Origin of the sequence: Agrobacterium tumefaciens (assembly GCF_005221385.1) — a bacterium.
GTDB lineage: Bacteria > Pseudomonadota > Alphaproteobacteria > Rhizobiales > Rhizobiaceae > Agrobacterium > Agrobacterium tomkonis.
This window is the reverse complement of sequence record NZ_CP039903.1, coordinates 2,795,001-2,910,343: the sequence shown is the minus strand read 5'-3', so window position 1 is coordinate 2,910,343 and position 115,343 is coordinate 2,795,001. Positions and strand designations below refer to the sequence as shown.

At 58.8% G+C, this 115,343-nt stretch carries 102 protein-coding genes, 2 tRNA genes, 2 rRNA genes, 1 other RNA gene and 1 riboswitch (2 of these 108 cut by a window edge); of the genes, 51 read left to right on the top strand and 56 right to left on the bottom strand.

From position 1 onward, the window contains the following. The 6 genes from phnE to CFBP6623_RS14440 form a co-directional block, all read left to right on the top strand. Positions 1–368, top strand: partial view of a phosphonate ABC transporter, permease protein PhnE gene (gene phnE / locus CFBP6623_RS14470; protein ID WP_046799171.1) — the 3' end only. Its footprint begins 982 nt before the window's first position; only the last 368 of its 1,350 coding nucleotides appear in the window; its start codon lies off the left edge, out of view; its stop codon occupies positions 366–368. A 285-nt stretch (positions 369–653) separates the two neighbouring features. Then, positions 654–1,352 (top strand): DUF1045 domain-containing protein, encoded by a 699-nt coding sequence (locus CFBP6623_RS14465; RefSeq protein WP_167379169.1) that lies wholly within the window; start codon positions 654–656, stop codon positions 1,350–1,352. Next, the gene (locus tag CFBP6623_RS14460; RefSeq protein ID WP_046799170.1) at positions 1,349–2,485 is read left to right on the top strand and encodes an alpha-D-ribose 1-methylphosphonate 5-triphosphate diphosphatase; all 1,137 of its coding nucleotides are present in this window, start codon (positions 1,349–1,351) and stop codon (positions 2,483–2,485) included. The genes CFBP6623_RS14465 and CFBP6623_RS14460 overlap by 4 nt, the downstream gene beginning before the upstream one ends. After that, the gene (phnN, locus tag CFBP6623_RS14455; protein WP_046799169.1) at positions 2,482–3,075 is read left to right on the top strand and encodes a phosphonate metabolism protein/1,5-bisphosphokinase (PRPP-forming) PhnN; all 594 of its coding nucleotides are present in this window, start codon (positions 2,482–2,484) and stop codon (positions 3,073–3,075) included. The genes CFBP6623_RS14460 and phnN overlap by 4 nt, the downstream gene beginning before the upstream one ends. A gap of 93 nt (positions 3,076–3,168) precedes the next feature. Then, positions 3,169–4,209, top strand: coding sequence for a helix-turn-helix domain-containing protein (locus CFBP6623_RS14450; protein ID WP_046799168.1), 1,041 nt, complete (start codon positions 3,169–3,171; stop codon positions 4,207–4,209). 468 nt (positions 4,210–4,677) lie between these two features. Next, a complete protein-coding gene (locus CFBP6623_RS14440) occupies positions 4,678–4,923 on the top strand; it encodes a LuxR C-terminal-related transcriptional regulator (RefSeq protein ID WP_046799167.1) in 246 nt (81 codons plus the stop codon). A 223-nt stretch (positions 4,924–5,146) separates the two neighbouring features. On the opposite strand, the gene CFBP6623_RS14435 is transcribed toward CFBP6623_RS14440, so the two are convergent. The 8 genes from CFBP6623_RS14435 to CFBP6623_RS14400 form a co-directional block, all read right to left on the bottom strand. Further along, a complete protein-coding gene (locus CFBP6623_RS14435; RefSeq protein WP_046799166.1) occupies positions 5,147–6,136 on the bottom strand; it encodes an Ldh family oxidoreductase in 990 nt (329 codons plus the stop codon). Between the two features lie 130 nt (positions 6,137–6,266). Continuing rightward, a complete protein-coding gene (locus CFBP6623_RS14430; protein ID WP_046799165.1) occupies positions 6,267–7,193 on the bottom strand; it encodes a TonB family protein in 927 nt (308 codons plus the stop codon). Further along, entirely contained in the window at positions 7,190–7,675 is a 486-nt protein-coding gene (gene exbD / locus CFBP6623_RS14425; protein ID WP_046799164.1) for a TonB system transport protein ExbD, read from the bottom strand. The genes CFBP6623_RS14430 and exbD overlap by 4 nt, the downstream gene beginning before the upstream one ends. 6 nt (positions 7,676–7,681) lie before the next feature. After that, on the bottom strand, positions 7,682–8,890 hold the full coding sequence (gene exbB, locus CFBP6623_RS14420) for a tonB-system energizer ExbB (RefSeq protein WP_046799163.1): 1,209 nt from the start codon (positions 8,888–8,890) through the stop codon (positions 7,682–7,684). A gap of 193 nt (positions 8,891–9,083) precedes the next feature. Continuing rightward, positions 9,084–9,821, bottom strand: coding sequence for a histidine utilization repressor (hutC, locus tag CFBP6623_RS14415; RefSeq protein WP_046799162.1), 738 nt, complete (start codon positions 9,819–9,821; stop codon positions 9,084–9,086). 35 nt (positions 9,822–9,856) lie between these two features. Further along, positions 9,857–10,642, bottom strand: coding sequence for an ABC transporter ATP-binding protein (locus CFBP6623_RS14410; protein ID WP_046799161.1), 786 nt, complete (start codon positions 10,640–10,642; stop codon positions 9,857–9,859). Then, entirely contained in the window at positions 10,642–11,415 is a 774-nt protein-coding gene (locus CFBP6623_RS14405) for an ABC transporter permease (RefSeq protein ID WP_046799426.1), read from the bottom strand. The genes CFBP6623_RS14410 and CFBP6623_RS14405 overlap by 1 nt, the downstream gene beginning before the upstream one ends. Positions 11,416–11,556: 141 nt before the next feature. Beyond that, positions 11,557–12,498, bottom strand: a complete 942-nt coding sequence (locus CFBP6623_RS14400; RefSeq protein WP_046799160.1) for an ABC transporter substrate-binding protein — start codon at positions 12,496–12,498, stop codon at positions 11,557–11,559. Between the two features lie 201 nt (positions 12,499–12,699). Here CFBP6623_RS14400 and CFBP6623_RS14395 point away from each other — a divergent pair, with 201 nt between their 5' ends. After that, entirely contained in the window at positions 12,700–13,410 is a 711-nt protein-coding gene (locus CFBP6623_RS14395; protein ID WP_046799159.1) for a YoaK family protein, read from the top strand. Positions 13,411–13,422: 12 nt separating this feature from the next. Here CFBP6623_RS14395 and CFBP6623_RS14390 read toward each other — a convergent pair whose 3' ends face one another. Then, entirely contained in the window at positions 13,423–13,941 is a 519-nt protein-coding gene (locus tag CFBP6623_RS14390) for a hypothetical protein (RefSeq protein WP_080842405.1), read from the bottom strand. Between the two features lie 76 nt (positions 13,942–14,017). Here CFBP6623_RS14390 and CFBP6623_RS14385 point away from each other — a divergent pair, with 76 nt between their 5' ends. Next, on the top strand, positions 14,018–14,656 hold the full coding sequence (locus tag CFBP6623_RS14385) for a trimeric intracellular cation channel family protein (RefSeq protein ID WP_046799157.1): 639 nt from the start codon (positions 14,018–14,020) through the stop codon (positions 14,654–14,656). A gap of 73 nt (positions 14,657–14,729) precedes the next feature. Here the strand turns inward: CFBP6623_RS14385 and irrA are convergent, their stop codons facing one another. Beyond that, positions 14,730–15,149, bottom strand: coding sequence for an iron response transcriptional regulator IrrA (irrA, locus tag CFBP6623_RS14380; protein ID WP_046799156.1), 420 nt, complete (start codon positions 15,147–15,149; stop codon positions 14,730–14,732). 317 nt (positions 15,150–15,466) lie between these two features. Between irrA and fabA the strand changes: the two genes are divergently transcribed. The 5 genes from fabA to CFBP6623_RS14350 all read left to right on the top strand — a co-directional run bounded on the left by fabA (position 15,467) and on the right by CFBP6623_RS14350 (position 19,466). After that, positions 15,467–15,982 carry a 3-hydroxyacyl-[acyl-carrier-protein] dehydratase FabA gene (gene fabA, locus CFBP6623_RS14370; RefSeq protein ID WP_035219583.1) on the top strand — a complete coding sequence of 172 codons (516 nt, stop codon included), beginning with the start codon at positions 15,467–15,469 and terminating at the stop codon, positions 15,980–15,982. A 75-nt stretch (positions 15,983–16,057) separates the two neighbouring features. After that, the gene (gene fabB, locus CFBP6623_RS14365; RefSeq protein WP_046799155.1) at positions 16,058–17,281 is read left to right on the top strand and encodes a beta-ketoacyl-ACP synthase I; all 1,224 of its coding nucleotides are present in this window, start codon (positions 16,058–16,060) and stop codon (positions 17,279–17,281) included. Positions 17,282–17,287: 6 nt separating this feature from the next. Continuing rightward, a complete protein-coding gene (gene fabI / locus CFBP6623_RS14360; protein WP_046799154.1) occupies positions 17,288–18,094 on the top strand; it encodes an enoyl-ACP reductase FabI in 807 nt (268 codons plus the stop codon). A gap of 185 nt (positions 18,095–18,279) precedes the next feature. Further along, positions 18,280–18,876 carry a TadE/TadG family type IV pilus assembly protein gene (locus tag CFBP6623_RS14355; RefSeq protein ID WP_046799153.1) on the top strand — a complete coding sequence of 199 codons (597 nt, stop codon included), beginning with the start codon at positions 18,280–18,282 and terminating at the stop codon, positions 18,874–18,876. Next, the gene (locus CFBP6623_RS14350) at positions 18,873–19,466 is read left to right on the top strand and encodes a TadE/TadG family type IV pilus assembly protein (protein WP_046799152.1); all 594 of its coding nucleotides are present in this window, start codon (positions 18,873–18,875) and stop codon (positions 19,464–19,466) included. The genes CFBP6623_RS14355 and CFBP6623_RS14350 overlap by 4 nt, the downstream gene beginning before the upstream one ends. A 43-nt stretch (positions 19,467–19,509) precedes the next feature. On the opposite strand, the gene CFBP6623_RS14345 is transcribed toward CFBP6623_RS14350, so the two are convergent. The 3 genes from CFBP6623_RS14345 to CFBP6623_RS14335 all read right to left on the bottom strand — a co-directional run bounded on the left by CFBP6623_RS14345 (position 19,510) and on the right by CFBP6623_RS14335 (position 28,514). Further along, a complete protein-coding gene (locus tag CFBP6623_RS14345) occupies positions 19,510–21,276 on the bottom strand; it encodes a diflavin oxidoreductase (protein WP_080842407.1) in 1,767 nt (588 codons plus the stop codon). Next, positions 21,273–26,777: a glutamate synthase-related protein gene (locus tag CFBP6623_RS14340; protein WP_046799151.1), complete on the bottom strand. Its 5,505-nt coding sequence runs from the start codon at positions 26,775–26,777 to the stop codon at positions 21,273–21,275. The genes CFBP6623_RS14345 and CFBP6623_RS14340 overlap by 4 nt, the downstream gene beginning before the upstream one ends. 408 nt (positions 26,778–27,185) lie before the next feature. Further along, positions 27,186–28,514 (bottom strand): MFS transporter, encoded by a 1,329-nt coding sequence (locus tag CFBP6623_RS14335; protein WP_046799150.1) that lies wholly within the window; start codon positions 28,512–28,514, stop codon positions 27,186–27,188. A 305-nt stretch (positions 28,515–28,819) separates the two neighbouring features. On the opposite strand from CFBP6623_RS14335, the gene cyoA reads away from it, so the two are divergent. The 9 genes from cyoA (at position 28,820) to CFBP6623_RS14290 (ending at position 37,624) form a co-directional block, all read left to right on the top strand. After that, on the top strand, positions 28,820–29,893 hold the full coding sequence (gene cyoA / locus CFBP6623_RS14330; protein WP_046799149.1) for a ubiquinol oxidase subunit II: 1,074 nt from the start codon (positions 28,820–28,822) through the stop codon (positions 29,891–29,893). A gap of 73 nt (positions 29,894–29,966) precedes the next feature. Further along, a complete protein-coding gene (cyoB, locus tag CFBP6623_RS14325) occupies positions 29,967–31,970 on the top strand; it encodes a cytochrome o ubiquinol oxidase subunit I (RefSeq protein ID WP_046799148.1) in 2,004 nt (667 codons plus the stop codon). A gap of 5 nt (positions 31,971–31,975) precedes the next feature. Continuing rightward, entirely contained in the window at positions 31,976–32,602 is a 627-nt protein-coding gene (gene cyoC / locus CFBP6623_RS14320) for a cytochrome o ubiquinol oxidase subunit III (RefSeq protein WP_046799147.1), read from the top strand. Continuing rightward, positions 32,602–32,994, top strand: coding sequence for a cytochrome o ubiquinol oxidase subunit IV (gene cyoD / locus CFBP6623_RS14315; protein WP_035219607.1), 393 nt, complete (start codon positions 32,602–32,604; stop codon positions 32,992–32,994). Before cyoC ends, cyoD begins: the two co-directional genes overlap by 1 nt. Before the next feature lie 177 nt (positions 32,995–33,171). Then, positions 33,172–33,933: an SURF1 family protein gene (locus CFBP6623_RS14310; protein WP_046799146.1), complete on the top strand. Its 762-nt coding sequence runs from the start codon at positions 33,172–33,174 to the stop codon at positions 33,931–33,933. Between the two features lie 113 nt (positions 33,934–34,046). Then, positions 34,047–35,267, top strand: a complete 1,221-nt coding sequence (locus CFBP6623_RS14305; RefSeq protein ID WP_046799145.1) for a phosphopentomutase — start codon at positions 34,047–34,049, stop codon at positions 35,265–35,267. After that, positions 35,264–36,253, top strand: coding sequence for an adenosine deaminase (locus CFBP6623_RS14300; RefSeq protein WP_046799144.1), 990 nt, complete (start codon positions 35,264–35,266; stop codon positions 36,251–36,253). The genes CFBP6623_RS14305 and CFBP6623_RS14300 overlap by 4 nt, the downstream gene beginning before the upstream one ends. A gap of 85 nt (positions 36,254–36,338) precedes the next feature. Next, a complete protein-coding gene (upp, locus tag CFBP6623_RS14295; RefSeq protein WP_004439188.1) occupies positions 36,339–36,968 on the top strand; it encodes a uracil phosphoribosyltransferase in 630 nt (209 codons plus the stop codon). A 134-nt stretch (positions 36,969–37,102) separates the two neighbouring features. Continuing rightward, positions 37,103–37,624: a TIGR02281 family clan AA aspartic protease gene (locus CFBP6623_RS14290; RefSeq protein ID WP_046799143.1), complete on the top strand. Its 522-nt coding sequence runs from the start codon at positions 37,103–37,105 to the stop codon at positions 37,622–37,624. Here the strand turns inward: CFBP6623_RS14290 and deoA are convergent. From deoA to CFBP6623_RS14240, 10 genes are all read right to left on the bottom strand, one after another. Continuing rightward, complete coding sequence (gene deoA, locus CFBP6623_RS14285) at positions 37,617–38,933, bottom strand: thymidine phosphorylase (protein ID WP_080842413.1); 1,317 nt, start codon at positions 38,931–38,933, stop codon at positions 37,617–37,619. The two genes, CFBP6623_RS14290 and deoA, sit on opposite strands and share 8 nt — an antisense overlap. Continuing rightward, on the bottom strand, positions 38,930–39,703 hold the full coding sequence (gene deoC / locus CFBP6623_RS14280) for a deoxyribose-phosphate aldolase (RefSeq protein ID WP_046799141.1): 774 nt from the start codon (positions 39,701–39,703) through the stop codon (positions 38,930–38,932). The genes deoA and deoC overlap by 4 nt, the downstream gene beginning before the upstream one ends. 2 nt (positions 39,704–39,705) lie before the next feature. Next, positions 39,706–40,506, bottom strand: a complete 801-nt coding sequence (locus CFBP6623_RS14275; protein ID WP_046799140.1) for a purine-nucleoside phosphorylase — start codon at positions 40,504–40,506, stop codon at positions 39,706–39,708. Next, complete coding sequence (locus CFBP6623_RS14270) at positions 40,506–40,910, bottom strand: cytidine deaminase (protein WP_046799139.1); 405 nt, start codon at positions 40,908–40,910, stop codon at positions 40,506–40,508. Before CFBP6623_RS14270 ends, CFBP6623_RS14275 begins: the two co-directional genes overlap by 1 nt. 4 nt (positions 40,911–40,914) lie before the next feature. Beyond that, positions 40,915–41,886, bottom strand: a complete 972-nt coding sequence (locus CFBP6623_RS14265; RefSeq protein WP_046799138.1) for an ABC transporter permease — start codon at positions 41,884–41,886, stop codon at positions 40,915–40,917. A gap of 6 nt (positions 41,887–41,892) precedes the next feature. Continuing rightward, positions 41,893–42,996, bottom strand: a complete 1,104-nt coding sequence (locus CFBP6623_RS14260) for an ABC transporter permease (RefSeq protein ID WP_046799137.1) — start codon at positions 42,994–42,996, stop codon at positions 41,893–41,895. A gap of 7 nt (positions 42,997–43,003) precedes the next feature. After that, the gene (locus CFBP6623_RS14255; protein WP_046799136.1) at positions 43,004–44,509 is read right to left on the bottom strand and encodes an ABC transporter ATP-binding protein; all 1,506 of its coding nucleotides are present in this window, start codon (positions 44,507–44,509) and stop codon (positions 43,004–43,006) included. 82 nt (positions 44,510–44,591) lie between these two features. Then, positions 44,592–45,584, bottom strand: a complete 993-nt coding sequence (locus tag CFBP6623_RS14250) for a BMP family lipoprotein (RefSeq protein WP_046799135.1) — start codon at positions 45,582–45,584, stop codon at positions 44,592–44,594. Positions 45,585–45,798: 214 nt separating this feature from the next. Then, on the bottom strand, positions 45,799–46,449 hold the full coding sequence (msrA, locus tag CFBP6623_RS14245; RefSeq protein ID WP_046799424.1) for a peptide-methionine (S)-S-oxide reductase MsrA: 651 nt from the start codon (positions 46,447–46,449) through the stop codon (positions 45,799–45,801). 76 nt (positions 46,450–46,525) lie between these two features. Continuing rightward, on the bottom strand, positions 46,526–46,843 hold the full coding sequence (locus CFBP6623_RS14240; RefSeq protein ID WP_046799423.1) for a hypothetical protein: 318 nt from the start codon (positions 46,841–46,843) through the stop codon (positions 46,526–46,528). 220 nt (positions 46,844–47,063) lie between these two features. Between CFBP6623_RS14240 and CFBP6623_RS14235 the strand changes: the two genes are divergently transcribed. The 3 genes from CFBP6623_RS14235 (at position 47,064) to dnaJ (ending at position 50,589) form a co-directional block, all read left to right on the top strand. Beyond that, positions 47,064–47,153 (top strand) — tRNA-Ser (locus CFBP6623_RS14235). Between the two features lie 307 nt (positions 47,154–47,460). Further along, positions 47,461–49,365 carry a molecular chaperone DnaK gene (dnaK, locus tag CFBP6623_RS14230; RefSeq protein WP_046799134.1) on the top strand — a complete coding sequence of 635 codons (1,905 nt, stop codon included), beginning with the start codon at positions 47,461–47,463 and terminating at the stop codon, positions 49,363–49,365. 90 nt (positions 49,366–49,455) lie between these two features. Beyond that, on the top strand, positions 49,456–50,589 hold the full coding sequence (gene dnaJ, locus CFBP6623_RS14225) for a molecular chaperone DnaJ (RefSeq protein ID WP_006309945.1): 1,134 nt from the start codon (positions 49,456–49,458) through the stop codon (positions 50,587–50,589). A 68-nt stretch (positions 50,590–50,657) separates the two neighbouring features. On the opposite strand, the gene CFBP6623_RS14220 is transcribed toward dnaJ, so the two are convergent. The 10 genes from CFBP6623_RS14220 to polA form a co-directional block, all read right to left on the bottom strand. After that, entirely contained in the window at positions 50,658–51,209 is a 552-nt protein-coding gene (locus CFBP6623_RS14220) for a DUF924 family protein (protein ID WP_046799133.1), read from the bottom strand. A 13-nt stretch (positions 51,210–51,222) separates the two neighbouring features. Further along, the gene (locus CFBP6623_RS14215) at positions 51,223–51,435 is read right to left on the bottom strand and encodes a SlyX family protein (RefSeq protein WP_013635242.1); all 213 of its coding nucleotides are present in this window, start codon (positions 51,433–51,435) and stop codon (positions 51,223–51,225) included. Positions 51,436–51,583: 148 nt separating this feature from the next. Next, positions 51,584–53,089, bottom strand: coding sequence for a tripartite tricarboxylate transporter permease (locus CFBP6623_RS14210; protein WP_046799132.1), 1,506 nt, complete (start codon positions 53,087–53,089; stop codon positions 51,584–51,586). Between the two features lie 9 nt (positions 53,090–53,098). Further along, complete coding sequence (locus CFBP6623_RS14205; RefSeq protein WP_046799131.1) at positions 53,099–53,560, bottom strand: tripartite tricarboxylate transporter TctB family protein; 462 nt, start codon at positions 53,558–53,560, stop codon at positions 53,099–53,101. Positions 53,561–53,660: 100 nt separating this feature from the next. Next, positions 53,661–54,644 (bottom strand): tripartite tricarboxylate transporter substrate-binding protein, encoded by a 984-nt coding sequence (locus tag CFBP6623_RS14200; protein ID WP_046799422.1) that lies wholly within the window; start codon positions 54,642–54,644, stop codon positions 53,661–53,663. 197 nt (positions 54,645–54,841) lie between these two features. Next, on the bottom strand, positions 54,842–56,188 hold the full coding sequence (locus CFBP6623_RS14190; protein WP_046799130.1) for a sigma-54-dependent transcriptional regulator: 1,347 nt from the start codon (positions 56,186–56,188) through the stop codon (positions 54,842–54,844). After that, positions 56,185–58,011, bottom strand: a complete 1,827-nt coding sequence (locus CFBP6623_RS14185) for a sensor histidine kinase (RefSeq protein ID WP_046799129.1) — start codon at positions 58,009–58,011, stop codon at positions 56,185–56,187. Before CFBP6623_RS14185 ends, CFBP6623_RS14190 begins: the two co-directional genes overlap by 4 nt. A 160-nt stretch (positions 58,012–58,171) precedes the next feature. Further along, positions 58,172–58,357: a 50S ribosomal protein L32 gene (rpmF, locus tag CFBP6623_RS14180; RefSeq protein WP_003507205.1), complete on the bottom strand. Its 186-nt coding sequence runs from the start codon at positions 58,355–58,357 to the stop codon at positions 58,172–58,174. Positions 58,358–58,549: 192 nt separating this feature from the next. Next, entirely contained in the window at positions 58,550–59,269 is a 720-nt protein-coding gene (locus tag CFBP6623_RS14175; protein WP_046799128.1) for a DUF1868 domain-containing protein, read from the bottom strand. Between the two features lie 76 nt (positions 59,270–59,345). Beyond that, the gene (gene polA / locus CFBP6623_RS14170; protein WP_080842417.1) at positions 59,346–62,345 is read right to left on the bottom strand and encodes a DNA polymerase I; all 3,000 of its coding nucleotides are present in this window, start codon (positions 62,343–62,345) and stop codon (positions 59,346–59,348) included. A 415-nt stretch (positions 62,346–62,760) separates the two neighbouring features. Here polA and CFBP6623_RS14165 point away from each other — a divergent pair, with 415 nt between their 5' ends. Continuing rightward, positions 62,761–63,195: a MarR family winged helix-turn-helix transcriptional regulator gene (locus CFBP6623_RS14165; RefSeq protein WP_046799126.1), complete on the top strand. Its 435-nt coding sequence runs from the start codon at positions 62,761–62,763 to the stop codon at positions 63,193–63,195. Between the two features lie 241 nt (positions 63,196–63,436). Then, on the top strand, positions 63,437–64,828 hold the full coding sequence (locus tag CFBP6623_RS14160) for a dipeptidase (protein ID WP_046799125.1): 1,392 nt from the start codon (positions 63,437–63,439) through the stop codon (positions 64,826–64,828). 427 nt (positions 64,829–65,255) lie between these two features. Here the strand turns inward: CFBP6623_RS14160 and CFBP6623_RS14155 are convergent, their stop codons facing one another. Continuing rightward, a complete protein-coding gene (locus tag CFBP6623_RS14155; RefSeq protein WP_046799124.1) occupies positions 65,256–65,465 on the bottom strand; it encodes a cold-shock protein in 210 nt (69 codons plus the stop codon). 478 nt (positions 65,466–65,943) lie between these two features. Here CFBP6623_RS14155 and CFBP6623_RS14145 point away from each other — a divergent pair, with 478 nt between their 5' ends. The 3 genes from CFBP6623_RS14145 (at position 65,944) to CFBP6623_RS14135 (ending at position 69,870) form a co-directional block, all read left to right on the top strand. Further along, entirely contained in the window at positions 65,944–66,402 is a 459-nt protein-coding gene (locus tag CFBP6623_RS14145; RefSeq protein WP_046799123.1) for a YbaK/EbsC family protein, read from the top strand. Between the two features lie 148 nt (positions 66,403–66,550). Further along, positions 66,551–68,854 (top strand): transglycosylase domain-containing protein, encoded by a 2,304-nt coding sequence (locus tag CFBP6623_RS14140; RefSeq protein WP_137002534.1) that lies wholly within the window; start codon positions 66,551–66,553, stop codon positions 68,852–68,854. A 287-nt stretch (positions 68,855–69,141) separates the two neighbouring features. Further along, on the top strand, positions 69,142–69,870 hold the full coding sequence (locus tag CFBP6623_RS14135) for a sugar transferase (RefSeq protein ID WP_046799121.1): 729 nt from the start codon (positions 69,142–69,144) through the stop codon (positions 69,868–69,870). 77 nt (positions 69,871–69,947) lie between these two features. Here the strand turns inward: CFBP6623_RS14135 and CFBP6623_RS14130 are convergent, their stop codons facing one another. Further along, entirely contained in the window at positions 69,948–70,523 is a 576-nt protein-coding gene (locus CFBP6623_RS14130) for a c-type cytochrome (RefSeq protein ID WP_046799120.1), read from the bottom strand. Positions 70,524–70,673: 150 nt separating this feature from the next. On the opposite strand from CFBP6623_RS14130, the gene CFBP6623_RS14125 reads away from it, so the two are divergent. Further along, complete coding sequence (locus CFBP6623_RS14125) at positions 70,674–71,429, top strand: 3-deoxy-manno-octulosonate cytidylyltransferase (RefSeq protein ID WP_046799119.1); 756 nt, start codon at positions 70,674–70,676, stop codon at positions 71,427–71,429. An 11-nt stretch (positions 71,430–71,440) separates the two neighbouring features. Continuing rightward, positions 71,441–72,316 (top strand): prephenate dehydratase, encoded by an 876-nt coding sequence (locus CFBP6623_RS14120; protein WP_046799421.1) that lies wholly within the window; start codon positions 71,441–71,443, stop codon positions 72,314–72,316. 17 nt (positions 72,317–72,333) lie between these two features. Here the strand turns inward: CFBP6623_RS14120 and nudC are convergent, their stop codons facing one another. Next, positions 72,334–73,293: an NAD(+) diphosphatase gene (gene nudC / locus CFBP6623_RS14115; protein WP_046799420.1), complete on the bottom strand. Its 960-nt coding sequence runs from the start codon at positions 73,291–73,293 to the stop codon at positions 72,334–72,336. 2 nt (positions 73,294–73,295) lie between these two features. Continuing rightward, positions 73,296–73,724: an HIT domain-containing protein gene (locus CFBP6623_RS14110; protein WP_046799118.1), complete on the bottom strand. Its 429-nt coding sequence runs from the start codon at positions 73,722–73,724 to the stop codon at positions 73,296–73,298. Positions 73,725–73,789: 65 nt separating this feature from the next. Between CFBP6623_RS14110 and ffs the strand changes: the two genes are divergently transcribed. From ffs to CFBP6623_RS14095, 3 genes are all read left to right on the top strand, one after another. After that, an RNA gene (gene ffs, locus CFBP6623_RS14105) (signal recognition particle sRNA small type) lies at positions 73,790–73,886 on the top strand. Between the two features lie 81 nt (positions 73,887–73,967). Next, positions 73,968–75,842, top strand: a complete 1,875-nt coding sequence (locus CFBP6623_RS14100; RefSeq protein ID WP_046799117.1) for a DNA polymerase III subunit gamma/tau — start codon at positions 73,968–73,970, stop codon at positions 75,840–75,842. 27 nt (positions 75,843–75,869) lie between these two features. Beyond that, on the top strand, positions 75,870–76,193 hold the full coding sequence (locus CFBP6623_RS14095; protein WP_046799116.1) for a YbaB/EbfC family nucleoid-associated protein: 324 nt from the start codon (positions 75,870–75,872) through the stop codon (positions 76,191–76,193). A 68-nt stretch (positions 76,194–76,261) separates the two neighbouring features. Here the strand turns inward: CFBP6623_RS14095 and CFBP6623_RS14090 are convergent, their stop codons facing one another. After that, on the bottom strand, positions 76,262–76,897 hold the full coding sequence (locus CFBP6623_RS14090) for an MOSC domain-containing protein (protein ID WP_046799115.1): 636 nt from the start codon (positions 76,895–76,897) through the stop codon (positions 76,262–76,264). A gap of 37 nt (positions 76,898–76,934) precedes the next feature. On the opposite strand from CFBP6623_RS14090, the gene recR reads away from it, so the two are divergent. After that, complete coding sequence (gene recR, locus CFBP6623_RS14085; RefSeq protein ID WP_046799114.1) at positions 76,935–77,540, top strand: recombination mediator RecR; 606 nt, start codon at positions 76,935–76,937, stop codon at positions 77,538–77,540. A gap of 123 nt (positions 77,541–77,663) precedes the next feature. Further along, positions 77,664–78,902, top strand: a complete 1,239-nt coding sequence (locus CFBP6623_RS14080; RefSeq protein WP_408606475.1) for a lytic murein transglycosylase — start codon at positions 77,664–77,666, stop codon at positions 78,900–78,902. Positions 78,903–79,066: 164 nt separating this feature from the next. Here CFBP6623_RS14080 and CFBP6623_RS14075 read toward each other — a convergent pair whose 3' ends face one another. Continuing rightward, complete coding sequence (locus CFBP6623_RS14075) at positions 79,067–80,695, bottom strand: MFS transporter (RefSeq protein ID WP_080842423.1); 1,629 nt, start codon at positions 80,693–80,695, stop codon at positions 79,067–79,069. 287 nt (positions 80,696–80,982) lie between these two features. On the opposite strand from CFBP6623_RS14075, the gene rimP reads away from it, so the two are divergent. The 9 genes from rimP to CFBP6623_RS14030 all read left to right on the top strand — a co-directional run bounded on the left by rimP (position 80,983) and on the right by CFBP6623_RS14030 (position 92,350). Further along, on the top strand, positions 80,983–81,579 hold the full coding sequence (gene rimP / locus CFBP6623_RS14070; protein ID WP_046799419.1) for a ribosome maturation factor RimP: 597 nt from the start codon (positions 80,983–80,985) through the stop codon (positions 81,577–81,579). Positions 81,580–81,641: 62 nt separating this feature from the next. Then, the gene (gene nusA, locus CFBP6623_RS14065; RefSeq protein WP_046799111.1) at positions 81,642–83,258 is read left to right on the top strand and encodes a transcription termination factor NusA; all 1,617 of its coding nucleotides are present in this window, start codon (positions 81,642–81,644) and stop codon (positions 83,256–83,258) included. Further along, the gene (locus CFBP6623_RS14060) at positions 83,255–83,956 is read left to right on the top strand and encodes an RNA-binding protein (protein WP_046799110.1); all 702 of its coding nucleotides are present in this window, start codon (positions 83,255–83,257) and stop codon (positions 83,954–83,956) included. The genes nusA and CFBP6623_RS14060 overlap by 4 nt, the downstream gene beginning before the upstream one ends. A 101-nt stretch (positions 83,957–84,057) precedes the next feature. Next, positions 84,058–86,817, top strand: a complete 2,760-nt coding sequence (gene infB / locus CFBP6623_RS14055; protein ID WP_046799109.1) for a translation initiation factor IF-2 — start codon at positions 84,058–84,060, stop codon at positions 86,815–86,817. A gap of 75 nt (positions 86,818–86,892) precedes the next feature. Beyond that, the gene (gene rbfA / locus CFBP6623_RS14050) at positions 86,893–87,309 is read left to right on the top strand and encodes a 30S ribosome-binding factor RbfA (RefSeq protein ID WP_006309910.1); all 417 of its coding nucleotides are present in this window, start codon (positions 86,893–86,895) and stop codon (positions 87,307–87,309) included. A 3-nt stretch (positions 87,310–87,312) separates the two neighbouring features. Further along, the gene (gene truB / locus CFBP6623_RS14045) at positions 87,313–88,260 is read left to right on the top strand and encodes a tRNA pseudouridine(55) synthase TruB (RefSeq protein WP_046799108.1); all 948 of its coding nucleotides are present in this window, start codon (positions 87,313–87,315) and stop codon (positions 88,258–88,260) included. Positions 88,261–88,478: 218 nt separating this feature from the next. Beyond that, on the top strand, positions 88,479–88,748 hold the full coding sequence (rpsO, locus tag CFBP6623_RS14040; protein ID WP_006309908.1) for a 30S ribosomal protein S15: 270 nt from the start codon (positions 88,479–88,481) through the stop codon (positions 88,746–88,748). A gap of 268 nt (positions 88,749–89,016) precedes the next feature. Further along, positions 89,017–91,164 (top strand): polyribonucleotide nucleotidyltransferase, encoded by a 2,148-nt coding sequence (pnp, locus tag CFBP6623_RS14035; RefSeq protein WP_046799107.1) that lies wholly within the window; start codon positions 89,017–89,019, stop codon positions 91,162–91,164. A 169-nt stretch (positions 91,165–91,333) separates the two neighbouring features. Further along, entirely contained in the window at positions 91,334–92,350 is a 1,017-nt protein-coding gene (locus tag CFBP6623_RS14030; protein WP_046799106.1) for a class I SAM-dependent methyltransferase, read from the top strand. A 17-nt stretch (positions 92,351–92,367) separates the two neighbouring features. On the opposite strand, the gene CFBP6623_RS14025 is transcribed toward CFBP6623_RS14030, so the two are convergent. Next, positions 92,368–93,312 carry an AEC family transporter gene (locus CFBP6623_RS14025; protein ID WP_046799105.1) on the bottom strand — a complete coding sequence of 315 codons (945 nt, stop codon included), beginning with the start codon at positions 93,310–93,312 and terminating at the stop codon, positions 92,368–92,370. Positions 93,313–93,798: 486 nt separating this feature from the next. Between CFBP6623_RS14025 and CFBP6623_RS14020 the strand changes: the two genes are divergently transcribed. Continuing rightward, on the top strand, positions 93,799–94,791 hold the full coding sequence (locus tag CFBP6623_RS14020; RefSeq protein WP_046799104.1) for an adenosine kinase: 993 nt from the start codon (positions 93,799–93,801) through the stop codon (positions 94,789–94,791). Here the strand turns inward: CFBP6623_RS14020 and CFBP6623_RS14015 are convergent. Next, a complete protein-coding gene (locus CFBP6623_RS14015) occupies positions 94,784–95,317 on the bottom strand; it encodes an SH3 domain-containing protein (protein WP_046799418.1) in 534 nt (177 codons plus the stop codon). The genes CFBP6623_RS14020 and CFBP6623_RS14015 overlap by 8 nt on opposite strands. Positions 95,318–95,497: 180 nt before the next feature. On the opposite strand from CFBP6623_RS14015, the gene CFBP6623_RS14010 reads away from it, so the two are divergent. Then, on the top strand, positions 95,498–96,502 hold the full coding sequence (locus tag CFBP6623_RS14010; protein WP_046799103.1) for a 2-hydroxyacid dehydrogenase: 1,005 nt from the start codon (positions 95,498–95,500) through the stop codon (positions 96,500–96,502). 76 nt (positions 96,503–96,578) lie between these two features. Further along, positions 96,579–97,238, top strand: a complete 660-nt coding sequence (locus tag CFBP6623_RS14005; RefSeq protein ID WP_232370428.1) for a hypothetical protein — start codon at positions 96,579–96,581, stop codon at positions 97,236–97,238. A 42-nt stretch (positions 97,239–97,280) separates the two neighbouring features. Here CFBP6623_RS14005 and CFBP6623_RS14000 read toward each other — a convergent pair whose 3' ends face one another. From CFBP6623_RS14000 to recF, 3 genes are read right to left on the bottom strand one after another with little or no spacing between them, the layout of a single operon-like run. Next, positions 97,281–97,757, bottom strand: coding sequence for a GNAT family N-acetyltransferase (locus CFBP6623_RS14000; protein WP_046799101.1), 477 nt, complete (start codon positions 97,755–97,757; stop codon positions 97,281–97,283). After that, entirely contained in the window at positions 97,754–98,521 is a 768-nt protein-coding gene (locus tag CFBP6623_RS13995) for a molybdopterin-synthase adenylyltransferase MoeB (protein WP_046799417.1), read from the bottom strand. The genes CFBP6623_RS14000 and CFBP6623_RS13995 overlap by 4 nt, the downstream gene beginning before the upstream one ends. Positions 98,522–98,543: 22 nt before the next feature. After that, the gene (gene recF, locus CFBP6623_RS13990; RefSeq protein WP_046799100.1) at positions 98,544–99,671 is read right to left on the bottom strand and encodes a DNA replication/repair protein RecF; all 1,128 of its coding nucleotides are present in this window, start codon (positions 99,669–99,671) and stop codon (positions 98,544–98,546) included. A 152-nt stretch (positions 99,672–99,823) separates the two neighbouring features. Between recF and CFBP6623_RS13985 the strand changes: the two genes are divergently transcribed. Next, positions 99,824–100,927: an alpha/beta hydrolase gene (locus CFBP6623_RS13985; RefSeq protein WP_046799099.1), complete on the top strand. Its 1,104-nt coding sequence runs from the start codon at positions 99,824–99,826 to the stop codon at positions 100,925–100,927. Between the two features lie 29 nt (positions 100,928–100,956). On the opposite strand, the gene nrdF is transcribed toward CFBP6623_RS13985, so the two are convergent. The 8 genes from nrdF to CFBP6623_RS13945 form a co-directional block, all read right to left on the bottom strand. Then, positions 100,957–101,931 carry a class 1b ribonucleoside-diphosphate reductase subunit beta gene (gene nrdF / locus CFBP6623_RS13980; protein ID WP_046799098.1) on the bottom strand — a complete coding sequence of 325 codons (975 nt, stop codon included), beginning with the start codon at positions 101,929–101,931 and terminating at the stop codon, positions 100,957–100,959. A 16-nt stretch (positions 101,932–101,947) separates the two neighbouring features. Then, positions 101,948–104,134, bottom strand: coding sequence for a class 1b ribonucleoside-diphosphate reductase subunit alpha (nrdE, locus tag CFBP6623_RS13975; protein ID WP_080842428.1), 2,187 nt, complete (start codon positions 104,132–104,134; stop codon positions 101,948–101,950). Then, positions 104,122–104,520 carry a class Ib ribonucleoside-diphosphate reductase assembly flavoprotein NrdI gene (gene nrdI / locus CFBP6623_RS13970; protein WP_046799097.1) on the bottom strand — a complete coding sequence of 133 codons (399 nt, stop codon included), beginning with the start codon at positions 104,518–104,520 and terminating at the stop codon, positions 104,122–104,124. Before nrdI ends, nrdE begins: the two co-directional genes overlap by 13 nt. Before the next feature lie 12 nt (positions 104,521–104,532). Beyond that, positions 104,533–104,754, bottom strand: coding sequence for a glutaredoxin-like protein NrdH (gene nrdH, locus CFBP6623_RS13965; RefSeq protein ID WP_046799096.1), 222 nt, complete (start codon positions 104,752–104,754; stop codon positions 104,533–104,535). A gap of 300 nt (positions 104,755–105,054) precedes the next feature. Continuing rightward, positions 105,055–105,278: riboswitch (cobalamin riboswitch) on the bottom strand. Positions 105,279–105,411: 133 nt separating this feature from the next. Beyond that, on the bottom strand, positions 105,412–106,041 hold the full coding sequence (locus CFBP6623_RS13960) for a nucleoside triphosphate hydrolase (protein WP_046799095.1): 630 nt from the start codon (positions 106,039–106,041) through the stop codon (positions 105,412–105,414). Continuing rightward, positions 106,038–106,820, bottom strand: coding sequence for an ATP-binding cassette domain-containing protein (locus tag CFBP6623_RS13955; protein ID WP_046799094.1), 783 nt, complete (start codon positions 106,818–106,820; stop codon positions 106,038–106,040). Before CFBP6623_RS13955 ends, CFBP6623_RS13960 begins: the two co-directional genes overlap by 4 nt. Continuing rightward, positions 106,820–107,902, bottom strand: coding sequence for an ABC transporter permease (locus CFBP6623_RS13950; protein ID WP_080842430.1), 1,083 nt, complete (start codon positions 107,900–107,902; stop codon positions 106,820–106,822). Before CFBP6623_RS13950 ends, CFBP6623_RS13955 begins: the two co-directional genes overlap by 1 nt. A gap of 224 nt (positions 107,903–108,126) precedes the next feature. Continuing rightward, positions 108,127–109,149: a sugar ABC transporter substrate-binding protein gene (locus CFBP6623_RS13945; RefSeq protein WP_046799093.1), complete on the bottom strand. Its 1,023-nt coding sequence runs from the start codon at positions 109,147–109,149 to the stop codon at positions 108,127–108,129. A 265-nt stretch (positions 109,150–109,414) separates the two neighbouring features. Here CFBP6623_RS13945 and CFBP6623_RS13940 point away from each other — a divergent pair, with 265 nt between their 5' ends. Continuing rightward, entirely contained in the window at positions 109,415–110,647 is a 1,233-nt protein-coding gene (locus CFBP6623_RS13940; RefSeq protein ID WP_046799092.1) for an ROK family transcriptional regulator, read from the top strand. 57 nt (positions 110,648–110,704) lie between these two features. On the opposite strand, the gene recQ is transcribed toward CFBP6623_RS13940, so the two are convergent. From recQ to CFBP6623_RS13920, 4 genes are all read right to left on the bottom strand, one after another. Next, on the bottom strand, positions 110,705–112,513 hold the full coding sequence (gene recQ, locus CFBP6623_RS13935; protein ID WP_046799091.1) for a DNA helicase RecQ: 1,809 nt from the start codon (positions 112,511–112,513) through the stop codon (positions 110,705–110,707). A gap of 192 nt (positions 112,514–112,705) precedes the next feature. Beyond that, positions 112,706–112,782: transfer RNA gene (locus CFBP6623_RS13930), tRNA-Met, on the bottom strand. Positions 112,783–113,008: 226 nt separating this feature from the next. Further along, positions 113,009–113,123, bottom strand: a 5S ribosomal RNA gene (gene rrf / locus CFBP6623_RS13925). 255 nt (positions 113,124–113,378) lie between these two features. Continuing rightward, a 23S ribosomal RNA gene (locus CFBP6623_RS13920) occupies positions 113,379–115,343 on the bottom strand (it continues 921 nt past the right edge of the window).

Here is a 115,343-nt window from a genome sequence, read left to right as displayed (position 1 = left end):
CCGATACCGGAGCGCTCGGCAAGGTCTATGCCGAGGCGCTGGAGAATGTCGATGACAAGCAGCGCGAGGGCGTCAAATCGGTCGGTGCTTCCCCGATTGCCGTCAATCGTTTCGGCGTGCTTCCGCAGGTGCTGCCGGTCTTCATTTCCCAGTCGCTCTATTTCTGGGAAAGCAACACCCGCTCCGCCACTATCATCGGTGCGGTGGGTGCGGGCGGTATCGGCCTGAAGCTGCTGGAAGCGATGGGTACCAACGCCGACTGGGACAAGGTTGCCTATATGGTCCTGCTCATCCTCTTCGTCGTTTTCCTGTTCGACCATATCTCCAATTCGCTGCGTTCGCGCCTGATTGGGAAAACGCAGCATTAGGCCATAAAAGGGGCGGGACTGTATGCGAAGGCCGTAACAGCTTTCCTTTCCCCGCCCCATAAAACCACCCGCCCAAAGACGTTTTTTTGTCCCTGACGCATTCACCCCGAGGTCCGGGCGCCCCAAAGGTGCGTGCAGGGGCTTAACCGCATTTCGAATGTGCTTTTTTCCATCTGCATCATCATTCTGTCACGGAAAGCGATTACCTCGCACTCCTGACCTTGCGGGAAGCGGGCGAGTCACGCCAAATAGCTTCTCATCCCTGGTTTTCCATGACACTGAAGAGTGCTTGCCGTGCGCTACGCCATCTATTTTTCTCCGGCTAAAGATCATCCGCTGACTGAAGCAGCGTCGCGCTGGCTTGGGCGCAATGCATTTTCCGGTACGCTGCATGATGATCATGACGCCTATGCGGAAATGACGGAAGAACCCCGCCGTTACGGTTTCCACGCAACCCTGAAGGCTCCTTTCGAGCTTGCCGAAAAATACAGCGAGGCCGAGCTTCTCGCCGCCGTCGAGGGTTTTGCCGCAAGCCAGCCGGCCTTCGACATCCCGCGCGTCGTCGTTGGCGCGCTCGGACCGTTTTTCGCGTTGGTTCCAGACCGGACCTACCAGCCACTGCAGGATTTCGCGGCCGAGATCGTCGACCATTTCGACCGATTTCGCGCGCCTCTGTCCGAGACCGATATTGCCCGCCGGCGGCCACAAATGCTGACGGAGAGCCAACGGCAAAATCTGTCACTCTGGGGTTATCCGCATGTCATGGACGACTTCCGTTTTCACATGACGCTGACCGGTCGTATCGACGAGGACGACCAGCCCACCATGCAAGAGGTGCTTTCTGCGCGTTTTGCCGAATTCGTCGATCAGCCTCTCACCATTTCCGGCCTCGCTTTGTTCATTGAAGAAACGCGCGGCGCCCCCTTTACCGTTCATCGCTGGCACCCGTTTGGCCAGCAGCCAAAGAAAGATGCGAACCCATGACCGAGCACGCCCTCTCCAATGCCCGTATCGTTTTGGAAGACGATATCATTCTGGGGTCCGTTCTGATCCGCGACGGCAAGATTGCCGATATCAGTGAAGGCGCCTCCAAAACCGGGGAAGACCTCGAAGGCGATTTCCTGATCCCGGGTCTGGTGGAACTGCATACCGACCATCTAGAACAGCATTATTCACCGCGCCCCGGCGTGATCTGGGATAAGATCGCCGCCATTCAGGCCCATGATGCACAGGTTGCGTCATCAGGCATCACCACCGTATTCGATTGCCTGAGGCTCGGCTCGGACGAGGATGGCGGCTTCAAAAAGGGCGAAATGCGGGAAATGGCTGATGCCATCGAAGCGGCGGCGGATCAGAACCGCTTGCGCGCAGATCACCTGCTGCATCTGCGCTGTGAGGTCGCCTCCGCTGATGTTCTGGACCATTTCGAAGATTTCGAAACCGATCCGCGCGTGCGGCTGATTTCGCTGATGGACCACTCCCCGGGTCAGCGCCAGTTCCAGTCCATGGATCAGTACATCTTCTATTACCAGAAGAAGCGCGGGCTGAGCGACGAGGCTTTTGCCGAATTCGTGCGCCGGCGGCAGGCCGCATCGGCCGAATATTCCGCCAAGCACCGTGATTATCTGGCCGCCAGCTGCGCCAAGCGCGGCATCACCGTCGCAAGCCATGACGACGCCACCGAAGCGCATGTGGGCGAAGCCATCGGCCACGGCGTTAAACTGGCGGAATTCCCCACCAGCGTTGAGGCTGCAAAAGCCTCTCACAGCGCCGGCATGAGCGTCTTGATGGGCGCTCCGAACATCGTTCGCGGCAAGTCTCACTCCGGCAACATCGCCGCCCGCGATCTCGCCGAGATCGGCGTGCTGGATGTTCTTTCTTCCGACTATGTGCCCTTCAGCCTGCTTTTCGCACCGTTCCTGCTTGCCGATCAGGTGGAAGCCATCACCCTGCCGGAAGCGCTGCGTATGGTCACCGCCACGCCGGCTCGGACGGTTGGCCTTCTTGACCGCGGCCGTATCGCAACTGGATTGCGGGCCGATCTGGTGCGGGTTCACCGCGAAGATGGCGTGCCCGTCACCCGCTCGGTCTGGCGTCAGGGCAAGCGCGTGGCATGACCGGCAACGGAGAAGACAGCCGGCGTGAGAAAACGCCCGGCACGATGATCGTGGTTGTCGGCCCAAGCGGGGCCGGCAAGGATACGCTGATGGACTATGCGGCAAGGCAATTGTCCGGACGGCCCGGCTTTCATTTCACCCGCCGGGTGATTACCCGCAGCGGGGATGCCGGCGGCGAAAATCACGATGCCGTTTCGATGCAGGAGTTCAACCGGCTGCAGGATGAGGGCGCATTCGCCGTCTTCTGGCAGGCGCATGGGCTGAAATATGGCATCCCGGCTGCCGTCTATCGCCAACTTGAGGCGGGAGACGTGGTTATTGCCAACGGTTCCCGCTCGGCCTTGCCTGAGTTCAGTTCCGCCTTTTCCCGTCTCAGGGTGGTGAACATCGTCGCCCGGCCGGAAGTGCTGGCGCAGCGGCTGGAACAGCGCGGGCGGGAAAGCCGCGAGGATATTCTGCGGCGCCTGGAACGCAGCTCGCTTACGGTCGTCGGAGACTTTGACGTAACGACGGTGGATAATAGCGGCGCGATCGAAGATGCGGGCAAGACCATCATGCAGGTGCTGGAACAAAGCGCCGGCCGCGACTGATCTTGATATCTGAGGCCCGGGCCGCTCGACAAAAGGTCACACAAAGCTTACCATCAGGCGACAATTTCCAAACATGGTACGCCAAGGCGAGGGATGCCCGAAAAGAGGGTCAGTGACGAGATAACTGTGGTGGCTGGTCTGGCCGCCGGCGTTAGCAATTATGCGCGCTCGCGCGGCATCGATATCGTCCCCATCTGCAAGGCTCTCGATATTGATCCCGCCACTTTCGACAGTTTGACGGAGCGCATAAGCCTCGACAGATTATGCCGATTGCTCGAAACCTGCGCCTTGATTTCCGGTGACGACGCCTTCGGTCTGCAATGCGCCTCCGCTTTTCCGGCCGGCGCATCCGGTGCATTTGGTTACGGTCTGATCAGCGCGCCGACGGTGCGGGCTTTCCTGCGGTTTCTTCAGGATCACGTTTATTACGCGACCAACAACAGCAATTTTACCATGGTTGCGGATACCACACATGTAACGCTTTCCTGGTCCTTCGCGCCCGTCATCGTCAAGCGTGATCAATATGTGGATCTTTCCCTGACAGTTCTGATCCAGCGTCTTCGCGATATTCTGGGTGAGCGCATCAATCAGGTCGAAATCGGTCTGGAACGGCAGAAACCGAATAATATTCAGCTATTTAAAGAAAGAATGACCAAACGGATCAGCTTCTCCCAGGCGATCCACACGATGCGTCTTCCTGTATCGCTCCTCGACGTGGCCAATCCGAACGCAGATGAGCGGCTGTTCGAACTGATGAACCTTCAATGCCGGATGCTGCGACCGGAAACATCAGTGGATGCAACACATTTCATCGATCAGGTAAAACGGTATATGCAGATGCGGCTGTCGGATGCGGAGCTTTCACTTGGCGAAATCGCCCCCTACTTCAATCTTTCCGAACGGAGTTTTCAGCGGCGGCTTGCCGAACTTGGCACCAATCTCAACGAGATAAAGGACGCCATACGCAAAAATGCCGGCTTCAAGCTTCTGGTGGAGAGCGACCTTTCGGTTTCCGACATAAGCTATCGATTGGGATATTCGACGCCCGGTGCGTTTTCGCGCTCCGTTTCCCGCTGGTTTGGGGCGACCCCGACGGATATTCGCAAGAAACATGCGCATCATTCCGCCGGATAAAACAGATTTTCAGCACCAATATTTCGAAATTACACATTAAAATTCAGAAATATGTCGGCTTTTCCCGGCTTCTGTGCCGAAACATAACAACAAAAGCGCAAAACTTGGCGCGAGATGTTATTCTATTGGCGCAGTATATCGCCTATTAGAGCGCCGCGTGGCCCTTCGGGTGTGACGGAAAACATTCCAAAGCTTTGAATCTGCACATTGTTCTGATCCACAACCGATTCCGGTTTTGTGAGTGTCAGTGGGGCAGCGCTCCCTATGCCCCGGAACAACGTCGATGCTGGGCCGGCTGGCTGCGAAAGCGGCCATCATTGCATATTCCTGATGCCAGATGAAACCTATTGGCGAAATCGACGTTTCCGTTCGCGTGCAGACAGAACGTTCGCGGGCGGGCCTCGGGGAATGAAATCATTACCTGATCGCAAAGCCGGGAAGGTCAATCTCTTTTGAGGCAGAAAGAACATGTCTTTAAAAACGCCGCATGAACATCGCCAGACGCGCGAGATCGCCCTATCTGACCGGGAACGGCACTATCTGGGACTGGTGGCGCGGGGTAAACACCCCTCCCACATCGCCCTTGTGACCGGTGCGACCGAGGCAGAGGTGAAGGACGCGCTGGAAGTGGTGCGTAACCGGCTGGGTGCCACCAATCTGCTGAATGCCGTCAGCATTGCCCTGCTGCGTGGCCTGATCGAGCAGGATATCTAAGGCTTTTTCGCTTCAGAGGCTTATGTGGAGACGTCCCCTTCCCATAGGCCAAAACCGGATGAGCGGCTTTCTGCGTCAAAATCCCATCATTTCGATGGCGGGATGGCGGACCAAAAGCGGACCGGAAATGATTTCCTGTCCATATCGACGCAATTGAAAAGCGGCCATAAACGGTTTGCCCGGCGGATCATCAGGTCCGCCGGGTTTTTCATTTTACAGCTGTTTAAAGCGACTGGATTTCAGCGAGAATATCGCTTTCGACGACGATGCCGCTTTCCAGCGCCTGCCGGCGAACGCCCTGGCTACGGCGGCCGGGCAAACGCACATTCTCCTGCTTTTCTATCTCGCCGGCTATGAGCGCCAGTCGTTCAGTAAAGACTGCACCACCCGAGGATACCGGGTCGATGACGATGATCGTGTGGCCAAGTGATGGTGGCGCGCCCTTATCATCCAGAAGTGAAGAGGCTTCGAACGCGAAATTTCCACCGGTGAGTGCGGCGGCCATGATTTCCACCATCAGCGCCAGTGCGGCACCTTTCGCCTCGCCCGCGGGCACCATGGTTCCCTCGATGGCTTCTTCAGGGTCGGTCGTTGGCCGGCCGTTTCTGTCGAGCGCCCAGTCACCCGGAATAGTCTCGCCCTTCTGGCGGGCCGCCATGATCTTTCCGCGCGCGACCTTGGAAAGCGCCAGATCGATCACCAGAGGATCGGAGCTACCAACCGGGGTAGCGAATGCGATCGGATTGGTGCCATATAGCGGTTTGTTGCCACCCCACGGGGCCATGGATGCCGGCGCATTGGCGAACATCAGCGCGACAAGACCCATCTCGGCAAAACGCTCGACAGTTAATGCCATGACGCCGGCGTGATGGGAACGATGGATGGCGGCAAGCGCAATGCCCTGCTGCCGGGCCATTTCAGGCAACTGCTCCAGCGCGCAATCAATCGCCGGATAGGCATAGCCGTGGTTGGCGTCGATCGACAGCACGCCCGGCTTAACGTGCGTCGCCACCGGCCGCGCCTTGCCATCGACTTTTCCCACCCGCGCCTGGCGGACATAAACGGGGATACGGCGAAAACCGTGACCGCTCTGGCCGGCAGCTTCAGATGCGACGAGCGCCTTCGCGACCGAGCGGGCGTTTTGCGGCAGAACGCCGTTGCGCTCAAAGATAGAGGATACGAGATCCTCCGCCTCTGCTATTGAGAATTTCATTCCGGAATGCCTCTGCTTGGTAAAGTCGACAAAGACCTACACCATCGAAAACATTCGCGAAATCTTATTCACGCGCAAACGGATATGCGCGTGAGGAATAGTGGACATATCCGTTTGATTTAAACGGGCTCTAGCGGATGCTGATCGGTAGCGTGATCGTCTTGCTTGCTTCCGGAGGCGGAGCAGGCACAGGTGACGCACTCTGAATCCAGGCCGCAATCTGCTGGTCGATTGAGGAATCGCCGGTAGATTGGACCACGCTGACCCCGCTGATCGCGCCTGCATCATTGACCCTGAACCGCACCGTTGCTGTCATTGCATCACTGCGAAGCGAACGTGGCTTGCGCCGCTGGATATGTGAGCGAACCTTCGATCCCCACTTTGCCGGTGAGGCGGAAGAAGAAGAAAAGAACCCGGCATTGTTGCGCGATGCCGCTGTCCTGTCGGACTGCTGTGCCTCGGCCTTTGCCGTTTCACGCAATTCCGATGCCTGCTGCGGTTTGGGGCGCTGGCGCTCGACCTTCTTTTTCTCTTCCGGCTCTTTCTTTTCGACCTTCTTTTCAACGGGCGGCGGTGGCGGCCGAATGACAGGCAAGGGAACCTCGATATTTTCGAGTTCCGCCATCATCTGTTCCTGCACGGGGTCGATCTGCTCTACCGGCTCAGGAATTTCCTGCGGCTCGACAATCTCCTCAACCGGCGGTTCCGGCGGCTGCAGGGGTTCCGGCGGTGGCGTTTCCGCAACCGGTTCCGGTGGCGGCGGTTCCTCCGGTGGAGGTTCCTCCATCGGCTGGCTGTTGTCGCTCTTTACCTCTTCGGCGTCCTCGACGTCCTGCGCCGGTGTCGTTTCCTCGGTGTGGACGGCTTCCGGTATCGCCGCCATCTCGATCATGATCGCAGCTGGCGGCGGCCCGCCGGCATCGAGTTCTTCCGGTTCCTGCATCAGATAATAGGCAAAACCGGCATGAACGCTCAGCATCAGCAGCGCCGCGGCGGACCACAGCGTCACTTCCCCCAGACGGGAATGTCGGGACTGCGGGTAGCCGTTTTCAGTCATGGCGCCGTTCCCGGCGCCGTCGGCGCGGCGGGCTGGGCAGCATTGGCGGGCGGCGATGCCGCACCGACATTTTCCAGACCCACCAGGGCGATCTTCAGATAGCCGGCATCCCTAAGCAGGTTCATGATTTCCATGAAGTGACCGTAGTCGACGGCCTTGTCGGCGCGCAGGAAAATGCGCGTATCCTTCTTGCCACCCGTCTGCCGGTCGATCGAGGCCGCCAGTGCTTCCCGGGCAACGACATCATTGCCGAGGTTAAGCGAGAGATCGTCCTTGACCGTCAGATAAAGCGGTTCTTCCGGACGCTCCGCCGGCTTGGCGGTGGATGCGGGAAGATCGACATTCACATCCACCGTGGCCAACGGCGCAGCCACCATGAAGATGATGAGCAGAACCAGCATCACGTCGATGAATGGCGTGACGTTGATCTCGTGGTTTTCGGAGAGATCGTCTCCGCTATTTTCGCGAATACCGCCAGCCATGACCGATCACCGTCCAACCAGCGAGACTGCGGGCTTGCTGGTGCTGCCCGGCGGAATGCGGCGGAAATCGAGGTCGCGGCTCACGAGGCGCTCCACGCCGGCGGCGGCATCCGCCAGCAGATGACGGTAACCGGTGATGGAGCGGGCAAAGACGTTGTAGATCACCACCGCCGGAATAGCGGCAACGAGGCCGATGGCGGTGGCGAGCAGCGCCTCGGCAATGCCCGGCGCCACGACGGCAAGGTTGGTGGTCTGTGATTCCGAAATGCTGATGAAGGAGTTCATGATGCCCCAGACCGTGCCGAACAGGCCGACGAAAGGAGCGGTGGAACCGATTGTCGCCAAAGCACCGGTTCCGCGTGACATGCGGCGACCGGCATGGGTTTCAATACGCGACAGTGCCGAGGAGACACGCTCCTTGATGCCACCGCCGTCCGTGTGTTCGACCACCGCATCGGAAAGCTGCATTTCATGGGTTGCCATGCGCAGCATGAGTGCCGCCGGTCCGCCCTTGTTTTCGACGGCATCGGTCGCTTCCGTCAGGGTTTTCGCCCTGCGAATGACCTTGAGCGTTGCCCCGGCACGCACCCGCGCACCCGCAAGCTCGATAGACTTCGCCACCCAGACCGTCCAGGTGACGAGCGACGCGAAGGCAAGACCGATCATCACGCCCTTCACGACCCAGTCCGCGGCCATGAACATGCCCCATGGCGACAGGTTATGCGGGATGTCCGCACGATGCTCGGCGCTAGTGGGTTCGGCACTAGCGGGTTGGGTGCTGGCGGGCTCGGGGTTGGCGGGCTCTACCGGAGTGGAGACTTCGTTCGGCGCAAGCGTTCCATTCGTCTGGGGTGGCTGCTCGGTCTGCGTCGGCTGCGGCGCAGCGCCTTCAGTTGCGGGCTGAGCAGGTGCAGGCTGGTTCGATGGCGGCTGGACGGGGGCAGCGGCCGGCTGTTCCGGTGCGGTTGCGGACGGCGGCGCAACAGGCTGGAGTGCCGGAGCGCTCGGCGTCGCTGGCGTTTCCACCGGCGGCTGGGCGGGCTGAACCGTTTCCGCCTGAGGCGCGGGCTGGGCCTGTGGTTCGGATGCTGTCTGAGCCAAACCCGCGCCTGCACTCAGCCCGGCCAGCAGTGTAACTGCCACAGCGAGGGAAACATGCCGTGTTTTGTTTGCCCTGGTGAAGGACGCGGAAGAAGTGGAGGTCTCAGCTGACATAATTTTTATCCCGGATTTCCGTCGATGAACTCATCCGTAGATTGGCCGGTTCGTGAAAGCCGGGGTCATGAACGGATGCCGTCGTGAAAGCTTGACGTTCCGATAATAAACCTGAGTTCTTTTGACAACTATTATATTATCAAAAGACGACCCGTAAACTCTTCTTTACAAAAAAGTGACCGCTCGCGTGGCCTCAGCCGTTTTGCGACGGCGAAAATTGCGCCACCAGGGCATGCCGGTCGCCGGGATAGGTCACCCGAACGCGGGTGACGTAATCCGTCCCGTGCCAGGTACGGCGGTCGATGACCAGACATGCTGCACCGGATGCGATGCCCAACGCCACCGCATTCTTGCGGTCGGCGGAGACTGCGCTGATGCGATGTTCGGCTGCACTCCAGGGCACCATCTTCAACAGCCAGGTGCCCGGACCGGTCTGCGAAAAATCCGTAAATTCCGCCTCCGGGACGGCGGTGACATTTATAATGCGTTCTTCAAGGCAAAAGGGAATGCCGCCGGCAAAGTGCGTGCAGGTGAGTTCCAGCACCCGGGCGTCGGCGGCAAGCGCCATTGCCGCGCTGTCTTTTTCACCCGCAGGGCGCAGACGTCGCTTGTCTAGACGGTATCCGTAAACGAGGCCGAGGGCCTGAACCTCCCGCTCGATATCATGGATTTCCAGCACGGCCGATTGCGCATGGGGCTGGCGAACGAAGGTGCCGAGGCGTCGGCGTCTTTCAATCAGGCCGCGCTGCACCAACTCGCCCAACGCCTTGTTCACCGTCATGCGCGAACAGGCATATTGCCGGGTCATCTCGTGTTCGAAGGGAATACGATAGCCCGGCGGCCATTCGCCTGACATGATATGGCGCTCGACATCGTTGCGGATGCGCTCGTGCAGTGATTTCTCCTGAAGATCGGCGCCTGTACTCCTCATCCCGATGCTTCTCTCCTCCCGGTTCGCTGGATCAACTATCCATGGGCAGCGGCGGCGATCGCCTCGCTGCGGATTTCCTCCGTCAGCTTCGCGCGCAGCTGCGAAAATTCCGGGCTGGCCTTGACGGTGTAGTGACGCGGATGCGGCAGGTCGACCGGCGTGATCGACTTGATGCGACCCGGCCTTGCCGACATGGTCACCACACGCGATGCCATGAAGACCGCTTCTTCGATGTCATGGGTGACGAAAATGACGGTCTTCTGCTCCCGCTCCCAGATGCCGAGCAGCAATTCCTGCATCAGCCCGCGCGTCTGGTTGTCGAGAGCGCCAAAAGGCTCATCAAGCAGCAGGATTTTCGGGCCGTTCGCCAGGGCGCGGGCAATGGCCGTTCTCTGCTGCATGCCGCCGGACAGCTGTTTCGGCCAATGGTTCTCGAAACCGCGCAGGCCGACCTTATCGATATAACTATCGACGATCTCCCATTTTTCCTTCTCGGCGACGCCGCGTTCGCGCAGACCGAAGGCGACGTTTTCGCGGATCGTCAGCCAGGGAAACAGCGTGTAGGACTGGAACACCATGCCGCGATCCGCTCCCGGTCCCGTCACCGCCTTGCCGGACAGCAGGACCTCGCCGGTCGTCGGGCGGTCAAGCCCGGCGATGATGCGCAGCAGGGTCGATTTTCCGCAGCCCGACGGGCCAAGGATGGTAACGAAATCATTTCGCGGGATTTCCAGATTGGTCGGCTGCAAGGCCAGTGTCGGCTGCCCGCCCTGCACGCCCGGAAAGGTGCGGCTGACGCCCTTGATAACGAGTTCGCTCATCAGGCAAGCCTCCAGGCGAAAAGCTTCCGGTTCAGCGATTTGAACGCGAAATCGGAAATGAGGCCGATAACACCGATGACGATGATGCCGAAGATGATCTGGCCGGTCGCCATCAACGCCTGGCTGTTGATAATCATATAACCGATGCCCGAGGAAGCACCGATGAGTTCGGCGACGATGACATAGGTCCAGGCCCAGCCGAGAACGAGACGGAGGATTTCGGCAATGTCAGGCGCATTGGCGGGAATAAGGACACGGCGCACCACACCCCGGTCTTTCGCACCCAGCGTGTAGGCGGCCTCCACCAGATCGCGCCGCGTGCCGGCGACAGCCACGGCCACCATCAGGATGATCTGGAAGACCGCGCCGATGAAGATAACCAGTAGTTTCTGCATCTCACCAATGCCGGCCCAAAGAATAAGCAGCGGCACGAAGGCGGAAGCCGGGAGGTAGCGGGCGAAGGATACGAAGGGCTCAAGCAAAGCCTCGATGGGCTTATAAGCCCCCATGGCGATGCCAACAGGCACGGCGACGACCGACGCCAGCACAAAACCGCCCACCACGCGCCAGATGGTCATGCCGATATCACTGGCAAAGCCCTGATCGGTCAGCAGATAGATGCCGTCCTTCAGCATGGTGATGGGGTCGGCCAGAAAAGTCGGCGATACGAAGCCGCCCAGCGTGGCGAGGCCCCAGGCGGAGAAAAACAGCACGAAGAACAGAATGCCGAGGGCAATTCTCGTGCTGTTCCTGATGGGTTGAAGTGGTTGCATTCTGTCGCCTGTGTGGGAGAACCAGCGCGGCAGCTGCGCCGCGGCCTCAAGGCGCCTCACGCCATTCGCGGCGTAGAAGACGCTTTCCTGCATGTCATTGGCGGCAACATTCCGGCAGGGGAATGAAGCCGCCTGTGGGCGTTACTTGATGAAGGATGTATCCGCGAGCGTCGAAAGATCGGGCTTCGACTTGATCACGCCGATTTCGAGAAGCAGATCGGCCGACTTTTCGGAGAAGGTCTTGAACTCACCTTCGAAGAATTTCTGGTTGGCGGCCTTGTCCTGCCATTCCAGGAACTTTGCCGAAGCCGCAAAGGCCTCTCCCGCCTGCTTCACATCGGCACCCATCGTCGCATAGGATTTCTCAGGGTCCGCCTTGATGAGGTCGAGCGCCTGGAAATAGCTGTCCGCCAGGGCTTTCGCCGCCTGCGGATTGTCCTTCAGGAAATCCGGTGTGCAGCCGAACGTATCCATAACAGCGGGATAATCGAGCGTCGTGGCGAGGATTTTGCCCTTGTCGGGGGCAGCGCGCACGGTGGACAGATAGGGTTCATAGGTCATGGCCGCATCATTCTGGCCGGCGACGAATGCCTGCGCGGCCGGTCCCGGCTCAAGGTTGACGACCTTCACATCCTTCAGGGTCATGCCGTTTTCCTTGAGGATCCAGGCAAGGAAGAAATAGGGAGAGGTGCCCGGCGCGGAAGCGGCAATCGTCTTGCCCTTGAGGTCCGCGACCTTTGAGACGTCGCTGCGCACCGCGATACCATCGGCACCATGGGATTTGTCCATCTGGAAAATCTGGGTCGCTTTCACGCCATTGGCGTTCCAGGCGATCCATGTTTCCACCGTGGTGGCGGCGCACTGGATGTCACCGGAAGCGAGGGCCAGATGCCGGCTGGCCTGCGGTATCTTCTTGATATCGACCTTCAGGCCGTTCTTTTCAAAAATACCCGCCTGCTTGGCAAGGGTAAGCGGCGCAAAACCGGTCCAGCCGGACATGCCGATGGTCACCGATGTCTCAGCATAGGCGGAAGCGGATGAGAGAAGCGCTGCAATTGTGGCGATAACCCACGTTTTTTTCATGGTCTGAACCCCTTTTGATTTATTTTTGTGCGACATTTTTTATCGCTTTATTTGAGGCATCGTAGGCAGGGTTTTTAGATTTGTCTAGACAAAGTAGAGGCGTTTGCTCGCTTCCGGAAAGATTGCAAATCGGGCACCTACCGTCCTACACATAGAGTTATACGGACCTGCACCGGTTCGCCGTTTTCGCATCGAGCTGCCATGACCAGACAGAGACGTCGCAACATCATCAAGGCAAGGCGCACCGGAACCGGCATTGCGCTGGTTGCCGCCATTTCCTTCATCGCCGGCATGACGGATGCGGTGGGTCTTTACGTTTCCGGAGATTTCGTCTCCTTCATGACTGGCAACACCACACGCGCTGCAGTCTCGATGGAGGCAGGCATATACGCCCACGCCGTCAAACTGCTTTTCGCCATCGTCGCCTTCGTGGCGGGCAATGCCGGCGGCATCGTGGTGGCGCATAAATTCGACCGACGCATCTTTGCGGTTCTTATGACGGTGGGCGGGCTGCTGGCGATTGCGGCACTGCTGCGCGACGAGGCTTCCGGTCTCGTGCAATTTTATCTCGTCGTTTTTGCCATGGGCATGGTCAATGCCGCCGTGGAGCATATTGAGGGGCTGCCTATCGGGCTGACCTATGTAACCGGCGCCCTTTCCCGTTTCGGTCGCGGCATCGGTCGCTTTCTGCTCGGCGAACGCAGCCTCGACTGGGGCATCCAGATCGTACCATGGCTCGGCATGATCACCGGCGCAATCTGCGGCGCCGTGTTAGGCGCCACACTGCATTCGGATGCCCTATGGGTGGTTGCGGCTTCGGTTTTCGCTATAGGCTTCGCCACCCTCGTCATTCCGCGCTCGCTTCGCCAGCGATACAATCAGAGGGTCAAAATCCGGCGGATTGCGCCATAAGGACTGCCGCCGTCACTTTCGCGAAATGGTGACGAATTTCGTGCCGCGCACCCGCACCGTCATCAGGCAAGGCTCCTTGTCGGTGCGTTCGCAATAACGCGGATGCATCTTCAGCACGAAGACCATGTTGCCGAAACGCTTGATGAAATCGTAGCCGTAAATTCGGGCCGTGGCGATCATCAGATAACCGCCCTCCTTCACCTGGACATAGAAATTGTAAGGGCATCCCTCGTCGTCACAGGCGCGGCCTTTTTCGCCGTCGCAATCCAGAACACCGTGATTGACGACGGCATCCATCAGCCCGTCATTATTGATATCCAGCCGTATGACAAAATCGTCGCCGAAGGCCGCCACCTTGCACTCCTTGCGGAAATGGTCCTTTTCATAAATCTCGGGATCGTTCACCAGCTGCTGCTGTGCCGCCAGCGCCACCGGAAACATCAGAAGAACCAGTGTCTGAAGAGCGACAACGATAGCGATTCGCACGGCATTTTCCTTTGCATCCGTTTCGGTTATGGATGTTGCGATCATCCGGGCGGCCAGCCTAGAGTTTAGTGCTTGCGCGACACTGACGTGTTCGCAGCCCATGTTTCGGGGGAACCTTTTTATGACACTGCTGGGTTTTCTCGACTATGCCGGTGTCGCCATCTTTGCCGCAACCGGTGCCCTGGCCGCCTCGCGCAAGCAGCTCGACCTGATCGGTTTCCTGTTTTTCGCAGCCGCGACCGGGATCGGCGGTGGCACGGTGCGTGACCTCGTGCTGGGCAGGGCGCCGGTCTTCTGGGTGGTGAACCCAACCTATATTCTGGTCTGCGTATCGGTCGCTGTCCTGCTGTTCTTTACAGCACATCTTTTCGAATCCCGTTACCGGGTGCTGCTATGGCTCGATGCCCTTGGCCTCTCCGCTTATTGCGTGATGGGGGCAGCCAAGGGCCTCGCCGCAAGCGGCTCTGCAACGGTTGCCATTGTCACCGGTGTTCTGACGGCCACATTCGGCGGCGTGCTGCGCGATATTCTCGCCGGGGAACCCTCCGTGCTTCTGCGACCGGAAATCTACATCACCTGCGCGCTTTTGGGCTCTTCCACCTTCATTGTCGTCTATTTCCTCGGCGCACCGCTTTATGCCGCATCCGCCGCCGGCGTATTGACGGCTTTCGGCGTCCGGTCTGGAGCGCTGATCTTCGGATGGACTTTCCCGCCCTACAGGGCCAAGCCCGGCAGGCGCCCCGAAGATATCATGAAGTGAGCGGGCTAAAGCCGCCTGAAACAGAAATGGCGCCCGTGGGCGCCATTTTCATTTCCGGTATCTGCCGAGGGCCTCAGCCGCGCTTGCGGCGAAGGCGGATGACCACATCTACATGGGCGATTTCCATGCCTTCAGGCGCTTCCGGCAGGTTGCCGATGTGGAGATTGTTGACGGGGATGTCGAGAACCTCGTTCTCGCCCTCAACGAAGAAATGGTGGTGATCCGACACGTTGGTGTCGAAATAGGTGCGCGCACCCTCGACAGCCAGAACGCGGATGAGGCCGGCCTCGGTAAACTGATGCAGCGTGTTATAGACCGTGGCGAGAGAAACAGGCACGCCAGCGGTGACCGCCTCATCGTGCAGTTCCTCGACCGTCAGGTGGCGATCACCCTTTGCGAAGAGAAGATCGCCCAAAGCCACACGCTGACGCGTGGGGCGCAGCCCCGAGCGCCGCAGCCTCGTTCCGATATCCAAAGTGGCGTCAAATGCCATGCAATCCCATTCCAAGCACAGGGGTGAAATTCACCAATTGCATTAGCATATATCTTTTGCAGCGAATGCTTTCAATAGTTTCAGCGCCGCGAGACGCGGCAAATGGCGGCAAACCGGCCATTCTTGCAAATTTCCTCTGGTTCCTGCCGGATGGTTCCTGTATGCGGACGACATATTGAGGTAATGACTTCTGCAAAGAAGGTTCTGAAGACAAAGAATGGGGGCGAAACGGCCTCTGCCCTTGCAGCGCTTCATTTTGAACCTAACTTGCTCTAGTGAAGTCAATCAACACCAGTAACTGGGGAAGTGAAAGCGGTATGGCAACGAGGCAATCAAGTTACAATTATGAGGAGATCCTGTCCTGCGGTCGCGGCGAATTGTTCGGCCCGGGAAATGCCCAGCTCCCATTGCCCCCCATGCTCATGGTTCACCGCATCACCGAAATTTCCGAAACCGGCGGCGCGTTCGACAAGGGTTTCATCCGCGCCGAATACGATGTCAGCCCCGATGACTGGTATTTTCCCTGCCACTTCCAGGGCAACCCGATCATGCCGGGCTGCCTCGGCCTTGACGGCATGTGGCAGCTGACCGGTTTCTTCCTCGGCTGGCTGGGTGAAGAAGGCCGCGGCATGGCGCTTTCCACCGGCGAAGTCAAATTCAAGGGCATGGTTCGCCCGAACACCAAGCTCCTGCAATACGGTATCGATTTCAAGCGTGTGATGCGCGGCCGTCTGGTGCTTGGAACCGCCGACGGCTGGCTGAAGGCCGACGGAGAAACCATTTATCAGGCGACGGACCTTCGTGTAGGGCTGTCGAAAGAAAAGACCGCCTGAAGCAGACGGAATAAGTCTTGGCAAGGCCGGGCGGCGTCGGTCGTCCAGCCGAAATCTTAAGAAAAGGTCCCTTTCATGAGACGAGTTGTTGTCACCGGCCTCGGTATTGTTTCTTCCATCGGCGGTGATGCCGCTGAAGTCACCGCATCGTTGCGCGATGCCAAATCCGGCATTTCATTTTCGCCGGATTTTGCCGAACACGGTTTCAAATGCCAGGTCTGGGGCAAACCGTCTCTCGACCCGACCGATCTGGTCGACCGCCGCGCCATGCGCTTCCTGTCGCAGGGCGGCGCGTGGAACCATGTCGCCATGAAACAGGCGATCGCCGATTCCGGTCTCGAAGAGAGCGACATCAGCGGCAATGAACGCACCGGCATCATCATGGGTTCGGGCGGTCCTTCCACCCGCACCATCGTTGAAGCGGCCGATATCACGCTGAAGAACAACAGCCCGAAGCGTATCGGCCCCTTCGCAGTGCCGAAGGCCATGTCGTCCACCGCGTCCGCGACACTCGCCACCTGGTTCAAGATCCACGGCGTCAACTATTCGATCTCGTCAGCCTGCTCCACCTCGGCGCATTGCATCGGCAACGCCGCCGAGATGATCCAGTGGGGCAAGCAGGATGTGATGTTTGCAGGCGGCCACGAAGACCTCGACTGGTCGATGTCCAACCTCTTCGACGCCATGGGCGCAATGTCGTCCAAATATAACGAAACGCCTTCCCTCGCTTCGCGGGCCTATGACGTTAATCGCGACGGCTTCGTCATCGCTGGCGGCGCTGGCGTGCTGGTTCTCGAAGAGCTGGAACATGCAAAGGCGCGTGGTGCGAAGATTTACGCCGAGATCGTCGGTTACGGGGCAACCTCCGACGGTTACGACATGGTGGCTCCATCAGGCGAAGGCGCGATCCGCTGCATGCGGCAGGCACTCGCCACCGTCAAGGGCGACATCGACTACATCAATACCCACGGCACCTCGACGCCGGTTGGCGACAGCAAGGAAATCGGTGCGATCCGGGAAGTCTTCGGCGACAGGATCCCGCATATCCAGTCGACCAAGTCCCTCACGGGCCATTCGCTCGGTGCGGCCGGCGTGCAGGAATCGATCTACGGCCTGTTGATGATGCAGGAACGCTTCATCGGCGAAAGCGCACATATTTCCGAACTTGACCCGGAATTTGCGGGCGTTCCGATCGTTCGCAGCCGCATCGACAACGCCAAGATCGACACCATCCTTTCCAATTCCTTCGGCTTCGGCGGCACCAACGCCACGCTGGTCTTCCAGCGTCATAACGGATAATTGCCCATGAACGGCATCATGCAGGGTAAACGCGGCCTCATCATGGGCGTCGCAAACAATCACTCCATCGCCTGGGGTATTTCCAAGGCACTTGCGGCGCAGGGCGCGGAACTGGCCTTCACCTATCAGGGCGAAGCGCTTGGCAAACGCGTAAAACCGCTTGCCGCAGAACTCGGTTCCGACTTCATCGTGCCTTGCGATGTCGAGGACATCGCCTCTGTGGACGCGCTTTTTGCGGCAATCCGCGAAAAATGGGGCTCGCTGGATTTCGTCGTGCACGCCATCGGCTTTTCCGACAAGAATGAGCTGAAGGGTCTCTACGCGAACACAACCCGCGACAATTTCAGCCGCACCATGGTCATTTCCTGCTTCTCATTTACGGAAATCGCCAAGCGTGCCGCCGAACTGATGACGAATGGCGGCTCGATGCTGACGCTGACCTATAATGGTTCGCAACGCGTCATCCCGAACTACAACGTCATGGGCGTCGCCAAGGCGGCACTCGAAGCGTCCGTGCGTTATCTCGCTGCCGATTACGGCCCGCGCGATATTCGCGTCAACGCCATCTCGGCTGGCCCGGTCCGCACGCTGGCGGGCGCCGGCATTTCCGACGCCCGTGCTATTTACGCATGGAACCAGAAGAACGCGCCGCTGAGGCGTACGGCGGATATCGAGGATATCGGCGGATCGGCGCTTTACCTGCTGTCCAACCTGTCGCGCGGCGTAACCGGCGAATGCCATTATGTGGACTGCGGTTATAACATCACCTCGACACCCACGCTCGAGGTTCTCTCCAGGGCGGATGCAGAATAACCCAGCCTTTTCAGGTTCAACGAAAGCCCGGCAATATGCCGGGCTTTTTGTATTATGCACCGTCTCAATTTCGGAAATCACTAAAGTATAATTCATCGAAGTAACTGAATTTAAACACCGGGCTGGTTATGGTCCGCAACAAATTCAACGGTTGCGCTTGCCGCATATTCTAGAGATCGACACATATGCGACTGGCCAGACTGACGCCATTGCTGAAAAAATTCGGGGTCTCGCGCGAAGGGACAGCGGCCATTGAATTCGCGATTCTCGCCATTCCCTATTTCCTCGTCGTTTTTGCGATTATTGAGACTTTCATCGCCCTGATGGCGGAACAGGTCGTCGTGAATGCCACGGAAACCATGGCGAGGCGTCTGCGCACCGGGCAGATCAGCAGTTCGATTTCGAAAGAGGATTTTCGCAAGAGCTTCTGCAACGAAGTCTCGGTGATGATCACCTGCTCTGCGGATGAGATCAAAACCGAACAAAAACTCTATATCGACCTTCGCTCCTTTCCCGCCTTCAAGGACATACCCACGACGGTGCCACTGAAGGCTTACGGCGAATATTACGATCTCGACACGGCGCAATTCGGCTTCAAGCCGGGCGGACCGGAAACGATCAACATGCTGCGCGTTTATTATCGCTGGCGTGTCATCGCCGATATCATCCGACCTTATCTTACAAAAATACGTCCAGCTGACGGGTCTATGCCCTCGCATTTCCTTATCGTCGCGACCGACGCTTTCGTGAACGAGAAATACACCACAAGCGGGGGCTCATGATGGCAGGGCTGATGGCCGCCGTCGCGAACGGCAGACTTCGTTTTACAGCACTCGTCACACGCTTCGTAAAAGATCGCCGTGGTGTGGGCGCTGTGGAATTCGCAATTCTCTTCCCGATATTGCTCGCCCTTTACGTGACATCCTTCGAGCTGACCATCGGTTACAATACCTATAAGCGAGCAAGCAGCGCTTCAGCGACGATCAACGACCTGATCTCCAAAACGAGCTCCGTCGACAAGACTTATCTCAAAAACATGCAGAATGTTGCGGCGGCTGTCTTCGCGCCTTACAGCACGAATGGTTTGAAGCTGAAGATCAGCGGCGTAACGATTGACAAGCAGAAACAAGCGAAAATTGCCTGGTCCTGGGATGAGAACGACCAGAGACCATATGCGGTGGGATCGGCAGTGGCGGTTCCAACCCGCCTGCTCATCGAAAACAGCTTTCTCATTCACGTCGAGCTTTCCATCCAGCATGAGTTGCTGATGTTCATGCCCGACATCGCCTCGTCCGGCGTAAGGTCGATCACCATCGGCCGTGATTATTTCTTCAAGCAGCGCGATGCGGAGGTCACCTGCACCAATTGCTGAGCCATAAGGCGCAGCAAGAGGGGACCTCCCACATACTCCGCTTCTAATAGACGTCACGCAGATAACGCTTTTCGCGCTTCAACCGGTTCACATAATCGCTTGCCGCTTCAGCAGAAATGCCGGCTTCGTCGGCGACGATCTGGTGCAGGGCGTCATCTACATCCTTCGCCATGCGGGTCGCATCACCGCAGACGTAGAAATATCCGCCTTCTTCGAGCCATTGATAAAGCGCCTTGCCGTTCTGGCGCATGCGGGTCTGGACATAGATCTTTTCCGCCTGATCCCGCGAGAAGGCAAGGTCGAGGCGCGTCAGCACGCCATCACGGCTCATCTTGCCAAGCTCGTTTTCGTAGATGAAATCCGTCTGACGGTGCTGGTCGCCAAAGAACAGCCAGTTCCTGCCGTTTGCACCCCTTGCCTGCCGTTCCTGCAGAAAGGCCCGGAAAGGCGCGATGCCCGTGCCCGGTCCGACCATGATGACAGGCGCGTCATTATTCTGCGGCACGCGGAATGCCTTGTTGGGCGAAACGAAAATCCCGGCATTCTGGTTGGCTTCCACCCGATCCGCCAGATAGGTGGAGCATACGCCGCCACGCTCGCGGCCTTCGGCACGATAACGCACGCTGGCGATCGTCAGATGCACGCTGTTTTCCGCAACCAGTGGGCTGGAGGAGATGGAGTAAGCGCGATGCTGCAGCGGCTTCAGGAAGGTCACGAATTCGGCAAGATCGAATATGGGCTTTCCGCCGAGATTGAGCAGATCGAGAATATCCTTGCTCCAGAGAAAGGCGGCAAGCTGCTCCCTGTCTCCGTTGGCAAGGATATGGCTCAACTCGTCATATCCTGCGCGCTTGCCGATTTCGGCCACCAACTCACGCGAAGGCGTCGATATCTCGAACATGTTCAGAAGCGCATCGCCAACCGGCCGGTCGAGCCCGGCGACCTCGCCATCCGCACTCGCTCCAAAGCAATCGAGCAGAGCACCGACCAGTTTCGGATCGTTGAGGGGGACCACACCAAGTGCATCACCGGCCTCATAGTCGAGGCCGCTCGCGCCAAGATCGAATTCGTAATGACGAATCTCCTTGGACGAGGCCGGCCCGGAAAGGAGGCGATTGACGCTCACCCGTGACGAATAGGGGTTCTTGCGACCCCAGCCCTGTTTTACCCGTGCCGGCGGCTCGGCGACCACAGGCGTCACCGCGGCTGCATTGCCGCCATCGATGGCGAGGGCAAGCGGCAGCGTCTCGCCGATCCAGGCGGCGGCGGCATCCTCAAAATCGATATCGCAGTCAATACGCGTCTTCATGCGCTTGCCGCCGAGCTGTTCAAAGCGCGTATCGATAAGCTTGCCCGCCTGGCAGAAGCCGTCATAACCGGTATCGCCGAGTGCAAGAACAGCGAAATTCATCTCATCCAATCGCGGTGCACCATCGGCGGCAAGCGCTTCCCAGAACAGCTGGGCATTGTCAGGCATCTCGCCTTCGCCATAGGTCGAGGTGACCACGATGACCCGCTTCATGGAGCCGAGACTGTCCATGGAAACGTCGTCCAGCGCCGTTACCACGGGCTGCATGCCCTGGGTGCGGGCAGCGGCAGCGATATCCATCGCCAAGGCCTCGGCGTTGCCAGTCTGGGTGCCGACAAGGATGTTCAGCAGGCTGGCCGTCGCCTTGGGGGCAGCAGAGGCCACCGATGTCTCGAGGCTGATGGCGGTGCGGGAGTGGAGCCCGGCCAGAAAACCGGCGAGCCAGGCGCGCTGGTCGCCGTTAAACGGCGCATCCTGTGGAATGTAAGGTATCTTCATCATGCTGCCCTGTTCTGGCTGGATGCGGTGGCAAGGTCTGGAATGGCTCGAGCGGCGAAAAGCTCCTCGAAGCCCGGCAGGCGGCCGATCTTCTCGATGTTTTTCCTGTTCTGCTGAATGATCCAGCCATAGGTGCCTGGGCTGTCCACCGACCATATGTTCCGGCGTGCCAGCGCCTGCTTGTAATCATCGAGCCGCTTGGCCGCGATCATCACCGCAAGCTGTTCGTCGCTATGGTCGAAAAGCGCTTCGCGGGCATATTTCAGCAGCCGCTGCATCAGCGCGTAATCTTCCGTGAGGATGAGATTGCGCACAGCCTTTTCGATGGCGGGATCAGAAGGGCCGGATGCCATCGGCAACCGTTGCAGGGCGATGGCCTGCGCCATGCTCAACACGGTGTAGTTATTAAGCAGCGCATACATGTCTTCTGTATCCGTCTCGCCATAACCCGGCACTGTTCCGTTCAAGACAGCCTTGCGGTCGCGATAGGCGAGCTTGAACTTGCGCAGCTGATGGGCGGCAAGTGCCGAGGCCAGTTCCTCCAGCAATTCCTTGCGGGGCTTTGCTTTGAGGATTTCGTCGCTGTCCTGATAAAGCAGCAGGGCGCGCGGCATACCGTAGACGAAATTATGCTGTTCGCTTTCCCAGTTTTCCAGAAGCCATGCCGCCTTGGCCGAGCCGGTCTCTGCGACATGCAGGCTCAGAAGCTGGTGGACTGCCTGATTGTGGATCGCTGCCTGTTCATCCTCACCGGTGATCGAGCCGAGCAGGATGGAATCATGGCTGACCTTCTTCGGCAGATCGCCATAGGGATCATATTGATAGACGAAGCCACCGCTCATGCCGTTACCAAAACCCTTGCCGAAACTGCCGAGGTTGAGAACCGCGCCGTTGGTCATATATTCGCAGGCAAAATCGCCGACGCCTTCGACCACGGCGGTGGCGCCGGAATTACGCACTGCGAAACGGTCGCCCGCCTGCCCTTCCACGAAGGTGCGGCCGCCGGTTGCGCCGAACAGCGCGAAATTACCGACCAGCACATTACCACCCGCCTCTTGCGAACCGCCGCCGGGCGAGCGCACGACGATGGTGCCGCCACAAGCGCTTTTGCCGACACCGTCATTGCAGGTGCCGGTATGCACCATGACCATGCCGTCGTTGCAGAAAGCGCCGAAGGACTGACCGGCGGAACCTGACGTATCGATGCGCACCGAACCTGCTTCCAGAAAACGGCGGCCACGGCCATCCCGCTTGACAGCCGGAAGCGCGTCCAGCTGCTCATCGGAAAGTTCGTGGTTCAGCATGCGTTCGATATCGACGGCGAGCTGGCCGCCGACGCTCTTGTTGCAATTGTTGAGGAAACGATTGCCGCCAAGTTCGATATTGTCTCGCTTGCTGTCGACCAACGCCGAACGCACGAGATCGATGAAGGCATCGTCGAGTGCGAAGTCCTTTTCCATATAGACCGGGCTGTCGATCTTCACCTCTTCGACCACGGCAAGCATTGCCCGGAGGTCAAGCTGGCCGACGCTCGCCGGATGATCGAGGAGGTGAAGAAGGTCAGAACGACCACGGGCTTCCCGCAGCGAGGCAATGCCAAGCCCGGCCAGAATCTCGCGCGTTTCATGGGCGATGTTCATGAGATATTGCGCCAGCGCCCGCGGATCGCCGTTGAAGGCTTCCTGATTGGTGGTGAGACCGGCCGGGCACTTGATGTTGCAGTTCTTCGCCATCACACATTTCAGCATCATCAGCGCCGTTGTGCCGAATTCGAAACTATCACCGCCGAGTAACGCCGATTTCACCACGTCGCTCGCCGTCTGGTGCGCGCCGGAACAACGCAACAGCACCTTGGCACGAAGGCCGGTGGCGCAGAGTGCCTGATGCACCTCGGCAATGCCGATTTCCGCCGCGCGGCCGGTATATTTGAGGCTGGTGACGGCCGCCGCACCAGTGCCGCCGGTATTGCCTGCAACGTTGATCACGTCGGCACCAGCCTTGGCAACGCCGACTGCAATCGTGCCTATGCCTTCCGACGACACGAGCTTGACGATGACGCGCACCCGCGCCGCCTTGGCGTCGTGAATGAGCTGGGCCAGATCTTCGATCGAATAGGTATCGTGATGCGGCGGTGGCGAGACGAGTTCGACGCCTGGCGTGCCGCCGCGTGCCGCCGCGATTTCCACCGTCACCTTGGGAGACGGCAACTGCCCGCCCTCGCCCGGCTTTGCGCCCTGGCCGATCTTGATCTCGATCTCTTCCAGCATTGGATCGGCAAGATAACCGGCCCAGACACCGAAGCGGCCGGAGGCGAACTGCTTGATGCGCGAGGCACGGATGGTGCCGTAACGGGAGATATGCTCACCGCCTTCGCCGGAATTGGACATGCCACCAACCATGTTGGTGCCGTGGGCAACCGCCTCATGGGCGGCCGCAACCAGCGCGCCATGGCTCATGGCACCCGATGCGAGGGTCTTGGTGATCTCGCTTGCCTTTTGCACGGTCTCAAGCGGAATACTATCCGGTGCGGTGCGGATAAGTGAGAGATAAGTGGATGCCTCTCCCTTCGCCTGCACCATGAGCGCACCACCTTCCAGCCAATGGCCGGCGATATCGTCACCGAAACGGTCGAGCAGCGACTGGCCGAGTGCCGCGAGGCGGGCAAGTTCATGACCATGTGGGCCGATCAGCTGTAGCCGGAACGCGCTGTCTCCTGCCTCTTCGCAGCGCAATCCGCGCACCATGAAGCTGTTATTGCCCTGCCGGGAAAACCGCCCCATTTCCCGGCGGAATTCTTCGGCCGAACCGGCAAAGGTCACATCGGCCGGCAATTCCAGAACATCGCGCAGGGCGGCCGGGCGGCGCGCCCTTTCTTCTGCCATCATACGGGCAAAGGAACGATAACCGGGCGTCACCTCGAATGCGTCGATGGCCTCCGGGGTCAGCCGGTCGAAGCTGTTGTGATAATAGGCCGCATCATTAAGACCAAAAGCGTCCTCCAGCCGGTTAAGCGGCAGAAGGCGCAGAGCCTCCTCGTTTTCGGTTCCCTTGTCGAAACCGATCTTTTCCTCCGTCATGTCCACGAAGCCGCGAACTGCCGTCGTGCCATAAGAATGGCCGGCACCTTCAGCGCGTTCCTTGAAAAGACCGAGCAGCGGAATGTCGTTCTCCCCCTTCACCGAAAGCGCCTTGCGGTGCCAGTCCGCAACAGCCTGCGCGATGACGGCGAAGGTGACGCCACCAACCGGGGTCTTCACATTGGGGAAATAACGCTTCAGGACGGGATCGTTGGTGTCGAGGAAATTCGGCTCGAAGAACTCACCGCCGATATAACTTTCCGCCGTGCACAGGCCGACTTTGCCCATGGTCTTCATCAACGACTTTTCCGCCGCCTTGGCGAAGCGCTTGAACGCCTTGTCGGCCTCGGCGCCGAATTTCTCTTCCGCACGGAACTGTACGCCGAGCGGATAGACCGCCGAAGCACCGAAACCGAGGCCGGCTGCGATATGATGGGAGGAGGAAAACTGGCCGCTCTCGACGATCAGGGAAACACGTAGCCGCAGACCTTCCTCGATCAGCCGCTGATTGATGGCGGAAACGACCATGATCATCGGCAAGGCCGCGCGGCCTGCCGAGACATGCCGGTCGGTGATGACGGCAATCCCGCCCTGCTCGGCTGCGAAAGCCGCAACCTCGTCGCAGAGGCCATCGATCGCTTGCCGAAGGGCTGCCTCATTGGCATCAGCCGCATCAAAGATCGGCGTATAGAGCATCTCGAAACGACGAACGGGTGTCTCGGGCTGCTCGCGAATGCGCAGCATGTCGAGGTGGGTGAGGATCGGCGACCGCACGACGATCTGGCGGGCCTTGGCCGCGCCGCTATTCGGCTTTGCGCCCAACGCCACGCGTAGCGTCATACCATCGGCCTCACGGATACTGTCGAGCGGTGGGTTGGTGACCTGCGCGAAACGTTGCGAGAAATACTTCGCAACCCCACCTTCCTGATCGGACAATGCGTTGATGGCATTGCCGTACCCCATCGCTGAAATCTTTTCCGCACCGGAGGCCAGCATCGGGTCCATCAGGAACTTGAAGCTTTCCTGATTGTGCGAATAGGCGACATAACGCTGGTGCCGTTCCAGATCGCCATTATAGCGCAACGGTGAGCCTTGCTTGTCGGCGGGCACTTCCGGCAGATCACCAAGCATCACTCGCGCTTCAGATAGCAGCGACGAATAGTCCCGCTGCGAGGCCAGAAGCTCCAGCGCCTCGACCGTGGAAAAGGCACGACGCTCAGCATGATCGTAATAGAGCATGCCGCCCGCCTCAATGCGGCCGCGGCGGATGACGCTTTCCGCCGGAAAGGCGATCTGACCTGCCTCAGACATGACACAGAGATAGTCTTCCGTCTCGACGGTGCGCAGCGGGCGCAGGCCAAGGCGATCGAGACGTGCACCAATGATAGTGCCGTCGCCGAAGATCAGCGCGGCGGGGCCGTCGTTTTTCTCTTCATAGAGCGAGAAATATTCCAGCATCGCCTTCACACCCGGCGACAGGGTGTCGTCGTTTTCCCAGGCCGGCGGCATCATCGAGACCACGGCGGTGACGAGGTCGAGACCATCCTCCATCACCCGCGCCTGCAATGTCTGGTCCAGACGGCAGCTGTCCGACTGGCCCTTCGGCCGGATAATGCTGGCATTCTTCGCCAGCGCCACCGCCGCTTCTGACAGCCGGTTCTTCTTGTCGGTGTTCAGCTCACCATTATGCGCCATCAGGCGGAAGGGCTGCGCCATGGAGGGGTGCGGATCGGTATTGGTAGAGAACCGCGTGTGGAAATACATCGTATGCACTTCATGGCGCGGGTCGGTCAGATCGCAGAAATAGGGCATAACCTCCTGGGAGTTCAGACGGCCCTTGAGCACCTGCGTGCGCGCGCTGAGCGACAGAGGGTAAAAACCGGCAAGCTCCGGCACGGTGTAAGCGAGCGCTTCGATGGCAAGCAGCGCCTTGTGGATGCGCCAATCGAACTCGGCAAGGGTTGCGCATTCCACTGGTGCCGAAAAGACCCATTGGCGGATCGGTAACTGGTAGGGGATTGCGGCGGGACGGATGGCCGCGTCATTGACCGGCACATCGCGGACCAGCAGGACCGAAAAGCCCTGCTCTTTCAGGGCGCTGCCGATAATACCGACGGCCTCACCGTGGAAAGCCGGGTTCTGCGGCAGAAAGAAATTGCCGACGCCGAACCGGCCGGCCTTGAGGGCACCTTGTCCCGTCAGCTCACGAAAAAAGGAGAGCGACAGGTCCAGCGACACGCCCGCACCATCGCCAACGCCTTCCGCCGACATGCCGCCGCGATGCGGCACGGCACAGAGCGCCTCATGACCGCGCTTCAGCACATCATGCGTCTGCACGCCGTCCTTGCGGGTGATGAAACCGACGCCACAGCTGCTTTTTTCAAAAGCCGCATCGTAAAGGCCGAATTTTTGCTCCGTCACGCTCAAGGCACTCTCCTCTCGTTGCGCATTTCGCGCGGCATCACCCTCTTTTTCCCGAAACCCGGCGCGTCAGCCGGCACTCTGCGGGCGGAGCCGCAGGCGACCTGGCTGCTCCTCTTTTTCTGCTTATCGGCGTTTAATGGCGCGAACGGTCGTTTTGCGGCCGGCAAACGGCGTGGCGGCAATGGCCGCTTTTTCGCAAATAATGATCGTCGTCGTTCGCATCGCGTTCCCTGATGGCCGGCATTTCCGGCAGTGAGACACACTTAATTATGTCAGTATTGCTTACATAATATTTCATGAACGGCCGAGTCAAGATTAAAAACGGCCTCGCGCAATAAAAAAACAAAAACGCCGCGAAATCCGACAGGATTCCGCGGCGCGATGGCTGCGAGGATTGTTAAATTGCCCAGATCAGTCCGAAGGCATTTCCAGCGTTCGGCTGAACCAGAGGGCAACCAGCGTACAGACGGCACCCGACATCAGGTAAATTCCGACGGCGAACAGTCCGAATTTAGACGAAAATCCGAGAGCAACGAGCGGTGCGAAACCGGCGCCGATCAGCCAGGAAATATCCGAGGTAAGTGATGCGCCGGTATAGCGGTATTCACGGCTGAAGCGGGATGCCAGTGCACCGCCCGCCTGACCGAAGGACAGGCCAAGCAACGCGAAGCCGATCAGAACGAAGAAGTAGCGGCCGATATCGCCGGAGCCCAGAAGAACGGGTGCCACGAGGCTGAAAAGACCGATGAGAACCGCAGCGATAGCCAGAAGCTTCCGCCTCCCGATCCTGTCGGCCAGAATGCCGGACACCACGATCATACCGCCGGCGATGATGGCACTGACGAATTGCACGAACAGGAAGTCCGAGACCCGCTGGCTTGTATTGAGCGACACCCAGCTCAGCGGGAATACCGTGACGAGGTGGAAGAGCGCAAAGCTTGCCAGCGGCACGAAGGCACCGGTGACCACGACCGGAAACTGCGAGCGCAGCATCTTGAACATCGGGCGCGGCTCCAGCTCATGCTGTTCCAGCATGGCCTGGAATTCCGGCGTGACGATCATGCGCAGGCGGGCAAAGAGCGCGAGAACATTGAGCGCCAGCGCCACGAAGAAGGGGAAACGCCAGCCCCAGGCGAGGAATTCCGCATTGGAAAGCTGCGTGACGAAAACGATGAAAAAGGCGCTGGCAAGACCGAAGCCCATGGCCGCACCGATCTGCGGCATCATGGCGTACCAGCCACGCTGTTTCTGCGGTGCATTCATGGCAAGCAGCGAGACGAGACCATCCCAGGCGCCGCCGAGACCGAGCCCCTGGCCGATGCGGAACACTGCCAGAAGACAGGGAGCAAGCATGCCGGCTTCCGCATAGGACGGAAGGAAACTGATCGCCATGGTGGAGCCACAGAGCGTGAACAGCGCCGCCATCAACTTGACGGCACGGCCGAACTTGCGGTCGATCTGGAGGAAGATCAGCGAGCCGATCGGCCTTGCGATAAAGGCGAGAGAGAACACCGCGAAGGAGTAAAGCGTGGCCGTCAGCGGATCGACGAAGGAAAAGAAGACGTGCGGAAAAACGAGGGCGGAGGCGATGGCGTAGATGAAAAAGTCGAAAAACTCCGTCATTCTGGCAAGAATGACCGCAATCGTGATGCGATCCGGATCTACCTTGACCGGATCTGTTCCATGACCATTGGCTTCCGGCGCCTGCCCAAATGATGGAGCAGCATTGCTATAACTCATAATATCCCTCCTGCGTCATGGTCGAACCATTCCCTGTAACGCTCGGGCTCCTCTTCCGTTGCGTTACGATGCGACGGATTGTCACACGCACCCTCCGTAACGTCAATTGAAGTTTGATAAGAAAGGCTTGCCCCGCAAGCTCGCTATGCGATAATGCAGCCGCTCCGCCTTCAAACGCAGCTCTGCCCGCACATGGTGCATCGCGAAGGTTTCGCTGCACCGCGACAATATACCTCATTCTAAAAATGATGTTCGGCAATTATTCGCGGCATAATCCAAACTGTACGAGTTCAGAGAACGTGCGCATGATCAAAAAAATCCCATCCGCCCTTCTGGCTATTCCGGTACTGCTGCTGCTCAGCGGCTGTAACCTCGTGGTCATGAATCCCTCGGGCGACGTCGCCATCCAGCAGCGCGATCTCATCATCACGTCCACGGTTCTGATGCTGCTGATCATCGTCCCGGTCATCGTGCTGACGCTGTTCTTCGCGTGGAAATATCGCGAATCGGCGAAAGCCGAGGATTACGATCCCGAATGGCACCACTCCACGCGCCTTGAAATGGTGATCTGGTCGGCCCCTGTCGCCATCATCCTGATGCTCGGCACGGTCACCTGGATTTCCACCCACCGTCTCGACCCCTACCGTCCTCTGGAGCGCATCGACGAAAACCGTCAGGTCACCGCCGATATCAAGCCGATCACGGTCGAAGTGGTAGCCATGGACTGGAAGTGGCTGTTCTTCTATCCCGAACTCGGTATCGGCAGCGTCAATGAATTCGCCGCTCCGGTCGATGTTCCGATCAACTTCAAGATCACCGGAACGACCGCGATGAACTCCTTCTTCGTTCCCGCACTCGCCGGCCAGATCTATGCCATGGGCGGCATGCAGACCAAGCTGCACGCCGTCATCAACAAGGAAGGCGTCTATGACGGCTTCTCGGCCAACTTCTCCGGCCCCGGCTTCTCCCACATGCGCTTCAAGTTCCACGGTCTCAGCCAGCAAGGCTTCGATGAGTGGGTTGCCAAGGCGAAAGAAGGCGGCAAGGGCTTCGGCCGTCAGGAATATCTGGAGTTTGCAAAGCCCTCTGAGCGCGAGCCGGTGCAATATTTCGCCTCGGTCGATCCGCAGCTTTACAGCGCCATCCTCAACCGCTGTGTCGAACCCAACAAGCTCTGCATGCGCGACATGATGCATATCGACGCCAAGGGCGGCGGAGGCAAGGAAGGCATCGACATCGCCAAGGCGCTGAACTCCGTTGTCTGCACACCGCTTGCGCCTTACGGCGTCGCCAGCGGCCCCCAATCCACTCCAGCTGCGATCAAAGGTCAGACTTTCGAACCTGCGGCGCTGCCGGAAACCAAACAAGTCGCTGGCTGACGATACGTCCCGGCATTCTTCGGCGCGGCCTGGCTGCGCCGACCTTACGTCTTAGAATCGCAAGAGGCTGAAAATGATCGTCAATTCCGATCAAACGTCGTTCCTGTTCGGGAAGCTGACATGGGAGTCCATCCCGCTTCACGAGCCCATTCTTGTCGCCACCTTCGCGGCCGTGGCGCTGGGCGGCATCGCCGTCGTTGGCGCCCTCACCTATTTCCGGCTGTGGGGTTATCTCTGGAACGAATGGTTCACGAGCATCGATCACAAGAAGATCGGTATCATGTACATCATTCTGGCGCTTGTCATGCTGTTGCGCGGCTTTGCCGACGCCATCATGATGCGTGTCCAGCAGGCGATCGCCTCCGGCGGCTCGGAAGGTTATCTTCCACCACACCATTACGACCAGATTTTCACGGCCCATGGCGTCATCATGATCTTCTTCATGGCCATGCCGATGATTACCGGTCTCATGAACTTCGTCGTGCCGCTGCAGATCGGCGCACGCGACGTTTCGTTCCCTTTCCTCAACAACTTCTCCTTCTGGATGACCACGGCCGGCGCCGTCATAACCATGATCTCGCTGTTCATCGGTGAATATGCGCAGACCGGCTGGCTCGCCTATCCGCCGCTTTCCGGTATTGATGGCAGCCCGGGCGTCGGGGTGGATTATTACATCTGGGGTCTGCAGATCGCCGGTGTGGGAACGACACTCTCAGGCATCAACCTGATCGTGACGATCATCAAGATGCGCGCGCCTGGCATGACCATGATGCGCCTGCCGATCTTCGTCTGGACATCGCTGTGTTCGAACATCCTGATCGTGGCTTCGTTCCCGATCCTGACCGGCACACTCGCGCTTCTCACCCTCGACCGTTACGTTGGCACCAATTTCTTCACCAACGATCTCGGCGGCAACCCGATGATGTACGTCAACCTCATCTGGATCTGGGGCCATCCCGAAGTTTACATTCTGGTACTGCCGGCATTCGGCGTTTTCTCGGAAATCGTTGCGACGTTCTCCCGCAAGCGCCTCTTCGGTTATGCCTCGATGGTTTATGCAACGGGTGTCATCACCATCCTCGCCTACATCGTGTGGCTGCACCACTTCTTCACCATGGGTTCCGGCGCAAGCGTCAATGCTTTCTTCGGCATCACCACGATGATTATCTCGATCCCGACGGGCGCGAAAATCTTCAACTGGCTCTTCACCATGTATAAGGGCCGCATCAATTTCGACGTTCCGATGCTTTGGACGATCGGTTTCATGATCACCTTCGTCATCGGCGGCATGACCGGCGTTCTTCTTGCCGTTCCGCCTGCGGATTTCGTGCTGCACAACTCCCTGTTCCTCATCGCCCACTTCCACAACACCATCATCGGTGGCGTGGTGTTCGGTGTGCTTGCAGGTATCGTCTACTGGTTCCCGAAGGCCTTCGGTTACCGTCTCGATCCGTTCTGGGGCAAGCTGTCCTTCTGGTTCTGGTTCATCGGCTTCTACTTCGCCTTCATGCCGCTCTATATTCTCGGCCTGATGGGGATTACCCGCCGTATCAGCCAGTTCGAGGACAATTCGCTGCAGATATGGTTCCTGATCGCCGCCTTCGGCGCCTTCCTGATCGCGCTCGGCATCGCCTCCTTCGTCATTCAGCTCATCGTCAGCTACCTCAAGCGCGATCAGCTGCGCGACGTGACGGGCGACCCCTATAATGGCCGCACGCTGGAATGGTCGACGTCGTCGCCACCGCCCGCCTACAACTTCGCCTTCACGCCGGTCATTCATGACGTGGATGCCTGGGCGGACATGAAGAAGCGTGGCTACGACCGTCCGCAGGAAGGGTTCATCCCGATCCATATGCCGAAGAATACCGGCGCGGGCGTCATCATCAGCGCCATCAGCGTCGTCCTCGGCTTCGCCCTGGTGTGGCATATCTGGTGGCTTGCGGCTCTTTCGATGCTCGCCATCATCGCAGTCTCGATTGCCCATACCTTCAACTACAACCGCGAATACTACATTCCGGCTTCCGACGTTTCGACTGTCGAGGCTGAGCGTACAAAGCTGCTTGCGGAACAGGCGTAACGAATATGGCTCATGCACCTGCACAAAGCGCCGCCGGCGCTGAACCACCGGTCTTCTACCTGAAGGAAGACCACCATCCGGAGAACGGCACGTCGCTGGGTTTCTGGCTTTATCTGATGAGCGACTGCCTCATCTTCGCGACGCTGTTTGCCACCTATGCCGTTGTCGGCCGCAACTATGCGGCCGGCCCTTCGGGTGCGGACCTGTTCGACCTGAAGCTGGTCGCCATCAACACCGGCTTCCTGCTCTTCTCCTCCATCACCTATGGCTTCGCCATGCTGGAAATGGAAAAGAAGAAGGTGAAAACGACGCTGATATGGCTCGGCGTCACCGGCCTGTTCGGCCTCGCCTTCCTCGCGGTCGAAATCTACGAGTTCCATCACCTGATCGAGGAAGGCGCTGGCCCGCAGCGTTCGGCCTTCCTGTCGGCCTTCTTCGCGCTGGTCGGCACGCACGGTCTGCACGTCACCTTTGGCGTCATCTGGCTCGTCACGCTGATGGTCCAGGTCGGCAAACATGGCCTCATCCCGGCGAACAAGCGCCGCCTGATGTGCCTGTCGATGTTCTGGCACTTCCTTGACGTCATCTGGATCGGCGTCTTCTCCTTCGTTTATCTCATGGGAGTTCTTTGATGAGTTCCGAAGCACACGCACATCACGACGCGCATGGCGACGACCATCACCATGATGGCGCAAGCCACGGCACGTTCAAAAGCTACATGATCGGCTTCGTCCTGTCGGTCATTCTGACGGCGATCCCCTTCTGGCTGGTCATGGGCGACGTTCTGGAAAACAAGACGCTGCTGGTCATCGCGATCATGGGTCTGGGCGTCATCCAGATCTTCGTGCACATGATCTACTTCCTGCACATGGACACCAAGTCTGAAGGCGGCTGGACCTTCATGGCGCTGATCTTCACCGTTGTGGTGCTCCTGATCACGCTCTCCGGTTCGCTCTGGGTCATGTACAACATGAACAAGAACATGATGCCGCTGCACATCGAAGATGTGAAAAACCTGCCCTGAGCAGCCATAAATCAACGGCCTGCCGGACTTCCGGCGGGCCGCTTTCCGCGCCAACACATAACCCCATGAATCCTGGCGCGATTTATGGGGTTATTTGCTGGATGAAGCGCATGCGGGCTAAGGGGCCTGCCGGAGCAGACAATCTCGCTGCCAGAAGCGCTTCGCAAGGACCATGAGATGAGCGAAATCGCACCCCAAAACCAGCGTATCCGCCCTGCGGCAATCGTCGTCCTGTTTTTGACCATTATCCTGACGGGCTGCCTGCTGGCGCTTGGAACATGGCAGGTCCAGCGCCTTTTCTGGAAGCTCGCCTTGATTGAGCGTGTCGAGGCCCGCGCCCATGCCGCGCCTGTCGATGCGCCTGCCGCAGGCGAATGGCCTGCTCTCACCGATCCCGCCGATTACGAATATCGCCGTGTGAAACTGTCCGGCACCCTGCTCAACGACAAGGAGGTTCAGGTCTACACGGTCACGGATCTCGGCCCCGGTTACTGGGTCATGACGCCGCTGCGGCGGGACGACGGCTCAAGCGTCATCGTCAATCGCGGCTTCGTGCCCTCCGACAGGCGCGATCCGTCCTTGCGCCCGGAAGGGGAAGCGGCCGGAAACGTCGAGATCGTTGGGCTGATGCGCGCGCCGGAAACCGGCGGGCTTTTCCTTCGAACCAACGATCCGGCAAATGGTCGCTGGTATTCCCGCAATATTCCCCAGATCACGCAGGCATCCGGCCTCTCTGACGTGGCGCCGTTTTACGTCGACGCGGACGCGACGCCCAATCCCGGCGGCCTGCCGGTTGGCGGCAAAACCATGCTTACCTTCCCCAACAGCCACCTCTCCTATGCCGTTACCTGGTATATTCTCGCAGCGATGGTGGTTGCGGCCGGCTGGTACGTGCTGCGCAACCTCAACGCACCGAAATCGAAACGGGATGCTGATTGAACCACTGGTTTTACCGGATGGTTCATAAAAGCGCTTCCTTCTTCACGTTTTGCTGATCTATAACGACAGTTCGGCCTGACATTGCCCGTCGGCGCATTTTGTTTCGGTGAGTTATGGCAAGAGCATTTCTTTTCGTTCTGGATTCCTTCGGCGTTGGCGGTGCACCTGACGCGGAACACTATGGCGATCTTGGCGCCAATACACTTGGCCACATCGCCGAGTTCTGTGCCGCAGGTGCTGCCGACAGGCCGGGGCTTCGATCCGGCCCGCTGAAGCTGCCGAATATGTGCTCTCTTGGCTTGCTGGAGATCGCGCGCCAGGCTAGTGGCGACATTCCCGCCGGCATGGAGCCACCGGAACGCATTTTCGGCCTGCATGGCTCAGCCAGCGAAGTTTCAAAAGGCAAGGATACGCCATCCGGCCACTGGGAAATCGCCGGAACGCCTGTCACCTTCGACTGGGGTTATTTCCCGACGGAGGGCGACGCCTTTTCCCCGGAGCTGGTGGAGGCCATCTGCAAAGAGGCTGATATTCCCGGCATTCTCGGCAACTGCCATGCTTCCGGCACCGACATCATCGCGCAATTCGGCGAAGAACATATCAGGAGCGGCAAGCCGATCTGCTACACCTCTTCCGATTCCGTGTTCCAGATCGCAGCGCATGAAAAGCACTTCGGGCTGACCAGGCTCATCGCGCTTTGCGAGACGGTTCGCAAGTTGCTAGATCCGCTGAATATCGGCCGCGTCATTGCCCGCCCCTTCATCGGCGAGACGGTCGCTACCTTCGAACGCACCGGCAACCGCCGCGACTTTTCCGTGCCGCCGCCCGAACCGACGCTGCTCGACCGATTGGTGGAGGCGGAGCGCAAAGTGCACGCGATCGGCAAGATCGGCGATATCTATGCCCATCAGGGCGTCTCGCGCGTCATCAAGGCAAATGGCAACGCCGCCCTGATGGATGCGACGTTGCAGGCCATCGACGAGGCTGAAAATGGCGACCTCGTCTTTACCAACTTCGTCGACTTCGACATGCTTTATGGCCACCGTCGTGACGTTGCCGGTTATGCGGCCGCGCTTGAGGCTTTCGATACGCGAATCCCGGAAATTCATCGTAAAATGAAGCCGGGAGACATCGCCATTCTCACCGCCGACCATGGTTGCGACCCCACCTGGCGAGGCACCGATCATACACGCGAACGGGTGCCGATCATGGCATTCGGGCCGGGCATCCGCTCTCGTGATGTCGGCATTCGTTCAAGCTATGCCGATATCGGCGAAAGCATCGCCCACCATCTTGGCATCGAGGCCGGTTCACACGGCAGGAGCTTCATTTGACATCGCATTTGCTGAAAGCGGAAATCCACTGCCACATCGAAGGTGCGGCACCGCCTGCCCTCGTCGCAAAACAGGCAGAAAAATACGGCATAGACACCAGCAGCTTCCTGCGTGACGGCCAATATGTCTGGTCGGATTTCGCCGAGTTCATCCAGTGCTACGATGCGGTGGCGCAGGTGTTCAAGACGGATGAGGACTATGCTGTCCTGACCGAGACCTATCTGACCGAACTTGCGCAAGCCAACACGATCTACAGCGAGCTGATCATTTCGCCCGATCATGGCGACCGAATTGGACTTGGCGCTGACGCTTATCTTGCCGGAATCGCCGAAGGCATCCGGATTGCAAAGGAAAAGACCGGCATCGAAACCCGTATCCTCGTTACCGGCGAACGGCATTTCGGCCCGGAACGGGTGATTGCGGCGGCGGAATATGCGGCGCGCGCCCGGCATCCGCTGGTGACCGGCTTTAACATGGCGGGCGAAGAGCGCATGGGCCGGGTTGCCGATTATGCGCGCGCCTTCGATATCGCCCGCGATGCGGGTCTTGGGCTGACGATCCATGCCGGCGAGGTCTGCGGACCGGAAAGCGTTGCCGATGCACTCGATCTCATCAAACCGGCACGCATCGGCCATGGCGTGCGCGCCATCGAAGATGCCGATCTCGTCTCCCGACTGGTCGAGACGGGAACGGTTCTGGAAGTCTGCCCCGGCTCGAATATCGCGCTCAGTGTTTATCCGGATTTCGCCAGCCACCCGCTGAAGGCGTTGCGTGACGCCGGAGTGCGTGTCTGCATCAATTCCGACGATCCGCCGTTCTTCTTCACATCGCTTGCCCGGGAATATGCGTTGGCCGCCGACGCGTTCGGCTTCGGTGACGCCGAGATCAACGACATGACCCGCACCGCGCTGGAATGCGCCTTCGTGGACGAGGCGACGCGCGAACGGCTGCTTGCGAGACTGGATCGCGCCCGAGACGACGGTTGACGGGGTAAAACCGCGAAGAAGGCTTGCGAAAAGCCCACTTTCGGTGAATGACAGGGGCACAAGATCAAAAAGGAAGGCCAGTTTCATGGACGGCGTCACAGTCATCGAACATCCGCTGGTGCGGCACAAACTTACCATCATGCGCAAGAAGGAAACTTCCACGGCCGGCTTCCGTCGCCTGCTCAGGGAAATTTCGACGCTGCTCTGCTATGAAGTGACGCGCGACCTTGAAATGACGATGGAAACCATCGACACGCCGCTCGAAACCATTCAGGCTCCGGTTCTGGAAGGCAAGAAACTGGTTTTTGCCTCCATCCTGCGCGCCGGCAACGGTCTTCTGGAAGGCATGCTCGAACTGGTGCCTTCGGCGCGCGTTGCCCATGTCGGTGTGTATCGTGACCATGATACGCTGGAGGCCGTCGAATATTACTTCAAGGCTCCCGAAAGCCTCGACGCCCGTCTGGTCATCGTTGTCGACCCGATGCTGGCGACCGGCAATTCCTCCATCGCCGCTGTCGAAAAGCTGAAGGAACGCGGCGCAAAGAACATCCGCTTCCTGTGTCTGCTGGCAGCACCGGAAGGCATCAAGAATTTCCGCGAGGCGCATCCCGATGTGCCGATCTATACCGCCGCAATCGACAGACATCTGAACGAGAAGGGTTATATCGTCCCCGGCCTCGGTGACGCCGGCGACCGCATGTACGGCACCAAATAACGCCGTTCATCTTCGCTTAACCGTTTGAGCCATTCGCCGTCCGATACGCGGCGAATGGCTTTTTCTTTTAAGATTTCAGCATGTTTTGCGCCTATCCTATCCAGGAATAACCTTGGGCTTTGAGGAGCAACGACTTGCTGGCGCGCACGATTTTTCTGCTTATCGGTCTTTCGGTCAGCGCCACGCAAATTCCAGCGCTGGTGGAGAAATTCCAGCCGCGCCCTGAAACCGCCGTGGATAAATCGGAGGCCGCGACCGAGGTCGCCAAGCCGCAAACGGTTTCGCTGGGCGGCGTCAATCTGAAAGCAGATGCCCGCGGCCATTTCAACGCGACCTTCCGCATCAATGGCAAATCCTTCGACGGGCTTGTTGATACCGGCGCTTCCATGGTCGCAATCAACGAGACGATCGCGCGTCGGCTTGGTTACGGCGTCAACAGCCTGGATTTCAAATATCCGATCTCAACCGCCAATGGCCAGACCATGGCGGCCTATGTGAAGCTGGACCGTGTGGAGATCGGCGCAATTCGCGTTCAGAATGTCGATGCCATGGTGCTGAAGGATAACGCGCTGAGCAACATGCTGATCGGCATGAGCTTTTTGAAACAATTGTCATCCTTCAAAGTCTCGGGTGGCGAGATGCGGCTGGTCAGGTGATCCGCTCGAGGATAGGATCAACGATCTCCGGTTTGCTGTCGGCGATCCCGTAACAGGCCGCTATCCTTTTGACGGCACGTTCCGCCTCATCCGGAGAAGCCGCATGGACAACGGCAATCGGCTCGCCCTTTTCCACCTTTACGCCGAGCGGCAGGATATCCGAAATACCGACAGCCGGGTCGATGGTATCCGACGGCTTTCTTCTGCCGCCGCCAAGTTCGACGACAACCATGCCAAGTTCACGCGTCTCGCAGGATTTAAGCCAGCCGCTTCGCCCGGCCGGAACCGGGAGAATAACCGGCGCGGACGGCAGATAACGGATTGGGCTCTCAACGAAATCCGAAGGTCCGCCCAGCGCTGAAACCATCCGCGCAAAGATTTCCATAGCCCGACCGGAGGACAGAGCGGCTGTAGCCAGCGCCTCGCCTTCCTCCAGCGTGGCGGCTTTTTGAGCCTGTACCAGCATTTCCGCAGCGAAGGACAGGACGACCTTTTCGAGACGGGTTCCAGCCTTGCGACCGGCCAGAAAATCCAGGCAATTGACGATTTCGACGGCATTGCCGGCGGCATCTCCAAGCGGCTGGTTCATGTCCGTTATCAGGGCCGTCGTCAGAAGACCCGCACCATTCGCAACATCGACCAGCGCGCGGGCCAGATTGCGGGCGTCGTCAACGCTCTGCATAAAAGCGCCATTGCCGACTTTCACATCGAGAACCAGCGTCTCAAGCCCGGCTGCAAGCTTCTTCGACAGGATGGAGGCGGTGATCAGCGGTATGGAATCAACCGTCGCGGTAACATCGCGAATGGCATAGAGGCGTTTGTCGGCGGGGGCTAGATCGCCCGTCTGGCCGATGATGGCACAGCCGACCGCCCTCACCGTCCGGCGGAACAAAGCCTCATTCGGCATGACATTATAACCGGGGATGGCTTCCAGCTTGTCGAGCGTGCCGCCGGTGTGGCCGAGGCCCCTGCCGGAAATCATCGGCACGGCAAGACCGCAGGCGGTGACGATCGGCGCAAGCATCAGGGAGACATTATCGCCAACGCCGCCGGTCGAGTGCTTGTCCGCCACAGGTCTGCCAATCTCGCTCCATGAGAGGACATCGCCGCTGTCGCGCATGGCGAGCGTCAGCGCCACCATCTCGTTGCGGTTCATGCCACGGAAAAACACCGCCATGGCAAAAGCAGCCGCTTGCCCTTCCGATATGCCATCTTTCGACAGCGCTTCTATGAAAGCGGCAATCTCCTGAGGCTCAAGAGACAAGCCATCGCGTTTGCGGCGGATGATTTCCTGCGGGATCAAGCTCAATACCCGCTGGCGGCCTTGGCCGGTTCGCCGCCAGCCAGCACGTTCAGCACATCATCGAGAACGCCGGAAGCACCGAAACGGAAGGTTGATGGCATGGCCCAGTTGGGAGCCATGATGGTTTCCGCCAGCCGCAGGTAAAGCGTCGCGTCCTCCACCGTGCCGATGCCGCCAGCGGGTTTGAAGCCCACTTTCTGACGGCTGTCGCGGATCGCCTGCAGCATGATGTCTGCCGCCTCCAGGGTGGCATTGACGGCGACCTTGCCAGTCGAGGTCTTGATGAAGTCAGCCCCTTCGGCGATGGCAATCTCGGAGGCGCGGCGGATTAGGGCCTTGTCCTTCAGCTCGCCGGTTTCAAGAATGACCTTGAGCAGCACGGGTGCCGCACAGGCCTTACGCACGGCGGCCACCATCTCGGAAACCGCCGCTTCATCGCCTGCTATGAATTTACGGTAGGGAATGACCAGATCGATTTCATCGGCACCATCGCGGATCGCGGCTTCGGTTTCCGCCACGACAGTCGCGACATCAAGATCGCCCGAGGGAAAATTGACGACGGTGGCGATGCGGATCGCGTGTTCTTTGCCGAAAGCCGCACGCGCCTGCGCCACGAAACGCGGCCAGATGCAGATGGCGGCGGTGTTGCCATAATCCGTATGCGCCCGCTGGCACAAAGCAGCGATCTGCTCGGGTGTGCAATCTTCCTTAAGATTGGTCAGGTCCAGCAAGGACAGAGTGAGGGCAGCCGCTTCGCGCGGACGCTGGAGTTCCATGGTCACGCTCCTCCTGAGATCATTTCCTTCAGAATAGCGGCAAGTCGTTTGCCGCCCACGGGAGCCATGTCCTTGGTTTCCTCATGGCTCAGTTCCGCGCCGGTCATGCCGGCACCGTAATTGGTAATAACCGATGCGGCGGCAACGCGCATCCCGAAAAAGCGCGCGAGGATGACTTCCGGCACGGTGGACATGCCGACGGCATCGGCACCCAGAAGCCGTGCCATGCGAATTTCCGCCGGCGTTTCGAAGCTCGGGCCGGAAAACCACATATAGACCCCGCCGAACAAAGGCACCGTCGCCCGGATCGCGGCATTGCGCATGGCCAGCATCAGGTCCGGATCATAAGCCGTGGTCATGCCGACGAAGCGGCGGTCGCTTTCCTCGCCGATCAGCGGGTTCATGCCGGAATAATTGATGTGATCGGTGATCTGCATGACGGAGCCGGGCGGCATATCCTGCCTCACCGAACCCGCCGAATTGGTGAGGATGAGCGATTGCACGCCCAGACCGGCCAGCGCCTCGATGACCGGACGCATCGCCGCCGGATCGCCCTTTTCGTAGAAATGCACCCGACCGGATAGCATCATGACGGGCTCGCCACCGAGATAACCGGCGACCAGTTCTCCCGCATGGCCGGAAACGCCACCGGCGGGAAACCCTGGAAGATCGGCATAGGGCACACGGACCGGGTCGCTGACTTCCTCCACCAGCGACCCCAGGCCAGAGCCGAGAACGATGGCGACGCGCGGCATCAGGCCGTTCAGGCGCTCCACCAGAATATCGATCAAGCCATCCGTCATCAGGGCAACTCGGTCTTGAAGACGGAGGGCAACAGCTCTTCCATGGTCATGACCTTCTGGACGCCGGTTTCGTCGCAAAGATAAATCTTCGTCTCCGGCGTGGCGAATTCGGCGATCTTCTGGCGACAACCACCGCAGGGCGTGCAAAGCGGCAGCTTTTCGGCAATGACGGCAACTTCGCTGATCTTCTTTGCCCCGCCCATGATCATGGCGCTGATGGCTGATGGTTCCGCGCACCAACCCTGCGGGAAGGAGATGTTCTCGATATTGGCGCCCTTGTAGATTTTGCCGTCATCAGCGCGGATCGCCGCGCCGACCGGAAATTTCGAATAGGGCGCATAAGCGAAGGCCATGGCCTCCACCGCCGCCTCGAACAGGGCGTGGGACTTTGGATCAGAGGGCATGGGTTTAACGCTCCTTCGCATAGGCAACGCCACCGGCCTTGGGAGGCTTGGCGACGCCGATGAAACCGGCAAGCAGGATGCAGGTCAGGATATAGGGCATGGCCTGGAAAATCTGCACCGGCACTTCGCCGATGCCAGGCACGGATTTGCCCTGCATGAAATTGGCGAATGCATCGAGAAAACCGAACAGCAGGCAGGCGAACATGACCGGCACCGGTTTCCATTTCGCAAAGATCAGCGCCGCGAGCGCGATATAGCCCTTGCCGGCCGACATGTTGGCGATGAAGGCCGCCGATTGTGCGACGGCAAGATAGGCGCCTGAAAAACCGCAGAGGAAGCCAGCGACGATGACGGCGCGGTAACGCATCCACGTCACCGAAATACCAGCCGTATCGACAGCACCCGGATTTTCACCGACGGCACGCAGGCGCAGGCCGAAACGCGTGCGGTAAAGCACCCACCAGGAGAGCGGCACCGCCAGAAAGGCAAGATAGGTGAGGATATTGTTGCCGGAAATGACATTGGCGTAGAGCGGGCCGATGAAGGGCACTTCGCGCATCGCATCCGCGCCGGGCAGGATGATCGGCGCAAAACGACCCTCCCCCGGCAATTGCGGCGTGCGGCCGCCCTGCCCGAACCATGCCTGGCCCAGAACCACCGTCAGACCGGCGGCGATGAAGTTGAGCGCCACCCCTGAAACGATCTGGTTGCCGCGATTGGTGATAACGGCAAAGCCATGGATCAGCGAGAACGCGATGGAGACGCCAATGCCGGCCAGAAGACCGGCCCACGGATTTGCGGTAAGATAGGCGACGCAGGCGGAAGCAAAAGCCGCCGCCAGCATCTTGCCTTCAAGACCGATATCGAACACGCCGGCGCGTTCGGAAAACAGCCCCGCAAGTGCAGTGAACAGAAGCGGGATGGTGAGACGGACGGTCGAGCCGAGAATGCTGACCAGCATATCGAAAAAATCCATGTCAGCTCACCCCTTTGCCAAACGCTGGTAGATGTGGACGATCGCCGGCCGGTACATATATTCCAGCGCGCCGGCGAACAGGATCACCAGACCCTGTATAACCACGATCATCTCGCGGGTAATGTTCGGCATCTCGAAGGAAAGATCCGCACCGCCCTGATAAAGAATACCAAACAGCAATGCCGAGAAAATGATGCCGAGCGGATGGCTTCGCCCCATCAGCGATACGGCGATGCCGACGAAGCCCGCACCGCCGACGAACTCCACCTGCAGGCGCGCGGAAGCCCCCATGACCGGGTTCAGCGCCATCATGCCCGCCAGACCACCGGAAATGAGCATGGCGATGATGACCGTGCGTGCATAGGGAATGCCCGCATAGATGGCGGCGGAAGGGCTGACGCCGAGCGTGCGCATCTCATAGCCGAGCTTGGTGCGCCAGATCAGCACCCAGACGAGGAAACACATCACCAGAGCGATAAGAAAGGAGACGTTGAACGGCGCCGGCCCAAGCTTGAGGCCGAACCACGCCATCAGCCAGTCCAGCTTCGGCAGTTGGCCACCGGGCAGAAAGGTGCGCGTTTCCGGCGCCATCTTGCCCGGCACGATCAGCACATTCACCAGCAGGTAGACCATCAGGGCCGCAGCGATGAAGTTGAACATGATGGTGGTGATGACCACGTGGCTGCCGCGTTTGGCCTGCAGCCAGGCCGGAATGAAGGCCCAGGCGGCACCAAAAACCGCAGCACCGATGACGGCGAAGGGCATCGTCACGTACCATGGCACGTAACGGTCAAGCGCCAGCGCCACCAGCGCCGCACCCAGCCCGCCAATATAGGCCTGACCTTCGGAGCCGATGTTGAACAGGCCGGCATGGAAAGCCACGGCGACGGAGAGACCGGTGAAGATGAAGCTTGTCGTATAAAACAGCGTGAAGCCGATGGCATCGCCACGGCCGAGCGCGCCTTCGATCAGCAGGCGAAGTGCTGCCAGCGGATTTTCGCCGATCGACCAGACGACAAGCCCGGAAATCAGAAAGGCGGTGATGACGTTCAGCAATGGCAACAGGCCGTAGCTGATCCAGTTTGGTAGGGGTGCGGAAGCGGTGCTCATTCATGCCTCATGCGGCGATGCCGGCCATCATCAGGCCCAGCGTCTGTTCTTCGGCTTCCGCCGTTTTTTCTCCAACGACACGGCCGGCGAACATGACCATGATCCGGTCCGAAAGGGAACGGATTTCATCGAGTTCGACCGAAACCAGCAAGATCGCCTTGCCGGCATCGCGCATTTCGATGATGCGGCGATGGATGAATTCAATGGCGCCGATATCCACACCGCGAGTCGGCTGGCCGATGATCAGCATCTTCGGATCACGTTCGATTTCGCGCGCAACGACGATCTTCTGCTGATTGCCACCGGAAAAATTCGCGGTCTTCAAATGAGGGTTCGGCGGGCGGATGTCATATTTCTCGATCTTTTCGACGGCATCCTTACGGATGGCCTCAGGGTTCAGGAAAGGTCCCCTGCCGTAACGCTCGTCATGGTGATAGCCGAGGATGGAGTTTTCATATTCCTCGAATTTCAACACCAGGCCCATATGATGGCGGTCTTCCGGGATATGCGCCAAACCAAGTTTGCGCAGGATCGCCGGATCGGGACGGTCCACCTTCTGGCCATCCACCCATATCTCGCCCGAAGATGGTTTGCGTATGCCGGCGATGGCTTCCAGCAGTTCCGATTGACCATTGCCGGCGACCCCGGCGATGCCGACGATTTCACCGGCACGGACGTCCAGCGACACATCATCCACCATGGTGACGCCGCGGCTGTCCTTGACGGTGAGATTGCGGATGGAGAGGAGAACATCGCCCGGCGTCGTCTCGCCCTTTTCCACCCGCAGCAGCACGCGCCGGCCAACCATCAGTTCTGCCAGTTCCTCGACGCTGGTCTCGGAGGTCTTGCGGGTTGCCACCATTTCGCCGCGGCGCATGACGGAGACGGAGTCCGTGATCGCCATGATTTCGCGCAGCTTGTGCGTGATGAGGATGATGGTCTTGCCCTGCTCACGCAGAACGCCGAGGATCTTGAAAAGGTGATCGGCCTCAGCCGGCGTCAGAACGCCGGTCGGCTCATCGAGGATCAGGATTTCGGCGCCACGATACATGGCCTTGAGGATTTCGACGCGCTGCTGCAGACCAACAGGCAGTTCTTCGATCACCGCATCCGGATCGACTTCCAGCCCGTAATCATCCTCCAGACGCTTCAGCTCCTTGCGCGCTCCGGCCCTGCCCCTGGCCAGCAATGCGCCGCCCTCCGCACCCAGCATGACGTTTTCAAGCACGGTGAAATTTTCCACAAGCATGAAGTGCTGATGCACCATGCCGATACCCGCACTGATCGCGGCCTGACTGTCACGGATCGCAACGGGAGCGCCGTTTACCCGGATTTCGCCAGCATCTGCCTGGTAAAAACCATAGAGGATCGACATCAATGTCGATTTTCCGGCGCCATTTTCCCCGATGATGCCGTGGATCGTGCCCTTGGCGACGGTCAGATTGATATTCTTGTTGGCGTGAACGGCACCGAATTTCTTGTCGATGCCCACGAGCTCGATTGCAGGATCCATACTCAAACCTAACCTCTCCGAAGGCTGGATATGAAAAGGGCGCAAGATGAAAATTCATCATGCGCCCCAGTTACATATCATATCATTTCGGGCAGGAATTGTCCGCCATATAGTCATGAACCTTGATGGTACCGGCAATGATGTCGGCCTTCGCCTTGTCCACGGCAGCAATCATCTCAGGCGTGATCAGGGCCTTGTTGTTGTCATCAAGCGCATAGGCCACGCCGTCTTCCTTGACGCCGAGCGCCACGATACCGGGGGTGAACTTGTCGTCCTTGGTATCCTTATAGGCATTATAGACTGCCAGATCGACGCGCTTGACCATGGAGGTCAGAACGGAACCCGGATGCAGGTGGTTCTGGTTGGAATCGACGCCGATCGAGAACTTCTTGTTGTCGGCGGCGGTCTGCAGCACGCCGATACCGGTCGCACCGGCTGCCGCGTAGATCACGTCCGCACCCTGGTCGATCTGGTTCTTGGTGAGTTCGCCGCCGCGCACCGGATCGTTCCAGGCAGCACCCGTGGTGCCGGTCATGTTCTGGAAGACTTCGATCTTGTCGTTGGCCGCCTTGGCGCCCTGGGCATAACCACAGGCAAACTTACGGATCAGCGGAATATCCATGCCGCCGATGAAGCCGACCTTGCCGGTCTTGGAAGCCATGCCCGCCAGCAGACCGACGAGGTAGGAACCTTCATGCTCCTTATAGACGACGGAGCGGACATTCGGCAGTTCGACAACGGAATCGACAATCACGAATTTGGTGTCGGGGAATTCGGCTGCAACCTTTTCCATGGCCGAGGTCCAGGCGAAGGACACGGCGATGACGGGGTTGAAGCCCTTGCTGGCGAAGTTGCGGATGGCCTGTTCGCCCTGCGTGTCGCTGGTCGGCTCGAAGTCACGGTACTCGATGCCCGTTTCCGCCTTGAACTTTTCAGCGCCGGCCGCAGCGGCTTCGTTGAACGACTTGTCGAACTTGCCGCCCGTGCCATAAACCAGCGCCGGCTTGACATCCGCAGCGAGCGCGGAAGCCGACATTGCGGCAAGCGCAAACAGCGTCAGAAGGGATTTTTTCATTGTGCAGCCCTGTTGTTGCAATTGATATTATAAGGGTCCTCCCGCAATCCCGTTTACCGGGAATGTCTGCGGAACCGCCAACCGTTATACCGGCTGTGCTTGCCTCATATCCTTGCATGGCTCAATGAAAAATTCATCCGGTTTTTTTGACCCGGTGGAAAAACTTTTATCTGGCGCTTTTTTGGTCTTTCCACCGGGGCGACCTGCAAAAAATCTAGTCGATATTGCAGCTTACGCCGGTTCCCCTCAAGCCGCAGTAGCCACCCGGGTTCTTGGCAAGATATTGCTGATGATAGTCCTCAGCATAATAAAATGTTTCAAGCGGCCCGATTTCGGTGGTGATGGCCCGTCCATGGCCTGCCGCCTCCAGCGCCTGCTGAAAAGTGTCGCGCGCCTTTTGCGCCTGCTGCAGCTGGCCTTCGGTCGTCGCATATATTGTCGAACGATAGGTCGTGCCAACATCGTTGCCCTGCCGCATCCCCTGGGTCGGATCATGCTCCTCGAAGAATATCCTCAGCAGGCCCGACAACGAGATCACAGCCGGATCATAGACGACCTTCACGACTTCGGCGTGGCCCGTCTGGCCGGTCGTCGTCTCCTGATAGGTCGGATTCTCTGTAAAGCCGCCGGCATAACCCACCGCCGTCACCCAAACGCCCGGCGTCTGCCAGAACAACCGCTCCGCGCCCCAGAAGCAGCCCATGCCGAGATAGATGATTTCCAAACCGTCTGGATAAGGGCCTTTCAACGGCCGACCATTGACGAAATGGTTCTCCGGCACGACGAGCGCCTCTTCACGACCCGGCAGAGCCGTCTCTTCGGTCGGCATCGTCGTCTTTTTTGAAAGCGTATCGAACAGGAACATCGGGACCTCCGTGCGGCCAATATCGCCGCTTCTCATGGTTCACAACTGCGGGCGCAAGGTCGTTCAGGCTGAAAAATCAGACCGGCAAGCGCCTCATCGCCTTGTGCTTCCTGTAACCGGCCATCCAGCAAAGCAGGGACAGGACGAGGAAAAAAGCAAATGCGGGCAGCGCCGACAGCGCGTTTTCAATGAAGCGCCACGCTTCAGGGTGAATATAGTGACCCACGGCGGCTTCCACCATGGTGCGCGAGGCAGGAAGAAGATAATTCCAGACGGACAGGATGCCGGTAATATTGACCGAGGACGTGGAAACCGAGCGGATCGAATCAAGCACACCCAGAAAAACCGCCGCGAGAAGGAGAAGAAAGCTCAAAAACCGCAAAAAAGCTTTCATCCGGACACCTCGGTTGTGGTCCGTCTCTTCAACGGACATGTTTTGAAACATATAGCGCATCGATAAAGGCGGTAAAACCCGTTTGCAACCGCATCGAAATGCAGGAAATTGCCGACATTTCAAAAAACTGTCAGATTCGTGTTGATCCCTGCGAATTCATCGGTATATATCGCGCCGTTCCAGTGATTTGCATTCTTCAAAACATGCAGATTTGAAAAAAGGACAGGTGGCCGAGTGGTTTAAGGCGCACGCCTGGAACGCGTGTGTGCGTGAAAGCGTACCGTGGGTTCGAATCCCACCCTGTCCGCCATTTCACCTCATCTTTAGCCGCCGGCGTTGCTCCAAGCCATTACCGGATATATCTTCAGGATACCCGGCCACGCATAGCGTCAAAGTCGCGTTTTCCCGTTTCCGCAAGCGTTGATGGCTATGCTTCTGCACAGACTGAGGTTTCCTGCGCTTTTTGCTGCGCTTACCCCTCTCTTGCGCCTTGCAGCAGGAAAAATCGCTCCTTATATACGCCGCAGAACTGCAGCGAATGTTGCAAATCCAAGTCAAGGAGTTGCCACAAGAATGCCTCACGGGGTTCCGGCAGCTCGCTTCAAGGAGAGAAGAGCATGGCAAAAGTAATCGGTATCGACCTTGGCACGACCAATTCCTGCGTCGCAGTGATGGACGGCAAGGACACGAAAGTAATTGAAAACGCGGAAGGTGCGCGCACCACTCCGTCCATGGTGGCATTTTCCGACGATGGCGAACGCCTTGTCGGCCAGCCGGCCAAGCGCCAGGCGGTCACCAACCCGACTAACACCCTGTTTGCGGTCAAGCGCCTCATCGGTCGGCGTTACGAAGACCCGACTGTCGAGAAGGACAAGGCCCTCGTTCCCTTCGAAATCGTCAAGGGCGACAATGGCGACGCCTGGGTGAAGGCGCAGGACAAGAACTATTCCCCGTCGCAGATTTCCGCAATGATCCTTCAGAAGATGAAGGAAACGGCTGAATCCTATCTCGGTGAAAAGGTCGAGAAGGCCGTCATCACCGTTCCGGCCTATTTCAACGACGCGCAGCGTCAGGCAACCAAGGATGCCGGCCGCATCGCCGGTCTTGATGTTCTTCGTATCATCAATGAGCCGACTGCAGCTGCACTCGCTTACGGCCTCGACAAGAAGGATGGCAAGACGATCGCCGTTTACGACCTTGGCGGAGGTACCTTCGATATTTCCGTTCTGGAAATCGGCGACGGCGTCTTCGAAGTGAAGTCGACCAACGGCGATACCTTCCTCGGCGGTGAAGACTTCGACATGCGTCTGGTCGAATATCTGGCCGGCGAATTCAAGAAGGATCAGGGCATCGACCTGAAGAACGACAAGCTCGCTCTGCAGCGCCTCAAGGAAGCTGCCGAAAAGGCAAAGATCGAACTTTCGTCTTCGCAGCAGACCGAAATCAACCTGCCCTTCATTACGGCAGACGCTTCCGGTCCGAAGCATCTGACGTTGAAGCTCACCCGCGCCAAGTTCGAAAGCCTGGTTGACGATCTGGTGCAGCGCACCGTCGCGCCTTGCAAGGCGGCGCTGAAGGATGCCGGCGTTACCGCTGCCGAGATCGATGAAGTCGTTCTCGTTGGTGGCATGAGCCGCATGCCGAAGGTGCAGGAAGTCGTCAAGCAGCTGTTCGGCAAGGAGCCGCACAAGGGCGTGAACCCGGATGAAGTGGTCGCCATGGGCGCCGCCATTCAGGCCGGCGTTCTGCAGGGCGACGTCAAGGACGTTCTGCTGCTCGACGTGACCCCGCTGTCGCTCGGCATCGAAACGCTGGGTGGCGTCTTCACCCGTCTGATCGATCGCAACACGACGATCCCGACGAAGAAGAGCCAGACCTTCTCGACCGCCGAAGACAACCAGTCGGCCGTGACCATCCGCGTTTCGCAGGGCGAGCGTGAAATGGCGCAGGACAACAAGCTGCTCGGCCAGTTCGACCTCGTTGGCCTGCCGCCATCCCCGCGTGGCCTGCCGCAGATCGAAGTCACCTTCGATATCGACGCCAACGGCATCGTGCAGGTTTCGGCCAAGGACAAGGGCACAGGCAAGGAGCAGCAGATCCGCATCCAGGCCTCCGGTGGTCTTTCCGACGCCGACATCGAAAAGATGGTCAAGGACGCCGAGGCCAATGCCGAAGCTGACAAGAAGCGTCGTGCAGGTGTCGAAGCCAAGAACCAGGCAGAAAGCCTCATTCACTCCACCGAAAAGTCGGTGAAGGAATATGGCGACAAGGTTTCCGAGACCGACCGCAAGGCGATCGAAGATGCCATTGCCAGCCTGAAGACGGCGGTTGAAGCTTCCGAGCCTGACGCTGACGACATTCAGGCGAAGACCCAGACCCTCATGGAAGTCTCCATGAAGCTCGGTCAGGCCATCTATGAAGCACAGCAGGCCGAGGCCGGCGACGCTTCCGCTGAAGGTGGCAAGGACGACGTCGTCGACGCCGACTATGAGGAAATCAAGGACGACAAGAAGTCCGCCTAATCGCGTGACTTTTAGTCTCCTGTCTATACATGCAAGATATCCGGCTGCCGACGTGCAGCCGGAAATCCATTTGCGGGGCTTGTTATCTTAATGGCGAAAGCAGACTTTTACGAAACACTTGGCGTCAGCAAGACCGCGGACGAAAAAGAGCTGAAAAGCGCCTTCCGCAAACTCGCGATGAAATTCCATCCGGACAAAAACCCTGACGATGCTGATTCCGAACGGAAATTCAAGGAAATCAACGAGGCCTATGAAACGCTGAAGGATCCGCAAAAGCGTGCGGCCTATGACCGTTTCGGCCACGCCGCGTTTGAAAATGGCGGCATGGGTGGCGGTGGCATGGGCGGCGGCGGTTTCGCCAATGGCGGCTTCTCCGATATCTTCGAAGACATTTTCGGTGAGATGATGGGTGGCGGTCGTGCGCGCCGCTCTTCCGGCGGGCGCGAGCGCGGGGCCGATCTTCGTTACAATATGGAAATCACGCTGGAGGAAGCCTTCGCCGGCAAGACGGCGCAGATCAGGGTTCCGACCTCGATTACCTGCGACGTCTGTTCCGGCTCGGGCGCCAAACCCGGCACCCAGCCCAAGACCTGCGCCACCTGTCAGGGTTCCGGTCGCGTGCGCGCCGCACAGGGCTTCTTCTCGGTGGAGCGCACCTGCCCGACCTGCCATGGTCGCGGCCAGACGATTTCCGATCCGTGCGGCAAGTGCCATGGTCAGGGCCGTGTGACGGAAGAGCGTTCGCTTTCGGTCAACATTCCCTCGGGCATCGAGGATGGCACGCGCATTCGTCTACAGGGTGAAGGCGAGGCCGGCATGCGTGGCGGCCCGGCAGGCGATCTTTATATCTTCCTGTCCGTGCGACCGCATGAGTTCTTCCAGCGCGACGGTGCCGATCTTTATTGCACCGTGCCGATTTCGATGACGACGGCAGCGCTTGGCGGCACCTTTGATGTCACGACGCTCGACGGTACGAAGTCGCGCGTCACGGTTCCGGAAGGCACCCAGCCGGGCAAGCAGTTCCGCCTGAAGGGCAAGGGCATGCCGGTGCTGCGTTCGGCGCAGACGGGTGATCTCTACATTCAGATCCAGATCGAGACGCCGCAGAAGCTCAGCAAGCGTCAGCGCGAGCTGTTGCAGGAATTCGAACAGCTCTCCTCCAAGGAGAACAATCCGGAATCAACCGGCTTCTTTGCCCGGATGAAGGAATTCTTCGACGGCTGATTACCACCGGCTACGTCCAATTAATAACGCCGCCATTCTTCGGGACTGGCGGCGTTTTCATTTCAAATTCAGCCGGAAAAGCCGCCTTCCTCCAGATATTGCCGTTCCTCCGGCGTCGTTTCCCGCAGCAATATGTCGTTGCGATGCGGAAAGCGGCCGAAACGTTCGACGATATCGCGATGTTCTTCGGCGTGGTGGAGATAAAGCCCGCCAAGGGGCTGGTTCAGGTCGCAGGCGCGTTGCTGGGCCGCAATATCCTCCGCATGGGAAAAGGGCAGATAGAAGAAAACGCGTAAATCCTCGCTCACTGCCTGATCGTGACCTCGGCGTATGGCTTCATCGGCAAACAGGCGTGCCAGCGGATCGGTGGCATACATATGGGCGGTGCCACGAAAGCAGTTGCGCGGGAACTGGTCGAGAAGGAGCATCAGCGCGAGGCTGCTTTCCGCACCCGCGAGCCAGCCATCCAGTTCACGCCGTGCGGCAGCGAAATGGGCGTCGCGGAAGCGGTCGTGAAAGTGATTGTCGAAAGCGGCATCCTTGTCGAACCATTTGTCCGGCCCGGCCTTTTTCCAGAAATTGGTGATTTCGGCGGCAAGTGCGACTGTGTCGTTTTTCATCGGGTGCTCCCTGTCAGTAGTGCGGTGGCCGGGTGATGGCAGGCGCGTCCAGCGACTGCTCCTCAAGGCTCAGGAACCTTTCCGTCAAGCGGTCTAGCTTGGCGCGGGTCTGCTCCACCACCTTCCACTGTTCCGTCAACTGGTCGGACAGCTCCTCGATGGTCTTTGCCTGATGTGCGATCGTCTCCTCGAGCGCAATGATCCGTTTTTCGGTTTCCGACGTCATATCGACCTCTCTTTCCCGCCCTTCCTTGGGCTTAAACGAGCGTGAGTCAACCATATGTCGCTTTCGTGAAGCGAATTCGTCGCAACCGATCCAGACACAAAAAAGCCGGCGATGTTTCCATCGCCGGCGTCTCACATTTTGATATTGTTCAGTCTTCTTCCACGAAAACCTCTTCGCGTTTCTTCTTCACGCTTGGCAGGAAGACGACGATCAGCACGGCCAGAGCGATGAAAAGCAGGGTGGCGCTGATCGGCCGGGTGACGAAGGTGGTCGGATCGCCGCGCGACAGAATCATGGCGCGACGCAGGTTTTCCTCCAGCAGCGGCCCGAGAACGAAGCCCAAAAGCAGTGGAGCGGGCTCGCAGCGCAGTTTTACCAGCACGTAACCGATGAAACCGAAGAAGGCGACGGCGTAGAGATCAAAGACGTTGGAATTGACGCTGTAGACCCCGATGGCGCAGAAGGCCATGATGATGGGGAACAGCACGTAATAAGGCACCGTCAGGAGCTTCACCCACAGCCCGATCAGCGGCAGGTTGAGGATGACGAGCATCAGGTTGCCGATCCACATGGAGGCGATGATGCCCCAGAACAGCGCCGGCTGTTCGGTTGCAACGTTCGGACCCGGCACGATGCCCTGAATGATCATCGCACCGATCATCAACGCCATGACCGGGTTGGCAGGAATGCCAAGCGTCAGCAGGGGGATGAAGGAGGTCTGCGCGCCGGCATTATTGGCCGATTCCGGACCGGCAACGCCGGCAACCGCGCCATGCCCGAATTCTTCCGGGTTCTTGGAGACGCGTTTTTCCACCGTGTAGGAGGCAAAAGCCGCAAGAATTGCCCCACCGCCCGGCAGGATGCCGAGAGCCGAGCCGATAACCGTGCCGCGTAGCACCGGGCCGATCATACGCTTGAAATCTTCCTTCGACGGCATCAGGCTGCTGACCTTGGCGATCAGCACCGACCGGGTGCGTTCATTCTCGAGATTGCGCAGGATTTCCGCAATGCCGAACACGCCCACGGCGACCGCAACGAAGTTCAGACCATCGGCATATTCGCGGATGCCGAGGGTGAAGCGCGGCGTGCCGCTGTAGATATCCGTACCGACCAGACCGAGCAGCAGACCGAGCACGACCATGGCCAGCGCCTTGACGATGGAGCCATGGGCAAGCGCGATGGACGAGACAAGGCCGACAACCATCAGCGAGAAATATTCAGCGGCACCGAATTCCAGCGCGATTGCCGTCAGAGGCGGCGCGAAGATTGCCACGAGGAAGGTGGAAACCGTACCCGCAAAAAACGAGCCGATGGCGGCAATTGCAAGTGCAGCGCCGGCTTTGCCCTTGCGCGCCATCTGGTAACCATCAATGGCAGTCACGGCGGAGGAGGACTCCCCCGGCATATTGATGAGGATGGCCGTGGTGGAGCCGCCATATTGCGCGCCATAATAAATACCGGCGAGCATGATCAGCGACGAGACGGGCTCAAGCTGAAAGGTGATCGGCAGCAGCATGGCGATGGTCGCCGTTGCGCCGATGCCCGGCAACACGCCGATGAGGGTGCCGAGCAACACGCCGATCAGGCAGAAAAAAAGGTTTGCCAGCGACGAAGCGGTGACGAAACCAAGAGCGAGATTATCAAGCAAATCCATCGGGGCGCCTCAAAATTTAAGCCAGGGGCCGAAGCGCTGGAATGGCAGGCCGAGACCATAATTGAACACAGCAACGGAGAAGACCGTGATGGCCGCGGAGATAACGACGGCCATCAGCGGGCTCATCTTGTGCGAGGCGAAGGCTGCGATAAGTGCGCTGAAAAACAGTGCCGGTACGAAACCCAATCCACGGACCGTGAAGCCGAAAAAGATCGGTGCGGGCAGGATGAAAAAAATCCCCCGCCAGGCGATGGCGCCGATGACATCACCCTGCACGCGCGTGGCGCGAAAGAATATGACGCTGCCGAGCAGGATCAACACGATTGCCAGAACAAGCGGGAAGTAACCCGGCCCCATGCGAAAGGCGGTTCCGATCTCCAGCCCGAAGGATTGCAAGGCGAAAAAAGCGCCAAAACCGATGAATATGGCCCCGCAGGCTGCTTCGGCAGGGTCAATGAAAAACGACTTCATGAAAGATGCCCCTCCACTGCGGCCGGCGACATACCGTTCCGCGCGTTAAAAATGACGGCAGGAAACCGGCGGCGAGACGCCGCCGGTCACTTCCTGATCATCAGTCGGCATATTGGCCGGCGGACTCGATAACCGGCTTCCAGCGAGCTATTTCGCTTTCAAGCTTGGCCTTGAGTGCTGCGGGCGTCGCATCGCTTTCAGGGGAAGGCGTGGTACCGAGTTCGGCAAAACGGGCCGCGACATTTTTGTCCTTCAGCGCGACCTGCAGCGACTTGGAGAGCTTTTCGTTTATTTCGGCAGGTGTGCCCTTCGGCGTATAGATGCCGTGCCAGATGCCAACCTCGAGTTTCGGCAGGCCTTCTTCGGCGACCGTCGGCACGTTCGGAAGCACGTCGAGCCGCTTGGCCGAAGTCACGGCATAGGCTTTCACGGTTCCACCCTGGATCTGCTTGGTGGTGTTGGTGGTCTGGTCGCACATGATATCGACCTGGCCGCCGAGCAGGTCGGTCATGGCCGGGCCCGTGCCTTTGTAAGGGACTGTGACAAGCGGCGTCTCGATGGCGCTCATGAACAGCATGCCGCACAGATGCGAGGCGGCGCCGATGCCGGCATTGGCGACGGTGACTTTATCCTTGTTCGCCTTGGCGTAGTCGATCAGCCCCTTCAAATCCTTGGTCTCAAGGTTCTTGCGCGACAGAATGGTCATCGGCACTTCGGTGACCAGACCGACATATTCGAAAGCGTTTGTCGTGTCATAGGCGAGCTTGCGATAGAGCGTTGCACTGGTCGCCATGCCGATATGGTGCAAGAGAACGGTGTAACCATCGGGGTCCGCCGCCGCAACGCGGCCAGCGCCGAGCGTGCCACCCGCGCCGCCGACATTTTCGACGATGATCTGCTGGCCAAGATCCTTCGACATGGATTCGGCGACAAGGCGCGCAACCGTATCCGTCGGGCCACCGGCAGAAAAGGGCACGACCATCGTGATGTTACGCTCGGGATAGTTCTGAGCGGATGCGGACAGCGCAAAAAGGGAAACGGCAGCGGCGGCAGCAAGGCCGGTGACTGTCTTCAGTATTTTCATCGATTCCTCCCGGATGAAAATGTTCGCCACTTCAGCCGCGCATACTCCTCTATGGCGGCCGGGGTGAGCTATTTGCGATCCGGGATTGTCGTTCAGCAACGGCGGTCTTGCCGAGAGATGCGCTTTTATCGTCGTCACAAAGGGCAATGGGTGGATTTCTACCCATAGAGGTTCATCCGTGGGTGGAAATCCACCCATCACACCTCTGTCATATGCCGGTGCAGTTCATATTTCTGCATTTTTTCGTAAAGCGTTTTGCGGGAAATGCCGAGGCTCTCATAGACGGATTTCAGATTGCCGCCGTGGACGGCAATCGCGCGCGCAATCAGGCTTTTTTCATAGGCTGCGACCCTTGTGGCAAGCCCTTCCCTGCCATCATCCTGAAACGACGGTGATGCTTCGGAAGCATCGCTTTCCAGGCCAAGGACGAAGCGGTCCGCCGCATTGCGCAATTCACGCACGTTGCCGGGCCACTCGCGAAGGGAAACGACGGAGAGCAGTTGTTGCGGCACGTCCATGTCCTCCCGCCCGTAACGGGCGGCAGCCTCCCGTACCAGATGCAGGAACAGCAGCGGTATATCGGCGCTGCGCTGCGACAGGGAGGGCACAAGGATTGTCGCGACATTCAGACGATAAAGAAGATCGGCGCGGAACCGGCCTGCGGCAACTTCCTGTTCCAGATCAACCTTGCTGGTGGCGATGAAGCGGACGTCGAGTTCGACGGTTTCATTGGAGCCAAGACGGGTAATAACCCGCTCCTGCAAGACACGCAGGAACCGGCCCTGCAATTCGAACGGCATGGAACCGATTTCATCCAGCAGGATGGTGCCGCCACGAGCGTGCTCGAACTTGCCATAACGCGGGCGCAGCGCACCCGGAAAAGCACCGGCCTCATGGCCGAAGAGTTCACTTTCGATCAGCGTCTGCGGAAGGGCGGCGCAATTGATTGCAACGAAAGGCCGGTTGGCTCTGGCGCTGATATCATGCAGCGCCCGCGCCACCACCTCCTTGCCAGCACCAGTATCGCCGACGATCAGCGTATCGGCGTCCGTCGCACCGATGGCGCGGATACGATACCGCAGATCGACCATGACTTGGGTTCGGCCGGGCAAACGCGTTTCGAGATCGTCATGTTTGCCCGCCACCGCCTTCAGGCGGCGGTTTTCCAGCACCAGCGCCCGCCGGTCATTGGCTCTCTTGATGATGCCGGCGAGATATTGCGGCGTGAACGGCTTTTCGATGAAGTCATAGGCCCCATTGCGCATGGCATTGACCGCCAGCTGCACATCGCCGTGTCCGGTCATGAGGATGACAGGTATTTCCGGGTCAAGCTCCCGCACCTTCTGCAACAGCGTCATGCCATCCATGCCTGGCATGCGGATATCGCTGACCACGACGCCGTCGAAGCTGTAACCGATGAGTTCGAGCGCATGTTCGGCGCTCGCCAGCATGGTGACGGCGAAACCGGAAAGCTCCAGCGCCTGTGCGGTGGAAAAACGCAGCTCCTCCTCATCATCGATCAACAGGACCCGCGACATGGTCATTCGGCGGCCACCTCCATACGCCAGGCTGCTGCCGGCAATTCGATCTCGAATTCCGCCCCGCCCTCTTCATGGTTTCGGACACGCAACTGGCCGCCGAAATCCTTGATGATGTTGTAGGAGATGGAAAGGCCTAGGCCGAGACCGCGCCCCACACCCTTGGTGGTGAAGAAGGGATCGAAGATGCGTTCCGAAATCGCCGGCGACACGCCGGGGCCACGGTCGCGAATGAAGATCGACACCGTCTGGTCATGCTGTATAGCCTGCAGGGCAATGCGGCGATCCTCGCGCCCTTCCACGGCATCGGCAGCATTGGAGATGACGTTGACGAGAACCTGCTGCAGCCGCACTGAGCCGGCCTTCACCGCAAGCGGCACCGGGCCGAGATCGACATCCAGCACCGCATTGGCGGCCTTCAGCCGCGCACCGACGATTTCCAGCGTATCGCGAAGCACAGCCTCCAGACCGACCGCCGCCATTTTTTCGTTGGGCTTGCGGGCGAAATTCCTCAAGTGTTTGCTGATGGACGCCATACGATCGATGAGGCCCGAGATGCGTCTGAGATTTTCCGTCACGTCGTCCAGACGTCCGCGCTCCACCAGAAGCGAGGCGTTTTCCGCATAGTTCTTGGCGGCGGCAAGCGGCTGGTTGAATTCGTGTGACAGAGCCGCCGACATCTGACCGAGTGCGGCAAGCTTACCCGCCTGCACCAGATCATTCTGCATCCTGCGCAATTGTTTCTCGGTCTGGCGGCGTTCGGCAATCTCGTGCTTGATCTCCTGGTTGACCCGGGCGAGATCGGCGGTGCGCTCCTCTACCCGGCGCTCCAGTTCAGCCTGAGCCTCGGCCTGATGGGTCAGGCGCTCACGCAGACGCCGCCGCCGCTGCAGCATGGCGGCGATGAGGGCGCCAGCGAGACACAGACACAGGATGATCGCAATCATCGCCGTCTTGACCTGTGTCCTGACTGAACCCGTATCAATCAGCACGCTGACGGTCCAGCCGGCATCCGGCATCGGCTGCGACAGGACCATATATTCCCTCTCGCCGTCATTCTGGGTGATCGTCATCAGTTGATGGGAGCCGAAATTGCCGTTTTTTACCGGCAGCTCCTTCAGCGTGGCATTGGCATAACGACGGGAGGCCTCCGTGCGCGCCAACCTTTCGGGCGTCAACGGCATCAGGCCGGAATAGAGCCACTGCGGCGTTCCGGTCATGAATATGATGCCTTCGGGATCCGACACCAGAATGCGGTTCTCGCCATCACCGAAGGAGGCCTCGATGCCTTCGATATCCACCTTGAAGACAATGACGCCCTTGATCTCCTCATTAAAGAGAATGGGAGCGGAAAAATAATAGCCACGCTTGTGAGAGGTGGTGCCAAGCGCGAAGAAGCGCGACTGCAAGCCTTTTGCCGCATCCTGAAAATAGGGACGATAGCTGAAATTCTCGCCGACGAAGCTGGTCGGTCCATCATAATTGCTGGCCGCGACGGTCTCGCCGTCCAGCGTGATGATGTAGATATCGGAGGATTCCAGCAGGGTGTTGATGGATTTTAGATAGACATTGGCACGCTGGCGCAAGGCCTCGTCCTTCGGATGCGCGACCAGTTCCTCAATGTCGTCGTGGTCGGCAATCAGGGCCGGCAGCGGCTCGTAACGGCTCAAAAGCCCGCCGAGGGCCGAGACGGCCAAACGCAGAGTGGTGCGCCCCTGATCGGAGACTTCGCCGAAATAGCTTTCCGCGATGATGCCGCCGCCCCTTGTCACGGCGCCATAACCGAGGCCGAGGCTGAGAAATATCAGCAAAATCCAGCGATATTTCACCGAAGCTCCTCTCCCACATCAGGCTCCCGCCAACTCCCACAGAGAGTGTAGGAGGTGTTATCTTATTTTCCAAGTGACCCGCCTTTGACGGACGCCCCCTTCAGAAAACAAAAAACCGGCCACGAGGGCCGGTTTTTTGCAAATAAGACTTCAGAAAAGCTTATGCGCTTTCCTTCGGCGTCAGAACCTGACGGCCACGATACATACCGGTCTTCAGATCGATATGGTGCGGGCGGCGCAGTTCGCCGGAGTTCTTGTCTTCAACGTAGGTTGCAGACTTGAGACCGTCAGCCGAGCGGCGCATACCGCGCTTGGACGGGCTTGTTTTTCTTTTTGGTACAGCCATTTTTGTTACTCCACTTTAGCGGCGAAACAACGGAACCGGCCAGAACCAAAGGCCGAATGTCGGGTGTCTCGATATCGGAAATTTGGCGCGCTTATACATGCCCAAACGGGCTTTGACCAGCCCTGACGCGCATTTTTTCCGATTCAGCGGAATTGGTGCAACGGGCTGCCGTCAGGCATGGCAAATCATGCCTCACCTCCTATCAAAAACGACAAGCTCCTTGAAGTGGTTCATATCCTTGAATTCACAGAAAGCCGGTGGCCGCATCTCGATGACCGGCGCTGCCGCACGCAGTTCTTCCAGCTCCTCATCGAGCATCGCCTGCCAGCGCGGCAGGCATTCCGGATCGAACCAGCGCGTGACGTAAGACAGCGTAATATGGAACTCATAACTTTCATGGTTGGGATGCCGGTAGCCGAAGGCCTCGGCAAACGCATCGCGCCACAACGCAACGATCCGATCGTCTTCCGAGGTCACGCCCTGCATCACCAGCCCTGTGGGCATGAGGCCGGTCACCTGCATATTGAAAACCGGAAGGGCGGGAAAAGCCGAAAGACGATCGCGATAATAGTCCGTCATCGTGTCGATCGGCGTATCGAGCGGCATGTTCTCCGGCCAATAGGGCAGAGCGCGCCGAAATTCTATTATGCCCTGAAATACCGTCATGTGCAGGCTGGAAACCGGTGTGAAGGCAAGCTGCGATGCCTCGGGCATATCCAGGAAGCGCTGGCGCGTCTTGATGATCGCGCTTTCGCTCTGCGACCCCTCGAGGAGATGACAAACCACCGTATTGCCCGGCTCGGGCAGAAATTTGCCATCCAAATTGTAACGGCTACCGAGATGGCGCGGTGGTTCATCGTGGCTATTGGCGGAGAAATATTCCAGATCTTTCGAGACGAGCGGGGCGTGCATCGGGGAACTCCTTGTGAGAGGTTCCCCCTAGTCTGCGCACGCAACAAATCAATGACATTGGCCTATCAGATAGCCGTCAATGCGCCTCGTCCCAATTCTCCGCAGCACGCGCATCCACCTGCAACGGCACCTTCATGGAAATCGCCGGCATGGCCGCGTTTTCCATGACAGAGACGACGACCGGCAGGGTCTTTTCGATTTCCGCTTCTTCGACCTCGAATATGAGTTCGTCATGTACTTGCAAAAGCATGCGGGCGGAGAGCTTCTCCGCTTCCAGCGCCGGCTCGATACGGACCATGGCACGACGGATGATATCGGCAGCGGAGCCCTGGATCGGAGCATTGATGGCCGCCCGCTCATTGAAGGCTTTCACCGAAGGATTGGAAGAGCGGATTTCCGGATAATGAGCGCGGCGGCCGAAAATCGTTTCGACATAGCCATTCTCGCGGGCGAAAGCCTTGGTCGCTTCCATGTAATCGCGAATGCCGGGAAACCGCTCGAAATATTTCTTGATATATTCACCGGCTTCCGAGCGGGCGATGCTCAGCTGGTTGGCGAGACCGAAAGCAGAAATACCGTAGATGATGCCGAAATTGATGGCCTTGGCGCGGCGGCGCACTTCCGACGGCATGCCTTCCACCGGCACGCCGAACATTTCCGATGCGGTCATCGCGTGAATGTCGATGCCGTTTTCGAAGGCGTTGCGCAGTTGCGGAATATCGGCGACGTGAGCGAGCACCCGCAGCTCGATCTGGCTGTAGTCGGCGGACAGTAGCTTGTGACCGGGCGTGGAGATGAAGGCCGTGCGGATCTTGCGGCCTTCGGCGGTGCGCACCGGAATGTTCTGAAGGTTCGGTTCCGAAGACGACAGACGGCCCGTGGTGGTGGAGGCAAGCGCGTATGACGTATGCACCCGCTTCGTTTCAGGGTGGATATAGCCGGGCAGCGCATCCGTATAGGTCGATTTCAGCTTGGTCAGCTGCCGCCAGTCAACGATCTTGCGTGGCAGTTCGGCACCTTCCGCCGCCAGATCTTCCAGAACCTGCGCCGATGTCGACCATTGGCCGGTCTTGGTTTTGGAGCCGCCGGGCAAGCCCATCCTGCCAAACAGAATATCACCAAGCTGCTTTGGCGAGCCGATGTTGAAACGCTCACCCGCCAGCTGGTAGACTTCCTCTTCGAAGGCGGCCGCCTTTTGCGCCAGTTCGCCGGAGAGACGTGACAGGATCTGCCGGTCAACGGTGATGCCGCGTTCTTCCATGTGTGCCAGAACCGGCACCAGAGGGCGCTCCAACCGCTCGTAGACGCTGGTCAGCCGCTCGGCGGCCAGCCGGGGCTTCAGGGCCATCCAGAGGCGCAGGGTGACATCCGCGTCTTCCCCAGCGTAAGCCGTCGCCTTGTCTATGTCGACGAAATCGAAGGTGACGCTCGACTTGCCCGATCCCGCCACGTCCTTGTAAGCGATCGGCGTGTGGCCCAGCCAGCGTTCAGACAGCGAATCCATGCCATGCGTGGCCTTGCCAGCCTCCAGAACATAAGAAATCAGCATGGTATCGTCGAAGCTCTGCATGACGACGCCGTGGCGTTTCATCAGCAGATAGTCATATTTGAGGTTCTGGGCGACTTTCAGAACCGCAGGGTCCTCGAGGAGGTTTTTCAAACGCGCCAGCGCTTCGGCAAACGGTACCTGCCCTTCGGCAAGCTTTATACCATCGCTGAAAAGATCGCCGCCTGAGCCGGTCTTGTGCGTCAAGGGAACATAGGCAGCGCGGATATCGGTGCCCGAGGCGTCCTTGCCATTATCGGCAATGGCAAGCGAAAAACCGACAAGTTCCGCCTGCATCGGATCAAGCGAAGTCGTTTCCGTGTCGAAGGCGACGACGCCGGTCTCACGGGCTGCAGCAATCCAGCGGTCCAGTTCTGCAAGGTCTCTGATCGTCGTATAAGCGGTCGTATCGATCTTGGCGGCTGAAAAAAGCGCCTGGCGCGCGGCGGCGAGATCGGCAGGTGCGCTGCCTTCCCCGGTCAGCTTTCTCGCCGCAGCAGAGGGCGAAGCCGAGGCGGCAGTTGCGCCGGCGGCCACGTCACCAATGGCGACTGCCGAAGCGGGCGCATCGAGATCGGGGCCATGGGCATCCGCCCCCCACTGCACCGGCACATTGGCGGGGTCGATAGCAGAGGCGTCGCTGTCGGTCGCTTCGGCGACGCGACGGGTCAGCGTCGTGAATTCCATCGCCTTCAGGAAAGCGATGAGCTTCGGGCCGTTCTGCGGTTCGAGCACCAACGCCTCAAGAGATTGCTCCAGCGGCACATCGGTTCTGAGCGCCACGAGCTGTCTGGAAAGACGGGCAAGATCGGCATTGGCGATGATGTTTTCCCGACGCTTCTGCTGCTTGATTTCGCCCGCCCGCGCCAGCAGCGTATCGAGATCACCATATTCCTCCAGCAATTGCGCCGCCGTCTTCGGCCCGATGCCGGGAATGCCCGGGACATTGTCGGTGGAATCGCCGGTCATCGCCTGCAGGTCGATCATCTTTTCCGGACCGACGCCCCATTTTTCGATGACGTCAGGGACGCCGATCTGCTTGTCCTTCATGGCATCGTACATATGCACATTGGCCGTGACGAGCTGCATCAGATCCTTGTCGGAAGAGATGATCGTGACGTCGGCGCCAATCGCCTCCGCCTGGCGGGCATAGGTGGCGATGATGTCATCCGCCTCGAAACCTTCGGTCTCGATGCAGGGAAGGTTGAAGGCGCGCGTCGCCTCGCGGATCAGTCCGAATTGCGGAACCAGATCTTCCGGCGGCGCGGTGCGATTGGCTTTGTAGAGATCGTAAAGCTCGTTGCGGAATGTTTTCGACGAATAATCAAAAATCACCGCAAAATGTGTGGGCGTCACGCCGACATCGGTATTGCGCGCATCCTTCAGGAGCTTCCACAACATGTTGCAGAAGCCGGAGACGGCGTTGACCGGCAGCCCGTCCGACTTGCGGTTCAGCGGCGGAATGGCATGGAAGGCCCGGAAAATGAAACCGGAACCGTCAACGAGGAAGAGATGATCGCCTTTTTTCATGGCGATATGGATAGCGCGGGGCCGTTTTGGCGTCCACCGAAACTTCGCACAACACACCGCAAAGCACTGGAAACGAGGCCGCCCAAAAAGCGCTGAGAATTCACCCGAACGTTACCGATTTGTAATCAGCTCCTCCCTTGAAAAGCCGTATTTGGAGACACATTTCATAAGGGACGGCGCCTGATCACGCCGTAGTCTGATAGCTGGCTCGTCCCCCGCCGCGTCAGACCGGACAAAGGCCTTTCCCCCTCTCCGGGCCTTTGTCCTCCAATATGACCGCCATGGCCGATCCCTCCCGGCCATGGCGGTTTTATTTTGTTCCGGATTCCGGGCTGGCGTAAACATATCATACGATATATATCGCGCTATCGAAATTGCCGGAATATGCCGGCAGAAATGCTCTACGGACGGAAGAATGGGATTTTCCCGGGACGAATCGGCAATTTATCTCGCCACGAAAATGGCGCGGGAATTCACCATGGCGCTGCAAAAAAGAGCCGCTGCCCTGGGTTTCTCCCCCGGGCAATTCCCCATCCTCATCGAGCTATGGCATGAGGAAGGCCTGACGCAGCGGCAATTGCTCGATCGAATCGACGTCGAGCAGGCAACGCTTGCCAACACGCTCTCACGTATGGAGCGCGACGGGCTGATCATCCGCAAATCCCATCCCAGCGACCGCCGGGCCCAGATCATCGAGCTGACCCAGCGCGGCAGGGATCTGGAGGCGAATGCCATTGCAGCGTCTGAGGCCACCGAAGAGACGCTGCTTAAGGATTTCCGCCGTTTCGAAAGACAGCTTCTGCTGGAATATATGCGCCGAGCGATCGAAAGCGCAAAAAAAGCGAAATAGCATCTGCAACTTGAAACCGCTGCTTATCTGCTCCGCGGCCTGTCATTACTGAAGGCTCCGGGTTTTGTTTATGCGCAATTTCGGATGGAAAACCGCTTCGCAGTTTTCCGGAACTGCTCTATCGTTCCGGCGGCTGCACGTTTGGCGATTCACGACACGTCAGCCCCTTGTTCCCACGCGATGCGCGATGCCCGGATGCCTCGTCCATCGCGGGGTCACGACAGACATGACAGGATCAGCGATGACAGACGTTTCCCCCATTCTTTCCACCGCCGACGACAATCTTACATCCAGCCTCGAGCGGCTGTTCGAACTGGTGCGCATTCCGTCGATTTCCACGGACCCCGCTTATAAGGCGGAATGCCGCAAGGCGGCGGAATGGCTGGTCAGAACGCTCTCCTCACTGGGCTTTGAGGCTTCCGTTCGCGATACGGCCGGTCATCCCATGGTGGTGGCGCATCATGATGCAGCCACCAAAGACGCACCACATGTGCTTTTTTACGGGCACTATGATGTGCAGCCGGTCGATCCGCTCAATCTCTGGGAAAATGACCCGTTCGAACCAGCCATCAAGGATATCGGCGCTGGCCGTCAAGTGATTACCGGGCGCGGAACGGCTGACGACAAAGGCCAGCTGATGACTTTCGTGGAAGCCTGCCGGGCTTACAAGGCCGTCAATGGCGGCCTGCCGGTGCGCGTCACCATTCTCTTTGAGGGCGAAGAAGAATCCGGCTCCCCCTCGCTGAAGCCGTTCCTCGAAGCCAATGCGGATGAGCTGAAGGCCGATTATGCGCTGGTCTGCGATACCGGCATGTGGGACCGCGATACGCCCGCCATTGCCGCCGCCCTTCGCGGCCTCGTCGGGGAAGAGATCGTCATCACCGCTGCTGACCGGGATCTGCATTCAGGCCTGTTCGGCGGTGCGGCCGCAAATCCGATCCACATTCTGACCGATATTTTGGCTGGCCTGCATGACGAAACCGGCCGGGTGACGCTTTCCGGCTTCTATGACGGCGTGGAGGAAACCCCTGCCAACATCAAGGCCTCCTGGGAAACGCTGGGGCGCTCAGCGGAAGCCTTCCTCGGTGAAGTCGGCCTTTCGGTTCCCTCGGGCGAAAAAGGCCGCACCGTGCTGGAGCAGACCTGGGCGCGGCCGACGGCGGAAGTCAACGGCATCATCGGCGGCTATACCGGTGACGGTTTCAAGACCGTAATCGCCGCGAAGGCCTCCGCCAAGGTGTCCTTCCGTCTCGTTGGCGAACAGAACCCCGCGGCCATTCGCGAGAGCTTCCGGGCTTATGTGCGCTCGAAAATCCCGGCGGATTGCTCGGTGGAGTTTCATGAGCATGGCGCATCGCCGGCTATCCAGCTTTCTTATGATTCACCGGTGCTGACCAAGGCTAAAAACGCGCTTTCGGACGAGTGGCCGAAACCCGCCGTCGTCATCGGCATGGGCGGCTCGATCCCGATCGTCGGTGATTTCCAGAAGATGCTGGGCATGGATTCGCTGCTAGTCGGCTTCGGCCTTACCGACGACCGCATTCATTCGCCCAATGAAAAATACGACCTGCAGTCCTTCCACAAGGGCATCCGCTCCTGGGTCCGCATTCTCGACGCGCTGGCGGCAAAGTAGTCAAAAAAAGAGGAGGCGTCGGTTACCCGACTCCTCCTTTTTCTGCTTATTGCCATTTTACGTTTTGGCGCTCAAAAACAAAAAGGCCGGGCAAGCCCGACCTTTCCATCCGTTTTTCGTCAATGCCAGTACATCCGTGGTCAAAGCGTTCAACGGTCTGATGCTTCAGAGCGCGTCGATCATGTCGACGCTGCTTTCACGATCAGGATCAGCTGTTTTGGTTAATCTTTGGTTAACGCGATCACAGCGGCATTATCAAAATGCCCACCTGACAGGTTTCATCCGAAACACCGTTGAACCCTATATTGGTATGCGATCCGTTCTTTTCAAGACCGGCCCGTTCAGGACCGTCTTCCAAAAGAAAAAGGCCGGAAAAAATCCGGCCTTTTCATTCATGTCAATGACCCCGTTGGGGCCAGTGCGCTTATCAGGAAACGACGAGTTCGCCTGCGGACATCTTGCCCGAGCGGCGATCCTGCATCAGCTCGTAGGAGAGCTTCTGACCGTCGTTGAGGGCGGTCAGACCAGCGCGCTCAACAGCGGAGATGTGCACGAATACGTCCTGCGAACCGTCGTCAGGCTGAATGAAGCCGTAGCCCTTGGTTGCGTTGAACCACTTTACTGTACCAGTCGCCATAACGATTTCCTTCCGTTGGCAAATTGTATTTGCACTGCAGGCAGTGCGGTCTTGGGTCGAATTTGAAGGAAAGATCGTCGTGTGCACCCGAAAAGGCGCCGAAGCTCTGGTCGTCAAACAAATATCGATGGGCGAACACCTAGGTTGGCAGGGGCCAAAAGTCAAGTTTCTTTGAAAAACGGTGTGATCTTTGTGAAGCGCGCCCAAACCGAAGCCGCTGAAAACAGGGCCTTAAACAGCAAAAACCCGGCGCGGGAGGAGGTGCGCCGGGTTCTTGAAACTGACTGACAATTGGGAGGAGGAGTATTGTCAGTCCAATCGGGCGACGCTGGGAGGAGGAGTGCGTCGCTTCGATGGTTTAAACATACAGGATATCAGCTCAAAAAACAGACACTTCATCGCAGCGCAGCATTGCATAAAACGCATAGCTATCTTCTGGCGTCTTGAAGCTTGCCCGCTTACCGCCTAATAAATACGCATGACTATTGAATCCGTGAGAGCCTTCTTCACCGAGAAATTGCCGGAAGTGACCGTTATCGAAACGGAAGCCAGTTCGGCAACCGTCGCTCTGGCCGCCGAAGCGCATGGCGTCGAGCCGGACCAGATTGCCAAGACAATCTGCCTGAAGGCGGGCGATATCGTTCTTCTCGTCGTCGCCGCCGGCACGAAGCGGCTCGACAACCGGAAATTCCGCGATCATTTCGGGGCAAAGCCGCGCATGCTGGGGCCGGAAGACGTGGTTGCTGTGACCAGCCATCCCATCGGCGGCGTGTGCCCTTTCGGGCTGCCCTCACCTCTACCGGTGTTTTGCGACATATCGCTGAGAAACTATGATGAGGTGGTGCCGGCTGCCGGCGCCACCAATGCGGCGGTGCGGATTTCACCCGATGCCATGGCTGAATTGACGGGAGCGGAATGGGTCGACGTCTGCCAATGACGGCGATTTGATCCGACCTGGACTTAACCCCGCCTTAAATTGCCGCATTTAAACTCTTCATCCTGGATTAAGCATCGCGCGGGCATAGAAGCCTGAAGCTCCCATATGGGTGCGTGCGGTTTCGTGAATAAGGAGCAATTTCGGCTGGATGGCAGGCAAGGGCAAATCACGCGATCGGGTAGAACCTTCCTTCGGGGATTTCCACGAATCCGGTGATGACCTGCGCCTCGATGCCAGCGAGCGCATCAGCGGAACCGCAAAACAACCAGCAAAAAAAACCAAGCCGGCCTCCAGCCGCGCCAAGCCGCAGAAAAAAGAAAAGCGGACTCGCAATTCCTCCGGTCGCGGTGCGACTGGCATTGTCCGCTCGTTGGTTTACTGGTGCATCGTGCTCGGTATCTGGGGCGGTATCGGCGTTGCCGGTCTTGTGCTTTATTACGGCGCACGCATGCCAAGCGCCAGCAGCTGGTCCATTCCCGAACGCCCGCCGAATGTAAAGATCGTTTCTGTCAATGGCAGCGTGCTTGCCAATCGGGGCACGACAGGCGGCGAGGCCCTCGCGCTGGAAGACATGTCGCCCTATATTCCGCAGGCCGTCATGGCGATCGAGGACCGGAGGTTTTATTCGCATTTCGGCATCGATCCGCTGGGTCTCGGCCGTGCGATCGTGACGAATGTGCTGACGGGGCGAACCGTACAGGGCGGCTCGACGCTGACGCAGCAGCTGGCGAAAAACCTGTTCCTCTCGCCCGACCGGACGCTGGAGCGCAAGGTTCAGGAAGTGCTTTTGTCCTTCTGGCTGGAGCATGAATTCACCAAGGACCAGATTCTCGCGATGTATCTCAATCGCGTCTATTTCGGGTCCAACGCCTATGGCGTCGAGGCGGCTTCCCGGCGCTACTTCAACAAATCCGCGCGCGACGTCAATCTGGGCGAAGCGGCGATGCTTGCCGGACTTCTTAAAGCGCCCTCGCGCCTTTCGCCGGCGCGTGATCCGCAGGCGGCGGAAGAGCGGGCGCAGGTCGTGCTGCAGTCCATGCGCGATGTCGGCTTCATCACCGACGATGAAATCAAGACCGCCATGTCGCAGCCGCCGACCAAGGCGAAACGTTTCTGGTCCGGTGCCGAACATTACGCCGCCGATATGGTTCTGGAGGAAGTCCGCAGCCTGGTTGGGGAGGTGAAGCAGGACATCGTCGTCGATACGACCATCGACCCCAATCTCGAGCGCGACGCCGAAAAGGCGCTGACACATATATTGCAGGGCGACGGCAAGAAACAGGGCGCTTCGCAGGCGGCGCTGGTTTCCATCGATGGCACCGGCGCGATCCGGGCCGTGGTCGGCGGGGCCGATTATGCCGAAAGCCAGTTCAACCGTGCCGCCAAGGCGAAACGCCAGCCCGGCTCGGCCTTCAAACCCTTCGTTTATGTGGCCGCGCTCGAATCGGGGCTTACCCCTTACACCATTCGTAACGACGCGCCGGTCCGCATCGGCAACTGGACCCCGGAAAATTACGAGAAGAAATTCCGTGGCGAAGTGACGCTCGCGACAGCACTCGCCAATTCGCTGAACACGATAGCCGCACAGCTGGTGATGGAAGTTGGCCCTGACCGGGTGACGCAGGTAGCGCATCGCATGGGCATCGAATCGGAGTTGCAGAACAATGCCTCCATCGCACTCGGTACCTCGGAAGTGTCGTTGATGGAGCTGACGGCCTCCTACGCACCTTTCATGAATGGCGGCTACAAGGCGACGCCGCACATCGTCAAGCGTATCACCGATGCCGACGGCAAGGTTCTTTACGAAAACAAATACGACAATCCGCCACGTGTGCTGAGTGAGGAAATCGCCGCGACCATGAACGGAATGCTGTCGCGCGTCATTACCGAAGGTACGGGCAAGGCCGCGCGCCTGCAAGGCTGGCAGGCGGCGGGAAAATCCGGCACCACCCAATCCTTCCGCGACGCACTTTTTGTCGGCTACACAAGCAATCTGACCACGGGCGTCTGGTTCGGCAATGACGACGGCACCTCGATGAAAAAGGTCACCGGTGGCGGTCTTCCGGCAAGGGCCTGGAAAGATTTCATGACCGCCGCCCATTCCGGGCTTTCGCCTTCGCCTCTCTTCGGCCTTGGCGCAGGTGCCGTGCCGCCGCTTGGGGAAATGCAGCAACCGGCACCCGAGAACGCGCCCTCCTCCATCGGCGACATCATTTCCAATGCGCTGGGCGGCAGAACGACGGACACCCGCGCCTATCCCGACGCACCCGCTTCGCCTAACCCGAATCAGCCTGATATGGCCATGCCGCCGGCGAACATCCCTTCCCGCGATATCGAACCCGGCTATCAGGCCGGCAACGGACCCGTGCCGCCGGCGGATATAGGCGGTCAATCACCTGCAACACCAGGACCGAAACAGACGACCCTGCTCGACATTCTGATGGGAAATTGACCCGTATCAGGCATAGCCGGCCAACTTCATGACCGATAGTTGAGCCCGTAGCCACACGCTCACTTTCCGCAAAGTCCCCGGTTTTCCAGAGGCTTGGTCCTTCACACCCGCAGCCATGAGCGGAGAGGCCGCAAAGCCGCAACATATGCGTGCACCGACATTAACCCTAGATTGCCTTTTGCGCAGAGGCGGCTACATTTCGGGTGACTTTTTACGGTAAATGAATTATTAATTGTTCATATAAATTAATTTTCTTGTTTCAAAATAACTTTTCAGGGTTCCATATTATGCTGGGTACTAAAGGCTCATCGCATGCCGTTTTTTACGGCGCTCCCTATCCTGCGGCCGCCAGTTTCGAAACGGCGGAAATGCAGACTTCCAATTCGGATAAAAATCCATCTTCGTTGCAGCGCGGCCAGTTCGCGCTCAAAAGAACAATCGACATTGCAGGGGCGTCCATCGCCCTTGTCGCACTGGCGCCCGTATTGCTGACGGTTGCGGCGCTGGTCAAGTTAGACAGCAGGGGGCCAGTTCTGTTCTCGCAGGTCCGCTGGGGCATGAACGGGCGAAAAATCCGCGTCTATAAATTTCGCTCCATGCGGACCGAACTGGGCGACGCCACCGGTGTGGCGCAAACGGTGAAGAACGACCCGCGCATAACCCGTATCGGCGCCATTCTCCGCCGCACGAACATTGACGAATTGCCGCAGCTTATCAATGTCTTGAAAGGCGACATGTCGCTGGTGGGCCCGCGCTGCCATGCCATCGGCATGCTGGCGGCCGGCCGGCCTTATGAGGAACTGGTTCCTCATTATCATATGCGGCACCAGATGCGGCCAGGTATTACCGGCCTTGCACAGATGCGGGGGCTGCGCGGCCCGACGGATCGTAGTGACAAGGCGCGGGCGCGGATTGTTTCCGATCTTTATTACGTCGACAATTTTTCGGTCTGGCTGGATATCAAGATCATGGTCGGAACCGTGATTTCCGAATTGCGTGGCGGCAAGGGCTTCTGATCTTTTAAGGAGCAGACATGCCATAGAATGAAAAAGCCCGGCATCGCTGCCGGGCTTTTTTATGAAGCAGATCTGCGTCAGTTCGTCGGCGCGGGAGCAGCTGCCGGATCCGGCAGCGGCGCCGGGTTTGCCGACAGCGTGCGCAGATAAGCGATCAGATCAGCTCTTTCCGTTTCTTTCTTCACACCTGCAAAGCCCATGGCCGTTCCGGGAACGTGTTTCTTGGGAGCTTCGAGGAAGAAGCTGAGATGATCGTAATCCCAATGTACGGAACCGCCCTTGGAGAAATCCTTCATGCCCGCGGAATAGCTGAAACCTTCGTGGCTGGCGATCGGCCGGTTGACGATATCGAAGAGATTGGGGCCGACCTTGTTTGCACCACCACTCTCTCCGGTATGACAGCTCGTACACTTCTTGAAGACAGTTTCGCCCTTGGCAGCGTCGGCGCTCGCAAGCAATTGCGCGATTGGCGTCGCCGCGGCAGCCGTTTCTCCGCCGGCTGCTTCACCGCCGCTTTCTGCAGCAGCAATGGCGTAACCTTCCTTCTCGGGCGTAGGTGCATGGAAAATGCCCTCAGAAGCAATTGACACCGACATCAGGACAAAAACCGTACCCAGCAACGCCCCAACGCCCATATTTACATAAGAATTCATCTATATGCGCTCCCTCGCATCCGCTCCATATAACCGGGCATCTTGAAATTACTCGAAAGCTATGGCTTTTGCACAGCCTGCGCAACTTGAATAATGGTCCCCACTCCGTGACGTTTTGACACTTTTCGGACGGGATTTGAAGGGTGTCGGATGAAGAATCGGGATTTCGAGAAAGCTGTCGTCCTCATACCGGCGCGGATGGCATCCACACGCCTGCCGGGCAAGCCGCTTGCGGATATTGGCGGCAAGCCGATGATCGTTCAGGTGGCGTTACGTGCGCGAGAAGCAGGTGCGGAACGAATCATCGTTGCAGTCGATGACGAACAGGTTTTTTCGGCCGTTCAAAATGCCGGTTTCGACGTGATGATGACGCGGGACGACCATCAGTCCGGCTCGGACCGCATCTTCGAAGCGCTGCAAAAGGCCGATCCTCACGGCAACGCCGAATACGTCATCAATGTTCAGGGGGATCTTCCGACCATCGAGGCGGAGACGATCCGCGCCTCTCTGCGCCCGCTGGAGAACCCCGCCGTCGACATCGCCACGCTGACGGTGGAAATCACCGACGAGGATGAAAAAACCAATCCTAACGTGGTGAAAGTGGTTGGCAGCCCGCTTTCCGAGACGCGATTGCGCGCGCTTTATTTCACCCGAACCACCGCTCCCTATGGCGACGGGCCGCTTTACCATCACATCGGACTTTACAGCTACCGGCGTGCAGCACTTGAGACATTCGTGAGCCTTCCGCCCTCGCCTCTGGAAAAGCGCGAGCGGCTGGAACAGTTGCGGGCGCTGGAAGCGGGCATGCGCATCGATGCGGAAATCGTCCGCTCCGTGCCGCTCGGCGTCGACACGCCGCACGACCTCGAAAAAGCCCGCACCATTCTTGCAAGCAGAACTCTTTGACGGAAAATTTCATGACCTTGAGCACAAATCGCATTGCCTTTCAGGGCGAATTCGGCGCGAATTCCGACATGGCCTGCCGCGACATGTTCCCGGATATGGAGCCTCTGCCATGCCCCACTTTCGAGGATGCCTTCAACGCCATTGAAAACGGCGAAGCCGATCTCGGCATGATCCCGATCGAAAATACGCTGGCCGGCCGCGTCGCCGATATTCACCATCTGCTGCCGGAATCGCGCCTGCACATCATCGGTGAATATTTCATGCCGATCCGCTTCCAGCTGATGGTGATGCCGGGTGTAAAAAAAGACGAGATTCGCACCGTCCACAGCCATATCCACGCGCTGGGCCAGTGCCGCAAGATCATCCGTTCCAATGGCTGGAAGCCGGTTATCGCCGGCGACACCGCGGGTGCGGCCAAGCAGGTTTCCGAGAAGGGCGATCGCAGCATGGCGGCCTTGGCACCACGCCTTGCGGCCGATCTCTATGGTCTCGATATTCTGGCGGAAAATGTCGAGGATTCGGAAAACAACGTCACCCGTTTCGTCGTGCTGTCGCGTGATGAAAACTGGGCCAAGCGCCAGTCTCGCGACAATTCTACCGACGAAATCATTGTCACGACCTTTGTTTTCAACGTGCGCAACATTCCGGCTGCACTCTACAAGGCCATGGGCGGCTTTGCGACGAACGGCATCAACATGACGAAGCTGGAGAGCTATCAGCTCGGCGGAAAATTCGTCGCAACGCAGTTTTATGCCGATATTGAAGGTCATCCGGATGACGAGCCGGTACGGCATGCGCTGGACGAGTTGCGCTTCTTCTCAGAAAAAGTCCGCATTCTCGGCGTCTACAAGGGCCATGCTATGCGCGGCAAGCTCAACCAGAACTGAGCCTGCCGCAACGCGCTTCATTTCGTCCATTCCACCCAGTCGCGCATCAGCCGGTGCGCGATGGCGCCACCCGGAGGGGCGGAAAAACCTTCGCCCGTCGCCGTCTCCAGCATCGCGGCCACCTCAGTGCGCGTAAACCACCGGCAATCCTCCAGTTCGATCTCGTCACGGGCGATATCGAAAGAGAGCGCTTCGGCATAACAGCCGATCATCAGCGTATGCGGCATCGGCCAAGGCTGGGAGGCGTGATAGCGTACGCGGCCGATGTCGACACCGGATTCCTCATGCGTTTCACGGCGAACGGCCTGCTCGATGGTTTCACCCGGTTCAACGAAGCCGGCGAGGCAGGAATACATGCCCGGCGCAAAATGGGCGCCACGACCAAGCAGGCAAAGATCGCGCTCGATATCGATCGTCATCATGATGACGACAGGGTCGGTTCGCGGAAAAATAGTGTGGTTGCAGGCAGCGCAGATCCGCTTGTAACCGCCGATCCGCAGCTCCATGCTCCCGCCGCACTTCCCACAAAAGCGATTGTCACCATTCCAGTGCGTGAGGCTGACAGCCTGAGCAACTTCGCTTAGCAACTCCTCATCGAGCAGATGATCGCGGTAAAGCGTGCGGGCGTCGGCAAGCTTGTAATGGCTCGCCAGATGGTCTTCGGCGACGGCAACCGGCACGGCGATTCTCGGCTCGCCGGTTTCACGGTATCCCAGCAGCACGGCATTGTCGAAATCCGGCTGCAACTCGGCCAGCTCATAGGCGGAGAACAGGGGATCGATGACCTGATCATCGTGCTTCAGGACAAGCCGGTTACCGGAGAAGGCAAAAATATGGGTGCCGTCGATTTTCAGCGCATCGGCAACGCACTCTTCCGTACGCTTCTCGGCGAAACGGTCGAGGGCATTTTTAGAAAAAGCTGTCAGCAGGCTTGCTTCGGGATGGGGAGCGTTGGTTTCGAAAATTGTCATTGACATCATCAGAGCGCGCCGGAGATTTTTTTCATGAAAGTTTCCTTTTCACCCGCCGCATAAGGCACCGGCGTTCCGTGACCCCAGATGGGTCCAGGCCAGCAGGTGTCGCCTTCGTTGCGGGCGATAATATGAACATGAAGCTGCCGGACGATATTGCCAAGCGCACCGACATTGATCTTGATGGCCCCCGTGACTTCTTTCAGCGCAGCGGCGACGAGATTGGTCTCAAATGTCAGCATGGCCTGATCGAGCGGGGTAAGATCGAACAATTCGCTGACACTGTCTCGCTGGGGCACCAGCACAAGCCAGGGCCAGCGGCTGTCATTCTGCAAACGCAATTCGCATAGCCCCAAACGCGTCACAAGCACGCTATCGCGTGCCAGCCTGTCGTCCAGCCGGAATGTCTCCAAGGTGTCCTCCATGTTTGTTTTCATTGTGATAGCAGTTTTTTGAAGGCTTGGCTTGCATTTGCTGTCGATATTGCCGATATGTGGCCCCGGGAGGTTGGTGGTGGACGAGCCACTCGCCAACCGGGTCAGGTCCGGAAGGAAGCAGCCCTAACGAGCCCGGCACGGGTCGCCGTGCCAGCCTCCCACCTTTTTTTAAAAGACGTGCTCAGCTTTCGCCGGGCCAGTTCAGCGCCCCAAGACAAACTGGCAAAACAAACTGGCGAGGCAATGAGCGATACCGTACCCACCACACCAAGCGAATCCCAGGTCGGGACCGGCTACCGGGTACTGGCGCGCAAATATCGCCCGAAGGATTTTTCCGATCTGATGGTCGGCCAGGAGCCGATGGTCCGCACGCTGACCAATGCGTTCGAGACCGGCCGCATCGCGCAGGCCTATATGCTGACCGGCGTCCGCGGCGTGGGCAAGACCACCACGGCGCGCATTCTCGCCCGCGCGCTGAATTACAAGACAGACACCATCGACAAGCCGACCATCGACCTGCGTATCCCCGGTGAACATTGCCAGGCGATCATGGAAGGCCGACATGTCGACGTGATCGAGATGGACGCCGCCTCCCATACGGGTATCGATGATATTCGCGAGATCATCGAGCAGGTGCGGTATCGCCCGGTCTCGGCGCGCTACAAGGTCTACATCATCGACGAAGTGCACATGCTGTCGACGCAGGCTTTCAACGGTCTTTTGAAGACCTTGGAAGAGCCGCCGGAGCATGTGAAATTCATCTTCGCGACCACCGAAATTCGCAAGGTTCCGATCACCGTTCTGTCGCGGTGCCAGCGTTTCGACCTGCGCCGCATCAGCGCTGCCGATCTCGTCGGCCTGTTCACCGCCATTGCCGGCAAGGAAGGTTTTGAGGCTGAGCCGCAGGCGCTGTCGATGATCGCCCGTGCAGCCGAGGGTTCCGCGCGTGACGGCCTTTCCCTGCTCGATCAGGCAATCGCCCATGGCGGTGGCCGTGTGGAGGCCGAAGCGGTGCGCGGCATGCTCGGCCTTGCCGACCGGGCGCGCATCGTCGATCTTTTCCAGCATGTCGTCAAAGGCGATGTCGCGGCGGCCCTTTCGGAATTCAACGGGCAGTATGAGGCGGGTGCGAACCCCGTCGTCGTATTGAACGACCTCGCCGATTTCACCCATCTCGTCACCCGCATGAAATATGTGCCTGACGCGGCAGACGATCCTTCTCTTTCCGAAATCGAACGCGTGCGTGGTGCGGAATTTGCCGAAACCATCGCGGTAACCGCGTTGTCTCGCATCTGGCAAATGCTGCTGAAGGGCATTCCGGAAACGGAAAATGCCTCGCGGCCTGCGGGTGCTGCCGAAATGGTGCTGATCCGGCTTTCTCATGCCGCCAATCTGCCCGCACCCGAAGATGCGGCACGGCGGCTGCTTGAGCTTTCCAACGGTGATGGCGGCTATGCCAACGGCGCGCCTGCGGGCGGCGGCAATGGTGGCGGGGCGCGGGCCTATTCGTCAGCGCAAACCGTGGCTGCGGCAAGACCTGTCGATCTTCCCGCCCAGCGCCCGGCAACGCCGCAGACGTCTGCAATTTTGCGCGCCGTTCCCGACAGCCGGCCGCAGGACATGCAGATCGCCGCACCAAAGACCGAAGAACGGCCGGAGCCGAAAGTTCCGGTTAATTCGATGCAGGATATTGCCGATCTCTGCCAGAAAAATCGCGATCCCGTCATGCGGGCGAAGGTCCGCAACTTTGTCCGGCTGGTTCGACTGGAACCGGGCCGGCTCGATATGCGGCTTGGCGATGGCGCCCCCGGCTCGCTGCCCGGCGAGCTTGGCGTGAGGCTAAAGGAGTGGACCGGTATCCACTGGATCGTCAGCCTCAGCAAGGAAGAGGGCCAGCCGACGCTGGTGGAGGCCGAGGGCAACGCCCGCGACGCCCGCCTTGTCGATGCGAGACAGGATCCGGACGTCGTGGCCATTCTCCAGCAATTCCCCGGCGCAAAAATCACCGACGTGCGCATCAGAGCTGTCGAACAGGACGAGGCGGAAGAAATCGCCCCGCCATCGGTTGCCGAATCGAGCGAAGGCGACATCCTTCCCGGCGACGACATCGAATTTTAAACGAGAACAAAAACAGGAGTTTGGCACATGCGCGACATCATGGGCATGATGGGCAAGGTCAAGGAAATGCAGTCCAAGATGGAAAAGGTGCAGGAAGAAATCGCCGCCCTTGAAGTCGAAGGCAGGGCCGGCGGCGGTCTGGTAACCGTCACTCTCAACGGCAAGGGCGAAATGCGCGGCCTGAAAATCGATCCTTCGCTGTTGAAGGAAGACGAGGTGGAAATTCTCGAGGACCTGATCGTGGCGGCCCATAAGGACGCCAAGGGAAAGGGCGAAGCACAGGCGCAGGAAAAGATGGCGGGCCTGACCGCCGGTCTGCCGCTGCCGCCAGGCATGAAGTTGCCGTTCTGATATCATATCGACTGAACAGGATGGCGAAACGCTGTTTAGCATTCGCCGTCCTCGTCTCAAGGCAGAGTTTAGGCCTCCAGCATCGCGCGAAACCGGCTGGCAAGCGGCGTTTCTAGATAGGCCATGCGCTCGGCTGCATTAAGCTGCATGGGACGAAATCGCTGGAGAATAGTCGGTATCGGCAGTTTCGTTCCCTGATAGGGTTCGAAGACGATATCCTCGCCGGCAGCGAGTATTCCGCCTTTCAGCACGCGGCAATAAAAACCCGGCTGGCCCGCCTGCCGGAAACGCAGCGCGAAATCGGGATCGCCGATCCGGGCCGAAAGTGTAGCGCAGGGAATGCGGGCAGCGGTTACCTCCAGCACGACTTCGCGGGCCGAGAACCTGTCGCCGACATGGAGTTTTGCACTGTCGACAGCTTCCAAAACTAGGTTTTCGCCAAAAAATCCCGGTTCGACTACGAAGCCCAGGGAGCGGGACCAGAAATGCAGATCGACGGACCCCATGACGTAAATCGCCTGATCCGGCCCGCCGTGATGTTTGCGATTGCACACGGCATCGCTGACGATACCTTCGGCATCCACCAAGACCGGGCCTTGCACGGCATGTTTGAAGATGCCCGTCTTCGTCGTCTTTCCCGGCAGCTTTTTGGCCTCGCCCCGGCACACCGCCTGTATTTTCATGAACTGCCCTTCGCGCTTCATGATTCCCGTTTCCCGATTTATGCAGTAGAAAGCGCTCATGGCAAAACGAGTCACCGGTCCGGAAATCGAAAAACTGATCCAGCTTCTGGCAAAAGTGCCGGGACTTGGCCCCCGCTCGGCGCGGCGGGCGGCGCTGCATCTCATCAAGAAGAAGGAGCAGCTTCTCGGGCCGCTGGGCCACGCGATGAGCGAGGCCTATGACAAGGTGAAAATCTGCTCCTGCTGCGGCAATGTCGACACCATCGATCCCTGCACCGTCTGCGCCGACGACCGGCGCGACCAGTCAGTCATCATCGTTGTCGAGGACGTCTCGGATCTATGGGCGTTGGAACGGGCGGGCGCCATGAACACCGCCTATCATGTGCTGGGCGGCACGCTATCGCCGCTCGACGGTGTCGGGCCGGAAGATTTGAACATCAAGGGGCTGATCGACCGCGTCAGCGTCGGTGGCATTCGCGAGCTTATCATCGCCGTCAATGCGACAGTTGAGGGGCAGGCAACCGCCCACTATATCACCGACCGTCTCTCCGATCTCGGCATCAAGATCACCCGGCTTGCGCATGGGGTGCCGGTGGGCGGCGAGCTGGACTATCTCGACGAAGGCACATTGACGGCGGCGCTTCGGGCCCGCACGACGATCTGACGCCTTCCTTCACTCCCCACGACCCAAAGAGGAGACCGAATGCGAAACCGATTTGATTGTTTGTCCTGGCGCATTTCCGGACGGAAAACCGGGCTCCACTTTTCCCGGAAAAGCTTCAAGGCACTGGCCGCCATTCTTTCCGTTTTTTCAGCGACGGCGGCCATGGCGCAATCTGTACCAACCGGTGCAGCCGCTGCCCGATACGACGCCGAATTCAATACGTGGCTGAAAAAGGAAATCTGGCCGGAAGCACGCAAGGCGGGTATTTCGCAAAAGACGCTCGATGCTGCGCTGAGCGGTCTCTCCATCAACTGGAAGCTGCCTGATCTCGTCATCCCCGGCCAGAAACCGCCAAAGGAACAAAGCCAGAGCCAGGCCGAATTCTCCTCACCGGGCGCCTATTTCTCCGAGAAGCGACTGCAGGGGCTTGCCGGCACCGGTCGGTCGCTTGCGGCAACCCATGCCACCACCCTTCGTCGCATCGAAGCGAAATATGGCGTGCCCGGCGATATCATCGTGGCGATCTGGGGCCGTGAATCCGGTTTCGGCCGTGCGAAATTGCCCCATTCGGTGGTCGATGTGCTGGCCACGAAGGCCTATATGTCCACCCGCAAAGAGATGTTCCGTACCGAGCTGATCGATGCTCTGAAGATCGTCGAGAGCGGCGATATCGCAGCCTCGCGCATGATGGGCTCCTGGGCCGGCGCACTCGGCCAGCCGCAATTCATGCCGTCAAGCTATCTCAAATATGCGGTGGATTTCGATGGCGACGGCCGGCGCGATATCTGGAACTCCGTACCGGACGCGCTGGCATCCATAGCGAACTATCTTTCTCAGCGCGGCTGGCAGCGCAATCGCGACTGGGGCTTCGAAGCCTCGATCCCGGCGAATGTCTCGTGCGCGCAGGAAGGCCCGGACCTTGCACGGCCGGTGGCCGACTGGACGAAGATGGGCATCACCCGCATTTCCGGAAAAGCCTTTCCGGCCAATGACCTTACCGCCGATGGCATGATGCTGGTGCCGGCCGGGCGGCATGGGCCGGAATTCGTGGTGACGCCGAATTTCTACGTCATCAAGGAATATAACAATTCTGATCTCTACGCCCTGTTCATCGGCAATCTCGCCGACCGCATCGCCCATGGCGCGGGGCCATTCAAGGCGGAATGGGGCAATGTCGGATCGATGCTGCGATCGGATGTTCTGGCCATGCAGAAGGCGCTGGTTGCCAAAGGTTACGATGTCGGCAAGGCGGACGGGCTGGCGGGCTTCAAGACGCGCCGTTCACTCGGCGACTGGCAGGCGAAAAACGGCTTGGCGCCTACCTGCTTTCCCGATGCGACGCTGAAGGCTAAACTGAAATAGCCGATTGCTGGCGAAACACAGACCTCTCCTCCGTCATGCCCGGGCCTGTCCCGAGCATCTGCAACATATCATTCTGCCGATAGGGGATTGGATTCTCGGGACAGGCCCGAGAATGACGGCGCGTGGGGATAAAGGCCGTCGCCACTCTCCCGGCACATCGTCTTTCAATGCTGGTCGGTATGCGGCTTATGGAAGATATCGTCAGTTGGCGGAATGGTTTGCCGCTCGATCATCCGGTGTACGCGTGGCCGCGTCTTGCCACGATGAAGCTCGAGCAGCCGATCCCAAGCCTCCGCATCCGCCTGAGTGCGGCGGTGGTTATGGCGGACATATTCCACCCATGTCGGCACATGGTAGCTTTCAGTCCAGATGTCAGGGTTTTCGAGATCGCGCATCAGGTTCCAGTTACGCGCGCCATCCCGGATGCGGATGCGGCGGCGCTCAGCCATCAGCGGCAGGAATTCGCCGAGATCCTCGTCATGGATTTCATAATCGATGAGAATGGCGATCGGGCCACTGCGCGGCTTGATATCAAGCCTCAGTGGCGGCTCCACGAAACGGTTGAGCGGATCGAGATTGAGCGAGGCGAAGGCCGGCATGGCAAGCTTGAGGCCCACGACGACGCCGAGCAGCATCAGCACGCAGGAACAGAGAAGCGAATAGGAAATGCCGTAGTCTTCCGCCAGTTCACCCCACAGCCAGCTGCCGACCGCGATGCCGCCGAAGGTCAGCGTCTGGTAAAGCGAAAGTGCCCGGCCCACCACCCAGCGCGGGGTGGAAAGCTGGACGATGGTGTTGAACAGGGAAAGCGCCAGAACCCAGCAGGCGCCGGCGACGGTCAGGACCAGTGAGGTGATGATCGCACTCGTGCTGATTGCCGTTATACCGGAACTGAAGGCGAAACCTAAAAAGGCGACACGCACGATCCATTCGCTGGACATGACTTCCCGCAACCGGGCACTGATGAGCGCGCCACCAATGGCACCGACGCCGAATGCGCCCAGCATGACGCCGTAGGTCAACGGGCCGCCCTCGACCAGATCGCGAGCAACGATCGGCATCAAGGCCAGGATGGCACTGGCGGAGAGGCCGAAGAGAAAGCCGCGCACCAGCACCTTGCCGATATTGGGCGACATGGCCACATAACGCATTCCGGCCGATATGGCGGCGAGAAGCTGCTCGCGCGGCAAGGTCGAGGCGTTTTTGGGCGGCTGCCAGCGAAACAGGGCATAAAGCAGGGTGAAGTAGCTGAGCGCATTGACGAAAAACGCGGCAGCGGCACCGGCAGCAGCGACGATGATACCGCCGATGGCGGGGCCGACGCTGCGGGTGATGTTGAAACCGACACTGTTCAGCGTCACGGCGGCGGGCAGATCCTCGCGCGGCACCATTTCGCCAACGGAGGCCTGCCAGGACGGATTGTTGAGCGCCGTGCCGCAGCCGATCATGAAGGTGAAGAAAAGCAGCAGCCAGGGTGTGAGCCAGCCGGACCAGGCAAAAACCGTGAGCAGTACAGAGGCAGTCAGCATCAAGAACTGCGCCGAGATCATAATGCGGCGGCGATCAAAACTGTCGGCCAGCGCGCCTGAAATCAGCGAAAACATCATGATCGGCAGCGAGGTGGAAGCCTGCACCAGCGCGATCATGTTTTCGGAACTCGACAGCGAGGTCATCATCCATGCGGCGCCCACCGCCTGGATCAGTCCGCCGAAATTCGAGGCAAGGCTGGCGATCCAGATTCGTCTGTAAGTCAAATGCCTTAAAGGCGCGAGTGGCGATTTACGGTCAGGCACGCTCTGTCCAATTGATGCAACTGCGATTTGTTAAACGGCAACTATAGACAGTGCCCAGAATGATGCCACCCTTTCCGACACGGTAGCGGTGAAAATGTGGCTGCGGACGCCATTGAAGCAGGAGCGCCCGCGAAAACCTTGCAATCCCGCCCCGATGGGTCTATATGACCCCTGAAATTCTTGATCGCTTGATGAAGAGTGGGGCCGCAAGGCTCCGCTCTTTTTCGTTAGGCGAACCGGAAACCACGGGCCAGGAGCCCGGTGAAAATCAAAGACCGGAAGGCCAGATGGCAGACACCGCACAAGAATCGCGACTGATAACTGAAACGGGCATCGACCAGCGCATTGCCGAGATCATCGAGCCTGTTTTGGCCGGTATGGGATATCTTCTGGTGCGCGTGCGGCTCTCCAACCAGAACGGCATGACGCTGCAGGTGATGGCCGAGCGCGAAGACGGCACCATGACCGTCGAGGACTGCGAAGCGATCTCCATGGCCATTTCACCGGTTCTTGATGTGGAAGATCCGGTCGATAAAGCGTATCATCTCGAAGTTTCCTCGCCCGGCATCGACCGGCCGATGGTTCGTAAATCGGATTTCACCCGCTGGCAGGGTCATCTGGTTAAGGTCGAAACCTCCATTCTGGTCGAAAACCGCAAGCGGTTTCGCGGCAAGATCGTCGAGGTCGATGCGGATGGCTTCAAGCTGGAACGCGACCAGATCGCCTATGGCGAGGAGCCAACAGTCACCGTTCCGTTCAGCGCGCTTTCCGATGCGAAGCTCATTCTGACGGACGACCTTATTCGTGATGCGCTGCGGGCAGACAAGGCGGCTAAGGCTGCCGCCGCAAACCAGAACGACGAAAACGAAACAAACGAAGACTAATTCCAACGTAAAGCCCGAAAAAGGGCGATCCCCGCAATTATGCGACTTACGGAGATAGAAAAATGGCAGTGAGTGCTAACCGGCTTGAGCTTCTGCAGATCGCCGATGCTGTGGCGCGCGAAAAGGTCATCGACCGCGAAATCGTGCTTGCCGCAATGGCCGACGCTATCCAGAAAGCCGCCCGCTCGCGCTATGGTTCGGAAACCAACATTCGCGCTGACATCAACTCCAAGACCGGCGAAATCCGCCTGCAGCGTCTTCTGGAAGTGGTCGAGGCAGCCGAGGACTATTCGACCCAGATCCCGCTTGAGCTGGCCCGTGACCGCAACCCGGACGCCAAGCTCGGCGATTTCATCGCCGATCCGCTGCCGCCGATGGATTTCGGCCGTATCGCCGCCCAGTCCGCCAAGCAGGTCATCGTGCAGAAGGTTCGTGAAGCCGAGCGTGACCGCCAGTATGACGAGTTCAAGGACCGTATCGGCGAAATCGTCAACGGCACCGTCAAGCGCGTCGAATATGGCAATGTCATCGTCGATCTCGGCCGTGGCGAAGGCATCATCCGTCGCGACGAGATGATCCCGCGTGAAAACATGCGTTATGGCGACCGCGTGCGCGCTTACGTTTACGACGTTCGCCGCGAACAGCGCGGCCCGCAGATTTTCCTGTCGCGTACCCATCCGCAGTTCATGGTGAAGCTCTTCACCATGGAAGTTCCGGAAATCTACGACGGCATCATCCAGATCAAGTCGGTCGCCCGCGACCCCGGTTCGCGTGCAAAGATCGCCGTCATCTCGAACGATAGCTCGATCGATCCGGTCGGCGCCTGCGTCGGTATGCGCGGCTCGCGCGTTCAGGCCGTTGTCGGCGAATTGCAGGGCGAGAAGATCGACATCATTCCGTGGAGCCAGGAGCCGGCGTCCTTCATCGTCAACGCCCTGCAGCCGGCGGAAGTCGCCAAGGTGGTTCTGGATGAAGAGTCCGAGCGCATCGAAGTGGTTGTTCCCGATGAGCAGCTGTCGCTCGCCATCGGCCGTCGCGGCCAGAACGTGCGTCTGGCATCGCAGCTGACCGGCTGGGATATCGACATCATGACCGAGCAGGAAGAATCCGAGCGCCGCCAGAAGGAATTCAACGAGCGCACGGCACTGTTCATGGACGCCCTCGACGTTGACGAGATGGTCGGCCAGGTTCTGGCTTCCGAAGGCTTCGCACAGGTCGAAGAACTCGCTTATGTCGATCTCGGTGAAATTTCCTCGATCGACGGTTTCGATGAAGACACCGCCGATGAAATCCAGACCCGCGCCCGCGAATATCTGGAACGCCTGGAAGCCGAAATGGACGCCAAGCGCAAGGAACTCGGCGTTGCCGACGAGCTGCGCCAGATCGACGGCCTGACCTCGCAGATGATGGTCGCGCTGGGTGAAGACGGCATCAAGACCATCGAAGACTTTGCCGGCTGCGCCGCGGACGATCTGGTCGGCTGGAGCGAACGCAAGGACGGCGAGACCAAGAAGTTCGAAGGCATCTTCTCCAAGCTCGACGTCTCGCGCGTCGAGGCCGAGAACATGGTGGTGCAGGCCCGTCTTCTGGCTGGCTGGATCACGGCCGAAGATCTCGCTTCCGAAGAGGAAGCCAATGCGGAAGCTGCCGAGGAGGCGGATACCGCCGAGCAGGAATGACATCGCAGGCGCATGAGCCGGACGAGCTGCCCGAGACCGATGAGGACGGGCGGCTGGAAGGCAACGTCAATGGACGTATGTGCATTGTGACACGGCAAAGCGGATCGCCCGATGAGTTGATCCGCTTCGTCGCAGGCCCGGACGGCAGCGTCGTGCCGGATCTGAAACGCCAATTGCCGGGGCGCGGCTGCTGGGTAACGCCCGAGCGCGCCCTGATCGAAAAAGCCATTGCGAAGAAGATCTTCGCACGGGCACTCAAACGCGACGTCAAGGCCGGACCGGAGCTTCTTGCTCTTCTCGACCGGCTGATGGCGCAGCAGCTTGCGGGAATGATGAACATGGCGCGCAAGGCGGGCCAGTTCATCAGCGGCGCGACGAAGGTCGATGCCGCCGTCCGGTCCGGGAACGCGATTGCCGTGTTCCACGCAACCGATGCTGCGGCGGACGGCGTGAGAAAACTGGACCAGGCCCGCAGGGCCTGGGCGTTCGGCAGCGATGCCGACAATGAAATTCCGTCCTTCCGGCTCTTCAGTAGCGCCGAAATGGACGAGTTGATGGGCCAGAATGCTTTTATCCATGCTTGCGCGCTTGCGGGGCAGGCGGGTGAGGGTGTAGTGAAGCGCGCAACGATGCTTGAGCAATACCGCCTTGGCGGTCGATCTCAGGCGGAACGCGACGCTGCCCGGACAGAACAATGACGCGGTTAACCGACATGAACGGTCGCCGCGTTCCGATGCAGCAATTGAACGACGAGACCTGATGGACGTCATCCGGTTCTCGTCCGAAGGAACGGGAACGAATGACCGACAACAACGACGACAAGACACTTAACGCGCCGGCCAAGAAGACTCTCACCCTCAAGCCGGGCGGGATGAATCAGGGCACCGTGCGGCAGGATATGGGTCGAGGTCGCACAAATGCGGTTGTCGTGGAAACACGCAAGCGCCGCCCCCTACGTCCCGAAGACGAGAAGCCGGTTCAGCCGATCGCGGCAGCAGCACCTGCGCCGAAGCCCGCAGCACCGGCCCCTGCCCCCGTGGCAGCGCGTCCGCAGGCTCCCCAGCCGCGCATTCATCAGCCAGGCGGCCAGCAGCAGCGTCCGGGTTCTTCCCAGTCGCAGCAGCGTCCCGGCTCGTCCGCACCCCAGCAGCGCCAGCCTGACCGTCCGCGCGGCAACGTTCTGCACGATCTTTCCGCTGGCGAGATGGAAGCCCGTCGCCGTGCGCTGATGGAAGCGCAGGCTCGTGACGTGGTGGAAGCCAAGCAGCGCGCCGAAGACGAAGCACGCCGCAAGGTCGAGGAAGAACAGCGCATCGCAGCCGAAAAGGTTGAGGCCGCAAACCGCGCTGCCGAAGAGGCCGCGGCTGCCAAGGCAGCGGCAAGCCAGCCTGCCGCTGAAGTGAAATCCGAACCGGCCAGCGAAAAGCCGGCTGCGGCCTTTACACCGGCCCCCCGCACTGACGCACGTCCTCAGTCCGCCACCGCTGCTCCCCGTTCCGCTCCTGCAACGCCCGATGCGGCCGCTCCGCGCGGACGTCGTACCGGTGGCGACGAGGAGGATGATCGTGGTGCCGTACGTCGTGGCAGCAGCCTTCCGGCCCGCGGCAAGGTCACGGCTCCGGTTCCGGCCAAGCCCGCTGCCCGCCTGAAGACGGAAGAAGAACGCCGTCGCGGCAAGCTCACCGTCACCTCGTCCAATCTGGATGAAGACGGCACGCCGCGTGGCCGCTCGATGGCATCCATGCGCCGCCGTCAGGAGAAATTCCGCCGCAGCCAGATGCAGGAAACCCGCGAAAAGGTTATGCGCGAAGTCATCCTGCCGGAAACCATCACCATTCAGGAACTGTCGCAGCGCATGTCCGAACGCGCCGTCGATGTCATCAAGTTCCTGATGAAGGAAGGCCAGATGATGAAGCCGGGCGACGTGATCGACGCCGATCTGGCGGAACTGATCGCCGTCGAATTCGGCCACACCGTCAAGCGCGTTTCTGAATCCGACGTGGAAGAAGGCATCTTCAACCAGGCCGACGACGAAGGCGAAATGGTTTCCCGTCCGCCGGTCGTGACCATCATGGGTCACGTGGACCACGGTAAAACCTCGCTGCTCGACGCCATTCGTCAGGCAAACGTGGTTGCTGGTGAAGCCGGTGGCATCACCCAGCATATCGGCGCCTATCAGGTCGAAAAGAACGGTCAGAAGATCACCTTCATCGACACCCCCGGCCACGCCGCCTTCACGGCCATGCGTGCCCGTGGTGCGCAGGCGACCGACATTGCCGTGCTGGTTGTTGCCGCAGACGATAGCGTGATGCCGCAGACAATCGAATCCATCAATCACGCCAAGGCTGCCGGTGTTCCGATCGTCGTTGCGATCAACAAGATCGACAAGCACGAGGCAAACCCTGAAAAGGTTCGCCAGCAGCTGCTGCAGCACGAAGTTTTCGTGGAATCGATGGGTGGTGAAGTTCTTGACGTCGAAGTGTCGGCCAAGAACAAGCTCAATCTGGACAAGCTGCTCGAAGCGATCCTGCTTCAGGCGGAAATCCTCGATCTCAAGGCAGATCCAAGCCGCACCGCAGAAGGCACGGTTATCGAAGCCGAGCTGGACCGTGGACGCGGCGCCGTCGCCACTGTTCTCGTGCAGAAGGGTACGCTGAAGCCCGGCCAGATCATCGTTGCCGGTGACCAGTGGGGCCGTGTGCGCGCGCTCGTCAACGACAAGGGCGAACACGTCAAGGAAGCCGGTCCGGCGATGCCGGTCGAAATCCTCGGCCTTTCCGGCACGCCGTCGGCCGGTGACCGTTTTGCGGTTGTCGAAAACGAAAGCCGCGCCCGCGAGATTTCAGAATACCGCCAGCGTCTGGCACGCGACAAGGCTGTCGCCCGCCAGACCGGTCAGCGCGGCTCGCTGGAACAGATGATGAGCCAGCTTCAGACTTCGGGATTGAAGGAATTCCCGCTGGTCATCAAGGCGGACGTGCAGGGTTCGGTCGAAGCCATTATCGCTTCGCTCGACAAGCTCGGCACAGACGAAGTCCGCGCTCGTGTCGTTCACTCTGGTGCTGGTGCCATCACGGAATCGGATATCTCGCTTGCCGAGGCATCGAACGCCGCGATCATCGGCTTCAACGTTCGCGCCAACGCACAGGCACGTACGGCGTCCGAACGCGCCGGTATCGAAATCCGCTACTACAACATCATCTACGATCTGGTGGATGACGTTAAGGCGGCGATGTCGGGTCTGCTTTCGCCGGAACGTCGCGAGACCTTCCTCGGCAATGCCGAAATTCTCGAGGTGTTCAACATCACCAAGGTCGGCAAGGTCGCGGGTTGCCGCGTCGTCGAGGGCAAGGTGGAACGTGGTGCAGGTGTGCGTCTGGTGCGCGACAACGTCGTTATCCACGAAGGCAAGCTCAAGACCCTCAAGCGCTTCAAGGACGAAGTCAACGAAGTGCCGGTTGGTCAGGAGTGCGGTATGGCATTCGAAAACTACGAAGACATCCGCGCCGGCGACACCATCGAGTGCTTCCGCGTCGAACACATCACGAGAACGCTCTAAGCGTTCTCGCCGCAAAACAGGATTTTTCTGTCGGGCGCCGGCTTACCGGCGCTCGCTCCGTTTGAGGCATTACCCATGGCAAAAGCAACATCATCGGCCCCTTCGCAACGCATGCTGCGTGTTGGCGAACAGGTGCGCGCCGCCCTTACCCAAATTCTTCAGCGCGGCGAAGTCCGCGACGATCTGATCGAAGGCACCGTCATTTCCATCTCGGAAGTACGCATGTCGCCCGATCTCAAGATCGCGACAGCTTACGTGACGCCGCTTGGCGTTGCCGATCACACCGACATCATCAGCGCGCTGAACCGTCATGCGAAATTCATGCGCGGCCGTCTCGGTCCGCAACTGCGACAAATGAAGTACATGCCGGAACTGCGCTTTCGCGACGATACGAGTTTCGACAATTACCAGAAGATCGACGCACTCCTGCGGTCACCGGAGGTGCAGCGCGATCTTGGACCTTCAAACGAAAAAGACGACGAACAGAACTGAAGCATGTCCAAACCACGTAAACAGCAGCACCGCAAACCCAAGGGCCGTCCGATCTCGGGCTGGCTCATCCTCGACAAGCCACTTGATTTCGGTTCCACCGAAGCCGTTTCCAAGATCAAGTGGCTGTTCAACGCCCAGAAGGCAGGCCATGCCGGAACGCTCGATCCGCTGGCTTCCGGCATGTTGCCGATCGCCCTCGGCGACGCCACCAAGACTGTGCCTTACGTCATGGACGGCCGTAAAATCTACGAATTTACCGTCACCTGGGGTGAGCAGCGCGCAACCGACGATCTGGAAGGCGAGGTCGTCAATTCCTCCGACCAGCGCCCGGACGAACAGGCGATCCGCGATCTTCTGCCCAATTATACCGGTGTGATCCTGCAGACACCGCCGCAATTTTCCGCGATCAAGATTGCCGGCGAGCGCGCCTATGATCTGGCGCGCGATGGCGAGACGGTGGAAATCCCGGCACGCGAGGTGGAAATTCACCGCCTGACGCTGCTCGCCTGCCCCGATGCCGATACCGCGCATTTTGAAGTGGAATGCGGCAAGGGCACTTATGTGCGAGCGCTTGCGCGCGACATGGGAAGCGATCTCGGCTGTTTCGGCCATATTTCGCAGTTGCGCCGTACCATGGTCGCCCCCTTCGGCGAAGACATGATGGTGCCGCTTGAAACACTGACGGCGCTGGAAGCCATAGAAGACCGCGACGAGCGGGTCGAGGCGCTGGATGCCTTTCTGATCGACACGGCGCAGGCGCTTTCCTCGCTTCCGCATCTTATCATCAACGACGATCAGGCGCACCGGCTGAAGATGGGCAACCCCATCCTGCTGCGCGGGCGTGACGCGCCGGCCAATCATCCGGAAGCCTATGCCACCGCGCAGGGCAAGCTGGTCGCGATTGGCGAGATCGGTGAGGGAGAGTTTCGGCCGAAGCGGGTTTTTGGCTGAAATAAGCTGTCTTCATGTGTTTCTGGACGGAAAAACGCACATGGTTTTCCTGGAAATGCTCCGCGAGGCCCAGTCAATCACCTCTTTCAATTGTACCCGGAATAGTTTATAGGCAGCGCCAGCTTGGGCTTTGCCTATGCTGCTGAATGGCCAGAGCTGGACGACATCCCGGCTCTAGGCGTCCCCGTTTTTCCTTAAAAACAAGAAAGGATCGTACGATGTCGATTACTGCAGAGCGCAAAGCCGCCCTCATCACGGAATATGCCACCAAGGCAGGTGACACCGGTTCTCCGGAAGTTCAGGTCGCAATCCTGACCGAGCGGATCAACAACCTCACCGGTCACTTCAAGGACCACAAGAAGGACAACCACTCCCGTCGTGGCCTTCTGACGCTGGTTTCGAGCCGTCGTTCGCTTCTCGACTATCTGAAGAAGAAGGACGAAGCCCGTTACACCAAGCTGATCGGTGCTCTCGGCATTCGCCGCTAAAACCTTATCCGGCGGGTTTCACAACGACACCCGCCGGTTTTTATATTGGGCCTTTTGAAGGCCGCATGAATTTCCGGGCGTTTGCCGCAGATGTGGTCCCCGGACGGATAAGGTAGCCCCGGATGGGCCGGTGCCGCCTTTTCAACCGCAGACCTGTCATGGGGCAGGATTGCCGGATGCTTGCGCCTCGAAAGCCTCCCGCTGTCTTGCCCGTGATTGCGTCGTTCTTTGCCCCCATAAGGCGGGCAAGTACAAACAAGGACAAGATATGTTCAATAAGCACTCCGTGGAAATCGAATGGGCAGGCCGCCCGCTGAAGCTTGAGACCGGCAAGGTTGCCCGTCAGGCTGATGGCGCCGTCATCGCAACCTACGGCGAGACGATGGTTCTCGCGACCGTGGTTTCCGCAAAGTCTCCGAAGCCCGGCCAGGACTTCTTCCCGCTGACCGTCAACTACCAGGAAAAGACCTACGCTGCCGGCAAGATCCCCGGCGGCTATTTCAAGCGCGAAGGTCGTCCTTCAGAAAAGGAAACTCTGGTTTCCCGCCTGATCGACCGTCCGATCCGCCCGCTTTTCCCTGAAGGTTACAAGAACGACACGCAGGTTGTCGTCACGGTCATTCAGCACGATCTGGAAAATGATCCGGACGTTCTGTCGATGGTTGCCGCATCTGCTGCGCTTACACTGTCCGGCATTCCTTTCATGGGTCCGGTCGGCGGCGCGCGCGTTGGCTACATCAACGGCGAATACGTTCTGAACCCGCATCTCGATGAGATGGATGAATCGGTTCTGGATCTGGTTGTTGCCGGTACGCAGGACGCCGTTCTGATGGTGGAATCGGAAGCCAAGGAACTCAACGAAGACGTCATGCTCGGCGCCGTCATGTTCGGCCACAAGGGCTTCCAGCCGGTTATCGACGCGATCATCAAGCTCGCCGAAGTTGCCGCCAAGGAACCCCGCGAATTCGAACCGGAGGATTTCTCCGCGCTCGAAAACGAAATGCTGGCCCTGGCTGAAACCGAACTGCGTGCCGCCTACAAGATCACCGAAAAGGCTGCCCGTTACGCTGCCGTCGACGCCGTGAAGGCGAAGGTCAAGGCGCACTTCCTGCCGGAAGAAGGCGAAGCCAAGTACAGCCCGGAAGAAATCGGCGCGGTCTTCAAGCACCTGCAGGCGAAGATCGTTCGCTGGAACGTTCTCGACACCAAGAGCCGCATCGACGGCCGCGACCTGTCGACCGTTCGTCCGATCATTTCGGAAGTCGGCCTGCTGCCGCGCACGCACGGTTCGGCTCTGTTCACCCGCGGTGAAACCCAGGCGATCGTTGTTGCGACGCTCGGCACCGGCGAAGACGAGCAGTATGTCGACAGCCTGACCGGCATGTACAAGGAACGCTTCCTGCTGCATTACAACTTCCCGCCCTATTCGGTTGGTGAAACAGGCCGCATGGGCTCCCCGGGCCGTCGCGAAATCGGTCACGGCAAGCTCGCATGGCGCGCGATCCGTCCGATGCTGCCGACTGCGGAACAGTTCCCTTACACGCTGCGCGTCGTTTCCGAAATCACCGAGTCCAACGGCTCTTCGTCGATGGCAACGGTTTGCGGCACCTCGCTCGCACTGATGGACGCCGGCGTTCCGCTGGCAAAGCCGGTTGCCGGCATCGCCATGGGCCTCATCCTCGAAGGCGAGCGCTTTGCTGTTCTCTCCGACATCCTCGGCGACGAAGACCACCTCGGCGACATGGACTTCAAGGTTGCGGGTACGGCCGACGGCATCACCTCGCTGCAGATGGACATCAAGATCGCCGGTATCACCGAAGAGATCATGAAGATCGCTCTCGAGCAGGCACAGGGTGGCCGCAAGCACATTCTCGGCGAAATGGCCAATGCCATCACCGAGAGCCGCAGCCAGCTCGGCGAATTCGCACCGCGCATCGAAGTCATGAACATTCCGGTCGACAAGATTCGTGAAGTCATCGGCTCCGGCGGCAAGGTCATTCGCGAAATCGTCGAAAAGACCGGCGCCAAGATCAACATCGAGGACGACGGCACCGTCAAGATCGCTTCTTCTTCCGGCAAGGAAATCGAAGCGGCCCGCAAGTGGATCCACTCGATCGTTGCTGAACCGGAAGTCGGCGCCATCTACGAAGGTACGGTCGTCAAGACCGCTGACTTCGGCGCTTTCGTCAACTTCTTCGGCGCCCGCGACGGCCTCGTCCACATCTCGCAGCTCGCTTCCGAGCGTGTTGCCAAGACCTCCGACGTCGTCAAGGAAGGCGACAAGGTCTGGGTCAAGCTGATGGGCTTCGATGAGCGTGGCAAGGTTCGCCTCTCCATGAAGGTTGTCGACCAGGCAACCGGCCAGGAAGTCGCTGCCGACAAGAAGAAGGAAGACGGCGAAGCCGCTGCCGAATAAGGCCGCGCCGCCAGACCCTATCGAGGCGCGGGTTTTTCCCGCGCCTTTTTTCTATCCCGCTTAGATCCCCTTGGCTCACCGCCAAATCGATCTAACTCTTTGATTTAACGCATTGTCCAGATTGTAAAAGCAGTCCCGCTTTTCCTGGAAATGCTCTAAGGACGCTCCCATGAGCCGCGACGCTGTTAAAACCCTTTTCCACCCCTTTGCCGCAGAAATGCTCGATATGCCGAAAGAGGGCGAACGCATTCTGTTTCTGGGAGCGGAGGCCGGCCCGAGGCTGGATGGTTTTGACGCGGAGATTATTGCCGTTCAGCACCTTCGGCCACTTTACCGGGCTCTGCAGGCGCAAGGCGCGCAGGTCACCCCGGACGTTTCGGGCGAGGACTACGATGCGGCGCTTTTGCTGTGCGGCAAACATCGTGGCGAGAACGAAAACCGCGTCGCGGAAGCACTGTCACGCGTGAAAGCCGGCGGCCTGATCGTCGCGGCGGGATCGAAGGAAGACGGTATCGTGACGCTGCGCAAGACGCTGGCAAAGCTTGGCATCGAGGCCGACTCGACGCCAAAATACCATGGTGTCGCGCTTTGGTTTAAACGTCCGGACGATGTTTCCTCGGCTCTCTCGAAGCTTGCCCAAAAGCCCGTGACGGTCGAAGGCCGCTTCACCGCCCTGCCCGGCATGTTCTCGCACGACCGCGTCGATGACGGTTCGGAGCTTCTGGCATCGCGCCTGCCGACCGATTTTGACGGCAACGCCGCCGATTTTGGCGCGGGCTGGGGTTATCTTTCGGTGATGCTGGCGGAAAAATCGCCGCGCACCGCCCGTATCGATCTTTTTGAAGCGGACTGGAATGCGCTTGAATTTGCCAAGACTAATCTTCTTGAAAACAATCCGCGGCTGACGGCACGTTTCTTCTGGCAGGATCTGGCTAACGAGCCGCCGAAGGAAAAATACGACCTCATCATCATGAACCCGCCTTTCCACGCGGCGGGACAGGCGGCGGAGCCCGCTCTCGGCCAGGCGTTCATCAAGGCTGCCGCCGGCGCGCTTCGCAGCGGCGGAAGGCTGTTGATGGTTGCCAATCGCGGCATGCCCTATGAGCCGGTGCTCGCGACGGAATTCCGCAGCAGCGCAGAGGTGTGCCGTAACGCCCGCTTCAAGATCCTCAGCGCCCAGAAATAATCAATTCAGCAGGGCGGTCAGCTCAGCAGCCATGCCCACAGCGACACGGAAAGAACGCCGGTCGCCGTGGAAATGCTGATGGTGGAGGCCGCGACGCTATGGCCGATGCCGAAGCGATTGGCGATCAGCCATGCATTCACCCCCGTCGGCACCGACGAGGTGAGCACAAGGGCCGCCGTCCATTCCCGGCTGAGGCCGAGAGCGTGGCCCATGGCCCACACGCAGGCGGGCAAGAGCAGCAGTTTGAACACTGTCATGGTAACAGCGATCCCCAGATTGCCGCGAATGGTGTATTTCGTCAGCGCCATGCCGAGCGAGATGAGCGCCGCTGGCCCTGCCATCGAAGCAATCTGATCGACCACGGTTTTGAGGATGGGCGTCAGCGTCACACCTGAAACATTGGTCGAAAGGCCAATCGCCAGGCCAATCACCAGCGGATTGGTAACGAGGTTACGACCGACCTGCTTGAAGACCGCAGCCATGCTTCGCTTTTCACCCCCGACCGCCTTGTGCGTGGCGTTCTCCATGAGGATCGTGCCGGCAATCATCATGACAGGCAGGTGGATGGCCAGCAGAATGGAAAGCGCCACCAATCCCTCATCGCCAACGGACCGGCCGACGAGTGGCAGGCCGATGAAGATATTGTTGGCGAAGGCCGAGGAAATCCCGGCAATGACGGCGATACGCACATCCTGCTTGAAGACGTAACGGGTGACGATATGTCCGATTGTCCATGTGACGGCCACGCCGGCGAAATAGGTGATCCAGAGCCGGAAGGGCGACGCACCGTGGAAATTCGCTTCCGCAAGCGTGCGAAAGATCAGTGTCGGCACGGCGATCTTGAACACGAAATCGCTGAGAATTTCGCCGGCATCGGCACGGAACAGACCAGCCTTGACTGTAAGCCAGCCGATCAGGATGAGAATGAAAATCGGAGCGACGTTAGCGGCAACGGCAGACATGAAGGGAAAGCTTTCGCGGCTTTGCGGGAGATACTCCGCTTTAGAGCGTTTTCCGCCGGAATGGAATCGCGAAAACGTTGAGCGTCTTTGTTTTCGCCCGATTGCGGATCGCATGCCGCGGGAGCCAGACCGGTCAAGCGCCGTCACCGGGAATGGTCTTCGCTGCCCATAACCCCGCATTCCGCGGCGTCAGCGCAAAGAAAAAGCGGGGTTTCCCCCGCCTTTTATGTCCGTTATACGCCGCCAGTACATCCGTGGCGGAGATAACGGTTGAGCCAGAAGACCATCATGTCTTCCATTCCGGTATGCATTCACACACCTTTTGCTCTGCAAGGAGCAATAGCTTAACCACATTACAGGCAGATGACGCGTTTCCTCCTCTTTGCGGAGAACCGCGTATTTTCCCTTTGGGCTTTTCTTGCCGCCAGAAATGTTTAAGACCGTTTGAAAATACGCACACGCCTCGTGCGAACTGGATAGGGCCCCATGACGAAATTCGACGTACTGACTGTCGGCAATGCCATCGTCGACATCATCTCCCGCTGCGATGACCGCTTCCTCAACGACAATGCCATTACCAAAGGCGCGATGAACCTCATCGATGCGGAACGCGCCGAATTGCTTTATTCGCTGATGGGACCGGCTCTCGAAGCCTCCGGCGGCAGCGCGGGTAACACTGCGGCGGGCGTGGCGAATTTCGGCGGCAAGGCTGCCTATTTCGGCAAGGTCGCCGAAGACCAGCTCGGAGAAATCTTCCAGCACGATATCCGCGCGCAGGGCGTCTATTTCGAAACGAAACCGGAAGGCACCTTCCCGCCGACCGCCCGTTCGATGATCTTCGTGACCGAAGATGGCGAGCGTTCGATGAACACCTATCTCGGCGCCTGCGTCGATCTCGGCCCTGAAGACGTCGAAGACGACGTCGTGGCGCAGACCAAGGTCACCTATTTCGAAGGTTACCTGTGGGATCCGCCGCGCGCCAAGGACGCCATTCGCGAATGCGCCCGCATTGCGCATGAAAACGGCCGCGAAGTTTCCATGACGCTGTCCGACAGTTTCTGCGTCGGCCGTTACCGCGAAGAATTTCTCGACCTGATGCGCTCCGGCACGGTGGATATTGTTTTCGCCAACAAGCAGGAAGCGCTTTCGCTTTACGAGACCGACGATTTCGAGCTGGCGCTGACGAAAATTGCCGCCGACTGCAAGATCGCGGCGGTGACAATGAGCGAAGAAGGTGCCGTTATCCTGCGCGGTACGGAACGCGTGAAGGTAGAGGCCTATCCCGTGCATGACGTGGTCGACACGACAGGCGCAGGCGATCTCTTCGCCGCCGGTTTCCTGTTCGGTTATACGCAGGACCGGTCGCTCGAAGATTGCGGCAAGCTCGGCTGCCTCGCGGCCGCGGCCGTCATTCAGCAGGTAGGGCCGCGCCCGATGTCATCGCTCAAGGCGCTCGGCGCAAAGCACGGCCTTATTTAAAGGCCTCACCGGGGTAGGCACCCCAGATTTCGCCCTGCGAAACCCAGCCCGAGGCCTGACCGGCCTCGGCGCGGCACCAGTCGCCATTGCATTCACCGATCCTGAAGACGACGCCCGGCTCCAGCCGGGCGATGACCGAAGCACCAGACTGCGCTTCGCGGCGCATGTTGACGTAAACTTCCTTGCCCTTGCCGCGCATCCATGGCGCGGCGACGGCGGTGCGCTCGCCGGACAGCAGCGCCTGGTTGACCCAGCCTTCCGTGCCATCGGCATCACGGATGCGCCGCCAGTTTTCATATTCCTGGATGATTTCGACAGGCATTCCCGATTTCAGATACATCCATGACACGGCGTAATCCGTGCTGGGGCCGATGCGCATATTAACGCGCTTGGATTTCAGGCTGACGAAACGCGGCAGAGGCAGGCCGCTGGCGCCTTTTGCGGCACCCTGCGCCATGGCTTCAGTTGCCGCACCGAAGAGGCCCAAAGACAATGCAATGCAAACGATAGAAACCACACTGCGCATGCCCATTTCCGTTTCCCGCCTTCTGCAAACCGGATGATATTCGAGGAGGCTCGTTTCCACATGCCTCGAGCCTCGGCGAGTTTTGTTTGTCTTCGCCGGCGGGTCTGGTAGAAACGCCCTGATTGAAAGAAATTATCGCTCTTTCTGGTTAATGACTTCTGAACAAGGCAGCGGCAAACGATGACCCACAAGAAGAGACCGACAGTCTATATCACCCGCAAATTGCCTGACGTCGTCGAGACCAGAATGCGCGAACTCTTCGATGCCGAACTGAATATCGACGATACGCCGCGCAGCGAGGCGGAGCTTGTCGCCGCCATGCAGCGGGTGGACGTGCTGGTGCCGACCGTGACCGACCGCATCACCGCCGCGATGATCGAACAGGCGGGGCCGCAACTGAAGTTGATCGCCAGCTTCTCCAATGGCATCGACCATGTGGATGTGGACGCCGCAGCCCGAAAGGGCATTACCGTTACCAATACACCGAATGTGCTGACCGAAGACAGCGCCGATATCACCATGGCGCTGGTGCTGGCCGTGCCGCGCCGCATGATCGAAGGCACGCGCGTGCTTGCCAATGGCTCGGATGAGTGGCTTGGCTGGTCGCCGACCTGGATGCTGGGGCGGCGCATTTCCGGCAAGCGCATCGGTATTGTCGGCATGGGCCGCATCGGAACTGCGGTTGCGCGGCGCGCCAAGGCGTTCGGCCTTTCCATTCATTATCACAACCGCAAACGCGTCAACCCCGCGACGGAGGCGGAGCTTGAGGCAACCTATTGGGACAGCCTCGACCAGATGCTGGCACGGGTGGATATTGTCTCCGTCAATTGCCCCTCGACGCCCGCGACCTACCACCTGATCTCGGCGCGGCGGCTGGCGCTGATGCAGCCAACCAGCTACATCGTCAATACTGCGCGCGGCGATATCATCGATGAGGCCGCGATGATCCAGTGCCTGCGCGAAGGAAAAATCGCCGGCGCCGGTCTCGATGTCTATGAGAATGAGCCTGCGGTGAACCCCAAGCTCATCAAGCTCGCCAAGGAAGGCAAGGTCGTTCTGCTTCCGCATATGGGATCTGCGACGATCGAAGGCCGCATCGAAATGGGCGACAAGGTCATCATCAACATCCGCACGCTGTTCGATGGACACCGTCCGCCGAACCGGGTGCTGCCGGGGCGTAGTTAAGTCAGCTAAAGAAGTCATCGTCTGATTATCGCGTGGGGGAAGGTCAATGGGAACTCCGGTGAAGTTTTTGCTGCTCATGTCCACCTTGCTTGTTCTGGGCAGCAGCCCCGTCCGGGCCGCTTCACTCTCGCCCGAAGAGACAGCGGAACTCTATTATCGTGCCTGGCTGAATTTTGATCGCGGCAGCATGGTTCGACTGGATAAAGAATGGGGTTCTCCGGATAGCGGCCCGCGTTACGTCGATATGGAACTGGTTACAGATCCGGTCGCCTGGCAGCTTAAATACAAGGGTTCCAACGCGCCAAAGGGGACCACAAGCGAACAGCAGAACCAGTTTGCAAAGCTGTGGGTGGCAAGCACGAAGCGCGCGCGCTGCCTGGCTGAACCAGCACGCATCGGAGCGCAATTGCCCACACGTGCGTTCCTGGCGCGGATTAAGATGAACTGCGTCGTTGCAGATGCCGAGCCAGCCTTCAGAAAGCTGAAAGCTGGCGCAAAGCCGGATGACCTCGGCGACGGTGGCCGCATGCCGTCTGCGGACCTTATGAAACAGATGGCGGAAGCCGCGATGGCAGCACCGGTGACGCATAAGATCACGACGGAAATCCAGCTCGTCAGCGGAGCGGACAAGCGCGTCTGGCGGGTCGGATCAGGCGACGTTCAGCCCGAGACGGGCATCGACCGCGTTTCCGCGGTCTTTATCTCGCAAATGCTGCAATCCGGCCTTCTGCGATAGGCCGGTTCGCAATGCCGGCTTTGCCGCAAAGGCTGGACGGCCTCAACCGAGGAATTTCGTCATTTCAATCGAGGTCGTGCGATCATAACCGGCATGGGCATTTTCAGCGGTCCTGACGAAACCCCAGGCGGCGAATTTGGCGTGATTGGCGCCAAGTTCGATGCGTGTTTCCAAGCGTAGTGCCGGCAGCGCCAATTCGCCGGCCACTGTTTCGGCTCTTTCAAGCAGCATCCTGCCGATGCCCTTTCCCTGCGCTTTCGGGGAAACGCACAGCTTGCCGACATAAAGACAGGCCGGCGGCTCCGGCCGGCAAAACAGGCAGCCCAGCAGCTCATCACCATCAAGCGCCACGAACGCAATCTCCGCCCTCGCCTTTTCGGCAAGATTTTCGAGTGTCAGGCGATGGGCCGAGGATGGCGGATCGATGACACCATCCATATAGGCGAAGGACGCCATGATGAGCGCCAGCAAGTCCTGCCAGCGATCGAATTCCTCCCCAACCCTTGCGATCCGGATCATGGTTTCTTTCCGGCCGGCCGGCGTTTGTAACGCACGGTTTCGAAACGGGCCGACAGCGCATCATAAAGCAGCAGGCGACCGATCAGCGGCTCACCGGCACCGGTGATCACCTTGATCGCCTCCATGGCCATGAGGGTGCCGATAACCCCGGTCAGCGCGCCGACGATGCCGGTTTCCGCACAATTGGGAATGAGACCCTGCGGCGGCGGCTCGGGAAACAGATCACGATAACCCGGCAACAGAGTGCCTTCTGCGTTGATCGCATAGGGTTTCAAGACGGTAACCGAGCCATCGAAACGGCCGACGGCGCCGGTGACCAACGGTCTCTTCGCCGCTTCCGCTGCATCGGCGGCGGCATAACGCGTATCGAAATTATCCGAACCATCGATCAGCAGATCGAAGGAGGGCAGATGGTCATGCGCCCAGACCTGCGAAAAGCGCTCCTCATAAACCAGCGTGCGGACATGTGGATTGAGCCGGGCGATGGCCTTGCGGGCACTTTGCGTTTTCAGCTCACCGATGGTGCCGCTATCGTGGATCACCTGCCGCTGGAGGTTGGACAGGGAAACCACATCGTCATCGATCATACCGAGCGTGCCGACACCGGCGGCGGCAAGATAATGAAGGACGGGCGCGCCGAGACCGCCCGCGCCAATGACCAGCACGCGCGCCGCCTTCAACCGCTGCTGGCCTGCACCGCCGATTTCCGGCAGCAGGATGTGGCGCTTGTAGCGTTCGATTTCTTCCGGGCTCAGCGGTTCCATCTCGCCCTCCATCTCTCTATCGTCATCCCGTGACGCTCCCGTGGGAAACATTGAAGAACTGCGCCCGCTCGCCAAGGGCGGAAAACATGGCCGCATCCGTTCCGGTCATGAAACTCTGACCGCCGAGTGCGTGAATGAGATCGAACAAAGCGGCCCGTCTGCCCTCATCCAGATGAGCGGCGATTTCGTCCAAGAGCAGAATGGGCGCATGGCCAGTCATATTGGCGGTCAGCTGCGCATGTGCAAGCACCAGCCCGACCAGCAACGCCTTCTGCTCTCCGGTTGAACAGCGTTCCGCTTCCATGTTCTTTTCCGCGTGGCGCACGAAGAGATCAACGCGGTGCGGGCCATCCAGCGTGCGGCCTGCAGCCGCGTCCCGATACCGGCCATCGCGCAACATAAGCCTATATTCATCTTCCAGATCGACCGCCGGGCGATTAAGCCCGTCATCCATGAAACCGGAAAGCGAAAGCGCCGCCGAGGGGAAAGCAGCGTTGCCGGCCCGCCCTTCGATCAGGGTCTTCAAAAGGCCAAGCATTTCATAACGGGCAACCGCCATGGAAATGCCGAGTTCCGCCATCTGCTTTTCGATACCATCCAGCCAGACAGGATCGAAACGGCCTTCCGAAAGCAGCCGGTTACGGCCGCGCATGGCCTTTTCGAAATCGCTTGCCCGCCTGCCATGCGCGGGGTCAAGCGACAGCACCAGCCGGTCGAGAAAACGCCGGCGATCCGATGACGAGCCGGTGAAGAGGCCGTCCATGGCCGGCGTCAGCCACAACACGCGCAAATGATCGGTCAGTTCGTCGACGGATTTTACCGACGTGCCGTTCAGCCGCAGGCGACGCGACACCACTTCGCCATCACCTTCAATCCCGGTGCCGATGGCAACTTCGCCATCCATGCCTTCGACATCGGCAAAGATCGAGAAACCGGTGGCCTCCGCTCCGACGCGGGTAACATCGGACAGGGTGGCCCGGCGAAGGCCCCTGCCGGGTGAAAGAAACGAGACGGCCTCCAGCAGATTGGTCTTACCGGAGCCATTATCGCCTGTCAGCACAACATGGCGATCATCAAGCGTGAGCGCCGCCGCCGCATAGTTGCGGAAGTCCGTGAGTTTCAGCCGTAAAAGCGACACCTTGTTCGTCATCTGTACGGCCTAAAACGAACATGGCCGGATGGCAAGAAGGGGAATGCCCATCCGCATTAAAGACCGTCACAGCAAGGCAATTCATTCTCCAGTAGCAACTTTTTGGACGGCCGGTTATTTATGAGCCATTCCTTATCATCGGTAGCCCATTCATGCGCCTGATCTTTTCGCTGTTTCTCACTCTCGGTCTTCTTTCATCCTGTGCAGGCAGGCCGGGGGCGGACGTGCTGCAGGCCATAAACACCAAGGCCCATGGCACGAAAATCGTGACGGCCTATGTGGTGAGCACACGGGAGAAAAACACCGACGCGAAAAAGGGTTTTGGCACGGAGCGGGCGATGCAGCCGAATTACGCAAGCTTCGACATTTCCATTCCTCCCACTCATAAAAGCGGAAAAATCGAGTGGGCCAACGGCAAGCCGGATCCGAACAAGGATTTTGTCGTCACCCGGGCCGATATGCTGACGAAGCCGCGCTTCAATGCCGATCTTGGCGACGTCGCCCGGTCCGGCAAGCAGATCGCGCTTTTTGTGCATGGTTACAATTACAGCTATCAGGAAGCGCTGTTCCGCGCGACGCAGATGGCTGCCGATGCCAAGATGGATGGCGTGCCGCTGGTGTTCTCCTGGCCGTCGCAGGCCAACGTCACCGGTTATGTGGCCGACAAGGAATCGGCGACCTTTTCGCGCGATGCGCTGGCTGGTGTTCTGATCGACCTTACCCGACAGACACCGCGAAAAAACGTTGTCGTGTTTGGCCACAGCATGGGTGGCTGGCTGGTCATGGAAGCGCTGCGGCAGTTGCGCTTGCAGGGCAGGAACGACGTGATCGCCAAGCTGCAGGTGGTGCTGGCAGCACCTGATATCGATGCCGATGTGTTTCGCAAACAGATAGAGGTGGTCGGCCGGCTCAACCCGCCGCTCACCGTTCTCGTTTCCAAGGACGACCGCGCCCTGAAAGCATCTTCCATTTTGGGCGCCGATGTCACTCGTATCGGAGCACTTGACGTGACCGACCCGCAGGTACAGGAAGCTGCCCTGAAGGAGGGCGTGCAGTTCATCGACATTTCCAAACTCGAGGCTTCCGATCCGCTCAACCATGACCGCTATGCCGCTCTGGCCTCGATGGTGCCGCAGCTGGAATCAAGCAGACGCGGCGGCGACATCAACAGTGCGGGTGCCTTCGTTTTCGATGCGATCGGCGCGACCGTATCCAGCCCCTTCCGCCTTGCGAGCCAGGTGGTGAACCCGCAGTAGTTTCTGCGGGTTCTTCCCGGCCTCTGGTTTCAGAAATCCCAGTCTTCATCTTCAGTGGCAACAGCCTTACCGATGACATAGGATGAGCCGGAACCCGAGAAGAAGTCGTGGTTTTCATCAGCATTCGGAGAAAGCGCTGAGAGGATCGCCGGATTGACCCGGCAGGCCTCGGCCGGAAACAGCGCCTCATAACCCAGATTCATCAGGGCCTTGTTGGCATTGTAATGCAGGAACTGTTTGACGTCCTCCGTCAGGCCGACGCCGTCATAGAGGTCTTCGGTATATTTCGCCTCGTTATCGTAAAGTTCGAGCAGGAGATCGAAGGCGAAATCCTTGATTTCCTGTTTTTTCGCCTCGTCCAGACGCTCCAGCGCCCGCTGGAACTTATAGCCGATATAATAGCCATGCACGGCCTCGTCGCGGATGATCAGACGGATAAGATCCGCCGTATTGGTGAGCTTGGCGCGGCTTGACCAGAACATCGGCAGGTAGAAGCCGGAATAGAACAGGAAGCTTTCCAGAAACACGCTGGCGATCTTCTTCTTCAGCGGATCGCCGCTGTCATATTCACGCATGATGAGCGCGGATTTGCGCTGCAGGAACTCGTTTTCTTCCGACCAGCGATAGGCGTCGTCAACGTCAGGCGTGAGGCAAAGCGTCGAAAAGATCGAGGAATAGGAGCGGGCGTGCACGGCCTCCATGAAGGAGATGTTGGAAAGCACCGCCTCCTCATGCGGCGTTGCCGAATCCTCCATCAGGCGCACGGCGCCGACACCGTTCTGGATGGTGTCGAGCAAGGTCAGGCCAGTGAAGACACGGATCGTCAGTTTCTGTTCTTCCGGCTTCAGCGTTCCCCAGGAGGGGATGTCGTTGGAAAGCGGCACCTTTTCCGGCAGCCAGAAATTCGAGGTCAAACGGTTCCAGACTTCGAGGTCCTTGTCGTCCTCAATGCGGTTCCAGTTGACCGCGCGGATGCGGGACGCGGGTTTTACGGCGATGTTCATTGTCTTGTCCCTCAATTCAGAGCGTGCAGGAAACGCAGCCCTGAACCTGCGTGCCTTCCAGCGCCATCTGGCGCAAACGGATGTAATAGATGGTCTTGATGCCCTTCTTCCAAGCGTAGATCTGCGCGCGGTTGATATCGCGCGTGGTCGCCGTATCGCGGAAGAACAGCGTCAACGACAGGCCCTGGTCGACATGCTGGGTGGCGGCAGCATAGGTATCGATGATCTTTTCCGGGCCGATTTCATAGGCATCCTGATAATATTCGAGATTGTCGTTCGAGAGATAGGAAGCCGGGTAATAAACGCGGCCGATCTTGCCCTCTTTACGGATTTCGATCTTCGAGACGATCGGATGAATGGAAGAGGTGGAGTGGTTGATATAGGAGATCGAACCGGTTGGCGGTACGGCCTGAAGGTTCTGGTTATAGAGGCCCGATGCCATCACGTCCTGCTTCAACGCCTGCCAGTCTTCCTGCGTTGGAATGGCAATGCCGGCTTTTTCGAACAGCTCACGGACCTTTTCCGTCGCGGGCAACCATTCCCGGTCGGTATATTTGTCGAAATAGTCGCCCGAGGCATATTTGGAATTCTCAAAGCCCTTGAAGCTCTGGCCCCGTTCCACGGCAAGACGGTTGCTGGCGCGGATGGCGTGATAGGTCACGGTGTAGAAATAGATATTGGTGAAATCGACGCCTTCTTCAGAACCATAGAAGATGCGTTCGCGCGCCAGATAACCGTGCAGGTTCATCTGGCCAAGCCCGATGGCGTGGCTCGCATCATTGCCCTTTTCCACCGAAGGAACGGAGGAAATGTGGCTCATGTCCGACACTGCCGTCAGCGCCCGGATGGAGGTCTCGATCGTCTTGCCGAAATCGGCCGAATCCATCGCCGAGGCGATGTTCAGCGAGCCGAGATTGCAGGAAATATCCTTGCCCATATGGCTGTAGGACAAATCTGCATTAAATTCGCTTGCCTCGCTGACCTGCAGGATTTCCGAGCAGAGATTGCTCATGCTGATACGGCCGGCGACCGGATTGGCGCGGTTCACCGTATCCTCAAACATGATGTATGGGTAACCGCTTTCGAACTGGATCTCGGCGATCACCTGGAAGAATTCGCGCGCCTTGATCTTCTTCTTGCGGATGCGGCTATCGGCGACCATCTCGTGATATTTTTCGCTGACAGAAATCTCGGTCAACGGCACGCCATATACCCGCTCCACGTCATAGGGCGAGAACAGGTACATATCCTCGTTGTTGCGGGCGAGTTCGAAGGTGATGTCAGGGATAACCACCCCGAGCGACAGGGTCTTGATGCGGATTTTTTCGTCGGCGTTTTCGCGCTTGGTATCGAGGAAGCGCATGATGTCAGGGTGGTGGGCATGCAGATAGACTGCGCCGGCACCCTGACGCGCACCGAGCTGGTTGGCGTAGGAAAAGCTGTCTTCCAATAGCTTCATGACAGGAATGACGCCGGAAGACTGGTTTTCGATCTGCTTGATCGGCGCTCCGAATTCGCGAATATTGGTCAGGGACAGCGCCACGCCGCCGCCGCGCTTCGAAAGCTGCAGCGCCGAATTGATGGAGCGGCCAATGCTTTCCATATTGTCTTCCACACGCAGCAGAAAACATGAGACCAGTTCACCACGGCTCTTTTTGCCGGCGTTGAGGAATGTCGGGGTTGCCGGCTGGAAGCGGCCGGAAATGATCTCGTCCATCAGGTCGCGGGCAAGCTGCTCATCGCCGCGCGCCAGAGCCAGCGCCACCATGCAGACGCGGTCCTCGTAACGCTCCAGATAGCGTTTTCCGTCGAAGGTCTTCAGCGTATAAGAGGTGTAATATTTGAAGGCACCGAGAAAGGTCGGAAAACGGAATTTCCGGGCATAGGCCTCGTCATAGAGATCTCGAACGAAATTGAAGGAGTACTGGTCCAGCACCTCCTGCTCGTAATAGCCCTCCGTCACGAGATAATCGAGCTTTTCCCTGAGGTTATGAAAAAAGACGGTGTTCTGGTTGACGTGCTGAAGGAAATATTGCCGGGCGGCCAGGCGATCCTTGTCGAGCTGGATTTTCCCGTTCTCGTCGTAAAGGTTCAGCATCGCGTTCAGCGCATGATAGTCCAGAGCCGCTTCGAGCGGTTTCTGAGTTGTGGCTGCCGGCTGTTTGGCGTCCTTGCGCAGCGCGCTCGAGGTTAGCGTGTCCAAAATCGTTCCAATCCATGTTTGACGTTGGCGACATCTTCCTCCGTGCCGAGAAGCTCGAAGCGATAGAGAAACGGCACTGCGCATTTGCGCGAGACGATATCTCCGGCGGATGCGAAAGCTGCGCCAAAATTCGTGTTGCCCGCCGCGATGACACCGCGAATGAGATTTCGGTTGGAGGGCTCGTTCAAAAACCGGATGACCGGCTTCGGCACTGCCCCTTTCATACCGCCGCCGCCATAGGTGGGGGTAACGAGCACATAGGGCTCCGACACCTGAGGCACGTCATCCTCAGCACCGAGCGGCAGGCGAAACAAGCGCCGCTCGAGCTTCAGAAGGAAACGATGCGTGTTTTCAGAGCGGCTGGAATAATAAACGATCAGCCCCATCACGCTGCCGCCTCAGCTGATCGCGCCGATCATATCCGGCCGGAAACCCGCCCAATGGCGTTCGCCGGCGACGACCACGGGAACCTGCATGTAACCGAGGCCGCGAACGTGATCGAGCGCATCCGCATCTTCAGAAATATCGACTATCTCATAGGGGACACCGATGCGGTCCAGCGCGCGATAGGTGGCGGTGCATTGGACGCAGGCGGGCTTGCTGTAAACGGTGACGGTCATAATTTCCCTTTCGAAGCCGCATTACACACGGCTCAACATTGCCGATTGCGGTCGCAATCGGGTGGATGGATCTGTCATTCAGGTGAGGCGCACGGCTTAGAGGGTTTGTCGCATTTCCGGACGGAAACCGGTGTCCCTGAAAATGTTCCGGGCCGCGTAAGATCACTCTCTACGCCGATGAGCGCAGGAACTTAAAAAAATGCACTGGCATGACTTCACCCCGAAGCTTGTTCTGGAGGGGGCAGAAAAGGGCGAACGCAATTCATTTGCGCCATACCTTCCTTCCGGACACCCCGCCCGTGGACGTTTGCGCTCAAGGCAGGTCTCCTGACTTGCGGGTCACAACATCTGTTCCGGCCTTCCCGGGGCTTTTGACCCCAGTGACCCAAATCGGAACGATGCTCGCCGCTTACAGTTGCGGGGGCAGTTTCGGCCTTGCTTCGCCATAATGGCGTTACGCACCGAATTCCCGTCTTAGCTCCCAATCCTTGCGAATCGGAAGAACCTCGAACACCACATATAGTATATGAGGAAATTTTCACGTCAATGAATAGACACAGGAAAGCCCCACCCTGTGGATCAAAAAGATTCAACACATGGTCAACAAAGGCTTAACGACAAGTGCGCCTTGCCGCCACAGGACGGGAAAGCGTTAATCTATTCCCAGATATCGATGTGAATATCGGCGGGGCGGGTGTTCTCGATCACCCTTTTGCCGTTGGGAAGATCGTTTTCAAACAGCTTGGCGTGGACCGCAGCTGCATCAAGACCATAGCCCTGCCATCTGTTGCGCAGCCTCTCTTCAAGCACCGCGACGGACGGTCCAACGAAAATGGTGAGGTCGAAGTTATCGGAAAGCGCTGTCCAAGGCGCCTCGTTGAGCAGCAGATAATTGCCTTCAGCCAGGATGAAGTGGGTCTCAGGCGCGATGGCGCGGGCGGAAGCAATGGCGATTTCGCGGGAGCGGTCGAAAACCGGAACAAGCACCTCCTGCCCGCCCTTGCGAACGGCAAAGACGATATCGAGAAAACCACGCACGTCAAAGGTTTCGGGCGCGCCCTTGCGCGACAGCAGCCCTCGCTCTTCAAGTATGCCATTGTCCATATGGAAGCCATCCATCGGCAGGACGGCGGCCGTTTCGCCCCGTGCGAGCAAAGCGTCACAAAGGGCATCCGCCAGCGTGGATTTGCCGGCCCCAGGGGGACCGGCAATAGCGATGATAAAACGGGATTTGCCCTCTGCCCGCCGAAGAACATCCTCGGCGATCGTTTCAAGCTTCAGCGTCATGCGGCAAGCGTTTCCTTCGGCGCTTCCTTGGCGCCGGTCATGAAGGCGACGGCGTCGGACATGGAGTAGTCCTTCGGATTGATGACGCACAGGCGCTTGCCGAGCCGGTGGATATGGATGCGATCCGCAACCTCGAAAACATGCGGCATGTTGTGCGAGATGAGAACGATCGGCAACCCGCGCGAGCGCACGTCCAGAATAAGCTCCAGAACGCGCCGGCTTTCCTTGACACCAAGCGCCGCCGTCGGTTCGTCGAGTATGACGACCTTGGAGCCGAAGGCCGCCGCACGCGCCACCGCTACACCCTGCCGCTGGCCGCCGGAGAGGGTTTCCACCGCCTGATTGATGTTCTGGATCGTCATCAGGCCGAGTTCCGAGAGTTTCTCGCGGGCGAATTTTTCCATGGCCGGGCGGTCCAGCGCGCGGAAAAGACTGCCCTGAATGCCGGCTTTGCGGATTTCCCGGCCGAGGAACATATTGTCAGCTATGGAAAGTGCCGGTGAGAGCGCGAGGTTCTGATAGACCGTCTCGATGCCGGCCTTGCGCGCCTCGATGGGCGAGCGGAACTGCACGGGCTGGCCTTCCAGCCTGATCTCTCCCTCATCGGGCGTCACCGCACCGGAAATCGCCTTGATGAGAGAGGATTTGCCGGCGCCATTGTCACCGATGACAGCGAGGATTTCGCCCGGATAGAGATCAAAATCGGCATGGTCGAGGGCGGTTACCCGGCCGTAGCGTTTGACGAGATTGCGTGCTGTGAGAATGGGTTCTTTTGCCATCAGCCTGCTACCTTTCTGATCCACTGGTCGATTGCGACAGCCATGATGATGAGAACGCCGATCAACAGATAGGTCCATTGCGGGTCTGTCCCGATGAGCCTCAGGCCGAGCGAAAAGACGCCGACGATCAGGGCACCGAAGATCATACCCATGATGGAGCCGCGCCCGCCGAACAGCGACAGGCCGCCAATGACCACTGCGGTAATGGATTCGATATTGGCGAATTGACCGGCGGTCGGCGAAACCGAGCCGATGCGGCCGATCAAGGCCCAGCCGGCGAAGGCGCAGATGAGGCCGGACAGGGTATAAACGGTGGTCAACATACGCTTGACGTTGACGCCGGCAAGTTCGGCAGCATCCGGATCGTCACCCACAGCATAAAGATGGCGGCCCCAGGCGGTGCGGTTGAGCACATACCAGAGCAGGGCGACAAGCAGAACCATGGCGATGACGCCATAGGTGAAGACCGCGCTGCCGACACGGATATTGGCGCCGAAGAATTGCAGGATCGGCGCCTGCTGGGCGATATCCTGGGCTCGGATCGTCTCGTTTGCGGAATAGAGGAAGTTGGTCGCCAGTACGATCTGCCACATGCCGAGCGTGACGATGAAGGGCGGCAGGCGCATGCGCGAGACCAGTATACCGTTGATGAAGCCGCAAAATGCGCCGACGGCAAGGCCACAGAGAATGGAGAGTTCCGCCGGCAAGCCGTAACGGAAGGTGAACTGTCCCATGATGACGGAGGACAGAACCATGATCGCGCCAACCGACAGATCGATCCCCGCCGTCAGGATGACCAGCGACTGCGCCGCGCCGACAATACCGACGATGGCGACCTGCTGCAAAATAAGGGTCAGCGTGAAGGCCGAGAAAAACTTGCCGCCGAGGAGCAGGCCGAAAACAATCAGCGACAGCACCAGAACGATAAGCGGAACGGCCGCCGGGCTGGAGTGGAGAAAGTGCTGTAGTGTTTCCAGAACACTCTTGTCGTGCGTATCGAAAGCGGCGACCTGCGTCGAACTTCCCGAAAGCACTTTTTCAAATTCATTATGCGGCTGAGCCCGCACCGGCTGATCGCTCATGGATTTTCCTCCCGATCGCTCTATCGCACCAGCCCTGACACCGGGGTCTATCTCAAAAGAGAATGATGCGTAGATTTCAAAGTGTTGTGAAGCGGCCTATGCCATCCCCGCAGGACGCGCGACCCGCTCGTTTGTTCCTTTGTCCGATCCCCCGGATCGTGCCTGAATCATTCTCGTCCAAGGGCGGGGGCACGAATGCCCCCGCGGATTTCAACGGCGAGGCATCAGCCCCAGCACTTGTTGAGACCTTCCTTCGTATCGATCGAGTCGAGACCCTTGACCGGCTTGTCGGTTACCAGCGTCACGCCGGTATCGACGAAGTTCTTGCCTTCGGTCGGCTTCGGCTTTTCACCGGTGTCGGCAAACTTCTTGACGGCTTCCACGCCGAGCGCCGCCATCAGCAGCGGATATTGCTGCGAGGTCGCACCGATCACGCCTTCCGCGACGTTCTTGACGCCCGGGCAACCGCCATCGACGGAAACGATCAGTACATCCTTTTCACGGCCGACCGCTTTCAGCGCCTCATAGGCACCGGCTGCCGCAGGTTCGTTGATGGTGTGGACGACATTGATGGTCGGGTCCTTCTGCAGCAGATTTTCCATCGCCGAGCGGCCGCCTTCTTCGTTACCATTGGTAACATCGTGACCAACGATACGCGGATCGTTTTCATCACCGATCTTGTTGATGTCCTTAACGTCGATGCCAAAGCCCTTCATGAAGCCCTGGTTACGCAGCACATCCACCGTCGGCTGGGAGGGGGTGAGGTTGAGGAAGGCGATTTTTGCGTCCTTGGCCTTATCACCAAGGGTGCCGGCGGCCCATTTGCCGATCAGCTCACCAGCCAGAAGATTGTCGGTGGCAAAGGTGGAATCGGCGGCATCGACGGGCTCCAGAGGCGTGTCGAGAGCGATCACCAGAAGGCCTGCGTCACGCGCCTTCTGCACGGCCGGAACGATGCCCTTGGTGTCAGATGCGGTGATCAGGATACCCTTGGCGCCATCGGCGATGCAGGTCTCGATGGCTGCCACCTGGCTTTCGGAATCGCCGTCGATCTTGCCGGCATAGGATTTCAGCGTCACGCCAAGTTCTTTGGCCTTGGCGGTCGCGCCTTCCTTCATCTTGACGAAGAAGGGATTGGTGTCGGTTTTGGTAATGAGGCAAACCGAAGTATCGGCCGCGGACGCGACGGAAGCGAAAGAAACGCCAAGCGCAAGCGCGCCCAGAAGAGCGGAAACAGTGGTCTTCATTTAATCCTCCCAATGGATATTTAAGCACCGTGACGGTTACTCGACGATCTCGTCTCCTCCGAGAACAGCGACCGTTGGCACAGATGGAACCACCAAAGGAAACGCCTGTCAATAAATAAATCCGATTGAATTATTAATTCCGTATGGCATTCTAATATGCGGCAGGGAGGAATATCGCCGCCGTTGTTTACGTTGCGATAGCAAGATTGCCATAAAGCCTGCAGGTATCGGTCATGACGGATATAGCGGGCGGGAGGATGACATTATGAGACAATCTGTCGAGACGGCGCCGCCTGCGCCGCCCACCATTATGGATATGAGCGGCGGCGCCAACCAGATCGGGGTGCGCGCTTATAATGAGCGGCTGGTGCTGTCGCTCGTGCGCCGCCATGGCGGATTGTCGAAAGCCGAAATATCCAGGCTTTGCGGCCTTTCGGCGCAAACTGTCTCGGTCATCATGCGCTCGCTGGAGAAAGACGGCCTTCTCATTCGTGGCGAAAGGTTGCGCGGAAAAGTCGGGCAACCATCGACGCCGATGCGCCTCAATCCCGACGCCGTCTTTTCTTTTGGCGTGAAGATCGGCCGGCGCAGCGTCGATCTCGTGCTGATGGATTTTGTCGGCCGGATAAAACTCAAGCTCCGCAAAACTTACCCTTACCCTCTGCCGGAGTGGATATTGCCGTTCGTGATCGAAGGGATCACGGAGATCGAATCGAAATTGTCACCGGCGGAACGGCAAAAAATCACCGGAGTTGGTATCGCCGCCCCATTCGAGCTGTGGAACTGGGCCCAGGAAGTGGGCGCGCCGCAAGCCGAAATGGAACGGTGGCGGGATGTTGATATCCGCTCCGAAATTGCCGAAAGCGTCAGCTACCCCGTCTTTCTGCAGAATGACGCGACCAGTGCCTGCGGTGCAGAACTGGTTTTTGGCGCCGGCCAGAACTACCCCGATTTTCTCTATATCTTCATCGGTTCCTTCATCGGTGGCGGAGTCGTTTTGAATTCGGCGCTGTTCTCTGGAAAAACAGGTACCGCCGGCGCGATCGGCCCCCTGCCGGTGCAGGGGCAGGATGGCAACACGGTTCAGCTTCTGAAAATCGCGTCGATATTCGTTCTCGAGAACATGCTACGTGAAAAGGGTATCGATCCGCGTCCCCTGTGGTTCTCACCCGACGAATGGATCGATTTCGGCGAACCGCTGGAAAGCTGGATCAATAAAACTGCCGCGGCGCTCGCGCAAGCTGTTATCGCGGCAGCCTCCATCATCGATTTTTCCAGCGTCATCATCGATGGTGGTTTTCCCGACTGGGTCAGGGCGAGAATAGTCTCCGCCACCCGGCTTGCCCTCAAGCATCATGATCTTCAGGGCGTCACACTGCCGGAGATCATCGAAGGCGCGGTCGGCAGCCAGGCCCGGGCGATCGGGGGGGCAAGTCTGCCCTTGTTTTCCCGCTATCTCATCGATCAGAACGTTCTCTTTAAGGATACGACAGGCTGAGCCTTTACGCTTTACCTTACTATCCCCAAGCTGCTCTTCGCCGAATTTATCTGTCAGTCACGCGCCAGTTGCGTGCTGCATGATCGCCTCAAGAAAGGCGGGGCCGTAGCGCTCCAGCTTGGTGTCTCCGACGCCGGGGATCTGCGCCATCTCCCTCGCCGAGGCCGGTTTCGCAGCAGCCAGTTCGATCAGGGTCTTATCGTGAAAAATCACATAAGGCGGGACGTTCTGCGCACGGGCAATTTCCATACGCTTTGCACGCAGCACCTCGAAGAGACTACGATCTGCCTCCGGCAAAGCTGTCGATGCGGCATTCCGCGGCGTCTGCTGCCGGGCCGAACGGGGCGCGGATGGTATTCTCAGCATCAGGGCTGGCTTTTCGCGCAGGAACCGCCTCCCTTCTTCGGAAATCGACAATCCGCCATGTCCGGACAGATCCACTTCGATCAGGCGCAGTGCAACCAGCTGCCGCAAAATGGCGCGCCAGGAGCGATTGTCATGCTCTTTGCCGATCCCGTAAGTGGTGATCTGATCGTGCCCGAAACGGGAAATACGCTCGTCCTCGACGCCGAGCAAAACGCGAATGACATAGGCCTGGCCGAAACGTTCCCCGGTGCGGTAAATGCAGGAGAGCAGCTTTTGCGCGGCTATCGCGCCGTCAAACAGGTCCGGCGGCTCCGCACAGGTATCGCAGTTACCGCACGGCTCGCATCGATCACCGAAGTAGGAGAGCAGGACCTGACGGCGGCAGCCCGCTGTTTCCGCAAGACCGAGCAGGGAATCAAGCTTCTGGCGCTCCATATATTTGCGCTGGTCCGCGACATCCGATTCTTCAATGAAGCGGTTGCGCAAGGCGATGTCTTCATAACCGTAAAGCATAAGCACGTCTGACGGCAGACCATCACGACCGGCACGGCCGGTCTCCTGATAATAGGCCTCGATGCTGCCCGGCAGATCGATATGAACCACGAAGCGCACATCCGGCTTGTCGATGCCCATGCCGAAAGCGACGGTGGCGACGATAATCACCGCCTCACCGTGCTGAAAACGGGTCTGGTTTGCCTCGCGGGCGGTCTTGTCCATACCCGCGTGATAGGGCAGCGCGTCTCGCCCCTCTTCCCGCAACCACGCCGCCGTCTCATCGACCTTGCGTTTCGACAGGCAATAAACGATGCCGCTCTCATTCTCCCGGCCCTTGAGAAAGCGTTTCAGCTGGGCGCGGGGATTGTCCTTTTCCATGATCGCATAGCGGATGTTGGGGCGGTCGAATCCGGCAATGAACGCGTCATCCTCATCAATCGCGAGATGACCGAGAATTTCGGTACGGGTAGGCTCGTCGGCGGTCGCCGTCAGCGCCATGCGTGGAGTATCGGGAAAACGCTCGATCAGCATATCGAGCTGACGGTAAGGCGGTCGGAAATCATGCCCCCATTGCGACAGGCAATGAGCTTCATCAACCGCGATCAGTGACAGGTCAATGGATTGAAGCGCGTCCAGCACATCCGGCTTGAGAAGGGTTTCCGGCGCGGCATAAAGAATGTCGACATTGCCGGCCCGCATCTCCCGCCAGAGCGTTCGACGCTCTTCCAGAGAAAGATCGGAATTCAGGGCCTCGGCCCGCACACCCGCCTGACGAAGTGCCGCGACCTGGTCCACCATCAATGCGATCAGCGGTGAAACGATCAGCCCCATGCCGCTACGGGCAAGCGCCGGGATCTGGTAACAAAGCGACTTTCCTCCGCCCGTCGGCATGAGGACGAAGGCATTGTTTCCCGCCATGACATGCTGGATGATATCGCCCTGGCGTCCGCGGAACGTGTCATAGCCGTAAACGGTCTTGAGTATCTGCAACGGGTCGGCGGTCACGGCGGCTTTCTTCTTCGTTGGATGATTTGCGCATCATGGCCAAATCCGGATTTATCGCAATCTCGAAAGGCTGAATCGGCCACAGAAAGAGAGACAGATTACGACTCAGATGATGCATAGGCATTTGAGGGCTTAGAACGCAAAAGCCCTCCGATGAGGAGGGCTTATTCGTTTGATAAGTCTTGAAGATTTTGGTTGCGGGGGCAGGATTTGAACCTGCGGCCTTCAGGTTATGAGCCTGACGAGCTACCGGGCTGCTCCACCCCGCGTTACCAGTGTAAATCCCTATGGGATTTATCGCGACTGCATCACAGGGAAGCTGTGATGCCTACTGCCGGAGCAAATTGCCGAAGGCGATTTGTTTCCTGTAAGGGACGCACGAGGCGTTTGCCTTATGTTTTAAGTCCCGGAACGACAAAAGGCCGCTATTAGCGGCCCTCTTGTATCGGCTGGGCCGAAGTTTGATTTGAGAAGATTTGATGTTGCGTTTTGCAGACCTGGCAGCGACCTACTCTCCCGCGTCTTGAGACGGAGTACCATTGGCGCTGGGGCGTTTCACGGCCGTGTTCGGAATGGGAACGGGTGCAGCCGCCCCGCGATAACCACCAGGTCGGCAAAACGCAACATTGATCATGTTTTCACATGAGTGTTGTTTCGAGAAGCTGGGTGGCATTGCCACTTTTTATCTTAATTACACGTCTTTCCGTGACTGGTCCGTTTGCCTGCCTTGCTCGAGATCGAGCGTGGCAGCCATACAGGACGCTAGTCCGTCGCGCCTTTTGGCGCGGCCCGTCCGGAGCCCTTCGGGCGTCAGGACAGAAGAATGATGTCATCGAACTTTGTTTGATGAACATGAACAATGGGAACGAAGAAGTCGATCGAGCTATTAGTAACGGTAAGCTTCACATGTTGCCATGCTTCCACACCCGTCCTATCAACGTGGTCGTCTTCCACGGCTCTGATAGGGAACACTCGTTTTCAGGTTGGTTTCCCGCTTAGATGCCTTCAGCGGTTATCCATTCCGTATATAGCTACTCTGCTATGCCCTTGGCAGGACAACAGATCCACCAGAGATACGTCCATCCCGGTCCTCTCGTACTAGGGACAGATCCTGTCAATATTCCTACACCCACGGCAGATAGGGACCGAACTGTCTCACGACGTTCTGAACCCAACTCACGTACCGCTTTAAATGGCGAACAGCCATACCCTTGGGACCTGCTCCAGCCCCAGGATGCGATGAGTCGACATCGAGGTGCCAAACAACCCCGTCGATATGGACTCTTGGGGGTCATCAGCCTGTTATCCCCGGCGTACCTTTTATCCGTTGAGCGATGGCCCTTCCACACGGGACCACCGGATCACTATGACCGACTTTCGTCTCTGCTCGACTTGTCAGTCTCGCAGTCAGGCGGGCTTATGCCATTGCACTCGACGACCGATTTCCGACCGGTCTGAGCCCACCATCGCGCGCCTCCGTTACTCTTTCGGAGGCGACCGCCCCAGTCAAACTACCCACCATACACTGTCCCGGATCCGGATAACGGACCGCGGTTAGACATCCACGAAGATAAGGGTGGTATTTCAAGGATGGCTCCACAAGAACTGGCGTCCCTGCTTCAAAGCCTACCACCTATCCTACACATGCCTTGGCGAATGCCAGTGTAAAGCTATAGTAAAGGTGCACGGGGTCTTTCCGTCTGACCGCAGGAACCCCGCATCTTCACGGGGAATTCAATTTCACTGAGTCTATGTTGGAGACAGCGGGGAAGTCGTTACGCCATTCGTGCAGGTCGGAACTTACCCGACAAGGAATTTCGCTACCTTAGGACCGTTATAGTTACGGCCGCCGTTTACTGGGGCTTCAGTTCAGAGCTTGCACCCCTCCCTTTAACCTTCCAGCACCGGGCAGGCGTCAGACCCTATACGTCGTATTGCTACTTCGCAGAGCCCTGTGTTTTTGATAAACAGTCGCTACCCCCTGGTCTGTGCCACCCCATCATAGTTGCCTAAAATGGGGTCACGCTTCTTCCGAAGTTACGCGTGCAATTTGCCGAGTTCCTTCAACATAGTTCTCTCAAGCGCCTTGGTATACTCTACCTGACCACCTGTGTCGGTTTCGGGTACGGTCTATACGGTGGAGCTATTTCCTGGAACCTCTTCGCCGCACATTCAATCCAATAAGAATGTACAACACACGAGATCCGTCACTACCACCAGGCCCACGAATATTAACGTGGTTCCCATCGACTACGCGTGTCCGCCTCGTCTTAGGGGCCGGCTAACCCTGCTCAGATTAACTTTAAGCAGGAACCCTTGGTCTTTCGGCGAGGGAGTCTCTCACTCCCTTTATCGTTACTCATGTCAACATTCGCACTTCCGATATCTCCAGCAGCCCTCACGGGTCCGCCTTCACAGACTTACGGAACGCTCCGCTACCACATGCCTTACGGCATATCCTCAGCTTCGGTGCATGGCTTTAGCCCCGTTACATTTTCGGCGCAAAGACCCTTATTTAGACCAGTGAGCTGTTACGCTTTCTTTAAATGATGGCTGCTTCTAAGCCAACATCCTGGTTGTTTTGGGATCCTCACATCCTTTCCCACTTAGCCATGACTTGGGGACCTTAGCTGGAGGTCAGGGTTGTTGCCCTTTTCACGACGGACGTTAGCACCCGCCGTGTGTCTGCCGACTAGTACTCCTCGGTATTCGGAGTTTGGTTAGGATCAGTAAGACGGTGAGTCCCCATAGCCCATCCAGTGCTCTACCCCCGAGGGTATTCGGTCGACGCTCTACCTAAATAGATTTCGCGGAGAACCAGCTATTTCCG

What these genes read in the sequence shown, in the direction of transcription:
- CFBP6623_RS14460 (WP_046799170.1), top strand. Translation starts at nt 1,349, where the DNA reads ATGACCGAGCACGCCCTCTCCAATGCCCGTATCGTTTTGGAAGACGAT.
- phnN (WP_046799169.1), top strand. Translation starts at nt 2,482, where the DNA reads ATGACCGGCAACGGAGAAGACAGCCGGCGTGAGAAAACGCCCGGCACG.
- CFBP6623_RS14450 (WP_046799168.1), top strand. Translation starts at nt 3,169, where the DNA reads ATGCCCGAAAAGAGGGTCAGTGACGAGATAACTGTGGTGGCTGGTCTG.
- CFBP6623_RS14440 (WP_046799167.1), top strand. Translation starts at nt 4,678, where the DNA reads ATGTCTTTAAAAACGCCGCATGAACATCGCCAGACGCGCGAGATCGCC.
- CFBP6623_RS14435 (WP_046799166.1), bottom strand. Translation starts at nt 6,136, where the DNA reads ATGAAATTCTCAATAGCAGAGGCGGAGGATCTCGTATCCTCTATCTTT.
- CFBP6623_RS14430 (WP_046799165.1), bottom strand. Translation starts at nt 7,193, where the DNA reads ATGACTGAAAACGGCTACCCGCAGTCCCGACATTCCCGTCTGGGGGAA.
- exbD (WP_046799164.1), bottom strand. Translation starts at nt 7,675, where the DNA reads ATGGCTGGCGGTATTCGCGAAAATAGCGGAGACGATCTCTCCGAAAAC.
- exbB (WP_046799163.1), bottom strand. Translation starts at nt 8,890, where the DNA reads ATGTCAGCTGAGACCTCCACTTCTTCCGCGTCCTTCACCAGGGCAAAC.
- hutC (WP_046799162.1), bottom strand. Translation starts at nt 9,821, where the DNA reads ATGAGGAGTACAGGCGCCGATCTTCAGGAGAAATCACTGCACGAGCGC.
- CFBP6623_RS14410 (WP_046799161.1), bottom strand. Translation starts at nt 10,642, where the DNA reads ATGAGCGAACTCGTTATCAAGGGCGTCAGCCGCACCTTTCCGGGCGTG.
- CFBP6623_RS14405 (WP_046799426.1), bottom strand. Translation starts at nt 11,415, where the DNA reads ATGCAACCACTTCAACCCATCAGGAACAGCACGAGAATTGCCCTCGGC.
- CFBP6623_RS14400 (WP_046799160.1), bottom strand. Translation starts at nt 12,498, where the DNA reads ATGAAAAAAACGTGGGTTATCGCCACAATTGCAGCGCTTCTCTCATCC.
- CFBP6623_RS14395 (WP_046799159.1), top strand. Translation starts at nt 12,700, where the DNA reads ATGACCAGACAGAGACGTCGCAACATCATCAAGGCAAGGCGCACCGGA.
- CFBP6623_RS14390 (WP_080842405.1), bottom strand. Translation starts at nt 13,941, where the DNA reads ATGATCGCAACATCCATAACCGAAACGGATGCAAAGGAAAATGCCGTG.
- CFBP6623_RS14385 (WP_046799157.1), top strand. Translation starts at nt 14,018, where the DNA reads ATGACACTGCTGGGTTTTCTCGACTATGCCGGTGTCGCCATCTTTGCC.
- irrA (WP_046799156.1), bottom strand. Translation starts at nt 15,149, where the DNA reads ATGGCATTTGACGCCACTTTGGATATCGGAACGAGGCTGCGGCGCTCG.
- fabA (WP_035219583.1), top strand. Translation starts at nt 15,467, where the DNA reads ATGGCAACGAGGCAATCAAGTTACAATTATGAGGAGATCCTGTCCTGC.
- fabB (WP_046799155.1), top strand. Translation starts at nt 16,058, where the DNA reads ATGAGACGAGTTGTTGTCACCGGCCTCGGTATTGTTTCTTCCATCGGC.
- fabI (WP_046799154.1), top strand. Translation starts at nt 17,288, where the DNA reads ATGAACGGCATCATGCAGGGTAAACGCGGCCTCATCATGGGCGTCGCA.
- CFBP6623_RS14355 (WP_046799153.1), top strand. Translation starts at nt 18,280, where the DNA reads ATGCGACTGGCCAGACTGACGCCATTGCTGAAAAAATTCGGGGTCTCG.
- CFBP6623_RS14350 (WP_046799152.1), top strand. Translation starts at nt 18,873, where the DNA reads ATGATGGCAGGGCTGATGGCCGCCGTCGCGAACGGCAGACTTCGTTTT.
- CFBP6623_RS14345 (WP_080842407.1), bottom strand. Translation starts at nt 21,276, where the DNA reads ATGATGAAGATACCTTACATTCCACAGGATGCGCCGTTTAACGGCGAC.
- CFBP6623_RS14335 (WP_046799150.1), bottom strand. Translation starts at nt 28,514, where the DNA reads ATGAGTTATAGCAATGCTGCTCCATCATTTGGGCAGGCGCCGGAAGCC.
- cyoA (WP_046799149.1), top strand. Translation starts at nt 28,820, where the DNA reads ATGATCAAAAAAATCCCATCCGCCCTTCTGGCTATTCCGGTACTGCTG.
- cyoB (WP_046799148.1), top strand. Translation starts at nt 29,967, where the DNA reads ATGATCGTCAATTCCGATCAAACGTCGTTCCTGTTCGGGAAGCTGACA.
- cyoC (WP_046799147.1), top strand. Translation starts at nt 31,976, where the DNA reads ATGGCTCATGCACCTGCACAAAGCGCCGCCGGCGCTGAACCACCGGTC.
- cyoD (WP_035219607.1), top strand. Translation starts at nt 32,602, where the DNA reads ATGAGTTCCGAAGCACACGCACATCACGACGCGCATGGCGACGACCAT.
- CFBP6623_RS14310 (WP_046799146.1), top strand. Translation starts at nt 33,172, where the DNA reads ATGAGCGAAATCGCACCCCAAAACCAGCGTATCCGCCCTGCGGCAATC.
- CFBP6623_RS14305 (WP_046799145.1), top strand. Translation starts at nt 34,047, where the DNA reads ATGGCAAGAGCATTTCTTTTCGTTCTGGATTCCTTCGGCGTTGGCGGT.
- upp (WP_004439188.1), top strand. Translation starts at nt 36,339, where the DNA reads ATGGACGGCGTCACAGTCATCGAACATCCGCTGGTGCGGCACAAACTT.
- deoC (WP_046799141.1), bottom strand. Translation starts at nt 39,703, where the DNA reads ATGGAACTCCAGCGTCCGCGCGAAGCGGCTGCCCTCACTCTGTCCTTG.
- CFBP6623_RS14275 (WP_046799140.1), bottom strand. Translation starts at nt 40,506, where the DNA reads ATGACGGATGGCTTGATCGATATTCTGGTGGAGCGCCTGAACGGCCTG.
- CFBP6623_RS14270 (WP_046799139.1), bottom strand. Translation starts at nt 40,910, where the DNA reads ATGCCCTCTGATCCAAAGTCCCACGCCCTGTTCGAGGCGGCGGTGGAG.
- CFBP6623_RS14265 (WP_046799138.1), bottom strand. Translation starts at nt 41,886, where the DNA reads ATGGATTTTTTCGATATGCTGGTCAGCATTCTCGGCTCGACCGTCCGT.
- CFBP6623_RS14260 (WP_046799137.1), bottom strand. Translation starts at nt 42,996, where the DNA reads ATGAGCACCGCTTCCGCACCCCTACCAAACTGGATCAGCTACGGCCTG.
- CFBP6623_RS14255 (WP_046799136.1), bottom strand. Translation starts at nt 44,509, where the DNA reads ATGGATCCTGCAATCGAGCTCGTGGGCATCGACAAGAAATTCGGTGCC.
- CFBP6623_RS14250 (WP_046799135.1), bottom strand. Translation starts at nt 45,584, where the DNA reads ATGAAAAAATCCCTTCTGACGCTGTTTGCGCTTGCCGCAATGTCGGCT.
- msrA (WP_046799424.1), bottom strand. Translation starts at nt 46,449, where the DNA reads ATGTTCCTGTTCGATACGCTTTCAAAAAAGACGACGATGCCGACCGAA.
- CFBP6623_RS14240 (WP_046799423.1), bottom strand. Translation starts at nt 46,843, where the DNA reads ATGAAAGCTTTTTTGCGGTTTTTGAGCTTTCTTCTCCTTCTCGCGGCG.
- dnaK (WP_046799134.1), top strand. Translation starts at nt 47,461, where the DNA reads ATGGCAAAAGTAATCGGTATCGACCTTGGCACGACCAATTCCTGCGTC.
- dnaJ (WP_006309945.1), top strand. Translation starts at nt 49,456, where the DNA reads ATGGCGAAAGCAGACTTTTACGAAACACTTGGCGTCAGCAAGACCGCG.
- CFBP6623_RS14220 (WP_046799133.1), bottom strand. Translation starts at nt 51,209, where the DNA reads ATGAAAAACGACACAGTCGCACTTGCCGCCGAAATCACCAATTTCTGG.
- CFBP6623_RS14215 (WP_013635242.1), bottom strand. Translation starts at nt 51,435, where the DNA reads ATGACGTCGGAAACCGAAAAACGGATCATTGCGCTCGAGGAGACGATC.
- CFBP6623_RS14210 (WP_046799132.1), bottom strand. Translation starts at nt 53,089, where the DNA reads ATGGATTTGCTTGATAATCTCGCTCTTGGTTTCGTCACCGCTTCGTCG.
- CFBP6623_RS14205 (WP_046799131.1), bottom strand. Translation starts at nt 53,560, where the DNA reads ATGAAGTCGTTTTTCATTGACCCTGCCGAAGCAGCCTGCGGGGCCATA.
- CFBP6623_RS14200 (WP_046799422.1), bottom strand. Translation starts at nt 54,644, where the DNA reads ATGAAAATACTGAAGACAGTCACCGGCCTTGCTGCCGCCGCTGCCGTT.
- CFBP6623_RS14190 (WP_046799130.1), bottom strand. Translation starts at nt 56,188, where the DNA reads ATGACCATGTCGCGGGTCCTGTTGATCGATGATGAGGAGGAGCTGCGT.
- rpmF (WP_003507205.1), bottom strand. Translation starts at nt 58,357, where the DNA reads ATGGCTGTACCAAAAAGAAAAACAAGCCCGTCCAAGCGCGGTATGCGC.
- CFBP6623_RS14175 (WP_046799128.1), bottom strand. Translation starts at nt 59,269, where the DNA reads ATGCACGCCCCGCTCGTCTCGAAAGATCTGGAATATTTCTCCGCCAAT.
- polA (WP_080842417.1), bottom strand. Translation starts at nt 62,345, where the DNA reads ATGAAAAAAGGCGATCATCTCTTCCTCGTTGACGGTTCCGGTTTCATT.
- CFBP6623_RS14165 (WP_046799126.1), top strand. Translation starts at nt 62,761, where the DNA reads ATGGGATTTTCCCGGGACGAATCGGCAATTTATCTCGCCACGAAAATG.
- CFBP6623_RS14160 (WP_046799125.1), top strand. Translation starts at nt 63,437, where the DNA reads ATGACAGACGTTTCCCCCATTCTTTCCACCGCCGACGACAATCTTACA.
- CFBP6623_RS14155 (WP_046799124.1), bottom strand. Translation starts at nt 65,465, where the DNA reads ATGGCGACTGGTACAGTAAAGTGGTTCAACGCAACCAAGGGCTACGGC.
- CFBP6623_RS14145 (WP_046799123.1), top strand. Translation starts at nt 65,944, where the DNA reads ATGACTATTGAATCCGTGAGAGCCTTCTTCACCGAGAAATTGCCGGAA.
- CFBP6623_RS14140 (WP_137002534.1), top strand. Translation starts at nt 66,551, where the DNA reads ATGGCAGGCAAGGGCAAATCACGCGATCGGGTAGAACCTTCCTTCGGG.
- CFBP6623_RS14135 (WP_046799121.1), top strand. Translation starts at nt 69,142, where the DNA reads ATGCTGGGTACTAAAGGCTCATCGCATGCCGTTTTTTACGGCGCTCCC.
- CFBP6623_RS14130 (WP_046799120.1), bottom strand. Translation starts at nt 70,523, where the DNA reads ATGAATTCTTATGTAAATATGGGCGTTGGGGCGTTGCTGGGTACGGTT.
- CFBP6623_RS14125 (WP_046799119.1), top strand. Translation starts at nt 70,674, where the DNA reads ATGAAGAATCGGGATTTCGAGAAAGCTGTCGTCCTCATACCGGCGCGG.
- CFBP6623_RS14120 (WP_046799421.1), top strand. Translation starts at nt 71,441, where the DNA reads ATGACCTTGAGCACAAATCGCATTGCCTTTCAGGGCGAATTCGGCGCG.
- nudC (WP_046799420.1), bottom strand. Translation starts at nt 73,293, where the DNA reads ATGTCAATGACAATTTTCGAAACCAACGCTCCCCATCCCGAAGCAAGC.
- CFBP6623_RS14110 (WP_046799118.1), bottom strand. Translation starts at nt 73,724, where the DNA reads ATGAAAACAAACATGGAGGACACCTTGGAGACATTCCGGCTGGACGAC.
- CFBP6623_RS14100 (WP_046799117.1), top strand. Translation starts at nt 73,968, where the DNA reads ATGAGCGATACCGTACCCACCACACCAAGCGAATCCCAGGTCGGGACC.
- CFBP6623_RS14095 (WP_046799116.1), top strand. Translation starts at nt 75,870, where the DNA reads ATGCGCGACATCATGGGCATGATGGGCAAGGTCAAGGAAATGCAGTCC.
- CFBP6623_RS14090 (WP_046799115.1), bottom strand. Translation starts at nt 76,897, where the DNA reads ATGAAGCGCGAAGGGCAGTTCATGAAAATACAGGCGGTGTGCCGGGGC.
- recR (WP_046799114.1), top strand. Translation starts at nt 76,935, where the DNA reads ATGGCAAAACGAGTCACCGGTCCGGAAATCGAAAAACTGATCCAGCTT.
- rimP (WP_046799419.1), top strand. Translation starts at nt 80,983, where the DNA reads ATGGCAGACACCGCACAAGAATCGCGACTGATAACTGAAACGGGCATC.
- nusA (WP_046799111.1), top strand. Translation starts at nt 81,642, where the DNA reads ATGGCAGTGAGTGCTAACCGGCTTGAGCTTCTGCAGATCGCCGATGCT.
- CFBP6623_RS14060 (WP_046799110.1), top strand. Translation starts at nt 83,255, where the DNA reads ATGACATCGCAGGCGCATGAGCCGGACGAGCTGCCCGAGACCGATGAG.
- infB (WP_046799109.1), top strand. Translation starts at nt 84,058, where the DNA reads ATGACCGACAACAACGACGACAAGACACTTAACGCGCCGGCCAAGAAG.
- rbfA (WP_006309910.1), top strand. Translation starts at nt 86,893, where the DNA reads ATGGCAAAAGCAACATCATCGGCCCCTTCGCAACGCATGCTGCGTGTT.
- truB (WP_046799108.1), top strand. Translation starts at nt 87,313, where the DNA reads ATGTCCAAACCACGTAAACAGCAGCACCGCAAACCCAAGGGCCGTCCG.
- rpsO (WP_006309908.1), top strand. Translation starts at nt 88,479, where the DNA reads ATGTCGATTACTGCAGAGCGCAAAGCCGCCCTCATCACGGAATATGCC.
- pnp (WP_046799107.1), top strand. Translation starts at nt 89,017, where the DNA reads ATGTTCAATAAGCACTCCGTGGAAATCGAATGGGCAGGCCGCCCGCTG.
- CFBP6623_RS14030 (WP_046799106.1), top strand. Translation starts at nt 91,334, where the DNA reads ATGAGCCGCGACGCTGTTAAAACCCTTTTCCACCCCTTTGCCGCAGAA.
- CFBP6623_RS14025 (WP_046799105.1), bottom strand. Translation starts at nt 93,312, where the DNA reads ATGTCTGCCGTTGCCGCTAACGTCGCTCCGATTTTCATTCTCATCCTG.
- CFBP6623_RS14020 (WP_046799104.1), top strand. Translation starts at nt 93,799, where the DNA reads ATGACGAAATTCGACGTACTGACTGTCGGCAATGCCATCGTCGACATC.
- CFBP6623_RS14015 (WP_046799418.1), bottom strand. Translation starts at nt 95,317, where the DNA reads ATGCGCAGTGTGGTTTCTATCGTTTGCATTGCATTGTCTTTGGGCCTC.
- CFBP6623_RS14010 (WP_046799103.1), top strand. Translation starts at nt 95,498, where the DNA reads ATGACCCACAAGAAGAGACCGACAGTCTATATCACCCGCAAATTGCCT.
- CFBP6623_RS14005 (WP_232370428.1), top strand. Translation starts at nt 96,579, where the DNA reads ATGTCCACCTTGCTTGTTCTGGGCAGCAGCCCCGTCCGGGCCGCTTCA.
- CFBP6623_RS14000 (WP_046799101.1), bottom strand. Translation starts at nt 97,757, where the DNA reads ATGATCCGGATCGCAAGGGTTGGGGAGGAATTCGATCGCTGGCAGGAC.
- CFBP6623_RS13995 (WP_046799417.1), bottom strand. Translation starts at nt 98,521, where the DNA reads ATGGAACCGCTGAGCCCGGAAGAAATCGAACGCTACAAGCGCCACATC.
- recF (WP_046799100.1), bottom strand. Translation starts at nt 99,671, where the DNA reads ATGACGAACAAGGTGTCGCTTTTACGGCTGAAACTCACGGACTTCCGC.
- CFBP6623_RS13985 (WP_046799099.1), top strand. Translation starts at nt 99,824, where the DNA reads ATGCGCCTGATCTTTTCGCTGTTTCTCACTCTCGGTCTTCTTTCATCC.
- nrdF (WP_046799098.1), bottom strand. Translation starts at nt 101,931, where the DNA reads ATGAACATCGCCGTAAAACCCGCGTCCCGCATCCGCGCGGTCAACTGG.
- nrdI (WP_046799097.1), bottom strand. Translation starts at nt 104,520, where the DNA reads ATGGGGCTGATCGTTTATTATTCCAGCCGCTCTGAAAACACGCATCGT.
- nrdH (WP_046799096.1), bottom strand. Translation starts at nt 104,754, where the DNA reads ATGACCGTCACCGTTTACAGCAAGCCCGCCTGCGTCCAATGCACCGCC.
- CFBP6623_RS13960 (WP_046799095.1), bottom strand. Translation starts at nt 106,041, where the DNA reads ATGACGCTGAAGCTTGAAACGATCGCCGAGGATGTTCTTCGGCGGGCA.
- CFBP6623_RS13955 (WP_046799094.1), bottom strand. Translation starts at nt 106,820, where the DNA reads ATGGCAAAAGAACCCATTCTCACAGCACGCAATCTCGTCAAACGCTAC.
- CFBP6623_RS13950 (WP_080842430.1), bottom strand. Translation starts at nt 107,902, where the DNA reads ATGAGCGATCAGCCGGTGCGGGCTCAGCCGCATAATGAATTTGAAAAA.
- CFBP6623_RS13945 (WP_046799093.1), bottom strand. Translation starts at nt 109,149, where the DNA reads ATGAAGACCACTGTTTCCGCTCTTCTGGGCGCGCTTGCGCTTGGCGTT.
- CFBP6623_RS13940 (WP_046799092.1), top strand. Translation starts at nt 109,415, where the DNA reads ATGAGACAATCTGTCGAGACGGCGCCGCCTGCGCCGCCCACCATTATG.